At 55.2% G+C, this 115,343-nt stretch carries 108 protein-coding genes, 2 tRNA genes and 1 other annotated feature (1 of these 111 only partly in view); of the genes, 46 read left to right on the forward strand and 64 right to left on the reverse strand.

The window, feature by feature from the left end; all coding sequences use genetic code 11:
* The 4 genes from fabI to pdeR all read left to right on the forward strand — a co-directional run.
* On the forward strand, positions 1-356 hold the 3' portion of the coding sequence (gene fabI / locus ACMGGX_RS00270; RefSeq protein ID WP_003856831.1) for an enoyl-ACP reductase FabI. 433 nt of this gene lie to the left of the window's left edge; 356 of the gene's 789 nt are visible here — the last part of the coding sequence; the start codon falls outside the window, past its left edge; its stop codon occupies positions 354-356.
* A gap of 152 nt (positions 357-508) precedes the next feature.
* Positions 509-1,495 (forward strand): CMD domain-containing protein, encoded by a 987-nt coding sequence (locus ACMGGX_RS00275; protein WP_420297883.1) that lies wholly within the window; start codon positions 509-511, stop codon positions 1,493-1,495.
* A gap of 88 nt (positions 1,496-1,583) precedes the next feature.
* Positions 1,584-3,518, forward strand: a complete 1,935-nt coding sequence (locus ACMGGX_RS00280) for an exoribonuclease II (RefSeq protein WP_045355886.1) — start codon at positions 1,584-1,586, stop codon at positions 3,516-3,518.
* Between the two features lie 323 nt (positions 3,519-3,841).
* Positions 3,842-5,833, forward strand: coding sequence for a cyclic di-GMP phosphodiesterase (gene pdeR, locus ACMGGX_RS00285; protein WP_420297884.1), 1,992 nt, complete (start codon positions 3,842-3,844; stop codon positions 5,831-5,833).
* Here pdeR and ACMGGX_RS00290 read toward each other — a convergent pair.
* Positions 5,830-6,699 carry a crotonase/enoyl-CoA hydratase family protein gene (locus tag ACMGGX_RS00290; RefSeq protein WP_054829756.1) on the reverse strand — a complete coding sequence of 290 codons (870 nt, stop codon included), beginning with the start codon at positions 6,697-6,699 and terminating at the stop codon, positions 5,830-5,832. The two genes, pdeR and ACMGGX_RS00290, sit on opposite strands and share 4 nt — an antisense overlap.
* Before the next feature lie 193 nt (positions 6,700-6,892).
* Here ACMGGX_RS00290 and ACMGGX_RS00295 point away from each other — a divergent pair, with 193 nt between their 5' ends.
* The 3 genes from ACMGGX_RS00295 (at position 6,893) to osmB (ending at position 8,353) form a co-directional block, all read left to right on the forward strand.
* Positions 6,893-7,075 carry a hypothetical protein gene (locus ACMGGX_RS00295; protein WP_126795667.1) on the forward strand — a complete coding sequence of 61 codons (183 nt, stop codon included), beginning with the start codon at positions 6,893-6,895 and terminating at the stop codon, positions 7,073-7,075.
* Between the two features lie 43 nt (positions 7,076-7,118).
* On the forward strand, positions 7,119-7,871 hold the full coding sequence (locus ACMGGX_RS00300) for a DNA-binding transcriptional regulator YciT (protein ID WP_023312063.1): 753 nt from the start codon (positions 7,119-7,121) through the stop codon (positions 7,869-7,871).
* A 263-nt stretch (positions 7,872-8,134) separates the two neighbouring features.
* Positions 8,135-8,353, forward strand: coding sequence for an osmotically-inducible lipoprotein OsmB (gene osmB, locus ACMGGX_RS00305; RefSeq protein ID WP_008501216.1), 219 nt, complete (start codon positions 8,135-8,137; stop codon positions 8,351-8,353).
* A 105-nt stretch (positions 8,354-8,458) separates the two neighbouring features.
* Here osmB and yciH read toward each other — a convergent pair whose 3' ends face one another.
* The 5 genes from yciH to pgpB all read right to left on the reverse strand — a co-directional run bounded on the left by yciH (position 8,459) and on the right by pgpB (position 12,108).
* Entirely contained in the window at positions 8,459-8,785 is a 327-nt protein-coding gene (gene yciH, locus ACMGGX_RS00310; protein ID WP_181593264.1) for a stress response translation initiation inhibitor YciH, read from the reverse strand.
* Positions 8,785-9,522, reverse strand: coding sequence for an orotidine-5'-phosphate decarboxylase (gene pyrF / locus ACMGGX_RS00315; protein WP_181593265.1), 738 nt, complete (start codon positions 9,520-9,522; stop codon positions 8,785-8,787). The genes yciH and pyrF overlap by 1 nt, the downstream gene beginning before the upstream one ends.
* A 185-nt stretch (positions 9,523-9,707) precedes the next feature.
* A complete protein-coding gene (lapB, locus tag ACMGGX_RS00320; RefSeq protein ID WP_023312066.1) occupies positions 9,708-10,877 on the reverse strand; it encodes a lipopolysaccharide assembly protein LapB in 1,170 nt (389 codons plus the stop codon).
* 6 nt (positions 10,878-10,883) lie between these two features.
* Positions 10,884-11,192 carry a LapA family protein gene (locus ACMGGX_RS00325; protein ID WP_023312067.1) on the reverse strand — a complete coding sequence of 103 codons (309 nt, stop codon included), beginning with the start codon at positions 11,190-11,192 and terminating at the stop codon, positions 10,884-10,886.
* 148 nt (positions 11,193-11,340) lie between these two features.
* Entirely contained in the window at positions 11,341-12,108 is a 768-nt protein-coding gene (gene pgpB, locus ACMGGX_RS00330; RefSeq protein WP_420297885.1) for a phosphatidylglycerophosphatase B, read from the reverse strand.
* Positions 12,109-12,305: 197 nt separating this feature from the next.
* Between pgpB and ribA the strand changes: the two genes are divergently transcribed.
* Positions 12,306-12,896, forward strand: coding sequence for a GTP cyclohydrolase II (gene ribA / locus ACMGGX_RS00335; protein WP_008501210.1), 591 nt, complete (start codon positions 12,306-12,308; stop codon positions 12,894-12,896).
* 37 nt (positions 12,897-12,933) lie between these two features.
* On the opposite strand, the gene acnA is transcribed toward ribA, so the two are convergent.
* The 6 genes from acnA to topA form a co-directional block, all read right to left on the reverse strand.
* Complete coding sequence (gene acnA, locus ACMGGX_RS00340) at positions 12,934-15,609, reverse strand: aconitate hydratase AcnA (protein ID WP_420297886.1); 2,676 nt, start codon at positions 15,607-15,609, stop codon at positions 12,934-12,936.
* 161 nt (positions 15,610-15,770) lie between these two features.
* Positions 15,771-15,869: a small membrane protein YmiC gene (ymiC, locus tag ACMGGX_RS00345; RefSeq protein ID WP_032623144.1), complete on the reverse strand. Its 99-nt coding sequence runs from the start codon at positions 15,867-15,869 to the stop codon at positions 15,771-15,773.
* 138 nt (positions 15,870-16,007) lie between these two features.
* Positions 16,008-16,178 carry a hypothetical protein gene (locus ACMGGX_RS00350; RefSeq protein WP_032656727.1) on the reverse strand — a complete coding sequence of 57 codons (171 nt, stop codon included), beginning with the start codon at positions 16,176-16,178 and terminating at the stop codon, positions 16,008-16,010.
* A 2-nt stretch (positions 16,179-16,180) separates the two neighbouring features.
* Positions 16,181-16,321 (reverse strand): YmiA family putative membrane protein, encoded by a 141-nt coding sequence (locus ACMGGX_RS00355; protein ID WP_213327741.1) that lies wholly within the window; start codon positions 16,319-16,321, stop codon positions 16,181-16,183.
* A gap of 338 nt (positions 16,322-16,659) precedes the next feature.
* A complete protein-coding gene (gene cysB, locus ACMGGX_RS00360) occupies positions 16,660-17,634 on the reverse strand; it encodes an HTH-type transcriptional regulator CysB (RefSeq protein ID WP_008502814.1) in 975 nt (324 codons plus the stop codon).
* A 187-nt stretch (positions 17,635-17,821) separates the two neighbouring features.
* Positions 17,822-20,419, reverse strand: coding sequence for a type I DNA topoisomerase (gene topA, locus ACMGGX_RS00365; RefSeq protein WP_047651111.1), 2,598 nt, complete (start codon positions 20,417-20,419; stop codon positions 17,822-17,824).
* 399 nt (positions 20,420-20,818) lie between these two features.
* Here topA and ACMGGX_RS00370 point away from each other — a divergent pair, with 399 nt between their 5' ends.
* Positions 20,819-21,070 (forward strand): YciN family protein, encoded by a 252-nt coding sequence (locus ACMGGX_RS00370; RefSeq protein WP_023312072.1) that lies wholly within the window; start codon positions 20,819-20,821, stop codon positions 21,068-21,070.
* 34 nt (positions 21,071-21,104) lie between these two features.
* On the opposite strand, the gene sohB is transcribed toward ACMGGX_RS00370, so the two are convergent.
* Complete coding sequence (gene sohB / locus ACMGGX_RS00375; protein WP_420297887.1) at positions 21,105-22,151, reverse strand: protease SohB; 1,047 nt, start codon at positions 22,149-22,151, stop codon at positions 21,105-21,107.
* A gap of 251 nt (positions 22,152-22,402) precedes the next feature.
* Here sohB and ACMGGX_RS00380 point away from each other — a divergent pair, with 251 nt between their 5' ends.
* Both ACMGGX_RS00380 and cobO read left to right on the forward strand, forming a co-directional pair.
* A complete protein-coding gene (locus ACMGGX_RS00380) occupies positions 22,403-23,164 on the forward strand; it encodes a YciK family oxidoreductase (RefSeq protein WP_420297888.1) in 762 nt (253 codons plus the stop codon).
* The gene (gene cobO, locus ACMGGX_RS00385; RefSeq protein ID WP_023312075.1) at positions 23,161-23,751 is read left to right on the forward strand and encodes a cob(I)yrinic acid a,c-diamide adenosyltransferase; all 591 of its coding nucleotides are present in this window, start codon (positions 23,161-23,163) and stop codon (positions 23,749-23,751) included. Before ACMGGX_RS00380 ends, cobO begins: the two co-directional genes overlap by 4 nt.
* Positions 23,752-23,786: 35 nt before the next feature.
* On the opposite strand, the gene rluB is transcribed toward cobO, so the two are convergent.
* The 3 genes from rluB to rnm form a co-directional block, all read right to left on the reverse strand.
* Complete coding sequence (gene rluB / locus ACMGGX_RS00390) at positions 23,787-24,662, reverse strand: 23S rRNA pseudouridine(2605) synthase RluB (protein WP_023312076.1); 876 nt, start codon at positions 24,660-24,662, stop codon at positions 23,787-23,789.
* A gap of 96 nt (positions 24,663-24,758) precedes the next feature.
* Entirely contained in the window at positions 24,759-25,379 is a 621-nt protein-coding gene (locus ACMGGX_RS00395) for an L-threonylcarbamoyladenylate synthase (RefSeq protein WP_003856793.1), read from the reverse strand.
* Complete coding sequence (rnm, locus tag ACMGGX_RS00400; RefSeq protein ID WP_029740530.1) at positions 25,376-26,257, reverse strand: RNase RNM; 882 nt, start codon at positions 26,255-26,257, stop codon at positions 25,376-25,378. Before rnm ends, ACMGGX_RS00395 begins: the two co-directional genes overlap by 4 nt.
* A gap of 139 nt (positions 26,258-26,396) precedes the next feature.
* Here rnm and trpL point away from each other — a divergent pair, with 139 nt between their 5' ends.
* The 6 genes from trpL (at position 26,397) to trpA (ending at position 33,067) form a co-directional block, all read left to right on the forward strand.
* Positions 26,397-26,441, forward strand: coding sequence for a trp operon leader peptide (gene trpL, locus ACMGGX_RS00405; RefSeq protein WP_106993556.1), 45 nt, complete (start codon positions 26,397-26,399; stop codon positions 26,439-26,441).
* Positions 26,418-26,511: a sequence feature (Trp leader region), on the forward strand. It overlaps the preceding gene by 24 nt.
* A 23-nt stretch (positions 26,512-26,534) precedes the next feature.
* Positions 26,535-28,097, forward strand: a complete 1,563-nt coding sequence (locus tag ACMGGX_RS00410; protein WP_047174183.1) for an anthranilate synthase component 1 — start codon at positions 26,535-26,537, stop codon at positions 28,095-28,097.
* Positions 28,097-29,692, forward strand: coding sequence for a bifunctional anthranilate synthase glutamate amidotransferase component TrpG/anthranilate phosphoribosyltransferase TrpD (trpD, locus tag ACMGGX_RS00415; protein ID WP_023312079.1), 1,596 nt, complete (start codon positions 28,097-28,099; stop codon positions 29,690-29,692). The genes ACMGGX_RS00410 and trpD overlap by 1 nt, the downstream gene beginning before the upstream one ends.
* Before the next feature lie 3 nt (positions 29,693-29,695).
* A complete protein-coding gene (gene trpCF / locus ACMGGX_RS00420; protein WP_181593273.1) occupies positions 29,696-31,054 on the forward strand; it encodes a bifunctional indole-3-glycerol-phosphate synthase TrpC/phosphoribosylanthranilate isomerase TrpF in 1,359 nt (452 codons plus the stop codon).
* A 10-nt stretch (positions 31,055-31,064) separates the two neighbouring features.
* Entirely contained in the window at positions 31,065-32,258 is a 1,194-nt protein-coding gene (gene trpB / locus ACMGGX_RS00425) for a tryptophan synthase subunit beta (RefSeq protein ID WP_023312081.1), read from the forward strand.
* Entirely contained in the window at positions 32,258-33,067 is an 810-nt protein-coding gene (gene trpA, locus ACMGGX_RS00430) for a tryptophan synthase subunit alpha (RefSeq protein WP_420297889.1), read from the forward strand. Before trpB ends, trpA begins: the two co-directional genes overlap by 1 nt.
* A 133-nt stretch (positions 33,068-33,200) precedes the next feature.
* Here the strand turns inward: trpA and ACMGGX_RS00435 are convergent, their stop codons facing one another.
* Positions 33,201-33,836 carry a response regulator transcription factor gene (locus ACMGGX_RS00435; RefSeq protein WP_420297890.1) on the reverse strand — a complete coding sequence of 212 codons (636 nt, stop codon included), beginning with the start codon at positions 33,834-33,836 and terminating at the stop codon, positions 33,201-33,203.
* Positions 33,837-34,455: 619 nt separating this feature from the next.
* Here ACMGGX_RS00435 and yedE point away from each other — a divergent pair.
* From yedE to ACMGGX_RS00450, 3 genes are all read left to right on the forward strand, one after another.
* On the forward strand, positions 34,456-35,667 hold the full coding sequence (yedE, locus tag ACMGGX_RS00440; RefSeq protein WP_126795683.1) for a selenium metabolism membrane protein YedE/FdhT: 1,212 nt from the start codon (positions 34,456-34,458) through the stop codon (positions 35,665-35,667).
* On the forward strand, positions 35,664-35,897 hold the full coding sequence (yedF, locus tag ACMGGX_RS00445; RefSeq protein WP_003856774.1) for a sulfurtransferase-like selenium metabolism protein YedF: 234 nt from the start codon (positions 35,664-35,666) through the stop codon (positions 35,895-35,897). The genes yedE and yedF overlap by 4 nt, the downstream gene beginning before the upstream one ends.
* A 126-nt stretch (positions 35,898-36,023) precedes the next feature.
* A complete protein-coding gene (locus tag ACMGGX_RS00450) occupies positions 36,024-36,362 on the forward strand; it encodes a hypothetical protein (protein ID WP_420297891.1) in 339 nt (112 codons plus the stop codon).
* A gap of 45 nt (positions 36,363-36,407) precedes the next feature.
* Here the strand turns inward: ACMGGX_RS00450 and ompW are convergent, their stop codons facing one another.
* Complete coding sequence (gene ompW, locus ACMGGX_RS00455; protein WP_023312086.1) at positions 36,408-37,040, reverse strand: outer membrane protein OmpW; 633 nt, start codon at positions 37,038-37,040, stop codon at positions 36,408-36,410.
* A 282-nt stretch (positions 37,041-37,322) separates the two neighbouring features.
* Here ompW and ACMGGX_RS00460 point away from each other — a divergent pair, with 282 nt between their 5' ends.
* The 4 genes from ACMGGX_RS00460 (at position 37,323) to yciA (ending at position 39,592) form a co-directional block, all read left to right on the forward strand.
* The gene (locus tag ACMGGX_RS00460; RefSeq protein ID WP_348553966.1) at positions 37,323-37,727 is read left to right on the forward strand and encodes a YkgJ family cysteine cluster protein; all 405 of its coding nucleotides are present in this window, start codon (positions 37,323-37,325) and stop codon (positions 37,725-37,727) included.
* 25 nt (positions 37,728-37,752) lie between these two features.
* Positions 37,753-38,496 carry a YciC family protein gene (locus ACMGGX_RS00465; RefSeq protein WP_032656704.1) on the forward strand — a complete coding sequence of 248 codons (744 nt, stop codon included), beginning with the start codon at positions 37,753-37,755 and terminating at the stop codon, positions 38,494-38,496.
* Positions 38,497-38,552: 56 nt separating this feature from the next.
* Entirely contained in the window at positions 38,553-39,092 is a 540-nt protein-coding gene (locus ACMGGX_RS00470) for a septation protein A (protein ID WP_028018783.1), read from the forward strand.
* A gap of 104 nt (positions 39,093-39,196) precedes the next feature.
* The gene (gene yciA, locus ACMGGX_RS00475; RefSeq protein WP_008502796.1) at positions 39,197-39,592 is read left to right on the forward strand and encodes an acyl-CoA thioester hydrolase YciA; all 396 of its coding nucleotides are present in this window, start codon (positions 39,197-39,199) and stop codon (positions 39,590-39,592) included.
* Positions 39,593-39,631: 39 nt separating this feature from the next.
* Here the strand turns inward: yciA and tonB are convergent, their stop codons facing one another.
* Complete coding sequence (tonB, locus tag ACMGGX_RS00480; RefSeq protein ID WP_420298736.1) at positions 39,632-40,354, reverse strand: TonB system transport protein TonB; 723 nt, start codon at positions 40,352-40,354, stop codon at positions 39,632-39,634.
* A 220-nt stretch (positions 40,355-40,574) separates the two neighbouring features.
* Between tonB and ACMGGX_RS00485 the strand changes: the two genes are divergently transcribed.
* Positions 40,575-40,871, forward strand: coding sequence for a YciI family protein (locus tag ACMGGX_RS00485; RefSeq protein ID WP_029741731.1), 297 nt, complete (start codon positions 40,575-40,577; stop codon positions 40,869-40,871).
* Positions 40,872-40,912: 41 nt separating this feature from the next.
* Here the strand turns inward: ACMGGX_RS00485 and ACMGGX_RS00490 are convergent, their stop codons facing one another.
* The 3 genes from ACMGGX_RS00490 to ACMGGX_RS00500 all read right to left on the reverse strand — a co-directional run bounded on the left by ACMGGX_RS00490 (position 40,913) and on the right by ACMGGX_RS00500 (position 42,878).
* Complete coding sequence (locus ACMGGX_RS00490) at positions 40,913-41,866, reverse strand: helix-turn-helix domain-containing GNAT family N-acetyltransferase (RefSeq protein ID WP_420297892.1); 954 nt, start codon at positions 41,864-41,866, stop codon at positions 40,913-40,915.
* Positions 41,867-41,959: 93 nt separating this feature from the next.
* Entirely contained in the window at positions 41,960-42,595 is a 636-nt protein-coding gene (gene leuE, locus ACMGGX_RS00495) for a leucine efflux protein LeuE (RefSeq protein WP_023312092.1), read from the reverse strand.
* A 109-nt stretch (positions 42,596-42,704) separates the two neighbouring features.
* The gene (locus ACMGGX_RS00500) at positions 42,705-42,878 is read right to left on the reverse strand and encodes a YciY family protein (RefSeq protein ID WP_086379783.1); all 174 of its coding nucleotides are present in this window, start codon (positions 42,876-42,878) and stop codon (positions 42,705-42,707) included.
* A gap of 144 nt (positions 42,879-43,022) precedes the next feature.
* Here ACMGGX_RS00500 and cls point away from each other — a divergent pair, with 144 nt between their 5' ends.
* Together cls and ACMGGX_RS00510 are read left to right on the forward strand one after the other, a co-directional pair.
* A complete protein-coding gene (gene cls, locus ACMGGX_RS00505; RefSeq protein WP_029741729.1) occupies positions 43,023-44,483 on the forward strand; it encodes a cardiolipin synthase in 1,461 nt (486 codons plus the stop codon).
* Positions 44,484-44,516: 33 nt separating this feature from the next.
* Positions 44,517-44,846 carry an HI1450 family dsDNA-mimic protein gene (locus tag ACMGGX_RS00510; RefSeq protein ID WP_006810881.1) on the forward strand — a complete coding sequence of 110 codons (330 nt, stop codon included), beginning with the start codon at positions 44,517-44,519 and terminating at the stop codon, positions 44,844-44,846.
* Between the two features lie 31 nt (positions 44,847-44,877).
* On the opposite strand, the gene ACMGGX_RS00515 is transcribed toward ACMGGX_RS00510, so the two are convergent.
* From ACMGGX_RS00515 to ACMGGX_RS00545, 7 genes are all read right to left on the reverse strand, one after another.
* Positions 44,878-45,747 (reverse strand): ion transporter, encoded by an 870-nt coding sequence (locus ACMGGX_RS00515; protein WP_348561308.1) that lies wholly within the window; start codon positions 45,745-45,747, stop codon positions 44,878-44,880.
* Between the two features lie 14 nt (positions 45,748-45,761).
* On the reverse strand, positions 45,762-46,766 hold the full coding sequence (gene oppF, locus ACMGGX_RS00520; protein ID WP_023312094.1) for a murein tripeptide/oligopeptide ABC transporter ATP-binding protein OppF: 1,005 nt from the start codon (positions 46,764-46,766) through the stop codon (positions 45,762-45,764).
* Positions 46,763-47,776, reverse strand: coding sequence for an ABC transporter ATP-binding protein (locus ACMGGX_RS00525; protein ID WP_023312095.1), 1,014 nt, complete (start codon positions 47,774-47,776; stop codon positions 46,763-46,765). The genes oppF and ACMGGX_RS00525 overlap by 4 nt, the downstream gene beginning before the upstream one ends.
* 11 nt (positions 47,777-47,787) lie before the next feature.
* A complete protein-coding gene (gene oppC / locus ACMGGX_RS00530; protein ID WP_023312096.1) occupies positions 47,788-48,696 on the reverse strand; it encodes an oligopeptide ABC transporter permease OppC in 909 nt (302 codons plus the stop codon).
* Between the two features lie 14 nt (positions 48,697-48,710).
* Complete coding sequence (oppB, locus tag ACMGGX_RS00535) at positions 48,711-49,631, reverse strand: oligopeptide ABC transporter permease OppB (protein WP_008502786.1); 921 nt, start codon at positions 49,629-49,631, stop codon at positions 48,711-48,713.
* 84 nt (positions 49,632-49,715) lie between these two features.
* Positions 49,716-51,347 carry an oligopeptide ABC transporter substrate-binding protein OppA gene (gene oppA, locus ACMGGX_RS00540; protein WP_033145757.1) on the reverse strand — a complete coding sequence of 544 codons (1,632 nt, stop codon included), beginning with the start codon at positions 51,345-51,347 and terminating at the stop codon, positions 49,716-49,718.
* Positions 51,348-52,117: 770 nt separating this feature from the next.
* On the reverse strand, positions 52,118-52,765 hold the full coding sequence (locus tag ACMGGX_RS00545; protein WP_023312098.1) for a YchE family NAAT transporter: 648 nt from the start codon (positions 52,763-52,765) through the stop codon (positions 52,118-52,120).
* A gap of 478 nt (positions 52,766-53,243) precedes the next feature.
* On the opposite strand from ACMGGX_RS00545, the gene adhE reads away from it, so the two are divergent.
* A complete protein-coding gene (gene adhE / locus ACMGGX_RS00550) occupies positions 53,244-55,922 on the forward strand; it encodes a bifunctional acetaldehyde-CoA/alcohol dehydrogenase (protein WP_023312099.1) in 2,679 nt (892 codons plus the stop codon).
* 66 nt (positions 55,923-55,988) lie between these two features.
* Here adhE and tdk read toward each other — a convergent pair whose 3' ends face one another.
* Positions 55,989-56,603, reverse strand: a complete 615-nt coding sequence (gene tdk, locus ACMGGX_RS00555) for a thymidine kinase (protein ID WP_045355905.1) — start codon at positions 56,601-56,603, stop codon at positions 55,989-55,991.
* 549 nt (positions 56,604-57,152) lie between these two features.
* On the opposite strand from tdk, the gene hns reads away from it, so the two are divergent.
* Positions 57,153-57,566 carry a histone-like nucleoid-structuring protein H-NS gene (gene hns, locus ACMGGX_RS00560; RefSeq protein ID WP_008502781.1) on the forward strand — a complete coding sequence of 138 codons (414 nt, stop codon included), beginning with the start codon at positions 57,153-57,155 and terminating at the stop codon, positions 57,564-57,566.
* A gap of 201 nt (positions 57,567-57,767) precedes the next feature.
* Here hns and galU read toward each other — a convergent pair whose 3' ends face one another.
* The 3 genes from galU to rssA all read right to left on the reverse strand — a co-directional run bounded on the left by galU (position 57,768) and on the right by rssA (position 60,884).
* Positions 57,768-58,676, reverse strand: coding sequence for a UTP--glucose-1-phosphate uridylyltransferase GalU (galU, locus tag ACMGGX_RS00565; protein ID WP_008502780.1), 909 nt, complete (start codon positions 58,674-58,676; stop codon positions 57,768-57,770).
* 200 nt (positions 58,677-58,876) lie between these two features.
* Positions 58,877-59,890: a two-component system response regulator RssB gene (rssB, locus tag ACMGGX_RS00570; RefSeq protein ID WP_023312101.1), complete on the reverse strand. Its 1,014-nt coding sequence runs from the start codon at positions 59,888-59,890 to the stop codon at positions 58,877-58,879.
* A gap of 91 nt (positions 59,891-59,981) precedes the next feature.
* The gene (rssA, locus tag ACMGGX_RS00575; RefSeq protein WP_023312102.1) at positions 59,982-60,884 is read right to left on the reverse strand and encodes a patatin-like phospholipase RssA; all 903 of its coding nucleotides are present in this window, start codon (positions 60,882-60,884) and stop codon (positions 59,982-59,984) included.
* Between the two features lie 114 nt (positions 60,885-60,998).
* On the opposite strand from rssA, the gene ACMGGX_RS00580 reads away from it, so the two are divergent.
* The 4 genes from ACMGGX_RS00580 to ACMGGX_RS00595 all read left to right on the forward strand — a co-directional run bounded on the left by ACMGGX_RS00580 (position 60,999) and on the right by ACMGGX_RS00595 (position 62,708).
* Positions 60,999-61,457: a YchJ family protein gene (locus tag ACMGGX_RS00580; RefSeq protein ID WP_348561310.1), complete on the forward strand. Its 459-nt coding sequence runs from the start codon at positions 60,999-61,001 to the stop codon at positions 61,455-61,457.
* A gap of 46 nt (positions 61,458-61,503) precedes the next feature.
* Positions 61,504-62,346: a formyltetrahydrofolate deformylase gene (gene purU / locus ACMGGX_RS00585; RefSeq protein ID WP_023312104.1), complete on the forward strand. Its 843-nt coding sequence runs from the start codon at positions 61,504-61,506 to the stop codon at positions 62,344-62,346.
* Between the two features lie 157 nt (positions 62,347-62,503).
* Positions 62,504-62,588, forward strand: a tRNA-Tyr gene (locus ACMGGX_RS00590).
* 35 nt (positions 62,589-62,623) lie between these two features.
* Positions 62,624-62,708, forward strand: a tRNA-Tyr gene (locus ACMGGX_RS00595).
* 107 nt (positions 62,709-62,815) lie between these two features.
* Here ACMGGX_RS00595 and ACMGGX_RS00600 read toward each other — a convergent pair.
* Positions 62,816-63,259: an Lrp/AsnC family transcriptional regulator gene (locus tag ACMGGX_RS00600; RefSeq protein ID WP_420297893.1), complete on the reverse strand. Its 444-nt coding sequence runs from the start codon at positions 63,257-63,259 to the stop codon at positions 62,816-62,818.
* A 108-nt stretch (positions 63,260-63,367) separates the two neighbouring features.
* On the opposite strand from ACMGGX_RS00600, the gene ACMGGX_RS00605 reads away from it, so the two are divergent.
* Positions 63,368-64,264 carry a DMT family transporter gene (locus ACMGGX_RS00605; RefSeq protein ID WP_420298737.1) on the forward strand — a complete coding sequence of 299 codons (897 nt, stop codon included), beginning with the start codon at positions 63,368-63,370 and terminating at the stop codon, positions 64,262-64,264.
* On the opposite strand, the gene narI is transcribed toward ACMGGX_RS00605, so the two are convergent.
* From narI to ACMGGX_RS00630, 5 genes are all read right to left on the reverse strand, one after another.
* Positions 64,261-64,938, reverse strand: coding sequence for a respiratory nitrate reductase subunit gamma (gene narI, locus ACMGGX_RS00610; RefSeq protein ID WP_063439149.1), 678 nt, complete (start codon positions 64,936-64,938; stop codon positions 64,261-64,263). The two genes, ACMGGX_RS00605 and narI, sit on opposite strands and share 4 nt — an antisense overlap.
* Positions 64,938-65,648: a nitrate reductase molybdenum cofactor assembly chaperone gene (gene narJ, locus ACMGGX_RS00615; protein WP_045404951.1), complete on the reverse strand. Its 711-nt coding sequence runs from the start codon at positions 65,646-65,648 to the stop codon at positions 64,938-64,940. The genes narI and narJ overlap by 1 nt, the downstream gene beginning before the upstream one ends.
* Positions 65,645-67,180, reverse strand: a complete 1,536-nt coding sequence (narH, locus tag ACMGGX_RS00620; RefSeq protein WP_039263580.1) for a nitrate reductase subunit beta — start codon at positions 67,178-67,180, stop codon at positions 65,645-65,647. The genes narJ and narH overlap by 4 nt, the downstream gene beginning before the upstream one ends.
* A complete protein-coding gene (locus ACMGGX_RS00625) occupies positions 67,177-70,920 on the reverse strand; it encodes a nitrate reductase subunit alpha (RefSeq protein WP_420297894.1) in 3,744 nt (1,247 codons plus the stop codon). Before ACMGGX_RS00625 ends, narH begins: the two co-directional genes overlap by 4 nt.
* 380 nt (positions 70,921-71,300) lie before the next feature.
* On the reverse strand, positions 71,301-72,698 hold the full coding sequence (locus ACMGGX_RS00630; protein ID WP_033145765.1) for a NarK family nitrate/nitrite MFS transporter: 1,398 nt from the start codon (positions 72,696-72,698) through the stop codon (positions 71,301-71,303).
* A 309-nt stretch (positions 72,699-73,007) separates the two neighbouring features.
* Here ACMGGX_RS00630 and narX point away from each other — a divergent pair, with 309 nt between their 5' ends.
* Positions 73,008-74,804 (forward strand): nitrate/nitrite two-component system sensor histidine kinase NarX, encoded by a 1,797-nt coding sequence (narX, locus tag ACMGGX_RS00635; RefSeq protein ID WP_202771432.1) that lies wholly within the window; start codon positions 73,008-73,010, stop codon positions 74,802-74,804.
* Positions 74,797-75,447, forward strand: a complete 651-nt coding sequence (gene narL, locus ACMGGX_RS00640; protein ID WP_008499531.1) for a two-component system response regulator NarL — start codon at positions 74,797-74,799, stop codon at positions 75,445-75,447. Before narX ends, narL begins: the two co-directional genes overlap by 8 nt.
* Positions 75,448-75,450: 3 nt before the next feature.
* On the opposite strand, the gene ACMGGX_RS00645 is transcribed toward narL, so the two are convergent.
* From ACMGGX_RS00645 to nasR, 7 genes are all read right to left on the reverse strand, one after another.
* Complete coding sequence (locus tag ACMGGX_RS00645) at positions 75,451-76,857, reverse strand: YchO/YchP family invasin (RefSeq protein WP_348561315.1); 1,407 nt, start codon at positions 76,855-76,857, stop codon at positions 75,451-75,453.
* Positions 76,858-76,904: 47 nt separating this feature from the next.
* Positions 76,905-79,430: a molybdopterin-dependent oxidoreductase gene (locus ACMGGX_RS00650; protein WP_420297895.1), complete on the reverse strand. Its 2,526-nt coding sequence runs from the start codon at positions 79,428-79,430 to the stop codon at positions 76,905-76,907.
* Positions 79,427-83,413 carry a nitrite reductase large subunit NirB gene (gene nirB / locus ACMGGX_RS00655; protein ID WP_420297896.1) on the reverse strand — a complete coding sequence of 1,329 codons (3,987 nt, stop codon included), beginning with the start codon at positions 83,411-83,413 and terminating at the stop codon, positions 79,427-79,429. The genes ACMGGX_RS00650 and nirB overlap by 4 nt, the downstream gene beginning before the upstream one ends.
* Positions 83,414-83,425: 12 nt before the next feature.
* The gene (locus ACMGGX_RS00660; RefSeq protein WP_121424050.1) at positions 83,426-84,214 is read right to left on the reverse strand and encodes an ABC transporter ATP-binding protein; all 789 of its coding nucleotides are present in this window, start codon (positions 84,212-84,214) and stop codon (positions 83,426-83,428) included.
* A 9-nt stretch (positions 84,215-84,223) separates the two neighbouring features.
* A complete protein-coding gene (gene ntrB / locus ACMGGX_RS00665; protein WP_033145770.1) occupies positions 84,224-85,102 on the reverse strand; it encodes a nitrate ABC transporter permease in 879 nt (292 codons plus the stop codon).
* A gap of 2 nt (positions 85,103-85,104) precedes the next feature.
* Positions 85,105-86,352: a CmpA/NrtA family ABC transporter substrate-binding protein gene (locus ACMGGX_RS00670; protein WP_348561320.1), complete on the reverse strand. Its 1,248-nt coding sequence runs from the start codon at positions 86,350-86,352 to the stop codon at positions 85,105-85,107.
* 227 nt (positions 86,353-86,579) lie between these two features.
* Positions 86,580-87,764, reverse strand: a complete 1,185-nt coding sequence (nasR, locus tag ACMGGX_RS00675) for a nitrate regulatory protein NasR (protein WP_420297897.1) — start codon at positions 87,762-87,764, stop codon at positions 86,580-86,582.
* Positions 87,765-87,836: 72 nt separating this feature from the next.
* Between nasR and ACMGGX_RS00680 the strand changes: the two genes are divergently transcribed.
* The 3 genes from ACMGGX_RS00680 to ACMGGX_RS00690 all read left to right on the forward strand — a co-directional run bounded on the left by ACMGGX_RS00680 (position 87,837) and on the right by ACMGGX_RS00690 (position 90,533).
* Positions 87,837-88,190, forward strand: a complete 354-nt coding sequence (locus ACMGGX_RS00680; protein ID WP_420297898.1) for a DsrE/DsrF/TusD sulfur relay family protein — start codon at positions 87,837-87,839, stop codon at positions 88,188-88,190.
* A gap of 106 nt (positions 88,191-88,296) precedes the next feature.
* A complete protein-coding gene (locus ACMGGX_RS00685) occupies positions 88,297-90,081 on the forward strand; it encodes a methyl-accepting chemotaxis protein (protein WP_348561322.1) in 1,785 nt (594 codons plus the stop codon).
* A gap of 212 nt (positions 90,082-90,293) precedes the next feature.
* Positions 90,294-90,533: a DUF1883 domain-containing protein gene (locus ACMGGX_RS00690; RefSeq protein WP_063440479.1), complete on the forward strand. Its 240-nt coding sequence runs from the start codon at positions 90,294-90,296 to the stop codon at positions 90,531-90,533.
* Positions 90,534-90,563: 30 nt separating this feature from the next.
* Here ACMGGX_RS00690 and ACMGGX_RS00695 read toward each other — a convergent pair whose 3' ends face one another.
* Together ACMGGX_RS00695 and chaB are read right to left on the reverse strand one after the other, a co-directional pair.
* A complete protein-coding gene (locus ACMGGX_RS00695; protein WP_420298738.1) occupies positions 90,564-91,259 on the reverse strand; it encodes a gamma-glutamylcyclotransferase in 696 nt (231 codons plus the stop codon).
* A 302-nt stretch (positions 91,260-91,561) separates the two neighbouring features.
* Positions 91,562-91,792: a putative cation transport regulator ChaB gene (gene chaB / locus ACMGGX_RS00700; protein WP_023312121.1), complete on the reverse strand. Its 231-nt coding sequence runs from the start codon at positions 91,790-91,792 to the stop codon at positions 91,562-91,564.
* Positions 91,793-92,062: 270 nt separating this feature from the next.
* Here chaB and chaA point away from each other — a divergent pair, with 270 nt between their 5' ends.
* Complete coding sequence (chaA, locus tag ACMGGX_RS00705; RefSeq protein ID WP_023312122.1) at positions 92,063-93,163, forward strand: sodium-potassium/proton antiporter ChaA; 1,101 nt, start codon at positions 92,063-92,065, stop codon at positions 93,161-93,163.
* 116 nt (positions 93,164-93,279) lie between these two features.
* Here the strand turns inward: chaA and kdsA are convergent, their stop codons facing one another.
* The 6 genes from kdsA to hemA are packed head-to-tail and all read right to left on the reverse strand — an operon-like array spanning position 93,280 to position 98,583.
* A complete protein-coding gene (gene kdsA / locus ACMGGX_RS00710; protein WP_420297899.1) occupies positions 93,280-94,134 on the reverse strand; it encodes a 3-deoxy-8-phosphooctulonate synthase in 855 nt (284 codons plus the stop codon).
* Between the two features lie 36 nt (positions 94,135-94,170).
* Positions 94,171-94,980, reverse strand: coding sequence for an invasion regulator SirB1 (sirB1, locus tag ACMGGX_RS00715; protein ID WP_023312124.1), 810 nt, complete (start codon positions 94,978-94,980; stop codon positions 94,171-94,173).
* Positions 94,981-94,983: 3 nt separating this feature from the next.
* On the reverse strand, positions 94,984-95,376 hold the full coding sequence (sirB2, locus tag ACMGGX_RS00720; protein ID WP_420297900.1) for an invasion regulator SirB2: 393 nt from the start codon (positions 95,374-95,376) through the stop codon (positions 94,984-94,986).
* Positions 95,373-96,203, reverse strand: coding sequence for a peptide chain release factor N(5)-glutamine methyltransferase (gene prmC, locus ACMGGX_RS00725; RefSeq protein ID WP_420297901.1), 831 nt, complete (start codon positions 96,201-96,203; stop codon positions 95,373-95,375). The genes sirB2 and prmC overlap by 4 nt, the downstream gene beginning before the upstream one ends.
* A complete protein-coding gene (prfA, locus tag ACMGGX_RS00730) occupies positions 96,203-97,285 on the reverse strand; it encodes a peptide chain release factor 1 (RefSeq protein ID WP_021240360.1) in 1,083 nt (360 codons plus the stop codon). Before prfA ends, prmC begins: the two co-directional genes overlap by 1 nt.
* A 41-nt stretch (positions 97,286-97,326) precedes the next feature.
* Positions 97,327-98,583 (reverse strand): glutamyl-tRNA reductase, encoded by a 1,257-nt coding sequence (gene hemA, locus ACMGGX_RS00735; RefSeq protein ID WP_023335999.1) that lies wholly within the window; start codon positions 98,581-98,583, stop codon positions 97,327-97,329.
* Positions 98,584-98,784: 201 nt separating this feature from the next.
* On the opposite strand from hemA, the gene lolB reads away from it, so the two are divergent.
* The 4 genes from lolB to dauA all read left to right on the forward strand — a co-directional run bounded on the left by lolB (position 98,785) and on the right by dauA (position 103,139).
* Positions 98,785-99,396 (forward strand): lipoprotein insertase outer membrane protein LolB, encoded by a 612-nt coding sequence (gene lolB / locus ACMGGX_RS00740; protein ID WP_109845046.1) that lies wholly within the window; start codon positions 98,785-98,787, stop codon positions 99,394-99,396.
* Complete coding sequence (gene ispE, locus ACMGGX_RS00745) at positions 99,393-100,262, forward strand: 4-(cytidine 5'-diphospho)-2-C-methyl-D-erythritol kinase (RefSeq protein WP_048980907.1); 870 nt, start codon at positions 99,393-99,395, stop codon at positions 100,260-100,262. The genes lolB and ispE overlap by 4 nt, the downstream gene beginning before the upstream one ends.
* Before the next feature lie 125 nt (positions 100,263-100,387).
* A complete protein-coding gene (prs, locus tag ACMGGX_RS00750) occupies positions 100,388-101,335 on the forward strand; it encodes a ribose-phosphate diphosphokinase (protein WP_003856663.1) in 948 nt (315 codons plus the stop codon).
* Between the two features lie 124 nt (positions 101,336-101,459).
* Positions 101,460-103,139: a C4-dicarboxylic acid transporter DauA gene (gene dauA, locus ACMGGX_RS00755; RefSeq protein WP_420297902.1), complete on the forward strand. Its 1,680-nt coding sequence runs from the start codon at positions 101,460-101,462 to the stop codon at positions 103,137-103,139.
* Here the strand turns inward: dauA and ACMGGX_RS00760 are convergent.
* On the reverse strand, positions 103,125-104,183 hold the full coding sequence (locus ACMGGX_RS00760) for a MerR family transcriptional regulator (RefSeq protein WP_420297903.1): 1,059 nt from the start codon (positions 104,181-104,183) through the stop codon (positions 103,125-103,127). The genes dauA and ACMGGX_RS00760 overlap by 15 nt on opposite strands.
* Before the next feature lie 119 nt (positions 104,184-104,302).
* Complete coding sequence (ychH, locus tag ACMGGX_RS00765; protein WP_039263594.1) at positions 104,303-104,578, reverse strand: stress-induced protein YchH; 276 nt, start codon at positions 104,576-104,578, stop codon at positions 104,303-104,305.
* A 274-nt stretch (positions 104,579-104,852) separates the two neighbouring features.
* Here ychH and pth point away from each other — a divergent pair, with 274 nt between their 5' ends.
* Positions 104,853-105,437 carry an aminoacyl-tRNA hydrolase gene (pth, locus tag ACMGGX_RS00770; RefSeq protein WP_023336005.1) on the forward strand — a complete coding sequence of 195 codons (585 nt, stop codon included), beginning with the start codon at positions 104,853-104,855 and terminating at the stop codon, positions 105,435-105,437.
* A gap of 126 nt (positions 105,438-105,563) precedes the next feature.
* Positions 105,564-106,658: a redox-regulated ATPase YchF gene (gene ychF / locus ACMGGX_RS00775; RefSeq protein WP_010432886.1), complete on the forward strand. Its 1,095-nt coding sequence runs from the start codon at positions 105,564-105,566 to the stop codon at positions 106,656-106,658.
* Between the two features lie 54 nt (positions 106,659-106,712).
* Here ychF and ACMGGX_RS00780 read toward each other — a convergent pair whose 3' ends face one another.
* From ACMGGX_RS00780 to ACMGGX_RS00815, 8 genes are all read right to left on the reverse strand, one after another.
* Positions 106,713-107,006, reverse strand: coding sequence for a YciI family protein (locus ACMGGX_RS00780; protein ID WP_420297904.1), 294 nt, complete (start codon positions 107,004-107,006; stop codon positions 106,713-106,715).
* 305 nt (positions 107,007-107,311) lie between these two features.
* On the reverse strand, positions 107,312-107,830 hold the full coding sequence (locus tag ACMGGX_RS00785) for a hypothetical protein (protein WP_420297905.1): 519 nt from the start codon (positions 107,828-107,830) through the stop codon (positions 107,312-107,314).
* Between the two features lie 275 nt (positions 107,831-108,105).
* Complete coding sequence (locus ACMGGX_RS00790) at positions 108,106-108,579, reverse strand: hypothetical protein (RefSeq protein ID WP_420297906.1); 474 nt, start codon at positions 108,577-108,579, stop codon at positions 108,106-108,108.
* A 172-nt stretch (positions 108,580-108,751) separates the two neighbouring features.
* Positions 108,752-109,234 carry an SMI1/KNR4 family protein gene (locus ACMGGX_RS00795; protein ID WP_181593302.1) on the reverse strand — a complete coding sequence of 161 codons (483 nt, stop codon included), beginning with the start codon at positions 109,232-109,234 and terminating at the stop codon, positions 108,752-108,754.
* Between the two features lie 89 nt (positions 109,235-109,323).
* Positions 109,324-109,536, reverse strand: a complete 213-nt coding sequence (locus tag ACMGGX_RS00800; RefSeq protein ID WP_249414577.1) for a hypothetical protein — start codon at positions 109,534-109,536, stop codon at positions 109,324-109,326.
* Positions 109,537-109,862: 326 nt separating this feature from the next.
* Positions 109,863-110,426 (reverse strand): hypothetical protein, encoded by a 564-nt coding sequence (locus ACMGGX_RS00805; RefSeq protein WP_420297907.1) that lies wholly within the window; start codon positions 110,424-110,426, stop codon positions 109,863-109,865.
* Positions 110,427-110,434: 8 nt separating this feature from the next.
* The gene (locus ACMGGX_RS00810; protein WP_420297908.1) at positions 110,435-114,859 is read right to left on the reverse strand and encodes an RHS repeat-associated core domain-containing protein; all 4,425 of its coding nucleotides are present in this window, start codon (positions 114,857-114,859) and stop codon (positions 110,435-110,437) included.
* A gap of 3 nt (positions 114,860-114,862) precedes the next feature.
* The gene (locus tag ACMGGX_RS00815; RefSeq protein WP_181593305.1) at positions 114,863-115,303 is read right to left on the reverse strand and encodes a DcrB-related protein; all 441 of its coding nucleotides are present in this window, start codon (positions 115,301-115,303) and stop codon (positions 114,863-114,865) included.
* Positions 115,304-115,343 lie beyond the last annotated feature (40 nt).

Below are 115,343 nucleotides of genomic sequence, written 5' to 3' on the forward strand. Positions count from 1 at the left end.
CCTACCTGGGCGCTGAGCGTGCTATCCCTAACTACAACGTTATGGGCCTGGCGAAAGCCTCTCTGGAAGCCAACGTACGCTACATGGCGAACGCAATGGGTCCTGAAGGCGTGCGCGTTAACGCCATCTCTGCAGGTCCTATCCGCACCCTGGCAGCTTCCGGTATTAAAGATTTCCGTAAAATGCTGGCACACTGCGAAGCGGTTACCCCGATTCGTCGTACCGTTACCATTGAAGATGTGGGTAACTCTGCAGCATTCCTGTGCTCTGACCTTTCAGCTGGTATCTCCGGCGAAGTGGTTCACGTTGACGGCGGCTTCAACATCGCTGCAATGAACGAGCTGGAAATTAAATAAGCTGTGACTCTCTTCCCGCCCGGGAAGAGAGTTTTCCCCCGCACCACCCCTTCGTTATTCCGTTCTGCTATTTGTTATCACCTAACAATATTTTTCCCTTTATCTGCCTTACGCCAGGATATTGATCGCCATTTTGAGATCAAGGAACGCACATGGAACAACGCCGTTTTTCCGGCAAAGGCCACTGGTATCACGAGACCCAGTCGAACCACGCGCAGACAGATGTTCTGCCTCTGGTGCCCGAAGCCGCTAACGTCGACGATCGTTTTTTGCTCGATTTAGCCCTGCCTGATGAGATTGTCGCCGCCTGTTCTGGCTGGCTTACCCCTGCCAGAGCCTTATGCCACCAGCTGTTTCCGCTCTCAATTCCCGTGAACCGCCTGCATACGCTCAGCGCCTACGATCGGCTCAGCACCGCGCTAACGGTCGCACAGGCATGTGGCGTTCAGCGGCTCTGTAACCATTACGCCGCCCTCCTCGCCCCGCTTCCCGGCCCGGACTCCTCGCGTGAAAGCAACCGACGTCTGGCGCAAATTACGCAGTATGCCCGCCAGCTCGCCAGCTCCCCTGATGTCATTGATGATAAAGCGCAGAACCAGCTTGATGAGGTTGGCCTGTCAATATATGACATTGTGGTGATTAACCAGATTATCGGATTTATCGGGTTTCAGGCGCGCGTGGTCGCGGTTTTTCAGGCGCTGTTAGGACACCCCGTTCGCTGGTTGCCAGGTCATCATATTCAGCCGCACACGCTGCCCGCGAGCCACGCCGCCTGGATGCCGCTGTTGCCCGTCGTCGAGCTGCGCTATGCGAGTGCGCATCAGCTTGAGTCGCTGTCCCGCTGGCAGGCAGAACCCGTGCTGGAGGCGCTGACGCCGGTCCTTTGCCACGAGCCGTCGCTGCTCGACCTGACCGGAGAAATCCTGTTAAACACCCGCGAAGCGATCCCGCTGACTTCCCCCGCACTTTCGGCGGCGGTCGAACTGCTGACGCGCTCTCCGGACCGCTTCAGCGCCGCGCAGTTTACCCCGCTAACGGATCAAGGACTCCCCGGCGAACATGCCATCATGCTGCTTACCCGGAGCGCGTTTGATGGCTGGCTCAATCGTTTGAAAGTCGCGTTTGGTAAAGAGGAATAACCATACTAATTACCCAAAGAGCGCTTGCTGAGACAGTGAGAATCGCGTAAAACTGTCAGCCGCTCAATGGCTACGAAAATAGAACATTATGTTTCAGGACAACCCGCTGCTAGCGCAGCTTAAACAGCAACTGCATTCCCAGACGCCGCGTGCAGAAGGGGTCGTAAAAGCCACGGAAAAGGGCTTTGGCTTCCTTGAGGTTGACGCGCAGAAAAGCTACTTCATTCCGCCACCGCAGATGAAGAAAGTGATGCATGGCGATCGCGTCATGGCCGTCATTCATACCGAGAAGGACCGCGAGTCTGCCGAGCCGGAAGAACTGATCGAACCGTTCCTGACCCGTTTTGTGGGTAAGGTGCAGAGAAAAGACGATCGTCTTGCTATCGTGCCGGATCATCCCCTGCTGAAAGATGCCATTCCCTGCCGCGCCGCCCGTGGCGTTGAGCATGATTTTAAAGAAGGTGACTGGGCCGTAGCAGAAATGCGCCGTCATCCTCTGAAAGGCGATCGCGGTTTTTATGCTGAGCTGACCCAGTTCATCACCTTTGGCGCCGACCATTTCGTACCATGGTGGGTCACGCTGGCACGCCACAATCTTGAAAAAGAAGCACCGAACGGCGTAGCGACCGAGATGCAGGACGAAGGTCTGACGCGCCGCGATCTCACCGCACTGGAGTTTGTCACTATCGACAGCGCCAGCACGGAAGATATGGATGATGCGCTGTACGCTGAAGAAGGCGCCGATGGCAAACTCCATCTGACCGTCGCCATTGCCGATCCAACCGCCTGGATTGCCGAAGGCAGCAAGCTGGATGACGCCGCTAAAATCCGTGCGTTCACCAACTATCTGCCGGGCTTCAACATTCCGATGCTGCCGCGCGAATTGTCAGACGATCTCTGCTCGCTGCGTCCAAATGAAGTGCGCCCGGTCCTTGCCTGCCGCATGACTATCGCCGCAGACGGCGCGATTGAAGACGATATCGAGTTCTTTGCCGCCACCATCGAATCGAAAGCCAAGCTGGCCTACGATAACGTGTCCGACTGGCTTGAAAATACCGGCAGCTGGAAACCTGAATCAGACGCCATTGCCGCGCAAATCCGTCTGCTGCATCGCATCTGCCTCAACCGCGGCGAGTGGCGTAAAACCCATGCGCTGGTGTTCAAAGACCGCCCGGACTATCGCTTTGTTCTGGGCGAGAAAGGCGAAGTGCTGGACATCGTGGCCGAACCGCGACGCATTGCAAACCGCATCGTTGAAGAGGCGATGATTTCCGCCAACATCTGTGCCGCACGCGTGCTGCGAGACAAGCTGGGCTTTGGCATTTACAACGTCCACACCGGTTTTGATCCGGCGAATACCGAAGCGCTGGCGGCCCTGCTGAAGACTCACGATGTGCACGTTGATCCGGAAGAAGTGCTGACGCTGCCGGGCTTCTGCAAGCTTCGCCGCGAACTGGACGCTCAGCCGTCGGGTTTCCTGGACAGCCGCATTCGTCGCTTCCAGTCCTTCGCTGAAATCAGCACCGAACCTGGCCCGCACTTTGGTCTTGGCCTCGAAGCTTACGCTACCTGGACATCGCCGATCCGTAAGTATGGCGATATGGTCAACCACCGTCTGCTGAAAGCGATTATCAAAGGTGAAACCATTGCCCGTCCTCAGGAGGACACCACGCTGCAGATGGCCGATCGTCGCCGCCTGAACCGCATGGCGGAACGCGACGTTGGAGACTGGCTGTACGCACGCTTCCTGCAGGATAAAGCCGGTACGGATACCCGTTTTGCCGCTGAGATCATTGATATCAGCCGCGGGGGCATGCGCGTCCGCCTGGTCGATAATGGTGCTGTCGCGTTTATTCCTGCGCCGTTCCTGCACGCGGTTCGTGACGAAATGGTCTGTAGCCAGGAAAACGGTACCGTGCAAATTAAAGGTGAAACAGTTTACAAAGTCACCGACGTGATTGACGTTACTATCGCCGAAGTTCGCATGGAAACCCGCAGTATTATCGCGCGCCCTGTCGCCTGATAACCGGTTAAATTGTCGGCCATTTCCTTTCCGGAAGGGCCGACAATTTTTCTTTTTATCCCCGCCACAAAATCATTATTTTTCCTTACTATTTTCAGTATCCCTTCGCCCAAAATCGCCATAATTATCTACAGTAAAAGAGTGTTGTTATATTCGGTTACCTGAATTTCTATACGCTCAGTATCCTTTTTCACCTGACTCGTTTTATTATAAGAAAGCAGGGAAAAACAACAGGTTCACTTCGGTTTTGCCGCTGTTTCTCAACGGAAAAGTCGACAGCAAATGAATAATTTGTGCGCTAATGAACAGCTGCGGGAGAAAACATGATGGACGATCTGGAGCAGAATTTGCTGTTTCGCTACATGGGAACTCACAGCCCGTGGTGGCGCCTGTCAGCTGACAGCAACGCTCTGCACCTTTCCACCAGCGAAAATGCCGATGTCACTCAGGTCGTGGCGCTGGACGATGAACAGGCCGATCTCATCCGTCATTTAACCGTTATTACCTCCAGCATTTCCATGTCGCTCTCCCTGTACGGGGAGGATGTCCCGGTTCATCTTGTGGGCCGTAAAATTACCCGCAACGAGTGGGCAGGCACCGCTTCCGCCTGGAACGATACGCCCTCCGTGGCGCGCGATCTGGCTCAGGGGCTCTCTTTTGCGGAACAGGTTGTCTCCGAGGCCAACTCCGTCATTGTTATCCTCGATCAGCACGGCAATATTCAGCGTTTTAACCGGCTTAGCGAAGAGTACACCGGCCTGAAAGAGCAAGAGGTCATTGGTCAGAACGTATTTAAGCTGTTTATGAGCCGCAGCGAAGCGGCAGCCTCAAAGCGCAATATTACCGGTTTTTTTCGCAACGGCAGCTCCTACGAAGTCGAACGCTGGATCAAAACGCGTAAAGGGCAGCGGCTGTTTCTGTTCAGAAACAAATTCGTTCACAGCGGCAGCGGTAAAAATGAAATTTTCCTCATCTGCTCCGGGACCGATATTACCGAGGAGCGCCGCGCTCAGGAGCGGCTGCGCGTGCTGGCCAATACCGATACCATCACCGGCTTGCCAAACCGCAATGCGATCCACGATCTGATTTCTGACGCCATCGACAACCGCGGCGACACGCAGGTGGGCGTGGTGTATCTCGATCTGGATAACTTTAAAAAGGTCAACGACGCTTACGGGCATATGTTTGGCGATCAGCTGTTGCAGGCTGTCGCCCTCGCCATTTTGAGCTGTCTGGATGAAGAACAGGTGCTGGCGCGACTTGGCGGCGATGAGTTTATCGTCATGGCCACCAATACCTCTCAGGGCTCTCTGGAAGCGATGGCGTCGCGCATTTTAACCCGTCTGCGCCAGCCGTTCCGAATCGGTCTGATTGAGATTTATACCGGCTGCTCTCTGGGTATCGCCCTCGCCCCGCAGCACGGGAACGACCGGGAAAGCGTCATTCGTAACGCCGATACCGCCATGTACACTGCCAAAGAGAACGGCCGGGGCAAGTTCTGCGTCTTCTCACCCGAGATGAACCAGCGCGTGTTTGAGTATCTCTGGCTGGATACCAACCTGCGCAAGGCCCTGGATAACGATCAGCTTCTGATCCACTATCAGCCGAAAATAACCTGGCGCGGGGAAGTCAGAAGCCTTGAAGCGCTGGTCCGCTGGCAATCACCAGAACGCGGCCTGATCCCGCCGCTGGAGTTTATCTCTTATGCCGAGGAGTCGGGGTTGATTGTGCCGCTGGGCCGCTGGGTGATGCTCGATGTGGTTCGCCAGGTGGCAAAATGGCGCGATAAGGGAATAAACCTGCGCGTGGCGGTGAACGTGTCTGCACGCCAGCTGGCCGACCAAACCATCTTCAGCGACTTAAAGCAGGCGCTGAAGGATCTGAATTTTGAATACTGCCCGGTCGACGTTGAGTTGACCGAAAGCTGTCTTATCGAAAATGAAGAGCTGGCGCTGTACGTGATCCAGCAGTTCAGCCGACTCGGGGCGCAAATTCATCTGGATGATTTTGGTACCGGCTACTCTTCCCTTTCTCAGCTGGCCCGCTTCCCTATCGACGCCATTAAGCTCGATCAATCTTTCGTCAGGGATATTCATAAGCAGTCTATTTCCCAGTCACTGGTGCGCGCTATCGTCGCGGTGGCGCAGGCGTTAAATCTGCAGGTGATTGCCGAGGGTGTGGAAAATGCAAAAGAAGACGCCTTTCTGACCAAGAACGGCGTCAACGAACGGCAGGGTTTTCTGTTTGCTAAGCCGATGCCCGCTGCCGCATTCGAGCGATGGCTAAAACGATATCAAGCGCGAAATCAACGTTAGCTGGCTTTACGCAGGCCCGCCGCGTGATGGCGGTTTTGCAGCGTGACCAGACGCTCCATGTAGGCGATATCTTTCGGCTCCAGGCAGAAAGCGGCATCAACCCAGTCTTCCGTGATGTCCATCAGTTCACTGCGGGGCAATTGCAGAACGCGCGTACGGGCGCGCAGCATCGCCCTGACGCCATTCAGTTTTGGCCGCAGCGTATCGATGAAGGTTCGGGTGGAAACATAGCTTTGTCCCGGTTCAAACAGGACATCCACCAGCCCGTGCTGTTCGTACCATTCAGCCGTATGGGATTCCCCTTTGTAGATGAGTTCCTCCGCCAGCTTCATGCCTGCACGGCGTGCAACCAGGGAATATCCTCCCATACCCGGAAACAGGTTGAAGGCAATCTCCGGGAAACCTAAACGGGCATCGCGCTGAGCCAGGACGAAATGGTGTGCCAGAGCGGCCTCAAACCCGCCCCCTAACGCACTGCCTTCGACCATTGCCAGAGTGATGGCTCCCGTATCAAACCCCCGCGAGGCCGCATGGACGCAATCAACGCAGGCGCGAGCGTACGCCCGTAACGCTTCCCGACGTCCATTCTGAATGCACTCGACGAAGAACTGTAAATCCCCGCCGGCATTGTACATCTCGGGAACCAGCGATCCGGTTACCCAAAAATCAACCGCAAACCCAGACTGGCGAACCAGCCATGAAAAGTTCATGATCTCCTCTATTAACGCATGGTTAAAGCAAGGACGTGGCTGAGCCCGCAGCATCATCCAGACCGTGTGACGCTCCGCCTCGTAATACCCTGACAGCTGCGTGAACCGTTCAGTATCGGTAAACAGTGTGCAGGTAGGCTGATTGATAACTGTCATAGTCTAATTCCTCTTATAAAAAAGCGCCTTGCGCGCAGTTTTAGACTAATCCACTCATTAAGCCTGCTGCATGAGGGGGAATAAATTTATCACTTACGTTTATGTAATTTAGTTATTGCATTTTTTCCCTTCTCTTTTGATCCTATTTTCTGCATCATTGAAAATATTAACTTTTCGCGCCTGGGGTGAGATTATGTCGACTATTGACGCACAAGCTGTAGCACAACGAATTGATACCGTGCTGGATATCCTGGTGGCGGGCGATTATCACTCTGCTATCCGTAATCTCGAGATCCTGAAGTCTGAACTTCTTGCTCAGAATGGTGCTGACAACGCGCCTGAAAACAAACAGCCAAAAGCGCCGTGGGAAGTTTAATCCCACCGTCTCCGACCTCGTTTCGCTTTATTAAATGGATGCTATGAATTCCCGACAACAACTCATTTTGCAGATGGTCATCGATCAGGGACGCGTAAGCGTTGTCGATCTCGCTAAAACCACCGGCGTGTCTGAAGTTACTATCCGTCAGGATCTTAATCTGCTGGAAAAACAGAGCTACCTGCGTCGCGCGCACGGATATGCTGTCCCGCTGGACAGTGATGACGTTGAGACGCGCATGATGAATAACTACGCGCTCAAACGTGAACTGGCGGAATTTGCCGCGTCTCTGGTGAACAACGGCGAGACCGTCTTTATTGAAAACGGCAGCAGTAATGCCCTGCTGGCGCGCACGCTTGCCGATCAAAAAGACGTTACCATCATCACCGTCAGCAGCTATATCGCGCATTTGCTCAAAGAGACGCGCTGCGAGGTGATTCTGCTGGGCGGTATTTACCAGAAAAAAAGTGAAAGCATGGTTGGCCCGCTGACCCGTCAGTATGTTCAGCAGGTTCATTTCAGCAAGGCCTTTATCGGAATTGACGGCTGGCAGCCGGAGACTGGTTTTACCGGCCGGGATATGATGCGTTCTGACGTGGTGAATGCCGTGCTGGAAAAAGAGTGTGAAGCCATTGTGCTGACCGACAGCTCTAAGTTTGGCGCCGTTCATCCTTATACGATGGGCCCCGTTTCACGCTTTAGCCGCGTGATTACCGATGAACGGTTGAGCGACGCGCACCGTAATAAACTGGAAGATGACGGGCTGATCGTCAATATTATTAAAACGACCGCCTGAGTTCCCTCCGCGCCCGAATTTCGGGCGCATACGCCCTTCTTTCTCTGAGATGATTCCTGGTACTTCTTTAAGAGTTTTTACCTGTTTAACCTGCATTAAAGTCGTAAAATTAATGTTAGCGATATAACAGGAAGTGACTATCACCTGCGTGATTACGTAACGCCTGCGCGACCAGCTTTCACGGAGAACAGAATTAAGTATTCGATTCGTCTATACTTAACGTGTACATCTTTCCGTGAATCGATAATTCAGGAGAAAGTATTATGACCTTAACCAGCAAAAAATTAGCCGCCGCTGTTCTGGCAATCACTGTAGCAATGTCCCTGAGCGCGTGCTCTAACTGGTCTAAACGTGACCGTAACACCGCTATTGGTGCCGGTGCCGGTGCTCTCGGTGGTGCAGTATTAACGGATGGTAGTACGCTGGGTACATTAGGTGGCGCTGCTGTCGGTGGTATTATCGGTCACCAGGTTGGCAAATAATTATTATCTAAGCCTTCCCCGGTATTGCGATATTTGAACGCATTTCAGGTCTGACATACGCACGTATATAACACGAGCCACGGCATTTGCCGTGGCTCATTTATTTTAACCGCCTGCCAGTTTGACTTTCATACCTTTGGCTTCCAGCAGAGATTTTATTAAATCGCGCTTATCTCCCTGGATTTCAATAATGCCGTCTTTCACGGCGCCGCCGCAGCCACATTTCTTTTTCAACTCGGCCGCCAGCTTTGCCAGTTCAGCATCATCCAGGTCAATGCCGGAGATAAGGCAAACCCCTTTCCCTTTTCGTCCACTGGTCTGGCGCTGGATCCGAACGATGCCGTCCCCCGTAGGACGTTCTACTTTCGCTTTCGGCTCGTCTATACGCCCGCTGTCGGTTGAATAGACCAGACGGCTGTTGGAATCGGTCATTACGCCCCCTTTTTCAGCGATGCGTTGATAGCCTTAAGCGTCTCTGCCGGGTTGGCAGACTGCGTCACTGGACGCCCGATGACCATGTAATCAACGCCAGCAGCCAGCGCTTGCTCAGGCGTCATAATACGGCGCTGATCGCCCACTTCGCTGCCTGCAGGACGGATACCCGGCGTAACCAGTTTAAAATCCTGGCCCAGCACTGATTTGAAACGTACCGCTTCCTGTGCGGAGCAGACAACGCCATCCAGGCCGCAATGCTGCGTCAGACGCGCGAGACGTTCGGCATGCTCGGCGGGTGACAACGTCACGCCAAGGTCGCGTAGATCGTTTTCGTCCATACTGGTCAACACCGTGACCGCAATCAGCAACGGTGCATCTTTACCGAACGGCAGGAGCGCCTCACGGGCGGCCGTCATCATTCTTGCCCCACCCGATGCATGGACGTTGACCATCCATACGCCCAGCTCTGCTGCTGCGGCAACGGCGTGCGCCGTGGTATTCGGGATATCATGGAATTTCAGGTCGAGGAAAACTTCAAAGCCCCGCTGCTGCAGATCGCGAACGATTTGCGGTCCAAACAGCGTGAACATCTCTTTGCCAACTTTCAGACGGCAGTCGCGAGGGTCGATGCCGTCGACAAACGCCAGTGCAGCGTCACGCTTATTGTAATCAAGCGCAACAACAACAGGAGAATCCGTAATTACGCGGGAAGTGGAGGATGTAACAGACGTCATGACCAGCCCTTTTCGTCTATGGGCGCGCAGCGGCGCGGAACAGATAAACGGCCAGCATTCTACCTGCCGACGCCGCAAATTGACAGGATCCATTTATGCGCCTGCCAGGCCGACAAACCGCACGGAGTTCAGGACACGGGAAAAACGATCAGTATGTTGTAACTAAAGTAGAGTGTTTTAAAAAATTACTGCCCATCCAGGCCGCGGATTGGCTTGATGGTGGACCAGGCGCGACAGGAAGGACAGTGCCAGTAGAGCGTATACGCGGTAAAACCGCACTTCTGGCAGCGATAGCGCGGCTTGCTGCGCACCTGTTCGCCAACCATGTCGCGCAGCACCATCAGGCTCTCTTTGGCGCGCCCTTCTTCAGCATCGTTCAGGTGGTAATCCATCAGCTTATGGAACACCCGCATGGTCGGATGGCGCTGCAGCTGACGCGTAATATAAACCTGCGCGGTGTCGCTTCCCTCATACTGCTCAACGACGTCTGAAAGCATCAGTTCAGCGGTGGCACCGGTATTTTCTTCCACGCAGCGACGCAGAAAAGCTACCCACTCTTCCTGCTTGTCGAGCTGTTGATAGCAGGTTTGCAGCATTTCCAGCGTTTCACTGACCAGCTCTTTATCCTGGTCGATAACCCGCAGCAGACTTTCAACGGCTTTGGCGTAGTCGCCACTCGCCATAAAGACGCGCCCCATCATGATGGAGATTCGCGCGCTGTTGCGGTCCGCGGCGGCGCCTTTCTTCAGCAGCGCCATGGCTTTATCCATGTCGTCGTTGCCCATCTGCTGAAGAGCAAGCTCACAGTAGAAATGGGCGATCTCAACGCGCTGCTTATCTTTACCCAGCTTCACCAGACGTTCAGCAGTATCAATGGCTTTCTGCCAGTCGCTGGTGGCCTGATAAATCTGCAGGAGCTGCTGCAGCGCGCCGATGCGGAAATCTGTTTCATCGACCAGCTGCGCGAACATATCTTCCGCGCGATCGTACAACCCTGCGGCCATGTAATCCCGCCCCAGCTGTTGTACCGCAAGGAGACGTTGATCGTAGGTCAGCGAGGCGCTTTCCATCAGGGTCTGGTGAATACGAATGGCACGATCGACCTCGCCGCGCGAGCGGAACAGGTTGCCCAGGGTGAGATGCGCTTCAACCGTCCCCGTATCCTCTTTAAGCATATCGAGGAACAGGTCTACCGCTTTGTCCTGCTGATTGCTCAGGAGGAAGTTCACCCCCGCAACGTAGTCGCGGGAGAGGCGGTTGGCCTCATCCTGTTTTGTTTGTTGCGCACTTCTGCGGCCCATATACCAGCCATAGGCTGCGGCTACAGGCAAAAGCAGAAACAACAACTCCAGCATAGTCGATTATTCCTTCACGACCGGCACACCAGAGCTTTCCGGAATGTCAGACGCAGGGGCAATGTTATTTTCGAGTCGCTTAATTTTACGTTCAGCGCGCGCAAGAGAAACACGGACTTTCAGCCAGAACAGACCGCAAACCAGCCAGCCAATGGCAAATCCGGCAGCAAATAATACCGCCAGCAGGCTCGAGACGCGATACTCACCCTGAGCCAGCAGATAGTTAAACGTCACCTGCTGATCGTTTTGTGCACCCAACGTGACTGAAATGACAAAAATCGCCAATACCAGTAAGAAAATGAGTAAATATTTCACATTACTTCCCGTTATGTGGTTCAAGCGAATAAAGTGTGTTCAATTCACCGCAATCAGCCTTATAAACTACCATTTTAGCGACGAGCGCGAAACGGAAAAAGTGACGCGCAGGTCATGGATCTATGGGCAAAATGCGGAATATCAACCGTCAGGCGTCTGTCTGGTCCCTTTCGGCTATTTCTTCTTTCTCTTCTGGCGGTGGCGTTAGCGGGCAGCAGAATCGTTCAGTGAGCCAGGTCGCCAGCACGATCAGCAGCCATGAGATGAGCGTGGCAACGACCAGGTCGCGCGGCCAGTGCATCCCCAGCAGCAGGCGGCTGCCCATGACTCCCGTCGCCCAGGCCAGTAAAATCACGATAGTGATCGTTCGGCGCCTTGGCCAAAGCAGCCCAACCCCCAGCAACGCCCAGCTGGCCGCAAACATGGTGTGACCGGAAGGAAACGCGAACCCGGTCTCTTTTTGCCAGTGTTTACGCAAGAATTTCGGGATATCCTGCTGTTCCGCAAGCTGTTCTTTCACCAGCGCGCCACGATCTTTTCGCTTTAAATTGTAGAACTCATCCACCGGAACATGATGCGTTTTTTCCAGCCAGACGACAAAAGGACGCGGTTCCTGTACGCGATCTTTAACCCAGGACTTCACACCCTGGCCGACAAGGATAGCGCCCCCAAGGATCGCAAAGAGCATCAGCGCCGCGCGCAAACGAAAGCGCAGGCACCACAGAAACCAGGCGCATAGGAGTACGTGGGTAATTATCCCCCACGGCTGGGTGACCGTTTCCGTTATCCAGTATAACGTTTTCAGCCACGTGGCATTATGCCCGGGCTGCCACATCCAGCCTGAAAGCCATACGGCCAGAGGCATAATCAGTAAAATGGCCGCACCTGCTGCCGTACGTCTGGCGATTGAAAGCATGTCTTCTCCTTTTTCGCTAAGCGTCACAATCATAACTGAAATTAATCATCCTGGTGGATATGTCGGATCGTGCGTTTAACGTTCATATAGCATGGTGCCCATTAGGCGAACCTGCTGAGCTTGTGGCAAAATGAACTGATACAGAAAGCAAAACAGGGCAAAGGCACGAAACGTGTCAGCCTACTCTGGAGAATCACATGCAGCTTAAACGTGTGGCAGAAGCCAAACTGCCAACCCCATGGGGCGATTTCCTGATGGTGGGTTTTGAAGAACTGGCAACCGGACAGGATCATGTCGCGCTGGTTTATGGTGACATTTCAGGGCAGACGCCGGTTCTGTCCCGCGTCCATTCAGAGTGTCTTACCGGCGACGCGCTGTTCAGCCTGCGCTGTGATTGTGGTTTCCAGCTGGAAGCCGCCCTGTCTCATATTGCAGAAGAAGGCCGCGGTGTGCTGCTTTATCACCGTCAGGAAGGTCGTAATATTGGTCTCCTGAATAAAATCCGCGCCTACGCGCTTCAGGATCAGGGCTACGATACGGTTGAAGCAAATCATCAACTCGGCTTTGCCGCTGACGAACGCGACTTCACCTTATGCGCCGATATGTTCAAGCTGCTGGGCGTGGACGAAGTTCGCCTGCTGACCAATAACCCGAAAAAAGTGGAGATCCTGACCGAAGCGGGGATCAACATCGTCGAGCGCGTACCGCTGATAGTCGGCCGTAATCCGAAAAACGCCCACTACCTGGATACCAAAGCCGCCAAAATGGGCCATCTGCTGAAAGAGTGATGCTAAAAAGCCCGGCACGGGTGCCGGGCTCGTTTCATCAATCCAGCATCTTACGAATCACATAATGTAAAATGCCGTCGTTCTGGTAATAGGTCAGCTCGGTTGCCGTATCAATACGGCACCGGCAATCCAGCACCTCGATTTTCCCGTCTGCCCGCGTTAACTTCACCGGCACCGTTTTCCCCGGCTGCAGGTTTTGCAGACCGCTAATCTCAATCTGCTCTTCCCCGGTCAGCCCCAGCGTTTTACGCGTCACGCCCTGCGCAAACTCGAGCGGCAGGATCCCCATACCAATCAGATTCGAGCGGTGAATACGTTCGAACGATTCGGCGATGACCACGCGAACGCCAAGCAGACGCGGACCTTTCGCCGCCCAGTCGCGACTGGAGCCGGAACCGTACTCTTTCCCGGCGATCACCGCCAGCGGCGTACCTTCCTGCTGATATTTGACCGCCGCATCATAAATCGAAACCACTTCCGTCCCCGGCAGATGGCGCGTCATGCCCCCTTCCACGCCCGGGACCATTTCGTTACGAATGCGTATGTTGGCAAAGGTCCCGCGCATCATGACCTCATGGTTGCCGCGACGCGAGCCGTAGGAGTTAAAATCGCGGCGTTCGACGCCCCGGCTCTGCAGATAACGGCCTGCCGGGCTATCGGCTTTGATACTACCCGCCGGGGAGATATGGTCGGTCGTGACGGAATCTCCCAGCATCGCCAGTATGCGCGCGCCGTGGATATCCTTAAGAGGTGCCGGCTCGGCCAGCATCTCATCAAAGAACGGCGACAGACGAATATAGGTCGAGTCATCCTGCCAGTCGTAGGTATCTGAGCCCACGACGTTGATAGTTTTCCACTCCGGCGTGCCTTCAAAGACCTCCGCATACTCTTTGCGGAACATCTCGGTTGAGACCTTTTCAACGGCCAGCGCGATTTCACGTGAAGATGGCCAGATATCTTTCAGGTAGACAGGATCGTTCTTGCGATCGTGACCAATCGGATCGGTCGCCAGGTTGATATTCATGTTCCCTGCAAGGGCATATGCCACAACCAGCGGCGGCGAGGCAAGCCAGTTGGTTTTCACCAGCGGGTGAATACGCCCTTCAAAGTTTCGGTTACCGGACAGGACCGCGCCTACCGTCAGGTCACCCTGCTTGATCGCCGTTTCAATCGGTTCAGGCAGCGGACCGGAGTTACCAATGCAGGTCGTACAGCCGTAGCCCACAAGGTTAAAGCCCAGTTCGTCAAGGTACGGCGTAAGTTTGGCCTGCGCCAGGTAATCCGATACCACTTTGGAACCCGGTGCCAGCGAGGCCTTGACCCATGGCTGAGGTTTTAGCCCAAGCTCTACCGCCTTTTTCGCCAACAGACCGGCCGCCATTAAGACGCTGGGGTTCGAGGTGTTGGTGCAGGAGGTAATGGCCGCAATAACAACCGCGCCATCCGGGAGCTGATACTGATGCCCGTTCAGAACATAGTCGACCGGACGGTGGTCTTTCTGCGCCACGTTCACTTCCAGCGCATTGCTGGCGGCAAAGGCTTTTGGCACGTCACTTAGCGCAACCCGATCCTGCGGACGTTTCGGCCCGGCTAGGCTCGCCTCGACGCTTCCCATATCGAGTTCAAGCGTACTGGTGAAGACCGGTTCATCGCCGGGGTTTCGCCACATGCCCTGCGCTTTGGTATAGGCCTCCACCAGCGCGACCTGCTCTTCGCTGCGCCCACTAAGGCGCATGTACTCCAGCGTGACGTCATCGATGGGGAAAAAGCCGCAGGTTGCACCGTATTCCGGCGCCATATTGGCAATGGTGGCACGGTCGGCAAGCGGCAGCGAATCCAGACCATCACCGTAGAATTCTACAAACTTGCCCACCACACCATGCTTACGCAGCATCTGGGTGACGGTGAGCACCAGATCGGTGGCGGTAATGCCTTCAGACAGCTTGCCGGTGAGCTTGAAGCCCACCACGTCAGGGATAAGCATGGACACCGGCTGGCCGAGCATGGCCGCTTCCGCTTCAATACCCCCGACGCCCCAGCCCAGCACGCCCAGACCGTTGATCATGGTGGTATGGGAGTCCGTGCCCACCAGCGTGTCCGGATAGGCGACCCACTCTTTATCCTGCAATTCACTCCAGACGGCTTTACCCAGATATTCAAGGTTCACCTGGTGACAAATACCGGTACCCGGCGGGACCACGCTAAACCGGCTGAACGCCTGCTGCCCCCACTTCAGGAACACGTAGCGCTCGTGGTTGCGCTCCATCTCCAGACGCACGTTCTCGCCAAAGGCGTCGTCATCACCAAAGCGGTCAACGGTTACGGAGTGGTCAATGACGAGGTCAACGGGGGAAAGCGGATTCACTTTTGCCGTATCTCCGCCGAGACGCTTAACGGCCTCGCGCATCGCGGCTAAATCAACGACGGCCGGGACACCGGTAAAGTCCTGCATCAGCACCCTGGCCGGACGGTAGGCTATTTCTCTGTCGGCATGGGCATTTTCCAGCCACCCTGCCAGCGCCTGGATATCATCGAGGGTGACAGAGTCACCGTCCTGCCAGCGCAATAGGTTTTCCAGTAAAACTTTCAATGACTTGGGTAAACGCGAAATGTCCCCAAGCGTTCTGGCAGCCAGCGGCAGGCTGTAGTAATGCCAGGTTTTATTTTCTGCCTGTAACGTGTCCTTACTGGCTTCGCGTAGGGTTAACGACATAAGCTCCTCCTTAATCACAGAGATGCCCCGACAATCATCAGGGCCGTAATTAAAGATAACACAAAGATGTCGTAACGTTTTGATAACAACCCAAATTGATAAATTTAGGATTGGTCCAGAAAGGAAAAACAAAAAACCCCGCCGTAGCGAGGTTTTACAATTTAGTGGAGGGCCAACCAGATAAGCTGACTCCAGAACAGAATCGACACGGTAAAAACGCCGATCCATGACCAGTATTTGTGAGACGTCATGTTATTCATCATAGGGACACCAGGCATTATTTATTAAAAGTTCCGAGGTAAGTCCTCAGTGCTATATTGCTGATGTGTATTTATTAAAGAGTACGAAAGTGCAGAGTCGATATTCAGACTATTTGCATCATTACGCAATTAACTAAATTATTGTTTTTTGGGTTCGTCTTCTGCGAACACATCAATAAACGCTTGCTGCTGCGGCGTCAGTTTCCAGGACGCGGGTACAACAGTCGCAGGTGCTTTACGCCCTCTGTGGCCGTTGTCACGATGCTGACACATCTGTTTTACCGTTTCTGTACGTACCGTCACTGCCATATTTAACCCCAATATTTCCAGGCCAGGAGAGCAACCACCACCCAAAACAGGGTAGAGACGAGAAAGACCGCCAGCCAGGCTTTACGCTTGAGCGCAGGATCCCTTTGCGGTTCTTCACTTCCTGAAGGCATTGCTAACCTCATACAATCGACATCGCTTATCATTTAGGACCAAACAATTGGTACAATTAATCATCTGTTGAGATAAATCCTAAAGAAACTTTAGCCGAAAAGCCAGTGAATTTACGCACCGGAAGGTATGAAATATTCAATCTTTTGACCAGAAATAAATAATTGAAAAGAAAAATTTGCGAAGGCGTAAATTAGTTTCTACTTTTGTCGCCAATTCACGACATTATAACCTTACGGATTAAATGGATAATGACATTATATGACAGGGGATGCGTAGATGATGATAATTCTAATTTAGCTTTGAGGCGTTATTTCGGTATCTTTCCCTAAGGGAAAGATACCGGGTGTGATTATTTTTCGGGGAGTTTGATGTCTTTAAACATCTCTTCAATATCTTCATTTGAGCGTAATGCAACGGCGGTATCAACCACGTCACGCGTTAAATGAGGGGCAAAGCGCTGAATAAAATCATACATATAGCTGCGCAGGAAGGTGCTACGACGGAAGCCAATCTTTGTGGTGCTATGACTGAAAACATCATGCGCATCAAGACGCACCAGGTCAGGGTCTGACACCGGATCCACCGCCATGCTGGCAATAACGCCCACCCCCAGACCAAGCCGCACATAGGTTTTAATCACGTCGGCATCCGTCGCGGTAAAGACAATGCGCGGCGTTAACCCTGCCCGGTTAAAGGCCGTATCAAGCTCGGACCGTCCGGTAAAGCCAAACGTATACGTCACCAACGGATATTGCGCCAGCTCTTCGATAGTGACCGACCCTTTACCCGCCAGGGGGTGATCGGGGGTTACCACGATAGAACGGTTCCAGTGATAGCAAGGAAGCATCACCAGATCGTCATACAGGTGAAGCGCTTCGGTGGCGATAGCAAAGTCTGCATTACCCTTGGAGACGGCTTCAGCAATTTGCGTTGGCGAGCCCTGGTGCATATGCAAAGAGACGCGAGGATAACGCTCGATAAAGCCTTTGATAACACCTGGTAGCGCATAGCGCGCCTGGGTGTGCGTCGTGGCAATATACAGCGAACCTTTATCCGGCCAGGTGTGTTCCCCCGCCACAGACTTAATCGCATCGACTTTGGAGAGGACTTCCCGCGCAATGCGGATGATTTCCTGCCCCGCAGGCGTCACCTGGGTGAGATGCTTACCGCTGCGGGCAAATATCTGGATACCTAATTCGTCCTCCAGCATACGAACTTGTTTGCTGATGCCCGGTTGCGAGGTATATAACCCCTCGGCGGTAGAAGAGACGTTAAGGTTATGATTCACCACCTCAACGATATAACGAAGCTGCTGTAATTTCATGCCAGACCATCCGATTTAGCGCATGCGGTCAATCGCTTAAGACGATTTAATAATAAGAAACAGGTTAACTATAACCACTATATCATTTATAGCCTGACTGTATAGTACGGAACAAAAAATAATAACAAGGTAATAAAAAAGGGCCGGAAATCCGGCCCTTTTACAGGTAAGTTACGGTAAGGGAAGATTATTTCTTGCCTTCAACCCATTTGCCATCGACAAAGAAGGCTGACCATCCGGTCGCTTTACCCTCTTTCTCGGCCGCAACATACTGCTGCTTAGTTTTACGGCTAAACCGTACCACGGTTTTGTTGCCTTCCGGATCCTGCTGTGGCGCATCGGCCAGATAACGCAGTTTCTCAGGCAGACGATCGCGGAAGCGGTGCAACTCTTCCACCAGCGGCGCGCGCGTTTCACGCGATTTCGGGAAGGTGTTGGCGGCCAGGAAGACACCTGCGGCACCATCACGCAGCACAAAGTACGCGTCTGATTTCTCGCACGGCAGTTCTGGCAGCGGAACCGGATCTTCCTTAGGAGGAGCCACTTCGCCGTTACGCAGAATTTTGCGCGTGTTTTTACACTCGTCGTTGGTACAGGCCATGTACTTACCGAAACGCCCCATTTTCAGGTGCATTTCAGAACCACACTTCTCGCATTCCACAATCGGGCCGTCATAGCCTTTAATGCGGAACTCGCCCTCTTCGATCTCATACCCGTCACACGTTGGGTTATTACCGCAAACGTGCAGCTTACGTTTTGGATCGATCAGGTAGCTGTCCATTGCCGTGCCGCATTTCTTGCAGCGGCGTTTGGCACGCAGAGCGTTAGTTTCCGCATCGTCACCCTCCAGCACGTTGAGAACTTCGTTCTCAGGCACCAGGTTGATGGTGGTTTTGCAGCGCTCTTTTGGTGACAGCGCATAGCCGGAGCAGCCAAGGAATACGCCCGTGGTTGCGGTACGGATCCCCATCTTGCGGCCGCAGGTTGGACAGTCGATGCTGGTCAGAACCATCTGGTTAGGCAGCATGCCGCCCTCTTCAGGGTCTTTCTCCGCTTTTTCAAGCTGGTCGGTAAAGTCGCTGAAGAAGCTATCGAGTACCTTTTTCCATTCCGCCTGATGGCTGGCAACCTGGTCGAGGCTGTCTTCCATTTGCGCGGTGAAATCGTAGTTCATCAACTCGCGGAAGTTTGCTTCCAGACGGTCAGTGACGATCTCACCCATTTTTTCCGCATAGAAACGGCGGTTTTCAACGCGCACGTAGCCGCGGTCCTGAATGGTCGAGATGATGGACGCGTAGGTCGATGGACGACCAATACCGCGTTTTTCCAGCTCTTTCACCAGGGACGCTTCACTAAAGCGCGCAGGCGGCTTGGTGAAGTGCTGTGCCGGAACCAGATCGACAAGCGACAACTCGTCACCTTTGTTCACCGCCGGCAGCGTCCGGTCTTCATCACCTTTACGCAGCGCAGGCATCACTTTCGTCCAGCCGTCGAAACGCAGGATACGACCGCGCGCTTTGAGACGGAACTCGCCCGCGCCAACGGTCAGCGTGGTGGAGTCGTACTGCGCTGGGGTCATCTGGCACGCCACGAACTGGCGCCAGATCAGCTGATACAGCTTTTGCGCGTCGGCTTCCATGTCTTTCAGCGATTCCGCTAACACCGAGACGTCAGAAGGACGAATCGCTTCGTGTGCTTCCTGTGAGTTCTCTTTGCTGGCGAACTGGTTAGCGCTTTCCGGCAGGTATTTCTTACCGAAATTGTCACTGATGTAGCCGCGGACCATGTTGACCGCGTCCTGGCTCAGGTTGGTTGAGTCGGTACGCATGTAGGTGATGTAGCCCGCTTCATACAGGCGCTGCGCCATCATCATGGTCTTCTTCACGCCATAACCCAGACGCGTGCTTGCAGCCTGCTGCAGCGTAGAGGTAATAAACGGCGCACCCGGCTTGCTGCTAGTCGGTTTGTCTTCACGTTCCAGCACCTGATAGCGTGCTTTTTCCAGCAGCGCTACGGCGGCCATGGTCTGGTCGCGGTTTTCTGGACGGAAAGGCTTGTCGTTGTGATGGCTCACCTGCAGCGGCAGAGCGTCACCGCCCGGCGTGGTCACATTGGCATCGACTTCCCAGAACTCTTCCGGCACGAAGGCTTTAATTTCGCGCTCACGCTCAACGACCAGACGCACGGCGACGGACTGCACACGCCCTGCGGACAGGCCACGGGCAATCTTCTTCCACAGCAGTGGAGAGACCATGTAGCCCACAACGCGGTCCATAAAGCGACGTGCCTGCTGTGCGTTTACGCGGTCAATATTCAGTTCGCCCGGCTTCTCAAACGCCTGACGAATCGCATTCTTCGTAATTTCGTTAAACACTACACGGCTGTAGCGTTTGTCATCACCACCGATCACTTCCCGCAGGTGCCACGCAATGGCTTCCCCTTCGCGGTCAAGGTCGGTTGCGAGATAGATGTGGTCTGCTTTTTCAGCAAGCTGCTTCAGCTCGTTAACGACTTTTTCTTTCCCGGGCAGCACTTCATATTGTGCATCCCAGTTATGCCATGGGTTAACACCCATGCGGTTGACAAGCGCGCTACGTTCATCCTTTTTAGGCTTTTTAGCCCCTTTGGTGGAGGTAGAGTCTGCGCTCTTTTTGCTGGCTGAGCCACTGGTCGGCAAATCGCGGATATGACCCACGCTGGACTTAACCACGTAGTCATTACCCAGATACTTATTGATCGTTTTGGCTTTTGCCGGGGACTCAACGATGACGAGAGCTTTACCCATATTCACCTTTACCTAATTTAATTCTTCCAGGAATACGCCGCACGTTGATTTCCCTTCCGCTGACGACGAGCCAATGATATTGCGACTGCGTCAGGAGATATCAACCCCTTTGACTTACCGGACGCTAATGAGAAGACGCCCAGGTGATTGAGTTTTCGGGTATTTTTCTCACATCTCGTGTAATTCGTGACGAATTCCCGGTTGAATGTCAAGCAATTCTGTTGCCAGAATGACGAAAGCGCACACTCTACCTGATAAAATTCGTTACGCAACTTTATTAGCATGCAAAAGCAGATCCCGCCAGCCAGGACCCTGCACCTTATCCCCTCACATTACAGGGAAAATTTGCCCCCAAAGCGCCCTCGGCGTAGACTATTGTCACTGTTTAAGGAGTGGATTATGCAGAATACGACCCAACCTATTGACCGAGCCTCTCTGCTTATCGAAGCAAACAAGCTTATCCGTGACCATGAAGATACGCTGGCGGGCATTGAAGCCACCGGCGTAGAGCAGCGTAATGGCGTCCTGATTTTCAGCGGCGAATACTTCCTTGACGAACAGGGTTTACCGACCCCGAAAAGCACCGCCGTGTTTAACATGTTCAAATACCTGGCGCATACGCTTTCAGAGAAATATCACCTGGTCGATTAACGCAAAACGCGAGGCATGTGCCTCGCGTTTTTGTTTACAGCAGCGGTTTTTGTCCGCGCTGAAGCCAGCGCAGCAGCAGGCGGTCCGCGCTTTCTGCAGCACTGTTGGTAAAGCGGTCAAGGAGTCGCTTACGCTGGGTAAAACGCACGCCCACCAGCTCCCGGCCTTCCATCAGATTGAGCAGCAGATCGTCGCTGGTTCCGACTTGATCCACCAGCCCTTTCTCCTGCGCCTGGACGCCGTACCAGTGCTCGCCCGTCGCGACCTGTTCAATATCGAGCGTTGGGCGCATACGGTGTACAAAATCTTTAAAGAGATGATGCGTTTCGTTTAGATCTTCACGGAATTTTTGGCGCCCTTCTTCCGTGTTTTCCCCCAGCAGCGTCAGGGTACGTTTGTACTGACCCGCCGTGTGAAGTTCGATATCAATCTCTTTATTTTTGAGGAAGCGGTTAAAGTTCGGAATCTGCGCGACCACGCCGATCGAGCCAATAATGGAGAACGGCGCGGCAACAATTTTGTCCGCCACGCAGGCCATCATGTAGCCACCGCTTGCCGCCACTTTATCCACGGCCACGGTCAGCGGGATCTGTTTTTCACGCAGGCGCTGCAGCTGTGAGGCGGCCAGTCCGTAACCGTGAACCACCCCGCCGGGGCTTTCAAGACGCACGACAACCTGATCCTGCGGTGTCGCCACGGCCAGAACGGCTGTCACTTCCTCCCGCAGAGAAGACACTTCATGCGCATCCATACTGCCTTTAAAATCGAGCACATAGACGCGCGGCGTAGCCTTATCCTGCGGCGCATTGAGCTTTGCTTTTGCCTTTGCCGCTTTGGCTTCCTGTTTATGCTTTTTCTTCTGTGCTTTCAGCCAGAGTTTCTGTTGATGACTATCAAGCAGCGCCAGAGACATCTCTTCCTGCATCTCTTTATACTGCTCGCTCAGGCGGGTGATGCGTAACTCCCCACGCTGACGCTTGCGCTGCGTCAGGTTGGCAATCAGAACGGCTACCACCGCAATGGCAATCACCACCGTCGCGATTTTGGCCAAAAACAACCCATATTGAGAAAGTAATTCCACGCGTTCCACCTTGATTTAACCACGAATCTTTCACGGCAGTGTACAACAGCCCTGCCCATGCGTCTCGCTCGTGACATTACCTCTGCGAGCCGCCTTCAGGAATCCCCGGGCTGGAGTTTAAATATTTGCAAATTGTTAATTTTACAGTAATGCGTCCTGTAGACTGATTGAATTATTAGGCTAATTCGGGCATAAAGCCGAAAAGTCATTATAAAGGCGCCATTGCATCACCGGTCGCCTGAGGAGTCACCGTGCATTATCAACCGCAAAAAAATCTGCTGCACAACCGGATTATTCTTGTCACCGGTGCCAGCGACGGGATTGGCCGCGAGGCAGCCCTGACATACGCCGAATATGGCGCGCACGTCATTTTGATCGGGCGCAACGAAGAAAAACTGAAAAGCGTCGCTCAGGAGATTGAGGCTGCATGCGGCACGCCGGCCCCGTGGTATACGCTCGATTTACTGACCTGCACGCCTGCGGTGTGCCAGGAATTAGCCCAGCGCATCAGCGCTCACTATCCGAGACTCGACGGCGTGCTGCATAACGCCGGTTTGTTAGGCGAGGTTCGTCCGATGGATGAACAGGATCCTGATACCTGGCAGCAGGTGATGCAGGTCAACGTCAACGGCACGTTTTTCCTCACACAGGCATTTCTTCCTTTATTACTCAAATCCGAGTCAGGGTCCCTGGTCTTTACCTCGTCCAGCGTTGGTCGTGAAGGACGCGCAAACTGGGGAGCCTATGCCGTATCAAAATTCGCGACCGAAGGCATGATGCAGGTGCTGGCGGAGGAGTATCAGAGCCGCCATCTGCGCGTAAACTGCATTAACCCGGGCGGTACGCGCACCAAAATGCGCGCCAGCGCGTTCCCGAGCGAAGATCCGCAGAAGCTGAAAACCCCGGCAGATATTATGCCGCTCTATCTCTGGCTGATGGGCGACGACAGCCGCCGCAAAACCGGGATGACCTTTGACGCCCAGCCGGGACGTAAACCAGGAATTTCGCAATGAGTGAAGAACGTCATCAGCAGCGCCAGCAGCGTCTGAAAGAACAGGTCGATGCACGCGTTGCCGCAGCCCAGGACGAACGTGGGATCGTCATCGTTTTTACCGGCAACGGAAAAGGGAAAACCACCGCCGCATTCGGCACGGCGACACGCGCCGTCGGACACGGGCAAAAAGTAGGCGTGATCCAGTTTATCAAAGGCGAATGGCCCAACGGTGAGCGGAATTTGCTTGAGCCTCACGGCGTTGAGTTTCAGGTGATGGCGACCGGTTTTACGTGGGATACTCAGAACCGGGAAACGGATACTGCAGCCTGTCTCGCCGTCTGGGAGCATGCAAAGAGAATGCTGGCCGATCCCTCGCTGAATATGGTTCTGCTGGATGAGATCACCTATATGGTCGCCTACGACTACCTGCCGCTGGAAGCCGTGCTGGATGCTCTGAAGAATCGTCCTGTACACCAGACGGTTATCGTCACGGGGCGCGGGTGTCATCGGGATATTCTGGAGATGGCCGATACCGTCAGCGAGCTGCGTCCGGTCAAACATGCGTTTGATGCAGGCATCAAAGCGCAAATTGGAATTGATTACTAAAGAAAAAAGCCCGGTGCGTTCACCGGGCTTTAATATTAACCGTTGTTGTTACGGCTGCCGGAGCGGCGACTGCTGCTCACCTGGCTGTGGCGCTTCACCGCGCGACGGATCTGATTCGCCTTCATGCGACGACGATCTTTTTCCACCGCCACTTTTGAGGTGGTTTCCGGCGTCAGGCCAACCAGCTCGCGCAGGTAGTTGGTTTGGGTCAGATCCAGTTCGGTATAACCCCCGCGCGGCAAACCTTTCGGCAGCAGAATGTCGCCGTAACGGACGCGGATCAGACGGCTCACCTGGACGCCTACCGCTTCCCAGAGACGACGAACTTCGCGGTTACGGCCTTCGGTCAAGGTCACGTTGTACCACTGGTTAATGCCTTCCCCACCGGTAAATTTGATGGTTTTGAACGCCGCAGGACCGTCTTCAAGCTGAACGCCACGCGACAGATCGCGCAGTTTATTTTCGTCAACCTGGCCAAATACGCGCACCGCGTATTCACGTTCCACTTCACGGCTTGGGTGCATCAGACGGTTTGCCAGTTCACCATCGGTGGTAAACAGCAGCAGACCGCAGGTGTTTACGTCCAGACGACCGACGGCAATCCAGCGAGCGCCACGCAGTTTAGGCAGACGGTCAAACACCGTCGGACGACCTTCCGGGTCGTTGCGGGTGCACAGCTCGCCTTCCGGCTTGTAGTAAGCCAGCACGCGGCAGATCTGTTCTGCGGACTCTTTTACGGAGATGAGGTGACCGTCGATGCGGATCTTCAGCCCCGGTACGATTTCAACGCGGTCACCCAGCGTGGCGATTTTACCGTCCACACTCACGCGGCCCGCTTCAATAATGGCTTCGATTTCACGGCGTGAGCCGTGGCCGGCGCGCGCCAGCACTTTCTGTAACTTCTCGCTCATTGAGCTTCCTCAGGTGTCGCCTTCACAGGCGTCGAATCAGGTCAAAAGAGGGCTGAGCCCTGCTTTGATGGCCGCGTAGTATATCTGCTTATACCTTTACAAGAAAGGCTTTACGTCACCCACGCCTTCACGAATCACTTCCGGTGCATCTTCGGTTAAGTCGACCACGGTGGTCGGCTGCTGGCCGAGATAGCCGCCGTGAATAATTAGCTCGACCACCTTCTCCAGACGATCTTTGATCTCTTCCGGATCGGACTCGGTAAACTCACTTCCGGGCAGCATCAGCGAGGTAGAAAGCATCGGTTCGCCGAGGGTTTCCAGCAGCGCCTGCGCAATCGGGTTCGACGGCACGCGCATACCGATGGTTTTGCGTTTCTCCTGCAGCAGACGACGCGGTACTTCCTTCGTGCCCTTCAGGATAAAGGTGTAGTTACCCGGCGTGTTGTTCTTAATCAGGCGAAACGCCACGTTATCAACATACGCATAGGTCGACAGCTCAGAGAGATCGCGGCACATCAGGGTAAAGTTATGGCCGTCCGGCAGCTGGCGAATACGGCAAATGCGCTCCATTGCGCCTTTATCTTCAATTTTACAGCCCAGCGCGTAGCCTGAATCGGTCGGGTAGACAATCACGCCGCCTTTGCGGACGATCTCCACGGCCTGGTTGATCAGACGTGGCTGCGGGTTATCCGGATGGATATAGAAAAACTGACTCATACTTCCCTCTCTTCAATTTGCTGCGGCTGTTCCCAGAGCTGCCAGACCGGCTCAACGCCAGCGGGCAACCAGAGCTTGCGTCCCAGTTCGATCCACGCGCAGGGCTGATGGAAATCAGAGCCCTGTGATCCAAGCAGACCGAACTGGCGGGCATAGGTCGCGAGCTGCGCGCGCTCGTTGGGCGCCTGCTGACACTGGGCGACTTCCATCGCCTCACCGCCGCATTCGGCAAAGTGTGCCAGCAGCCTTTTCAGCCATTTAGCAGAAAGATTATACCGCCCCGGATGGGCCAGCACGGCCTTACCGCCAGAATGATGAATCACATCAATAGCTTGTTTTATTGTACACCACTGTGGCGGAACGTATCCGGTTTTACCGCGTGCCAGATACTTTTTAAAGACGTCCGCCATGTTCGTCGCTTTGCCCGCGTCGACCAGAAAACGGGCGAAATGACCGCGGGTGACCGCCCCGCCGTTCGCCATCTTTTGAGCGCCTTCCAGCGCGCCCGGAATATGCGCCTTTTCCAGACGCTCACCGATCATCTCTGCGCGCTGATTGCGGCGCGTTTTTTGTTCTTGCAAAAATGCCGTAAGTGCCGGATGGTCTATATCGATATTCAGGCCAACGATATGAATCTCATGGTTTTCCCAGACGGTCGAGATCTCGACGCCGGACACCAGATTCAGCGCCAGCCCGCTGCGGGCAATCTCGGCGCGCGCCGCCGGAATGGCATCAGTGGTATCGTGATCGGTTATCGCCAGCGTGCCGACTCGCATTTCAACGGCGCGATGAACCAGGGCTTCGGGTGTCAGCAGGCCGTCAGAGGCCTGAGTATGGCTGTGTAAATCATAAATAATGGCGTAGGTGGTATCGCTCAAAGCACTTCCCATAACAGGTTGGAGACATCCGAAAACACCATGATACCGACTTAACGCGAAATTCTGAAATCAAGGGTTGACAACTTGCCATCGAACTAGTTAACTAGTACGCAAGTTCACACGAGAAAGGTATCTGAAAATGACAGCACATTTCACTCTGCACGGCTGGTGGCGCACTTCCTGATCTTCGGGCAGTGTCACGCGTCTGCGAAATGCAAACAGATACCCGCCCGCTACCCAGCGGGCTTTTTTTTGAACAAAATATGAGAACAACAACATGCAAACAGCCAAACCTCATCTCGAACTGCTGACCTGCGAGGCGGCCTATCGCCACAACCCGACCGCGCTGTTTCATCAGGTGTGCGGGGCTCGTCCGGCAACGCTGCTGCTGGAGTCTGCGGATATCGACAGCAAGGACGATCTCAAGAGCCTGCTGCTGGTCGACAGCGCGCTGCGCATTACCGCTTTAGGTGACACTGTCACCATCAAGGCATTATCAGACAATGGCGCATCGCTGCTGCCGCTGCTGGATGCCGCCCTGCCGTCGGGCATTGAAAATGAACGTCATCCAGAAATGCGCATTCTGCATTTCCCGCCGGTGAGCCAGCTGCTGGACGAAGACGCGCGCCTCTGCTCCCTGTCCGTTTTCGATGCCTTCCGCCTGCTGCAGAATCTGGTCACCGTGCCGGAAGACGAGCGTGAGGCGATGTTCTTCGGCGGGCTGTTTGCCTACGACCTGGTCGCCGGATTTGAAGATTTGCCGGAAACCGAGCAAGGTAATCGCTGCCCGGACTATTGCTTCTATCTGGCTGAAACGCTGCTGGTGATCGACCACCAGAAGCAATACACCCGCATCCAGGCAAGCCTGTTCACGCCGTCTGCCGCTGAGAAAAACCGTCTTGAGCACCGCATCGCTCAGCTGCAGCAGCAGATGACGGAAGCACCACCCGCGCTGCCGGTGCAGCGCGTGGAGAAAATGACCTGCGACGTTAACCAGACTGACGATCAGTACGGCGCCGTGGTTCGCCAGATGCAAAAAGCGATTCGCGCCGGGGAAATTTTCCAGGTCGTGCCGTCCCGTCGCTTCTCGCTGCCCTGCCCGTCGCCGCTCGCAGCCTACGACGTGCTGAAAAAGAGTAACCCAAGCCCGTACATGTTTTTCATGCAGGACAATGAATTCACGCTGTTCGGCGCCTCGCCGGAAAGCTCGCTGAAATACGACGCCACCAGCCGTCAGATTGAGATCTACCCGATTGCCGGTACCCGTCCGCGAGGTCGTCGCGCCGATGGCTCGCTGGATCGCGATCTGGACAGCCGCATCGAACTGGAGATGCGCACCGACCACAAAGAACTCTCCGAGCACCTGATGCTGGTTGACCTGGCGCGTAACGATCTGGCACGCATTTGTACTCCCGGCAGCCGCTACGTGGCGGACCTGACCAAAGTCGACCGCTATTCGTTCGTGATGCACCTGGTCTCCCGCGTGGTCGGCGAGCTGCGCCACGATCTCGACGTGCTGCACGCCTACCGCGCCTGTATGAACATGGGCACCCTCAGCGGCGCGCCGAAAGTACGCGCCATGCAGCTGATTGCCGCCGCCGAAGGACGCCGTCGCGGCAGCTACGGCGGCGCGGTGGGCTACTTCACCGCCCACGGTGACCTCGACACCTGCATCGTAATCCGCTCCGCCTACGTTGAAGACGGTATTGCCACCGTTCAGGCGGGTGCCGGGATTGTTCTTGATTCTGTTCCGCAGTCTGAAGCTGACGAAACGCGCAGTAAAGCCCGTGCGGTCCTTCGCGCCATTGCTACCGCACACCATGCACAGGAGATTTTCTGATGGCTGACATTCTGCTGCTCGATAATATCGACTCCTTTACCTATAACCTGGCAGATCAGCTGCGTGCGAATGGCCACAACGTCGTTATCTACCGCAACCACGTTCCGGCGCAGACCCTGATTGACCGTCTGGCCACCATGCAAAACCCGGTGCTGATGCTCTCCCCGGGGCCAGGCGCGCCGAGCGAAGCGGGCTGTATGCCGGAGCTGCTGACCCGCATGCGCGGCAAACTGCCGATCGTCGGCATCTGCCTCGGCCATCAGGCGATTGTTGAAGCCTATGGCGGCTACGTTGGCCAGGCGGGTGAGATCCTGCACGGTAAAGCGTCCAGCATTGAACATGACGGCCAGGCGATGTTTGCCGGGCTGCCGAACCCGCTCCCGGTCGCGCGCTATCACTCGCTGGTTGGCAGCAATATTCCCGCCGGGCTGACGATCAACGCCTCGTTTGAAGGCATGGTGATGGCGGTGCGCCACGACGCGGACCGGGTCTGCGGCCTGCAGTTCCACCCGGAATCAATCCTGACCTCCCACGGCGCCCGCCTGCTGGAGCAGACGCTCGACTGGGCGTTACAGAAGCTGGAGCAGACCAACACCCTGCAGCCGATTCTGGAAAAACTGTACCAGGCGCAGACCCTGAGCCAGCAGGAGAGCCATCAGCTCTTCTCCGCCGTGGTTCGCGGTGAGCTGAAGCCTGAGCAGCTGGCAGCCGCGCTGGTGAGCATGAAGGTCCGCGGCGAAAGCCCGCAGGAGATTGCCGGTGCCGCTACGGCCCTGCTGGAAAATGCCGCCCCGTTCCCGCGCCCGGACTATCAGTTTGCGGATATCGTCGGTACCGGCGGTGACGGCAGTAACAGCATCAATATATCCACCGCCAGCGCCTTCGTGGCGGCGGCGTGCGGTTTGAAGGTCGCGAAGCACGGTAACCGCAGCGTGTCCAGCCGGTCAGGTTCTTCCGACCTGCTCGCCGCATTCGGTATTAACCTCGATATGAACGCCGAGCGTTCCCGCGAAGCGCTGGATGACCTGGGCGTCTGCTTCCTGTTTGCGCCGAAATACCACACCGGTTTCCGCCACGCGATGCCGGTTCGTCAGCAGCTCAAAACCCGCACGCTGTTTAACGTGCTCGGCCCGCTGATCAACCCGGCTCACCCGCCGCTGGCGCTGATTGGCGTTTACAGCCCTGAGCTGGTTCTGCCGATTGCCGAGACGCTGCGCGTGCTGGGTTATCAGCGTGCCGCCGTGGTGCACAGCGGCGGTATGGATGAGGTTTCTCTTCATGCGCCAACGCTGGTGGCCGAACTGCGCGACGGTGAAATCCTGAGCTATCAGCTGGAGGCTGCAGACTTCGGCCTTGCGCCATACCATCAGGAAGCGCTGGCAGGCGGTACGCCGGAAGAAAACCGTGACATTCTGACGCGCTTATTACAAGGTAAAGGAGAAGTCGCCCATGAGGCCGCCGTTGCTGCCAACGTCGCCATGCTGATGCGTTTGCACGGTGAGGAAGACCTGAAGGCCAACGTTCAAAAAGTTCTGGATGTACTGCGCTCCGGTGCAGCTTACGATCGCGTTACCGCACTTGCGGCAAGAGGGTAAAGAATGCAGACCGTTTTAGCGAAAATCGTTGCCGATAAGGCCATCTGGGTGGAAGCCCGCAAGCAACAGCAGCCGCTTGCCAGTTTCCAGAATGACGTCGTCCCGAGCAGCCGTCGTTTCTATGACGCCCTGCGGGGTACGCGCACCGCGTTTATTCTTGAGTGCAAAAAAGCGTCCCCGTCCAAAGGCGTTATTCGTGACGATTTCGACCCGGCGCGTATTGCCGGCATTTATAAGCATCATGCTTCAGCCATCTCCGTGCTGACGGATGAGAAATATTTTCAGGGCAGCTTCGATTTTCTGCCCATCGTCAGCGGCATCGCGCCGCAGCCGATCCTGTGCAAAGACTTTATTATCGACCCGTATCAGATCTGGCTGGCGCGTTTTTACCAGGCCGACGCCTGCCTGCTGATGCTCTCGGTGCTCGACGACGAGCAGTATCGCCAGCTTTCCGCCGTGGCGCACAGCCTGAACATGGGCGTACTGACCGAAGTGAGCAACGAAGAGGAGCTGGAGCGCGCGATTGCGCTGGAAGCCAAAGTGGTCGGCATTAACAACCGCGATCTGCGCGACCTGTCCATTGACCTTAACCGTACGCGTCAGCTGGCGCCGCGTCTGGGGTCTGGCGTCACGGTGATCAGCGAATCCGGCATTAACAGCTACGCCCAGGTGCGCGAGCTGAGCCACTTCGCCAACGGTTTCCTGATTGGCTCCGCCATGATGGAACATGACGATCTCAATGCGGCCGTGCGTCGCGTGCTGCTGGGTGAAAACAAAGTCTGCGGCTTAACACGCGAACAGGATGCCCAGGCCGCGTATGAAGCCGGGGCGATTTATGGCGGGCTGATCTTTGTGGACTCATCTCCTCGCGCGGTCAGCGAAGAGCAGGCGCGTAAGGTCATCGCAGCGGCTCCGCTCAGCTACGTGGGCGTTTTCCGCAACGCAGATATTGCAGACGTTGCGGCCAAAGCCGACGCGTTATCCCTGAGCGCGGTGCAGCTCCACGGCGATGAAGACCAGAGCTACATCGATGCCCTGCGCGCCGCGCTGGCACCACAGGTGCAGATCTGGAAAGCGCAAAGCGTTGGCGATACGTTGCCCTCGCGTAACCTGAACCATGTGGATAAATACGTCCTCGATAACGGCCAGGGCGGTACCGGCCAGCGTTTTGACTGGTCGCTGCTGAACGGCGAAAAACTGGACAACGTCCTGCTGGCGGGCGGATTAGGCCCGGATAACTGCGTAGAAGCCGCTAAAACCGGCTGCGCAGGCCTCGATTTCAATTCAGGCGTAGAGTCCCAACCGGGTATCAAAGATGCCAGCAAGCTGGCCTCGGTTTTTAAAACTCTGCGTGCATATTAAGGAAGAGAAGATGACGACATTACTTAACCCGTATTTTGGTGAGTTCGGCGGGATGTACGTCCCGCAAATCCTGATGCCCGCTCTGCGCCAGCTGGAAGAAGCGTTTGTCAGCGCGCAGAAAGACCCGGCGTTTCAGGCTGAATTTACCGACCTGCTGAAAAATTACGCCGGTCGTCCGACCGCGCTGACCAAATGCCGCAACCTGACGGAAGGCACCAAAACCACGCTGTATCTGAAGCGTGAAGACCTGCTGCACGGCGGCGCGCATAAAACTAACCAGGTGCTGGGTCAGGCGCTGCTTGCGAAGCGTATGGGCAAAACCGAAATCATCGCCGAAACCGGTGCGGGTCAGCACGGCGTGGCCTCTGCGCTTGCCAGCGCCCTGCTCGGTCTGAAATGCCGCATCTATATGGGAGCGAAAGACGTTGAGCGTCAGTCTCCGAACGTCTTCCGTATGCGGCTGATGGGAGCAGAAGTGATCCCGGTGCACAGCGGCTCCGCGACGCTGAAGGATGCCTGTAACGAAGCGCTGCGCGACTGGTCTGGCAGCTATGAAACCGCACACTATATGCTCGGTACCGCGGCGGGCCCGCACCCGTTCCCGACTATCGTGCGCGAATTCCAGCGCATGATCGGTGAAGAGACCAAAGCGCAGATCCTCGAAAAAGAGGGTCGTCTGCCGGATGCAGTGATCGCCTGCGTTGGCGGCGGTTCTAACGCCATCGGCATGTTCGCAGACTTTATCGACGACACCAGCGTGGGCCTGATTGGCGTCGAGCCAGCCGGTCACGGCATTGAATCGGGCGAACACGGCGCGCCGCTGAAGCATGGCCGCGTGGGGATCTACTTCGGGATGAAATCCCCGATGATGCAAACCGATGAGGGTCAGATTGAAGAGTCTTACTCTATTTCTGCCGGCCTCGACTTCCCGTCCGTCGGGCCGCAGCATGCGTATCTGAACAGTACCGGCCGCGCGGACTATGTCTCCATTACCGATGACGAAGCGCTGGAAGCCTTTAAAACGCTGTGCCGCAGCGAAGGGATCATCCCGGCGCTGGAGTCTTCGCACGCGCTGGCGCACGCGCTGAAAATGATGAAAGAAAATCCGGAAAAAGAACAGCTGCTGGTGGTGAACCTTTCCGGCCGCGGTGACAAAGATATCTTCACCGTTCACGATATTCTGAAAGCACGAGGGGAAATCTGATGGAACGCTACGATAACGTATTTGCAGAGCTGAAATCCCGCCAGGAAAGCGCGTTCGTTCCCTTCGTCACCCTGGGCGATCCGGGCCCGGAACAGTCGCTGAAGATTATCGACACCCTGATTGAAGCTGGCGCCGACGCGCTGGAGCTGGGTATTCCGTTCTCCGATCCGCTGGCGGATGGCCCGACCATCCAGAATGCGACGCTGCGCGCATTCGCCTCCGGCGTGACGCCAACCCAGTGCTTCGAGATGCTGGCGGCGATTCGCCAGAAGCACCCGACCATTCCGATCGGCCTGCTGATGTACGCCAACCTGGTCTTTAACCGCGGTATTGATGAGTTCTATGCCGAGTGCGCGCGCGTGGGCGTCGACTCCGTCCTGGTGGCAGACGTGCCGGTCGAGGAGTCTGCGCCATTCCGTCAGGCGGCCATGCGCCATAACGTCGCCCCGATTTTCATCTGCCCGCCGAACGCCGATGACGAACTGCTGCGCCAGATTGCCTCTTACGGACGCGGGTATACCTACCTGCTCTCCCGCGCGGGCGTGACCGGTGCCGAGAACAAAGCGGCGTTGCCGCTGCATCATCTGGTGGAGAAGCTGGCCGAGTATCATGCCGCGCCTCCGCTGCAGGGGTTCGGGATTTCCTCCCCGGATCAGGTCACCGCAGCGATTGACGCGAAGGCGGCTGGTGCCATCTCCGGCTCCGCGATTGTGAAGATCATCGAAAAGAACGTGGACAAGCCCGAGCAGATGCTGGCCGAGCTGAAAGCGTTTGTGACCGCAATGAAAGCGGCGACGCGTAAAGCATAACCCTTCCACCGTCTGGCTTCCTGCCAGACGGTTACCCTTCCGGGTTATCACTCTTCATGCTGCTGACGTGCAGGCTGCTATTTAAGAACGCAATTGACAGGCAAGTAATGATGAATGCCTCAATTATGCTTTATTAATAACGCTTCCGGGGCGGACATCGGGACTTACCAATTTGTAAAGTACCGGCAGCATGGACCAAATCAGCTAAAGTACGAACCTGCATTTTATCCATAACCCGACGTCGATGGACCTTCACGGTAATTTCTGATATGCCCAGTTCAGACGCAATTTGTTTGTTTTGCAGGCCGTTAATCGCCAACTCAAAGGTCTGCTTCTCGCGCCGTGTCAATGCCTGATAGTTTTTACAAAGCTCGAATATTCTTTGCTGCTCTAAAAAATTATTAGTCGCTTCGATTAGCACATCTTTCACGACATTGATAAGTTGTTCCGGTTCGACTGGCTTAGTCAAAAAGTCCCGAACACCTGCTTTCATCGCTTGTACGCAGAGTGGGATTGAACTGGTCATAGTCAGGATAATTATCGGTATTGTACAGCCACGTTCCTTCAGGGCATCTATCACATCGAAACCGTTAGTGTCTGGCGTGTTAATTTCAAGTATTAAGCATGAGGGATGATCAACTATGGGGCAGGAGAGAAATTCTTCGGCATTTTTGAAGTCAAAAGTTTGATAACCTTTCGCCATTAACAATTTAACCACAAACAGCCTATATGCATCATCATCATCGATAACATAAACAACATCTTCCATTTCACTCTCTCCTCTCCTGGCCTTCGACGTACATAATACGAACGGAGGCGTCCATTCACAAAAAATTTTAGAATTGCCAGCCTCTATGTCTGATATCGTTTAATAACCCGAAGTAACAAAATCAAAGACTAACAATCCATATGCGAATATTCTAATTTAGCAAAGGTAATTAGCATGAGGATATTCTGAAAAAAAGATACATATAAAAGTCATTTTTGAGTAGCGGTACTGTTAAAACTCAGCTTTCAAGCAAACCCTTTTGTATATATTTGACTCATATCGCGGGAATTATCTTAGCCCTGTCGTTTTAAGGTGCAGTTTTTATATCTGCCAGGTGGTTAGCTGCATAAGAGTGCGTTTTTGGTGTTAACGCCGATTCAGGATCCACCCGCACTCCAGCCAGAGTCTCTGTCAGAACATCAGGTATATCAACGGCTCTTGCTTCTCTGAATTCCGCAGCCGTGCCGAGAATCCAAACGCAGCACGGTTTAATGACTAAGGTCATAAAAAGAGGCGGTATTTTGGAGAAAAGGTTTGGAGAGGTTTTGAGGCAAACGAAAAAGATATATATTCCAGTCCGTTAAATTCACTTACACCTTCTGAGTTCAGAGGCTTATTCATGTCATGGCACGCCTTCAAACAGACTTACCTGGTTAAGTTCTGGTCACCTGTCCCGGCCGTTATCGCGGCAGGCATTCTCTCTACCTACTATTTCGGCATCACCGGCACCTTCTGGGCCGTGACCGGCGAGTTCACCCGCTGGGGTGGTCAATTGCTACAGCTCGCTGGCGTGCATACCGAAGAGTGGGGTTACTTTAAACTCATTCATCTGGACGGTACGCCGCTTACCCGCATCGATGGGATGATGATCATCGGCATGTTCGGCGGCTGCTTCGCGGCGGCGCTGTGGGCAAACAACGTTAAGTTGCGGATGCCCAAAAGCCGTATTCGCATAATGCAGGCGGTGGTCGGCGGTATCATTGCCGGGTTTGGCGCCCGTCTGGCGATGGGCTGTAACCTGGCCGCTTTCTTTACGGGTATTCCTCAGTTTTCGCTTCACGCCTGGTTCTTTGCTGTCGCCACGGCCATCGGCTCTTACTTTGGCGCAAAATTCACCCTGCTGCCGCTGTTCCGCATTCCGGTGAAAATGACAAAAGTCAGCGCTGCGTCACCGTTAACCCAGAACCCAGACCAGGCGCGTCGCCGTTTCCGCCTCGGTATGCTGATCTTTTTTGCTATGGTCGCCTGGGCGCTTTGCACTGCGATGAATCAGCCCAAACTCGGCCTGGCGATGCTGTTCGGCGTGGGTTTTGGTCTGCTCATTGAACGCGCGCAGATCTGCTTTACCTCCGCGTTTCGCGATATGTGGATCACCGGCCGTACGATGATGGCAAAGGCGATTATCGCCGGGATGGCGGTCAGCGCCATCGGTATCTTCAGCTATGTTCAGCTCGGCGTCGAACCGAAAATCATGTGGGCCGGTCCTAACGCGGTCATTGGCGGCCTGCTGTTCGGCTTCGGGATCGTGCTGGCTGGCGGGTGTGAAACCGGCTGGATGTACCGCGCCGTTGAAGGTCAGGTGCATTACTGGTGGGTGGGCCTGGGAAATGTTATCGGCTCGACGATCCTGGCGTACTTCTGGGACGATCTGTCCCCGGCGCTTGCCACGAGTTGGGACAAGGTAAACCTGTTGAACACCTTCGGGCCCCTCGGCGGCCTGCTGGTCACCTACGCCCTGCTGCTGGTCGCTTTTCTACTGGTTATCGCGCAGGAGAAACGCTTCTTCCGTCGCGCGAGTGTTAAAACAGAAACCCAGGAGAATGCTGCATGAAAGAGATCGTGCCCGATTACCGTCTGGATATGGTCGGTGAACCCTGCCCTTATCCGGCTGTTGCCACGCTTGAAGCCCTGCCGCAGCTCAAAAAAGGGGAAATTCTGGAAGTCGTCAGCGACTGCCCGCAGTCCATCAACAACATTCCGCTGGATGCGAAAAACCACGGCTACACGGTGCTGGATATCCAGCAGGATGGCCCGACCATTCGCTATTTGATTCAAAAATGATCGCTAAGGGCCTCGCGTGGGGCCTTTATCGTATTGAATTATAAGACATCTTGATCCACGGCAAAAACGCGATTTTTGACTTAAGTAAAATCTCACTTCCCTTTTGAAGGAGGTTTTCGCGGTTTGATGTATTTACGAGCTTTACTGGTTTTCGCCTTATTGATTCCCTTCCATGCGCTGTCCCTGAATTTCTCTTCTACCTTCCTGCGCCTTAATTGTCCGCAAAGAGGACTTGTCGAGGTCATTCTGCACGTTTATGACCATACCCAGGAACGATGGCGGGGCCATTTTGAAACCGGCGCGGGACATAAACGTGCAGGTGATACCGAAATCATCCCGTTTGCCAACGGGGATATTCTTTTCCATTCCCTGTCCAGCGACGCTTTCAGCTATTTATATGATGGGGAAAATACCCTCAGGCACTGCGTAAAGCTTGATGAGCGACCGGTTTATCCGTCGTTTTGAAGTGAGCAAAGCAAACTGGCCACCCTGTGGCCAGTTTGACGGGGATCAGAAACGATAGCCCGCAGAGAACATAAACACCCACGGATCCAGGCGAGTATTGATACTTTGCTGCTGACCGCCCGCCTTGAAGCGTACGTCCGTATCAATATCCATGTACCAGACCGAGGCGTTAATCAGCCAGTCGCGGTTAATCAGATAGTCCAGACCGACCTGCCCCGCCATACCCCACGAATCTTTCAGGCTGAGGTCCGTCAGACCGGCCTCTTTACCAGTATCGTTAAACTTCTCGTCGAAGAAAGTGGTGTAGTTCACACCGGCGCCAATATAAGGACGCACCTTGCTGCTGGCATCGCCAAAGTACCATTGCGCCATCAGCGTTGGCGGTAAATGGTGAACCGTAGCGATATCACCCGTTGCGCCCAGACCCACGCGATGGCGGAACGGCGTTGCAGCCAGAAGCTCAACACCAACGTTTTCCGTCGCCATATAGGTGAACGTTAACCCTAACTGGGTGTTATTACTGACGTTAAAACCGCCCATTCCCAGCACGTTATCCGATCCTTCAGTTGGGCGAACCGTAGCCGAACCGGCACGAATAAAGAATTCGCCTGCTTCATGCGCATACGCGCCGCCAGAGAGACTGCTTAATACAAGGGCTGCCACCGCTAATTTTTTCATATCCGCTCCATCGTTGTGGTTTTAATCGCGGATGAGAATATACTCACAAATGAGTAATAAGTGATCTGCTACAGATCACATTAAAACCAGTAACTTAACATTCATTGATCTGGATTAATTTTTTGTTACGCATCCAAAAGCGATAAGTTGTTTCCATGTCAATTTTTGGCATTTCACGGTTACAAAATTTTCCCTTTTCCCCCTCTTGCTCTTCCTCTGGCGGCTGGATAATTTATCGCTCTCACAAGTTGATTTGATGCGTTCTTCTTTAGCAGGTGTGCCATGAGTGATATCAACCCGTGCATGACGTGCGGAGCCTGTTGTGCGTATTTTCGAGTCTCTTTCTACTGGGCCGAAGCCAGCGATGGCGGCGGTACCGTTCCGGTTCATCTCACAGAGCCGCTAACGCCTTTTCTGCGCTGCATGAGCGGCACAAACCAAAAGCAGGCCCGCTGCGTAGCGCTACAGGGCGAGCCCGGGGTCTCTACCCGATGTTCCATCTATGAGGATCGGCCCAGCCCGTGCCGGGAATTTGCCATGTCGGGGGAAGATGGGCAGGTCAACGAAGCCTGCAATCGCGCACGGGCGCGCGTTGGATTACCGCCGCTTTACAAAGATATGCTTTTCCATACAAGCCTTGATGCTGCCACAGCAGGTGCATCCGGTGTACAATTGTCGGCTAATTAACACCTGCAATACTCAAGGAGAGTGCATGTCTATCACGGCGAAGTCTGTCTACCGTGACACGGGAAACTTTTTCCGCAATCAGTTCATAACCTTTTTACTGATCGCGTTGCTATGTGCCTTTATCACGGTGGTGCTGGGCCATGCCTTCTCACCGAGTGAAGAACAGATTGCCAGCCTGAGCCAGGGCGACCACCTTGCCGGAAGCGTGGGGCTGTTTGAACTGGTACAAAACATGACGCCGGAGCAGCAGCAGATTCTGCTGCGGGCGTCTGCCGCGTCAACGTTCTCAGGCCTGATTGGTAATGCGGTTCTGGCGGGCGGCGTTTTGCTGATGATTCAGCTGGTCTCGGCGGGTCACCGGGTCAGCGCCTTACGGGCGATTGGTGCGAGTGCGCCAGTCTTACCTAAGCTGTTTATCCTGATCTTTTTAACCACCATGCTGGTGCAAATGGGGATTATGCTGGTCGTGGTGCCGGGCGTATTACTGGCTATCGTGCTTTCATTTGCGCCTGTGATGGTGGTGCAGGATAAGATGGGGATTTTTACCGCGATGCGCAGCAGCATCAGACTGGCATGGGCGAATATGCGTCTGGTGGCTCCCGCCGTGATCGGCTGGCTGCTCGCCAAAACGCTCCTGCTGTTGTTTGCACCGAATTTTGCGGTATTAACGCCCAATGTTGGCGCGGTAGTGGCGAATACGCTGAGCAATCTGATTTCAGCGGTACTGCTGGTCTATCTGTTCCGCCTGTATATGTTAATTCGTCAGTAATCCTGAGGCGGGCGGCATCGCTGCCACCCGCCCCGTTCAGAAGATGGAATCACAGAATGAAGCAGTTTCTTGATTTTTTACCGCTCGCGGTCTTTTTCGCTGTCTATAAGTTGTATGACATTTTTGCTGCAACAAAAGCGTTAATCGTCGTGACCGCCGTAGTGCTGATCTATAGCTGGATTCGCTATCGCAAAGTCGAAAAAATGGCGCTTATCACGTTCATTTTAGTTGCGGTGTTCGGTGGATTGACCATTGCCTTGCATGATGTTGAATTTATTAAGTGGAAGGTTACCGTTATATATGCGTTGTTTGCAGCAGCATTACTGTTCAGTCAATGGTTCATGAAAAAGCCCCTGATCCAGAGCATGTTAGGTAAAGAACTAACGCTGCCGCAGGTAGTCTGGTCGCGTCTGAATACCGCCTGGGCAATCTTCTTTATACTTTGCGGTCTCGCTAATATCTATATCGCCTTCTGGCTGCCGCAGGATATCTGGGTCAACTTTAAGGTCTTTGGCCTGACTGCGCTGACCCTTATCTTCACGCTGTTAAGCGGCGTATACATCTATCGTCATATGCCCCAGGATGATAACCACTGATTAACGACTGACCAGAACGTCTACGACAGGCGTTCTGGTCTATTCTCTCCGCTGTGAAATCATAGTAGCATCCCGCCTGAAGTCTTCCGTTACGAGTTAAAACAATGACAACAACTAACGCCCCGCAGGGCGAACTGGTTTTACGCACACTGGCAATGCCCGCTGACACCAATGCCAATGGCGATATTTTTGGCGGCTGGCTGATGTCGCAGATGGATATGGGCGGCGCAATTCTGGCAAAAGAGATTGCCCACGGGCGCGTAGTGACTGTGCGAGTGGACGGCATGACCTTCCTGCGCCCGGTTGCGGTGGGAGATGTGGTTTGCTGCTACGCGCGCTGCGTCAAACGCGGCAACACCTCTATTTCAATCAACATTGAAGTATGGGTTAAGAAAGTCTCTTCTGAACCGATTGGGCAGCGTTATAAGGCCACCGAAGCGCTGTTTATTTATGTTGCAGTGGATAGCGAGGGTAAACCTCGTCAACTTCCGCAGGCCTGATCGACAGGCAAAAAAAAGCCTCCATCAGGAGGCTTTTTTTTATTCCATCTGCGCCCCGCCGTTCAGGCGGAAAACAATATTCACAATCAGTCCGTTGCCCGGTTTCCCGGCCTCATAGCGCCATCTGCGCATCGCCGATTTCACTTCGCGCTCAAACATATTGGAAGGCTGAGCGGACAATATTTCCACGTTATCCACGCGGCCATCCGCGGTCACGTCAAATTTCACCCGTACGCGGCCTTCAATACGTAAGGCCTGCGCTCGCGCCGGATACTGAGGCTGGTTGCGACTCAGCGCGCGCGGGCCCGCAGGGGCACTGACTGTCGGCTTAGGCGCGGTTGCGGTGTTATTCATCACCGGACGCGAAGGCGCTGCATTCTCTACCGTCTGGGTCGCGCGCGGTTCAACCGGACGTTCCTCGCGTTTCGGACGCTCCTCGACCTTTTTCACCGATTTTGGCTTCGGCTTAGGTTTTGGCTTCGGTTCAGGCTTGTGGATCACCACCGGCGCTTCCTTCGGTGGCGGCGGAACAGGCTCGGGCTCTGGCTCTGGTTCAGCCACCGGCTGCGGCGGCGGAGATGCAACCTGCGGCGGTTCGAGATCCGCTGGCGATACCATCGTCACCGAAATCGGCTGCGCGGGCGCGGGCATTTCAATAACCTGATGAACCGAGGTATACAGCAAACCCGCCACAACAGCACCGTGAATCACGACAGAAAGCAGCGTCGGCCAGGGAAAGCGGCGAGGTAAATCAAGGGTCATCGAAGTCATAATCATCAACGTTAAAAAACCGAACACTGATTTTAAATGCAAATAGCAATCATATTCAATAAGACACTTTGTTCTTACGCAACTTTAGCGCATGAGAGGCCAAAAAAGGCGCATTCAGATCAGGGTATTAACATTGTTTTTATTTTACATTGCAGTCGTTTGCCCTTTCACATAACGTAACTGACACTTTTACCGGTTAAGGAGCTTCGCCGTGTTTTACGTGATTTACTCTGAAGATGTTGCTGATTCGCTCGAAAAACGTCAGGCCGTGCGCCCTGCGCATCTGGCACGTTTGCAGCTGCTCCAGGATGAAGGCCGTTTACTGACCGCCGGCCCAATGCCTGCAGTAGACAGCAACGATCCGGGCGCCGCCGGTTTTGCCGGTTCCACTGTGATTGCTGAGTTTGAATCTCAGGAAAGCGCTCAGGCATGGGCTGACGCAGATCCGTATGTTGCCGCAGGTGTGTATGCGAAAGTGACGGTTCGACCGTATAAAAAAGTGTTCTGATACCAAAGCGGCTCCGAAAGGAGCCTTTTTTATGGTAGAGGTTACGCGTCTCTGAGCCGGGTAAACTGCTGCTCCGTTATAAGGGTTCCCCACTGGTCGCCCTCCCACTCCTTGACGAGCGTAAATCCAAACGATTCGTATAAACGTCGTGCCGCAGTCAACTTATTGAATGTCCAGAGATGCACGGCAGAAAAATCCACGCTGTCGCAAAAGCGCATCGCTTCGGTCAGCAGTTTTTTCCCCACCCCGTGTCCCCGGCAGCCATCGTCGAGAATAAACCAGCGAAGATGGGCTTCATTCGGCGCTAAATCCTCGCCGTCTATCGCCACCGATCCCACTATCCTGCCGTTCATCACCGCCAGCCAGATCTGATTGCATGGCTTATCCAGGCGGTCACTAAATTCTGCAACACCTGTAGCCACTTTGGCCTCAAAAAAGCGGCCAAAATGGTGCTCGCGCGCGTAATAAACCCCGTGCATCTCCGCAACACGGCCAATCATGCCGGGAATATACCCCTTAACTATCGTGAGTTCGTCAGGGCGCGTGTCGTTACCCGTCTCACGGCACGCCAGAAGCGCGTTGGCATAAAGGGAGAGCCCCTCAGAAATGGTCTGCTGCTGGGCAGGAGCAAGACTCTTTATTGCTGAGACCACGCGCTCGTTGCTAAAGGTATTAATTTTACTGACCGTCTCATGACCTTTCGCGGTCAGCCTGATGCTCTTCGCTCTCGCATCTTCAGCTGAAATAACCTCCTCGAGCTCACCCGCGGCAATCAGACGAGCAAGCATACGGCTGACGCTGGACTTATCCAGGCCCAGCAGCTGCACCAGCTGACTCGCCGTTATCTCTTTGCGTAGGGCTATTTCGACCAGAGTATGGACGGCAGACGGTGAGTAATTCGTTGAGGCCAGGGTCGAGGCCATAAAGCCTAACTCTCGCACCATCAGGCGCGAGGAACGTCGAATAACACTGACTACCGGGGTTTCGCTGTGCATGTTGTGCCCTCATCATTTAGTTGCACTATACAACTAACCGATGAGGGGTTGTCAAACATAATAAAAAGGCTCCCTCAGGAGCCTTTCAAACCATCAATGTAGTGACGCTAGCCTCGCCGCAAACCCGACAAACAGCAGCCCTATCAGCCCGTTCCCCAGCTTTGCCAGTTTCTTTTTCGTTTTCAGATAACGCGTGACAAACGCGCCTGAGAAGATCAGGAAGCTCATGTACATAAAGCTTATCAACTCCAGCGTCGTCGCGAGGATCAGGAAAGAAGTGCCGGTGCTCTGTGCATTCACGTCAATGAACTGAACGAAGAACGATACGTAGAACAGAATCGCTTTAGGATTGGTCAGGCTTAATACCAGCGAACGTTTCATGATCATACTGGCAGGTTCAGGGCCGCTCTCATGGGCATTTTTCTGGCGGTTCACCACTGACCAGAGCATTTTGCCGCCCAGCCAGAGCAGGTAGAAGGCCCCGAGATAGCGCACGATATTAAACAGTACCGGCGTGGTCTGGATTAATGCCGCGACGCCCGCCCAGGCCAGAAACATCAGCACCGCATCGCCGATAAATACGCCCGTGGCGGCAAGATACCCTTTTTTAACACCGTGGCCGATCCCGGTTTTTAGCACAAACAGGGTATTGGGCCCTGGCACCAGCACGATAAAAAACGCGCCGACAACATACGTCCAGAAATTCAGTACGCCAAACTCCGCAAACACTTCTCCCTCCTTTTGCTAAGCACAACAGGAATATCGCTGCAAATACGCTATTCCTAAAAAATCAGACGCTATAAAATCAGCGAGCACCCGTTACGGTGCCCTCATGGTTTCAGATATCCTGGACTGCGAACAGCAACGCATTGCGGTGCCTGGTCAATCCACATTTTCTGATGGCGTGAATACGCATATTGCGGCGGGATTGTGCTTCCAGCCAACGAGCCTTGCGACGACTCACCTGTCGCAACATGCGCCAGCGCCCTACTTCTGTTCTACTGCGCTTCATGTCTACAACTCTTTAACTAACAGAGTCGCCATTATAAACCCAACCCGGCAGCAAACCAGCGCTTTTACCTGGCGTTTTTATTTGCCAGATGAATCCTGATGCGTACACTCATAACAATACGCTTTCAAAAGGATTTTTTTACCTATGACAACCTTCTACACCGTGGTGAGTTGGCTGGTCATTTTGGGATACTGGCTGTTAATCGCGGGTGTGACATTACGCATCCTGATGAAGCGCAGAGCCGTACCCTCTGCCATGGCCTGGCTTCTGATCATTTATATCCTCCCGCTGGTGGGAATTATTGCCTATCTCTCTTTCGGTGAGCTTCATTTGGGTAAACGCCGCGCCGAGCGGGCCCGCGCTATGTGGCCCTCCACCGCGAAGTGGCTGAACGACCTTAAAGCCTGCAAACATATTTTTGCCGAGGAGAACAGCAGCGTCGCCTCCTCACTGTTTAAGCTGTGCGAGCGCCGTCAGGGGATTGGCGGCGTTAAGGGCAATCAACTGCAGCTGCTGACCTCGTCCGACGACGTCATGCAGGCGTTAATCCGCGATATTCAGCTGGCTCGTCATAATATCGAGATGGTTTTTTATATCTGGCAGCCCGGCGGGATGGCTGACCAGGTCGCGGAATCCCTGATGGCCGCGGCGCGACGCGGCATTCACTGCCGCCTGATGCTTGACTCCGCGGGTAGCGTGGCATTTTTCCGTAGCCCCTGGGCGGGCATGATGCGTAATGCCGGGATCGAAGTGGTTGAAGCGCTGAAGGTGAATCTCCTGCGCGTATTTCTGCGCCGGATGGATCTTCGTCAGCATCGCAAAATGATCATGATCGATAACTATATTGCCTACACCGGCAGCATGAATATGGTTGACCCGCGCTTCTTCAAACAGGACTCGGGCGTAGGTCAATGGGTTGATTTGATGGCGCGAATGGAGGGGCCGATTGCCACCTCGATGGGCATCGTTTATTCCTGCGACTGGGAGATTGAAACCGGCAAGCGTATCCTGCCGCCACCGCCGGACGGCAATATTATGCCGTTTGAAGAGGCGAGCGGTCACACCATTCATACCATTGCTTCCGGGCCGGGCTTCCCGGAGGACTTAATCCATCAGGCGCTGCTGACGGCAACCTACTCAGCGCGTGAATATCTGATCATGACGACGCCCTACTTTGTCCCCAGCGACGACCTCCTGCACGCGATTTGTACCGCAGCGCAGCGCGGTGTCGATGTCAGCATCATTTTGCCACGCAAAAATGACTCCCTACTGGTGGGCTGGGCCAGCCGGGCATTCTTCAGCGAACTGCTGGCCGCAGGGGTGAAAATTTATCAGTTTGAAGGCGGATTGCTCCACACCAAGAGCGTTCTTGTCGACGGTGAGCTGAGCCTGGTGGGAACGGTCAACCTGGATATGCGCAGCCTGTGGCTAAACTTTGAAATTACGCTGGTCATTGATGATGCCGGCTTTGGCGGCGACCTTGCGGCGGTGCAGGATGATTATATCTCCCGCTCGCGGCTGCTGGATGCCAGACTGTGGGTAAAACGTCCGATGTGGCAGAGAATTGCCGAACGACTGTTTTACTTCTTTAGTCCGTTGCTGTAAAACGTGCCCAACGATGTTAAACAGGTAGTCATCATGGAAATGGATCTGAACAATCGCCTGACCGAAGACGAAACGCTCGAGCAGGCCTATGACATTTTTCTCGAACTGGCGGTTGATAACCTCGATCCCGCAGACGTGATCCTCTTCAATCTGCAGTTCGAAGAGCGCGGCGGCGCTGAATTGTTCGACCCTTCAGAAGACTGGGCTGAGCATGTTGATTTCGACCTGAATCCTGACTTCTTTGCCGAAGTGGTGATTGGGCTGGCCGATGAAGACGGCGGCGAAATTAACGATATTTTCGCCCGCGTCCTGCTCTGTCGGGAGAAAGACCACAAGCTGTGCCATATTCTCTGGCGCGAATAATAAAAAAGGCTGCGATTGCAGCCTTTTTTATTTACCCCGGTAATTCACTGCCGCAGCGGTGACAAAACCGCGCGTCGTGTTCATGTTCGCCCTGCTGGCAATGAGGACATTTGCGCTGTTGCTTGCGGCTCTGAAACGCGCTGCTCATATGTGTGGTAATAAGTCCCGTCGGGATCGCAATCACCGAATAGCCAATCAAAATCAGCACGGACGCCACAATGCGACCCAGTGGCGTATGGGGCGTGATATCACCATAGCCCACGGTGGTGACGGTCACAATGGCCCAGTAGACGGACGCATTTAGCGTCGTAAAGCCATATTTAGGCCCTTCTATTAAATACATCAGCGCGCCAAAAACAATCATGACGATGGCAATAAACGAGTAGAACAAAATAAGCTGATGGCGGGCGCTGACGATCGCACTCCAGAACACGCGTAATGACGGCATAAAACGCAGTAACTTCAGAATACGTAATACCCGAATCACGCGCATCGCTCGCCAGGCAAAGACATAGCTCAGGCTGATCTCCGGCCACAGCCACATGACATAGAGCGGCAGGATGGTGGCTAAATCGATAAATCCCCAGAAGCTGAAAACATATCTGGCCGGGTTGGGCCAGGCTATTACCCGCAGGAGATATTCAGCGGTAAAAACCAGGGTAATCGCCAGCTCAAGCCAGACAAAGATATGCCATTCGTCAAACGTCAGGTGGTATTGCGTCCCGGCACCCGATTCAATAAAGATGACAACCACGCTGAGGAGCGCAAATAAACCGCACAGACCTTCAAAGCGTCGCCCGGAAACCGTTTCAGGATCGAATAAAAAATGATATAGCCGCCGACGGGCTGACGTGAATAAACGCGACACAGTTACCTCGCAAAAAATAAGGGCTGACATCATGTCAGCCCTTGCGATTATAACGGGTCTACTTTCAGGCAGGAAACCGCATGTCGGAAGCTGCCTTCGAGAACCGGTCGCGTTTTAGCACATTCCGGCCCGGCCATGGGGCAGCGCGTGCGGAAGACGCAGCCTGACGGCGGGTTAATCGGCGAAGGTAATTCCCCTTCCAGAAGCTGGATGGTTTTATTTTTCTCCAGATCGGGATCGGGGATCGGCACCGCGGACATCAGCGCTCTGGTGTATGGGTGCAATGGATTATGGTACACCTCGTCATAGGTGCCCAGCTCCACGGCATGCCCCAGATACATCACCAGCACGCGGTCAGAAATGTGTTTCACCACGGCCAGGTCATGCGCGATGAAGATCAGCGACAGCCCCATTTCGCGCTGCAGCTTCTGCAGCAGGTTAACCACCTGCGCCTGAATGGAGACGTCCAGCGCGGAAACCGGCTCATCGCAGATAATCAGCTTCGGTTCGAGGATCAGCGCACGGGCAATACCAATACGCTGGCACTGGCCGCCGGAGAACTCATGCGGATAGCGGTTGATGAGGTTTGGCAACAGGCCGACTTTCATCATCATCGCCTTCACGCGGTCGCGCACTTCCTGACGAGACATCTTCGGATGATAGGTGCGCAGCGGCTCGGCAATAATCTCGCCGATGGTCATACGCGGGTTTAATGATGCCAGCGGATCCTGGAAAATCATCTGGATATCGCTGCGCACCTCGCGCCACTCGTCGGGCTTCATGCCCAGCAGATCTTTACCCAGCCAAGCCACTTTACCGTCTGTGGCCTTGACCAGGCCGATAATGGCTCGTGCAAAGGTCGATTTACCGCAGCCGGACTCTCCCACCACGCCCAGGGTTTCCCCTTCGTACAGGCGCAGCGTGACGCCGTCCACCGCTTTCAGGGTCTTAGGCGGCTGCCAGAACCACTGTTTGCCGTCTTTGATGTCGAAATGCACTTTAAGATCGGCGATTTCGAGCAGCACGTTGCGTTTTTCATCTAATGCGTTCATACCAGCTCCTCCTGCGGCTTAAAGCAGGCGCGCAGACGGCCTGGTGCAAACTCTTCCAGCGGCGGAGCGCTGTTGCAGATTTCCATCGCGTGCGGGCAGCGCGGCTGGAACGGACAGCCTTTCGGCAGACGCAGCAGGTTTGGCGGGTTGCCCGGAATGGTGAGCAGGGATTCCCCTTCCGCATCAAGACGCGGCACCGCGTTCAGCAGACCAATCGAATACGGGTGCGCAGGCTGATAGAAGACATCGCGCGCTTTGCCGTATTCCATGGTACGACCGGCGTACATCACCAGCACTTTGTCACAAATGCCCGCCACCACGCCCAGGTCGTGGGTGATCATGATAATCGCCGTGTTGAACTCACGCTTCAGCTCGTTCAACAGGGTCATGATCTGCGCCTGCACGGTAACGTCCAGCGCGGTGGTAGGTTCATCGGCAATCAGCAGCTTTGGCCGACACAGCAGCGCCATCGCAATCATCACGCGCTGACGCATACCGCCAGAAAACTCGTGCGGGAACATGCGCATACGCTTGCGCGCCTCCGGCATTTTCACCGCATCCAGCATTTTGACCGACTCTTCAAAGGCCTCCGCTTTGCCCAGGCCTTTGTGCAGCATCAGGACTTCCATCAGCTGCTCGCCTACGCGCATATACGGATTCAGCGAGGTCATCGGATCCTGGAAAATCATCGAGATCTGCTCGGCACGCAGCTTGTTCAGCTCGTGCTCCGGCAGGTTGAGGATTTCGCGACCGTTGAATTTAGCGGAGCCGCCAATCACGCCGTTAGCGGCCAGCAGCCCCATCAGCGCAAAGGCTGTCTGGGATTTTCCGGAACCGGATTCCCCCACGATCCCCAGCGTTTCACCCGCGCGCAGGTTGAAGTTGAGATCGTTGACGGCGGTAACATCCCCGTCCGGCGTTTTAAAGGTCACGCGGAGGTCTTTCACATCCAGCAAAAGGTTATTCTGCTGTTGCGCCTGTGGCGCAGTGGCCGTTTCAATAATTGTCATGACGGCGCTCCTTAACGGTCTTTCGGGTCGAGGGCATCACGCAGGCCATCGCCGATAAAGTTAAAACAAAACAGGGTGACGACCAGGAAACCCGCCGGATACAGCAGCAGCCACGGTGAAACTTCCATCGAGTTTGCGCCATCGCTCAGCAGCGCGCCCCAGCTGCTCAGAGGCTCTTGTGTGCCGAGCCCCAGGAAGCTCAGGAAAGATTCAAACAGGATCATGCTTGGTACCAGCAGTGAGGCATAAACCACCACCACGCCCAGCACGTTAGGAACGATATGGCGAACCACGATATTCCCGGTGGACACACCGCCTACCTGCGCCGCTTCGATAAACTCTTTGCGTTTGAGGCTCAGCGTCTGGCCGCGAACAATACGCGCCATATCCAGCCAGGACACCATCCCGATGGCCACGAAGATCAGCAGGATATTCTGGCCGAAGAAGGTCACCAGCAGGATGACGAAGAACATAAACGGGAAGGAGTTCAGGATTTCCAGCAGGCGCATCATTACCGAGTCTATTTTGCCGCCGAGGTAGCCGGAAAGTGAGCCATAGAGCGTACCCACGATCACCGCGACCAGCGCGGCAGCAATACCGACCATCAGCGAGATACGGCCACCGATAGCGACACGCACCAGCAGGTCGCGTCCAGAAGAGTCCGTGCCAAAATAGTGGCCTGATTCCATATCCGGCGCGCTGGACATCATGCCCCAGTCGGTGTCGAAATAGGTAAATTGCGACAGCATCGGCGCCAGGGTTACAAACAGCGCGATGATCACCAGAACAACCAGACTGGCAACCGCTGCACGGTTGTGCATAAAGCGACGGCGCGCGTCCTGCCAGAGGCTACGACCTTCTACTTCCAGTTTTTCACTGAAGTTTTCCAGCGCCTCGCTGTTTTTCTTACTCAACATCATGGCGTGCTCCAGCGTTAGTAACGAATTTTCGGGTCGATGACGGCATACAGCACATCGACGATAGCGTTAAAGAGAATGGTCAGCGCACCGACGAGAATCGTCAGGCTCAGTACCAGCGAATAGTCGCGGTTGAGCGCGCCGTTAACGAACAGCTGACCAATGCCGGGCAGGCCGTAGATTGTTTCGATAACCATAGAGCCGGTGATGATCCCGACGAATGCCGGTCCCATATAGGAGAGCACAGGCAACAGCGCCGGTTTGAGTGCATGGCGGAAGATAATCCGACGCATCGGCAGCCCTTTAGCGCGCGCGGTACGAATGAAGTTTGAGTGCAGCACTTCGATCATTGAACCACGGGTGATACGCGCGATACTGGCGATGTACGCCAGAGATAATGCCACCATCGGCAAAATCATGAACTTCAATGCCCCGCCGTTCCAGCCGCCGCCAGGCAGCCACTTCAGCGTGATGGCAAATATCATCACCAGTAATGGCGCGACAACGAAGCTGGGTATGACTACCCCGGTCATTGCCACCCCCATTACGGCATAATCCCATTTGGTATTTTGTCTGAGCGCGGCGATAACGCCTGCGGTGACCCCGAAAACGATGGCCAGAATGAATGCCGCAGCACCCAACTTAGCCGAAACCGGGAAGCTGGACGCGACCAGGTCGTTAACGGAATAGTCTTTATATTTAAATGACGGTCCAAAATCGCCGTGCGCCAGCTGCTTCAGGTAGTTGAAGTACTGGGTCGAGATAGGATCGTTTAAGTGGTATTTCGCTTCGATATTCGCCATGACTTCAGGCGGTAGCGTACGCTCACCGGTAAATGGACTTCCCGGCGCAAGGCGCATCATGAAGAAGGAAATCGTGATGAGAATAAATAGCGTTGGAATCGCTTCAAGACAGCGACGTAGGATAAATTTCAACATTGCCCGTACCTTCTGGCGTGTGCCTATATAATGTGACGTTGGTTAGACACCGTGGGGCGAGCACGCCCGCCCCACTCATTGCCATTAATGCTTGATAATATACAAGTTTTTAACGTAGATATTATCCATCGGGTCTTTACCGGTATATCCACCTACCCACGGTTTCACCAGACGGGCGTTGACGTAGTAGTAAACCGGAACGATCGCGGAATCTTTATCCAGCTGCTGCTCGGCTTTAGAGTACAGTTCTGTACGCTGCGCTTCGTCAGTGGTTTTCAGCGTGTCGCCAATCAGCTTGTCGAACGCCGGGCTCTTATAGTGAGCGGTGTTGTTCGAGCTGTCGCTCAGCATGGTGTTCAGGAAGGAGGTCGGTTCGTTATAGTCCGCACACCAGCCAGCACGAGCTACATCAAAGGTGCCCTGATGACGGCTGTCGAGGAAGGTTTTCCACTCCTGGTTCTCCAGCTTCACGTTCGCGCCCAGGTTCTTTTTCCAGATTGAGGCAACGGCGATAGCCAGTTTTTTGTGCAGATCGGAAGTGTTGTAGAGCAGGCTGAAGGTCAGCGGCTTATCTGCGGTGTAGCCCGCTTCGGCCAGCAGTTTCTTCGCTTCTGCGTTACGCTGTTCCTGAGTCTGTTTGAACCACTCTGGCTCGGTCAGTTTTGCGCCATCGGTGTATGGAGGGGTATAGCTGTACGCCGGCAGATCGCCCTGGTTTTTTACTTTGTTCACGATGATATCGCGATCCAGTGCCAGCTTCAGCGCGGTACGAACACGTACGTCGGTAAACGGTGCTTTCTGGTTGTTGATTTCATAGTAATAGGTGCACAGGTACGGATCGACGTGAACTTCTTTAGGGATCTCTTTTTTCAGTTTCTGGAACAGTTCAATCGGCATGTTGTTATAGGTCATGTCGATTTCACCGCTGCGGTAGCGGTTAACGTCAGTCACTTCGGAAGAGATTGGCAGGTAGGTCACCTGGTCAATGACGGTTTTCGCGTTATCCCAATACTGCGGGTTACGGTCAAGCACCATACGTTCGTTGACCACCCAGTCTTTCAGCTTATAGGCACCATTGGTGACGATATTTGCAGGCTGCGTCCATTTCTCACCAAATTTTTCCACGGCGGATTTTGGTACCGGAGAAACGGACGGGTGAACCAGCAGCTTATAGAAGTACGGAACAGGTTCGCTCAACGTCACTTCAAAGGTATTGGCATCGATCGCTTTTACGCCCAGGTCGGTAACAGGTTTTTTGCCCGCGATGATGTCATCAATATTGGCAATGTGGCCATATTGCAGGTAGCTCGCATACGGAGAGGCGGTGGTTGGATTCGCCAGACGCTGCCAGCTATAAACGAAATCTTCGGCCGTAACCGGTGTACCGTCGGACCATTTCGCATCTTTACGCAGATGGAATGTCCAGACTTTGAAATCTTTGTTTTCCCATTTTTCTGCTACACCCGGTGCCGGGTGGCCGTCTACGTCTGTCACCAGCAGGCCTTCGAACAGGTCGCGGTTAACGTTAGACTCAGGAACACCTTCAATTTTGTGCGGGTCAAGAGACTGAACTTCCGCACCGTTGTTACGCACCAGCGTCTGTTTCTCCGCCAGTTGAACACCTGCAGGAACGTCCGCAGCCATTGCAGCGTTGCCCGCGATTAGCGCAGTTAAAATCCCCGCCGCTACCAGATTTTTTTTTGTGATGATGGACATTGTGTTGGTACTCCACTCATTATAATGACTGGCCTTCGCCAGCTGTGTAATCCCCTGTTGGGGCCTGTACAGCGCAGGAGTTTTTTTTGCTGCTGTCAGGTTCTTCTTTTACTGCTTGCTATCACCGACTTTTTTATTACTGACCGCTCGTATGGCCGTCTTGCGTCGATTCTTTACAGGCTTCCCCTGTTTGAGGCCTGCGCTGGATATCTGAGAAGAGAACCATATGAAAATAATTCTCATCTGCTTGTTTTATGCTGCAAAATATTAGGCCGGAAAGTATCAAATGGCGTAAACGCGCGCCAATACATTTTGCAAATTTGTTAAGCAATTCTCTTTTACGGTGAGTACCGCATCGTTGAGGGCAGCCTTGCCAGACATCGAATATCACTAAAAAAACATGATATTCAATAGGATAGAGAAAATTTTCTCTACAAGCGCGTCGCTGCGCTATCATCGAGTGATTTTGTACAAAAATTTAACAACTGGTTATTATTTAGCACATTCATCTAGGGGAATGTTGAATTTACTAATATCATTTCGGTTATCTCTCAGCAAGCCCCAGAGTATCATGTGAGTAAAATAACAGATCGATCGAAGGTTTTCTGCGCAGGCGAGTTTGGGGGGAATTAATAACTTATTGAAATACAAGCAATGAACATTATTAGTAGAATTTATTATGATATGTGAGCATTTCAACTTTAGTTATAGGATTTACTGATAATGACGTAAAAAAACGGAGCCGTGGCTCCGTTCTTTCATACGAAATATCAGTGCAGCAAACCGGGGAAAATGCTTTTAATTCCTGTAACGATGAATTCAATCCCTAACGCCATCAACAGCAGGCCCATAATACGCGTTATGACGTTAATGCCCGTCTGCCCCAACAGTCGCACCAGCCAGGGCGCCATGCGGAATACTCCCCAACAGCACAGCGCGAATAGTGCAATGGCAACGGAAAAGCCAATCAGGTGCATCAGGCTATGGTAACGCGTGCCCCAGACAATGGTTGAACTGATGGCGCCAGGGCCAGCCATGAGCGGTAAGGCCAGCGGCACCACGCCAATACTTTCGCGGATGGCAGTTTCTGACTTCTCCTGCTTGTTTTGTTTATCCTCGCCCAGCTTACCGCTGATCATTGACATGGCGATGGTCACGACCAGGATCCCACCCGCTATGCGGAACGAGTCAATCGAAATCCCGAAGAGCTGGAGAATGGCGTCACCCAGGAAAAGGGAGGTGAGCAAGATGATAGCTACTGACAGGTTAGCGGTGAGGTTGGTCTTATTCCTGGCCGCCGCCGTCTGATAACTCGTCATACTAATGAAGACAGGAATGATCCCCACCGGGTTGACCAGGGCAAACAAACCAATAAAAAATTTAAAATACGTTGGAAAATCAAAGAGCGTTTGAATCACGTTTTGCTCCGCTTATACACATGCCCGGGACTGACAATTTGTCATGAGAAATCGCGCTGAAGATACCCTTTTTATTAGCATACTTCACTCGAAATCTGCGGCAAAACGTTATCATTTCAGGATGTTAAATATATGTATAATCAATGGCAGTGCCACTTCCATTACTTACGTAATTATTTAACACTTGAAAAACCTCAACGAAATAACCCTGCTGAAAGGTATCAGCTTGGGGGAAAATTGACGCAGATCATGATTTCCGTACTCAGAAGTGAGTAATCTTGGTTACGCCCCCAGGGAGATCACCTGACAAAAAGGGATGATGCTAAGGTAAGGCTCTTTTAGTAAATTAGTGTGCTGACGCAGAAAGTAACTCTTTGTTTTACTTTGTGTTACGCAAGTCGTATCGGCTCTGTCTATACTGTGTGACGTATCGAGCGCTGGTTTACTAAAAGAGTTTAAACATTATCAGGAGAGCATTATGGCTGTTACTAATATCGCTGAACTGAACGCCCTCGTCGAGCGCGTTAAAAAAGCCCAGCGTGAATATGCCAATTTCACCCAAGAACAGGTTGACAAAATCTTCCGCGCGGCCGCACTGGCTGCTGCAGATGCTCGAATCCCTCTCGCTAAAATGGCCGTTGCCGAATCCGGCATGGGTATCGTGGAAGATAAAGTGATTAAAAACCACTTTGCTTCCGAGTATATCTACAACGCCTATAAAGATGAGAAAACCTGTGGCGTGCTGTCCGAAGACGACACCTTCGGTACCATCACCATCGCTGAACCTATCGGCATCATCTGCGGTATTGTTCCGACAACTAACCCAACGTCTACAGCTATCTTCAAATCACTGATTAGCCTGAAGACTCGTAACGCAATCATCTTCTCTCCACACCCACGTGCGAAAGACGCGACCAACAAAGCGGCAGATATTGTCCTGCAGGCGGCGATCGCTGCTGGCGCACCAAAAGATCTGATTGGCTGGATCGACCAACCTTCCGTTGAGCTCTCCAATGCGCTGATGCATCACCCGGACATTAACCTGATCCTGGCGACCGGTGGTCCTGGCATGGTTAAAGCCGCATACAGCTCCGGTAAACCAGCGATCGGTGTGGGCGCAGGTAACACCCCTGTTGTTATCGACGAAACCGCTGACATCAAACGTGCCGTTGCGTCTGTACTGATGTCTAAAACCTTCGATAACGGCGTGATCTGTGCATCTGAACAGTCTGTTGTTGTTGTTGATTCCGTGTACGACGCAGTTCGTGAACGTTTCGCCAGCCACGGCGGCTACCTGCTGCAGGGCAAAGAGCTGAAAGCGGTTCAGGACATCATCCTGAAAAATGGCGCACTTAACGCCGCTATCGTGGGTCAGCCAGCGTACAAAATTGCTGAACTCGCAGGCTTTACCGTTCCGGCAACAACCAAAATCCTGATCGGTGAAGTGAAAGTTGTCGACGAAAGCGAGCCGTTTGCACATGAAAAACTGTCTCCAACGCTTGCCATGTACCGTGCGAAAGATTTCGAAGACGCGGTAGAGAAAGCCGAGAAACTGGTTGCCATGGGCGGTATCGGTCACACGTCTTGTCTGTACACCGACCAGGACAACCAGCCAGAACGCGTTGCCCACTTCGGTCAGATGATGAAAACTGCACGTATCCTGATTAACACCCCTGCTTCTCAGGGTGGTATCGGTGACCTGTACAACTTTAAACTCGCACCTTCCCTGACTCTGGGTTGTGGTTCCTGGGGTGGTAACTCCATCTCTGAAAACGTTGGTCCAAAACACCTGATCAACAAGAAAACCGTTGCTAAGCGAGCTGAAAACATGTTGTGGCACAAACTTCCGAAATCTATCTACTTCCGCCGTGGCTCACTGCCAATCGCGCTGGATGAAGTGATTACTGATGGCCACAAACGTGCGCTCATCGTGACTGACCGTTTCCTGTTCAACAACGGCTACGCTGACCAGATCACCTCTGTACTGAAAGCGGCTGGCGTTGAAACTGAAGTGTTCTTTGAAGTTGAAGCTGACCCTACCCTGAGCGTTGTGCGTAAAGGTGCTGAGCTGGCTAACTCCTTCAAACCAGATGTGATTATCGCACTGGGTGGCGGTTCCCCAATGGACGCCGCGAAAATCATGTGGGTCATGTACGAGCATCCTGAAACCCACTTCGAAGAACTGGCGCTGCGCTTTATGGACATCCGTAAACGTATCTACAAGTTCCCGAAAATGGGCGTAAAAGCGAAAATGATCGCGGTAACCACCACTTCCGGTACCGGTTCAGAAGTTACGCCATTCGCAGTAGTAACGGACGATGCAACAGGTCAGAAATATCCACTGGCTGACTATGCACTGACCCCAGACATGGCTATCGTTGATGCGAACCTGGTCATGGAGATGCCGAAATCACTGTGTGCGTTCGGTGGTCTGGATGCGGTGACTCACGCCCTGGAAGCTTATGTTTCTGTGCTGGCATCTGAGTTCTCTGACGGTCAGGCTCTGCAGGCGCTGAAACTGCTGAAGGAAAACCTGCCAGCGTCCTACAACGAAGGGTCTAAAAACCCGGTAGCACGTGAACGCGTTCACAGTGCAGCTACTATCGCCGGTATCGCGTTTGCGAACGCCTTCCTGGGTGTTTGCCACTCTATGGCGCACAAACTGGGTTCACAGTTCCACATTCCTCACGGTCTGGCGAACGCCCTGTTGATCAGCAACGTTATCCGTTATAACGCTAACGACAACCCAACCAAGCAGACTGCTTTCAGCCAGTACGACCGTCCGCAAGCGCGTCGTCGTTACGCTGAAATCGCAGACCACCTTGGTCTGAGCGCACCGGGTGACCGCACTGCTGCGAAAATTGAGAAACTGCTGGCATGGCTGGAAAGCCTGAAAGCTGAGCTGGGTATTCCAAAATCTATCCGTGAAGCAGGCGTTCAGGAAGCTGACTTCCTCGCTCATGTAGATAAGCTGTCTGAAGATGCATTCGATGACCAGTGTACTGGTGCTAACCCGCGCTACCCACTGATCTCCGAGCTGAAACAGATTCTGCTGGATACCTTCTACGGTCGTGAGTTCAAAGAAGGTGACGTTGCCGCTGTGAAAACAGAAGTTCCTGTCATCAAAGCTGACAAGAAAGCGAAGAAAAGCGCTTAATTGAGAGCATAAGAAAAAGCCCGCCTTTATGGCGGGTTTTTTTATGTCTGTATAACAAGGCCGGCATTATTTCCTGTTGTCGTGTTGAATCGCCGTCAGCGAGCCTACAGACAACGCTTCTTTATAATGTTTACGACAGACTGAAACATAGCGTTCATTACCGCCTATCACCACCTGCTCGCCATCTGCATAAGGTTTCCCGGCCTGGTCGAGACGAAGCACCATGCTGGCTTTGCGACCGCAGAAGCAGATTGTTTTCAATTCGACAAGCTTATCCGACCAGGCGAGCAAATACTGGCTACCAGCAAAGAGCTCACCGCGGAAATCCGTACGCAGGCCGTAACACAGCACGGGAATATCGAGCTCATCGACCACCTCTGAAAGGGCATGAACCTGTTCACGCGTCAGAAACTGGCTCTCATCTACCAGAACACAGTGAATGGGCTGCAAAGCATGTTCTGTACGAATGTCCTCAAACAGATCGGTTTTCGGGTTAAACAGTCTGGCAGGCGACGAGAGCCCTATTCTGGAACTCACCTTCCCTGCGCCAAAGCGATCGTCAATTTCAGCCGTATAAACAACGGTACGCATCCCACGCTCCTGGTAATTGTACGAGGATTGCAGCAACGCGGTGGATTTCCCGGCATTCATTGCCGAATAGTAGAAATAAAGTTGTGCCATTGGCCGTAAAACCCTAATCAATGTGTAATATTCCCGATGATTCATTGTACCATAATTTGTCTGGTCATCAGCGATGCAGCACACAGAAGAAGCGTTTCAGCGTGGAGTTCACGACCTTCTTTTCATGAAAATAGCCCGTTAAAACATGAAGTAAACTCCTTCTGCCCGGCCAATATGTTATATGTTCAGCCAAACATAACACTGCTTTTTATAGTGGAATCCCCGTTCTTTAAAATTCACTATTTATTAACTATTACAGTCTTAACATCACGGTGGGGAACTAATACAAAAGGCTGATATTTCTCCGCCGCAACTATAATTCCTGCGGTAAATGTCACAAAAAAAAGATGCAATCGACCGGGTCCAGCCGGGTTAGCTGATAACAAACGAGACTGTTGGGTGATGAAATTTAAGTTAGCGTAATTAATAATAGCGGCATTATTTAGTATTTTTTGAATTCCTTACATTCCTGGCTATTGCACAACTGAATTTATGGCTCTATTATTAGGTCAACAAACCACCCCCCATTATAAGTTTGAGATTACTACAATGAGCGAAGCACTTAAAATTCTGAACAACATCCGTACTCTTCGTGCGCAGGCAAGAGAATGCACCCTCGAAACGCTTGAAGAAATGCTGGAAAAATTAGAAGTTGTAGTTAATGAACGTCGTGAAGAAGAAAGCGCAGCTGCTGCTGAAATCGAAGAACGTACTCGTAAACTGCAGCAATATCGTGAAATGCTGATTGCTGATGGTATCGATCCAAATGAATTGCTGAACAGCATGGCTGCAGCTAAAACCGGTACTAAAGCCAAGCGTGCTGCTCGTCCTGCTAAATATAGCTACGTTGACGAGAACGGCGAAACTAAAACCTGGACTGGCCAGGGCCGCACTCCTGCTGTTATCAAGAAAGCCATGGACGAACAAGGTAAACAGCTGGACGACTTCCTGATCAAGGATTAATCCAACCGTATTCAGAAAAATCCCGCGTAATGCGGGATTTTTTTTAACCTAAATTTGTCGCAAACATCCCCTTACACTCTGTCATAAAGCATTATTTGGCAATTTTAATAACTGTACTTAGAGACAGGTTTGAGAAGTGTTTAGGGCATAAAAAAACCGGTGGGCAGCGCCTCACCGGTTTCGGACATATGTAACCGTGGCTTATTTCTTAATACCTACGCTCTCTTTGAGCCAGGTTTTAAATTCTTCACCAAGAGTATTGTGCCGAATACCATATTCAACGAACGCCTGCATATAACCAAGCTTATTACCGCAGTCATGGCTCTTACCTTTCATATGGTAAGCCTCAACGGTCTCTTTCTCGATCAGCATATCAATCGCATCCGTCAGCTGAATCTCATCACCCGCTCCTGGAGGCGTTTTCGCCAGCAGAGGCCAGATTTCAGCGCTCAGGACATAGCGACCTACAACGGCCAGGTTTGAAGGCGCTACGTCGGCTTTAGGCTTCTCTACTACGCCAACCATTGGCACACTTTCGCCCGGCTCAAGGTTAACGCCTTTGCAGTCAACCACACCGTATGCCGTCACGTCTTCAACAGGCTCAACCATGATCTGGCTGCTGCCGGTTTCGTCGAAACGTTTGATCATCTCAGCAAGGTTATCCTGAGAAAGATCGGATTCGTATTCGTCAAGAATTACGTCAGGCAGAATTACCGCTACAGGCTCATCACCTACAACAGGATGTGCGCACATAACAGCGTGGCCCAGACCTTTAGCCAGGCCCTGACGAACCTGCATAATGGTAACGTGTGGCGGGCAAATAGACTGAACTTCTTCTAACAGCTGACGCTTAACACGCTTTTCCAGCATGGCTTCAAGTTCAAAGCTTGTATCGAAATGGTTTTCGATAGAGTTTTTTGATGAATGCGTAACCAGCACAATTTCAGTGATGCCGGCTGCGATACATTCATTAACGACATACTGGATTAATGGCTTATCAACCAGAGGCAGCATCTCTTTAGGAATTGCCTTAGTTGCTGGTAACATCCTGGTCCCCAATCCCGCTACCGGGATGACGGCCTTTCTGACTTTCGAATTTAGGGCAGCCATTCAAATTCTCCTGAGCTGTTCAAGTTTTGAACTTTTATGCAATAAATAACGCGTTGAGTATATCAGCCTCGCCCCGCAGTTCGGGTCTGAAAAGAACGCGTTGCCGATCAATTAGGATAAATACGCATGAAACTGGGCAGGGATAGTAGCACTCCCCGTAAAACACAGGTAAAGCAATCTTAAAATTAAGATCCAATTGCTTATTCCGTGGACAACATTAAGCGTAGCCGTCCCCCGGCGCCCCAAATTTGGCACTGCCAGGAGGAACAGCGGTGGCTAATTTGATTAAGATACGCCGTACCCAATGTCCCAAGCGGCACACCGTTACTCACCTCAATATGATGTTCACCGGTATTCAGTGAAGCGTTGAGACCCGCTGAGACGAGGATCAGATTCTTTAAACCGCTGTGGTAATAACCGACCAGCAGCGGGAACTGTCCGGGCAAATTAGCCTGACGAAAAAGCTGGTTTACCTGTTTGAGCAAACTGCCTAACTCCGGCAGTCGTTGTCCCTGATGCGATAACTGTTCCTGCAGCAAACCATTAAATAGCGCGCGAAGAAGCAACGCGGCTAATACGCCATTATCCCCCGCACGGGTGACATCCAGAGAATAAAACGCAAGGTCGGAATCAGATAATGGTGCGATATCCAGCACCAGTCCCGGCTGGTCAGCCGCCACCAGCTGGCGATAATTTACGCGGCAGTGTGAAATAGTTTGCTGTACGGGCGGCTGAAGTTCTTGCAACAGTTTCGCCGCAGCAGGAGGATCACTCACCAGGGCATCCCAGTCCTGGAAAAGACGCTCCTCTTCCTCTACCCGGGAATTAAACATATTCGGATAAAGGCACGCTAAGACCGTTTCTCGCAGCCGGTTCAGATCCTTGACCGGCTTAAGCAGAATATCCTGGACGCCAAGACGCAATGCTTTGGCAATATCCGCCATATTCTCTGTGGCAGAGATCACCAGAATCGGCGTCTGGTTGCCTTCGTTACGCAGATGTTCAACCAGCTTCAGCCCATTCATGCGCGGCATCTCAATGTCGCAAATCATCAAATCGGGCGTAATACTGATCATTTTTTCCAGGGCGTCGATACCATCTTCAGCGAGTGAAGTGATTGCTCCCAGCGAGGATAACCACGAATCCAGTAGCGATCGGAAAACGGGCTCGTCTTCTACAATCAAAATGTGTTTTCCGGCCAATGGCTGCGTCATGGTTCCTCCCCTGGCTGACAGTAACTAAATAGTGGCATGCGATCGGCACTATCGCCTGTCAGATTTTGCTGAAGTAGTCAAAAAAAGGTGCTTAACGTGCTGTTTGCACAAAAGGCAACAATTCATCCATTTTCTTTTCGACGGCTAACGAGCCCGCTGCGATGGCGGCCTCAGCCCGATGGAAATCAAGAGTAGAGATTTGCGGACAGTAAGGCTGAATAAGAATATCTGGCGGGTCGCCAGCCATACGATTGCGCTTAAGGCGGTTCTCCAGAACCTGGATTGACGTGGTCATGATTTCTATCGCCGTCGGCGCGGCAACCGAGCGTCGCGCGGCCATGCGCCCGATTCTGCCGCGCAGGCGCTCATGCCAGGCCAGTTTCTCGCCCTCAGCATCTTCGCTCTGGAGATTGACCGGCATGAGGTCCTGTTGCATCAGGTGGGCGTCGTGCTGCAGGTCGACGGCAATCACGATATCCGCCCCCATTGCACGGGTCAGAGAGATGGGAACCGGGTTTACAACGCCACCGTCGACAAGCCAGTAACCGTTGTGTGGGACAGGCGCCATGAGCCCCGGCATGCTGCAGGAGGCGCGCACGGCAAGATGGATATCCCCTTCGGTTAGCCACAGTTCGCGCCCCGTGCTGAGGTTCGTCGCGACGGCGCCGAAGGGCATCTGACAATCAGTGAAGTCTTCGAGGGGCATAACCTGGCGGAACTGGTTAAAGACGCGTTCGCCGCGCAACAGCCCACCACGCTGCCACGAGAGGTCCATCAAACGCAGGACGTCCCAGTAGCTGAAGGAGCGCACCCAGGTCTCGAGTTCCGGAAGCTTCCCGCATGCGTAAGCGGAGCCGACAAGCGATCCTATTGAACAACCTGCGACAATATCTACGTTAATGCCCATCTTGTTTAAGGCATTAATCACGCCGATGTGTGACCATCCCCGGGCTGCACCTGAGCCCAGCGCCAGTCCAATTTTAACCTTTCTCATTAGCCCTGTTTTACTTCCCCTGGATTCCTGACATAGCGTCAACGCAACAGCTCAGTTAACATAGTGCTACCCGAAGCGTTTTACGCCTTTATTATTTGTTCCAGGAAGAGAATCGTGTCTCAACTCTGCCCTTGTGGTAGCGCTCTGGAGTATAGCCTATGTTGCCAGCGATATCTGTCTGGCGATCAGGTTGCACCAGACCCGTCACACCTCATGCGTTCACGTTACACTGCTTTTGTGATCAAAGACGCAGACTACCTGATTAAAACCTGGCATCCCTCCTGCCACGCTGACGAATTCAGACAGGACATCAAAGCCGGCTTCGCGAACACGCAGTGGCTCGGCCTTACCGTCTATGAATCCTCAACGGGCAGCCATGTTGATGAAGGTTACGTCAGCTTCGTTGCCCGCTTTACCGAGAATAATAAACCTGGAGCCATTATCGAGCGTTCCCGGTTCTTAAAGGAAAGCGGGCAGTGGTATTATATTGACGGAACGCGCCCACAGTTTGGTCGTAACGATCCCTGCCCGTGTGGTTCAGGTAAAAAATTTAAAAAGTGTTGCGGGCAGTAATGCCTGACAACCCAGACTTCGCAAATACAAACAGGATTTCCCGGCGATGCAATCATTACAACGTAAAGTTCTGCGCACCATCTGTCCCGATCAAAAAGGACTGATCGCACGAATTACCAACATTTGCTACAAGCATGAACTGAATATCGTGCAGAACAACGAGTTCGTTGACCACCGTACCGGCCGCTTCTTTATGCGTACCGAACTCGAAGGTATTTTCAACGACACCACCCTGCTTGCCGATCTCGACAGCGCGCTTCCGGAAGGATCCGTGCGCGAACTGACCCCAGCGGGTCGACGCCGCATCGTGATCCTGGTGACCAAAGAAGCACACTGTCTGGGCGACCTGCTGATGAAAGCAAACTACGGCGGTCTGGACGTGGAAATAGCTGCCGTTATTGGCAACCATGAGACGCTGCGCACGCTGGTCGAGCGTTTTGATATTCCGTTCGAGCTGGTTAGCCACGAAGGTCATACCCGTGAAGAACACGACGATCTGATGGCCCAGGCCATTGAAGCGCATAACCCGGACTACGTGGTGCTGGCGAAATACATGCGCGTGTTAACGCCATCCTTCGTGGCGCGTTTCCCGAACAAGATCATCAACATTCACCACTCGTTCCTGCCAGCCTTTATTGGCGCGCGTCCCTACCACCAGGCGTACGAGCGCGGCGTGAAGATCATCGGTGCAACCGCACACTACGTGAATGACAACCTGGACGAAGGTCCAATCATCATGCAGGACGTGATTCACGTGGACCACACCTACACGGCCGAGGACATGATGCGTGCAGGGCGTGACGTTGAGAAGAACGTGCTGAGTCGTGCGCTGTATCAGGTGCTGGCGCAGCGTGTCTTTGTCTACGGCAACAGAACCATCATTCTTTAATCTTTCGGAAAATGAATTGATTAGCTTTGCGCCTTTACGGATAAAAAGCAGGCAAACAGCTTCATTTCCCTAAAGGAATGCTTTACAGGGGCGTCTCATTTGATATGATGCGCCCCGCTTCCAGCAGGAAGCAGGCCAGTAAAAAGCATTACCCCGTGGTGGGGTTCCCGAGCGGCCAAAGGGAGCAGACTGTAAATCTGCCGTCATCGACTTCGAAGGTTCGAATCCTTCCCCCACCACCATCTCTCAGCACGACCTCAAAATTTGAATTACCCCTGGTGGGGTTCCCGAGCGGCCAAAGGGAGCAGACTGTAAATCTGCCGTCATCGACTTCGAAGGTTCGAATCCTTCCCCCACCACCATCACTTCCAAATAATCCAAAAATCATTATAAAACTGAACCGAATCCGTTGTTCTAGGCCGGGTAAGGCGCAGCCGCCACCCGGCGACAGAAGCCAGAAGCCAGAAGCCTACATCGGCGGCAAACGGCGCTTCACCGGCGAACTTTTCACAATCGACGTATTGCACTGGGCATGCTCCGCCAGGCCGTCCAGCAACCCATCCAGCTGCTCTATCGATCGCACCACCAGCCTAATCACAAAGCAATCTTCCCCGGTGACTTTGTCGCTCTCAATACACTCCGGCATCGCCTGAATGTATTTATCCACCTTATGCAACAACCCCGGCAAAGGCCGCACGCGCACCAGCGCCTGCAGCGTATATCCCAGCGCCGCCAGATTCACCCGTGCGCCATACCCCTGAATCACACCGCGTTCTTCCAGCCTCTTCAGGCGTTCTGCCGTACTGGGGGAAGTCAAACCGATGCGTCCGCTGAGCACCTTCAAAGACATGCGCGCATCTTCGACCAGACAGGCTAAAATTTGTCGATCGATATCATCGAGAAGGCATTCCATCGTTTTCACCTAATTTTAAAAAGTCATCACTGCATTTCACCTTATCTCATCCCTGTAAAACCCGACAGCGATTTTCGACAATAGCGTCATACAATCAGGAGGTGGATGATGCGTGATTTCCATAAAGGCGTCTGGCAAATGAGCCTGGCGATGTTAATTTCCGGCTCTATCGGTGCGTTTGTTTTACTCAGCGGTCTGCCGGTGACGGAGGTGGTGTTCTGGCGCTGTCTTATCGGGGCAATGGCGCTTTTTATTTTTATCCGGGTAAGTCAAAAGCCCTTCAGTCCCCTCACCCGCACCACGCTGCTGCTGGCCATTCTCGGCGGCGTAGCGCTCGTGGTGAACTGGCTGCTGCTCTTCGCGGCCTATGAGCGGATCTCGATTGGTCTTTCTACCGTGATCTATAACACCCAGCCGTTTATGCTGGTCCTGATGGGAATGTTTTTAGGTGAACGCGTCAGCCTCGTGAAATGGGGCTGGCTGTTCCTCGCCTTCGGCGGCGTGGTGATCTTGCTCTCCAGCGAGCTGACCGGCGCGCACGGCAGTGAATGGCTCGCCGGAATCGGCCTGGCGATGGCCGCGGCTTTCTTCTATGCGGTCACGGCTATTATTGCCCGCAAGCTCAGATCCGTTGCACCGCAGCATATTGCCTTTATCCAGGTGCTGACGGGCGTCGTGATGCTTTTGCCGTTTGCCAGCATGCCGTCATTTTCAGGTGATTTTCCCTGGCCGACTCTGCTGACGCTGGGCATCGTCCATACCGGCATTATGTACCAGCTGCTCTACAGCGCGATCCAGAAGCTGCCTACGCCCATTACCGGCTCCCTGTCGTTTATCTATCCGGTGGTGGCGATCGTTGTCGATAATCTGGTGTTCGGACACTCGCTGAACCTGACGCAGCTCGCGGGCGGCGCGCTGATCCTGTTTGCGGCAGCGGGCAACAACCTGGGCTGGGGCGAAAAAAAACCCCGCGAGTGCGGGGTTGGTATCAAAACGGCGAATTAGCGACGGGCGCGCACAATCTGGTATTTGCGCGTCAGGTACTCCACCGGCGCGCTCCAGATATGCACCAGACGTGAGAACGGGAACAGCACAAACAGCGTCATCCCCAGCACAAGGTGAACGCGGAAGATAAACGCCACGCCGTCCAGGTGCGCGGAGGCTCCGCCGTGGAACGTCACCACGGACTGCGCCCAGCCGACCAGCTTCATCATTTCGCTGCCGTCCATGTGCTGCGCCGAGAATGGAATGGTCAGCAGGCCCAGCGCGCACTGCACCATCAGCAGGGAGAGGATCAGGATGTCCGCTGCGGTGGTAGTGGCACGCACGCGCGGGCTAAACAGACGACGTTTCAGCAGCAACAGGCCACCCACCAGAGTCATCACGCCGCAGGCACCGCCGGCGATCATCGCCATCTTCTGCTTCACCTCAATCGGTAGCCACGCTTCATACATCCAGTGCGGCGTCAGCATCCCCAGGAAGTGACCGGCAAAAATCCCCAGAATACCGATGTGGAACAGGTTAGAGCCCACATGCATCCCTCTGCGATCCAGCATCTGGCTGGAGGCGGCACGCCAGGTGTACTGGCCGTAGTCGTAACGCAGCCAGCTTCCCACCAGGAACACGGTGCCCGCGATATACGGGTAAATGTCAAAGAAGAACATATTCAGGAAGTGCATTAGTGCCGTCCTCCGTTAGAGATATTCAAATATTGCGGGGCAACCGCGCCGGCAAAACGACGCTGGTGAGCGGAGATTTCAGACTCGCCGCAGTTCTGGTCAGCAAAGAATTTAACCTGCTCTTCTTCCCAGACCGCATCCAGCGCTTGTGGCGTATCATCGCGGGCTTCATCCGCGATTTTCTCCGCCACTTTTTCACTGTCGACCGAGGCGTTGGCCAGCTTCACCAGCAGATCGAACAGCACCGCATAGCGGCTCTCGCGCTGCTGAAGACGCGCGCCGAGCAGCGCCAGGATCGGCGCGATGTCCTGCAGACCGCCCAGCGCCTCTTCTTTCGGCAGCTGCGCCAGGTACTCCAGATACAGCGGCAGATGATCCGGCAGCTCGCGGCTGTCGAGCTGCAGGCCGTGCTGTTCGTACTGGGCCATCAGGTCGACCATCGCCTGACCGCGGTCACGGGATTCACCGTGCACGTGTTCAAACAGCAGCAGCGAGGTCGCACGACCCCGGTCAAACAGCTGACTGTAGTCCGACTGGGCATCCAGAAGGTCGCGCGCCAGCAGATCGCGGAGGAAAACGCCAAGCCGCTGGGCATCGTCTTTATCCAGGTTTTCAGATGACGCGAGTGCATCAAAGAGTTCCTGCTGATGCTGCGCAAGCGCAGCATCCGGGTACTCGAGCAGACGCGAAACAATGACGAGTTCAATCATTGGTGCGGCTCCGTTTTGCTGGTCACATCCATGGCATCGATGCGGCGGCTGTTGAACAGGTTGAATTTGCTGTCTGACCCGTGGCAGCCGTCGCCAAAGGTAAAGCCACAGCCATTTTTTTCCGGGAAGGCTTCGCGGGCCAGCTCGCGGTGGCTGCTCGGCACCACGAAACGGTCTTCGTAGTTGGCAATCGCCAGATAGCGGTACATCTCCTGCGCCTGCGCTTCGGTCAGACCGACCTCTTCCAGCGCGCGAGTATCGATCACGCCGTCTACGGTTTCCGCACGTTTAAAGTGACGCATCGCCAGCATACGCTTCAGCGCGAGCAGGACCGGCTGGGTGTCCCCTGCGGTCAACAGGTTCGCCAGGTACTGAACCGGAATACGCAGGCTTTCCACGTCCGGCAGGATGCCGTTGCTGCCCAGTTCGCCCGCGTCAGCCGCGGACTGAATCGGCGACAGCGGCGGCACGTACCAGACCATCGGCAGCGTGCGATATTCCGGATGCAGCGGCAGGGCCAGCTTCCAGTCCATTGCCATTTTGTACACCGGTGACTGCTGCGCCGCGTCAATCACGCTCTGCGGCACGCCGTCTTTCAGCGCCTGCTCAATCACCTTCGGATCGTTCGGGTCGAGGAACACGTCAAGCTGACGCTGATACAGATCTTTCTCGTGCTCGGTGCTCGCGGCGTTTTCAATCGCGTCCGCGTCATACAGCAGCACGCCGAGGTAGCGAATACGGCCTACGCAGCTTTCTGAGCAGACGGTTGGCATCCCGGCTTCGATACGCGGGTAGCAGAAGATGCACTTCTCTGACTTACCGCTCTTCCAGTTGAAGTAGATTTTTTTGTACGGGCAGCCGGTGATGCACATACGCCAGCCGCGGCACTTGTCCTGGTCGATCAGCACGATGCCGTCTTCTTCACGCTTGTAGATGGCGCCGCTCGGGCAGGTCGCCACGCACGCCGGGTTGAGACAGTGCTCGCACAGGCGCGGCAGATACATCATGAAGGTGTTTTCGAACTGGCCGTACATCGCCTTCTGCATGTTCTCGAAGTTCTGGTCTTTGGCGCGTTTCTCGAACTCGCCGCCCAGAATCTCTTCCCAGTTTGGACCGCTGGTGATCTTGTCCATGCGCTGACCGGTGATCAGCGAGCGAGGACGGGCGATCGGCTGGTGCTTGCTTTCCGGCGCGTTGTGCAGGTTCTGGTAGTCGTAGTCAAACGGCTCGTAGTAATCGTCGATGCCCGGCAGGTGCGGGTTAGCGAAGATTTTACCCAGCAGCATCGCGCGGTTGCCCATGCGCGGCTGCAGCTTGCCGTTGATTTTACGGATCCAGCCGCCCTTCCACTTCTCCTGGTTTTCCCAGTCGGTCGGGAAGCCGGTACCCGGCTTGCTTTCGACGTTGTTGAACCAGGCGTACTCCATACCTTCGCGGCTGGTCCAGACGTTTTTACAGGTGACCGAGCAGGTATGACAGCCGATGCATTTATCCAGATTCAGCACCATGCCGACTTGTGAACGAATTTTCATTTTACGCTCTCCTGTACCTGGTCATTACCTTCGCCGTCTAACCAGTTAATGTTCTTCATCTTACGTACCACCACGAACTCATCGCGGTTCGATCCTACGGTGCCGTAGTAGTTAAAGCCGTAGGCCAGCTGCGCATAGCCACCGATCATGTGGGTCGGCTTCGGCGTAATGCGGGTCACGGAGTTGTGGATCCCACCGCGCTGCTCGGTAATTTCTGACCCCGGCAGGTTAACGATACGTTCCTGCGCGTGGTACATCATGGTCATCCCGGCAGGTACGCGCTGGCTCACCACCGCACGCGCCGTCAGGGCACCGTTGCTGTTGAACACTTCGATCCAGTCGTTATCTTCAATACCCAGATCTTTGGCGTCCGTTTCGCTCATCCAGACAATCGGACCGCCGCGCGACAGGGTCAGCATCAGCAGGTTGTCGCTGTAGGTGGAGTGGATACCCCACTTCTGGTGCGGCGTCAGGAAGTTCAGCGCCTTCTCTGGGTTACCGTTCGATTTCGCGCCCATCACCGCTTTCACGGAGCGGGTGTCGATTGGCGGACGGTAAACCAGCAGGCTTTCACCGAAGTCGCGCATCCACTGGTGATCCTGATAGAGCGACTGACGGCCTGACAGGGTGCGCCATGGGATCAGCTCGTGAACGTTGGTGTAGCCCGCGTTATAGGACACATGCTCATCTTCCAGGCCAGACCAGGTCGGGCTGGAGATAATCTTGCGCGGCTGCGCCTGAATATCGCGGAAGCGGATTTTCTCTTCCTCTTTATTCGTCGCCAGGTGCGTATGGTCGCGACCGGTGAACTCGCTCAGCGCCGCCCAGGCTTTGACGGCAACGTGGCCGTTGGTTTCCGGGGCCAGGGTCAGGATCATCTCTGCCGCATCAATCGCCGTGTTCAGCATAGGCTGGCCTTTCGCCGGGCCGTCCGCTTTGGTGTAGTTGAGCTTGCGCAGCAGATCCATTTCGCTCTGGGTGTTCCAGGCGATCCCCTTCCCGCCGTTACCGATTTTCTCCATCAGCGGGCCGATAGAGGTAAAGCGCTCGTAGGTTGCAGGGTAGTCGCGTTCAACCGGAATAATGTGCGGCGCGGTCACGCCCGGGATCAGGTCGCATTCGCCTTTTTTCCAGTCCTTCACGTCCAGCGGCTGCGCCAGTTCGGCGGCGGAGTCGTGCTGGATTGGCAGCGTCACCACGTCGGTCTCTTTGCCGAGGTGCCCTACGCAGACTTCCGAGAATTTCTTCGCGATGTCTTTGTAGATATCCCAGTCGCTTTTCGATTCCCACGCCGGGTCAACGGCCGCAGACAGCGGATGAATAAACGGATGCATATCCGAGGTATTCATGTCATCTTTTTCGTACCAGGTCGCGGTTGGCAGCACGATGTCGGAGTACAGGCAGGTACTGGACAGACGGAAGTCGAGCGTCACCACCAGGTCCAGCTTGCCGTCGAGACCGTTGTCTTTCCACTCCACCTCTTCCGGCTTCACGCCGCCCTGCTTGCCGAGATCTTTCCCCTGGATACCGTTTTCGGTACCGAGCAGGTATTTCAGCATGTACTCGTGGCCTTTACCGGACGAGCCCAGCAGGTTGGAGCGCCAGATGAACAGGTTGCGCGGATGGTTTTTACCGTTCTCCGGCTGTTCAGCCGCGAAGCGGATTGAGCCATCCTTCAGGGACTTCACGGTGTAATCCACCGGAGACATGCCCGCCTGCTTCGCCGCTTCCGCAATGCGCAGCGGGTTAGTGCCCAGCTGCGGCGCCGACGGCAGCCAGCCCATGCGTTCCGCACGCACGTTGAAGTCAATCAGGTGGCCGCTGTAGCGGGATTTATCCGCCATCGGCGACAGCAGCTCCTGCGCGGTAACCGTTTCGTAGCGCCACTGGCTGGAGTGGTTATAGAAGTAGGAGGTGCTGTTCATGTGGCGTGGCGGACGCTGCCAGTCGAGGGCAAACGCCAGCGGCTGCCAGCCGGTCTGCGGACGCAGTTTTTCCTGGCCGACGTAGTGTGCCCAGCCGCCACCGCTCTGGCCAACGCAGCCGCAGAAAATCAGCATGTTGATCAGACCGCGATAGTTCATATCGAGGTGATACCAGTGGTTCAGACCCGCACCGACGATGATCATGGAACGACCGTGCGTCTTGTCCGCGTTTTCTGCAAACTCACGTGCGATACGGGTAATGTGCGCGCGTGGCACGCCGGTAATCTGTTCCGCCCAGGCCGGGGTGTAGGCCTTCACGTCGTCATAGCCGGTTGCGCAGTTTTCATCGCCCAGACCGCGCTCCAGACCGTAGTTCGCCATGGTCAGGTCATAAACGGTGGTGACCAGTGCGGTAGAGCCGTCGGCCAGCTGCAGGCGTTTAACCGGCAGTTTGTGCATCAGAACGTTTTTCAGTTCAACCTTGTTGAAGTGCTCTGAACCTTCACCGCCGAAGTACGGGAACCCGACCTCGGCGATCTCGTCCTGGCTGCCCAGCATGCTCAGGCGCAGCTCCGTCTCTTCGCCGGTGGTGCCGTTGCGTTGCTCAAGGTTCCACTTGCCCTTCTCGCCCCAGCGGAAGCCGATTGAGCCGTTTGGCGCCACCAGCTCGCCGTTGCTGTTGTACGCAACGGTTTTCCACTCAGGGTTGTTTTCCTGGCCCAGCGAATCCACCAGATCGGCTGCGCGCAGCGTGCGGCCCGCGGCATAGTAGCCCTCACGCTCTTCCAGCATGACCAGCATCGGCATGTCGGTGTAGCGGCGAACGTAGTCGGTGAAGTACTGGCTTGGCTTATCAAGATGGAATTCACGCAGCATGACGTGGCCCATCGCCATCGCCATCGCGGCGTCGGTACCCTGTTTCGGCGCCAGCCACAGATCGCAAAGCTTGGCGATTTCCGCGTAGTCAGGGGTCACCGCCACGGTTTTGGTGCCTTTGTAACGGACTTCGGTGAAGAAATGCGCGTCCGGCGTACGCGTCTGAGGAACGTTAGAGCCCCAGGCGATGATGTAGCTGGAGTTATACCAGTCCGCGGACTCCGGCACGTCGGTCTGCTCGCCCCAGGTCTGCGGAGACGCAGGCGGCAGGTCGCAGTACCAGTCGTAGAAGCTCAGGCAGGTACCGCCGATCAGCGACAGATAGCGCGCCCCGGAGGCGTAAGAGACCATCGACATCGCCGGAATTGGCGAGAAGCCCGCCACGCGGTCAGGACCGTAGGTTTTGACGGTGTAGACGTTGGAGGCGGCAATCAGCTCGTTCACTTCTTTCCATGAGGAGCGAACAAAACCGCCGCGACCGCGAGCCTGCTTGAAGCTTTTTGCTTTGTCCGCGTCTTCGATGATGGAAGCCCAGGCATCCACCGGATCGCTGTGCTGCACTTTCGCCTCACGCCACATTTTCATCAGACGCTTGCGCATCAGCGGGTATTTCAGACGGTTAGCGCTGTAGAGATACCAGGAGTAGCTGGCACCGCGCGGGCAGCCGCGCGGTTCGTGGTTTGGCATATCCGGGCGGGTGCGCGGATAGTCGGTCTGCTGCATTTCCCAGGTCACCAGACCGTTTTTAACGAAAATCTTCCAGCTGCATGAACCGGTACAGTTCACGCCGTGGGTCGAACGGACGACTTTGTCATGCTGCCAGCGCTGGCGGTAACCGTCTTCCCAGTCCCGGTTGGTATCCAGAACCTGGCCGTGCCCATCGGCAAAAGTTTCACCCTTCTGTTTGAAGTAGCGAAACCGGTCCAAAAATTTGCTCATCGGGTATCTCCTGTGTGGAGCCTGTGGCTCTCTAAATCGACATTGCTGATTTGCAGCGAAGGTAACGCCCTGAAAGAGGGGGAGAATTGATAACGATCAAGACGAGGAGGGACTTTTCGGGGAGGGGTTACACCAAATACCACCAAAGCGGTATCTTCAAAAAATTCATATCAATATGAAATATATAGTTATTTTTATTTTATCGTACAAAAAGCCAGTCAAAATTTAACATCTCAGGTATTAAGGGGTAGACCCACCTGCAAAGCGATGGCGATCGCAGTGCCGCCGCAGGCGTCTGCCGTAAAAGCCGTAAGTATGTTGTAACTATTATTCAGGCTAAAAAAACGCGGCCCGAAGGCCGCGTAAACGGATAATCACACTTACTTATTTTTCTTGGTATTTCGGCCATATACCAGCCACGTAATCACAACGCAGGCGATATAGAAGACAAGGAAGACTTTCATGGCGCCGGCCGGTGAGCCGGTCAGGTCCAGAGAGATGCCGAACGCTTTCGGGATAAAGAAGCCGCCAATCGCGCCGATGGCAGAGATAAAGCCCAGCGCTGCGGCCGTATCCGTCGCCGCCTCGCGCATGGCCTGCTCTTCGCTCCCGCCCTGCGCCTTCACGCGATCCATCGTCAGCTTACGGAAAATCACGGAGATCATCTGGAAGGTAGACGCGCTCCCCAAACCGGCCGTCAGGAACAGCACCATAAACACGCCGAAGAAGGCGATGAAGTTACCGCCCTGCCCGTCGACGGGCAGCGTGAGGAACAGCAGCGCGCAGAAGACCGCCATCACGACGAAGTTAACCAGCGTCACGCGGGTACCTCCGAGACGGTCAGAGACCATGCCGCCCAGCGAACGCGCCAGGGCACCGATAAACGGTCCGAAAAAGGCAAAGTGCAGGATCTGAATCTCCGGGAACTGCGTTTTCGACAGCATCGCGAAGCCCGCAGAGAAGCCGATAAACGAACCGAAGGTGGCCAGATACAGCAGCGCCATCACCCAGAGGTGTCCACGCTTCAGCACCGGCAGCTGTTCGCTCAACGATGCCTTCGACGCTGACAGATCGTTCATAAAGAACCAGGCTGCGAGGGTGAAGACCACCAGGAAAGGCACCCATATCCAGGCGGCGTTCTGCAGATAGAGGGAAGAACCATCCGCCTGCTCAACGCCACCGCCGCCAAAGGCTGCAAAAATGGAGACCGAGATCGCCAGCGGGGCAATCAGCTGCATAACGCTCACACCCATATTTCCCAGACCGCCGTTAATGCCCAGCGCGCCGCCCTGCTTCGCTTTCGGGAAGAAGAAGCTGATGTTCGCCATGCTGGAGGCGAAGTTCGCGCCCGCAAAACCGCACAGCAGGGAGATAATCACGAACACGCTGAACGGCGTAGAGGTATCCTGCACCGCGAAGCCGAGCCAGACGCAGGGGACGATCATGATGCCCGTACTGAACGCCGTCCAGCGACGACCGCCAAACACCGGCACCATAAACGCGTAAGGCACACGCAGCAGCGCGCCTGACAGCGACGGCAGCGCGGTCAGCATGAACAGCTGATCGGTCGTAAACGTAAACCCAACTTTTGGCAGGTTGACCGCCACCGCGCTAAATAACATCCATACGCAAAACGCTAATAACAAACACGGCACGGAAATCCACAGATTCCGGCTTGCTACACGATGGCCGCGCTGTTGCCAGAACGCCGGATCCTCTGGACGCCAGTCTGTAATAACGGCACCATTTTCCCTTTCGGGAGCGGATGAGTGACTCATAGACACCTCTGATTCTCGAATGATGCTGCAAACATTAGGGTTTTAGGGCGGCGGTAAGTTGATATAAATCAAAGGAAAAGTGGGAGGATTTGCGGCGTAAAATAAGGCCTCACCCTTAGTGAGTAGGCTAATTCGGTAAAAAAGACGTGGTTTTTCACGGCACTGACGGTTCCAGACTACCCCCACCTCCAGCCCCCTACTCCGTTGGCAATTTAGGGGTAATCCTTTATTGGTATGGGTATACTCCAGGGTATGCACCAGAATAGCGCCATTCCTGCAAGCAGGCCACGTCAGGAGCACGCCACCTCTATGTTAAAAAGATGTTTATCTCCGCTGACGCTCGTGAATCAGCTAGCCCTTATCGTTTTGCTGTCCACCGCCATCGGCGTGACCGGCATGGCGATCTCCGGCTGGCTGGTACAGGGCGTACAGGGTAATGCGCATGCCATCAACGAGGCAGGCTCGCTACGCATGCAGAGTTATCGCCTGCTGGCGTCGGTTCCCCTGACGCAGGACGATCGGCCCCTGATCGATGAGATGGAGCGCACGGTCTTCAGCCCCGAACTGGAAAACGCCGCCATCCGCGCCGGTCAGCAATATCAGCTCAAAGCCCTTCAGGGCTACTGGCACACCCAGCTGGAGCCCGGGCTGAAACAGGCACGCAGCACCGAAACCGTTGCGCAGGACGTGGCGGGGTTCGTCTCCCGCATCGATGCGCTGGTCTCCTCTTTCGACCAAACCACCGAATTACGCATCGACCGGGTGGTGATGGTGCACCGCGCCATGGCGCTGTTTATGGGGCTGCTGCTGATATTCACCATCGTCTGGCTCCGCGCGCGGCTGCTGAACCCGTGGAAACAGCTGCTGGCAATGGCCCGCGCGGTCACCGCACGCGATTTTACCCAGCGCACTCACATCAGCGGGCGCAACGAGATGGCCATGCTCGGCCAGGCGCTCAACACCATGTCGGCAGAGCTTTCCGAGAGCTACGCGGTGCTGGAACAGCGCGTTCAGGAAAAAACGGCCGGACTGGAGCAGAAAAACGAGATCCTCTCTTTCCTGTGGCAGGCCAACCGTCGTCTGCACATGCAGGTGCCGCTATGCGAACGCCTCTCGCCGGTGCTGAACGGTCTGCAAAATCTGACCCTGCTTCACGACCTTGAGCTGCGCGTCTACGACGTGGAAGATGAAGATAATCATCAGGAATTTACCTGTCAGTCGGATATGTCCTGCGATGACAAAGGCTGCCATCTTTGCCCGCGCGGCCTGCCGCCGCTGACGTCCGGCGGCACCACCCTGAAGTGGCGCCTGACCGACAGCCACACCCAGTACGGTATTCTGCTGGCAACCCTGCCAGCCGGACGTCATCTGAGCCACGACCAGCAGCAGCTGGTTGATACGCTGGTCGAACAGCTAACGGCCACGCTGGCGCTCGACAGGCATCAGGAAAAGCAGCAGCAGCTGATCGTCATGGAAGAGCGCGCGACCATCGCCCGCGAGCTTCACGACTCGATCGCCCAGTCGCTCTCCTGTATGAAAATGCAGGTGAGCTGCCTGCAGATGCAGGATGCGGAGATGCCCGAAAGCAACAAGCAGCTGCTCAGCCAGATCCGCAACGAGCTGAACACCTCCTGGATACAGCTTCGCGAGCTGCTGACCACCTTCCGTCTGCAGCTGACCGAGCCGGGCCTGCGCCCGGCGCTGGAGGCCAGCTGTCACGAATTTAGCGCCCGGCTGGGATTCCCGGTGAAGCTGGACTACCAGCTGCCGCCGCGGTTTGTCCCCTCCCATCAGGCCATACATGTACTGCAGATCGCCCGTGAAGCGCTGAGCAACGTGTTCAAGCATTCCGGCGCGACGGCGGTAACGGTCACCGTCAGCCAGCACAACAATCAGGTGAAGCTCACGGTTCACGACAACGGCCGCGGCGTGCCGGAAAATGCCGAACGCACTAACCACTATGGTTTAATTATTATGCGAGACCGCGCCCAAAGCCTGCGCGGTGATTGCCAGGTTCGCCGGAGAGAGACGGGTGGCACGGAAGTTGTAGTCACCTTTATTCCCGAGAAACCGCTTACAACTGCTCAAGGAGAAACCCATGACTAATCAGGAACCGGCATCCATCCTGCTGATCGACGACCATCCGATGCTGCGTACTGGCGTGAAACAGCTGGTCAGCATGGCGCCCGATATCACGGTGGTTGGCGAAGCCAGCAACGGTGAACAGGGCATTGAGCTTGCCGAATCCCTCGATCCCGACCTGATCCTGCTCGATCTGAATATGCCCGGCATGAATGGTCTGGAAACCCTCGACAAGCTGCGGGAAAAATCGCTTTCCGGGCGCATCGTCGTCTTTAGCGTGTCGAACCATGAAGAGGATGTGGTCACGGCGCTGAAGCGCGGGGCGGATGGTTATCTGCTCAAAGATATGGAGCCGGAAGACTTGCTTAAGGCGCTGCAGCAGGCCGCGGCGGGCGAGATGGTTCTCAGCGAAGCCTTAACGCCGGTCCTGGCCGCCAGCCTGCGCGCCAATCGCGCCACCTCTGACCGCGACGTCAGCCAGTTAACCCCGCGCGAGCGCGATATTCTCAAACTCATTGCCCAGGGGCTGCCGAACAAAATGATCGCCCGCCGCCTGGACATCACCGAAAGCACGGTCAAAGTGCACGTGAAGCATATGCTGAAGAAAATGAAGCTAAAATCCCGCGTTGAAGCCGCGGTGTGGGTGCATCAGGAACGCATTTTTTAAGGATTACTCCTCCGGCAGAAGCTTCCAGCGCGGGTCGTTGTCGGGCAATGCGACCAGCGGCTGCACGACGGTCAGCACGATCTCATTGGACGAGACGCGCTGGCCTTTCTCATCTTCCACTACCGCCGACAGGTGCCAGCGGTTTGTCGCCCCTTCACCGTCATTCCAGGCAGGCATAATCACACTCCAGCCGTCGCTGCTGTTGCTTTTGGCCGGCGACGTCAGGCTCAGCGCCTGCGTATCCCCCTGCCAGTGGATCTGACGAATGCCGTTCGCGCTGCGAACCTGAAGCTTCAGCATAACGGTCTCGCCCCCTTTCAGATCCCACGGCGGCGTTGCCAGCCAGACGGACAGCGTTTTACGCTGGCGGAACTCCATCACCGGCAGGCTATTGCGCTCCGGCGAGTCGTAGCGGCTTCCGCGCAGGGAGCGCGTGGCGGCAACTTCACCGGCGGAAAGCTGCTTCACCAGCGGTACGCCAAAGCGATAGTTGAGCTTCAGCCCAAGGTTATTCTGGCTCTCGCCACTTTCGCCCTGCTTGTGCGCGGCGGTAAGGGTGACCAGCGGAACGGGGGTATAGTTAAGCCCCAGATTCACCGCCACCGGATTGTGATAGCCCGTTCCGCTGTTGAAGAGGTCGACGTTATCGCCAAAGTATTGCTCGAAGCTGACGCTAGTATTCAGATGATGGAACCACGGCAGCCAGGCTTTAGCGGTGACGTCATATCCGCGCGCCATACGCTGCTCCTGGACGTCGGAGCGGTCGCGCCAGCCGGCAAAGGGCTGATAATAGTTGGCTGACAGGCGCAGATTTTCCCCCCACGCTTCCGCGCCCAGCCCGGCACGCTGCAGGTTTTCATCCAGGAGGTTATCGTAAAAGGTGTTGTAACCCAGCAGCCATTTCCCGGCGATCCAGCGCTGACCGATTCCAGCGTTACTCACCAGACCATCCGTCTGCTGGGTCAGGCCAAGCTGGCTCCAGCTCAGATAACGGTTGTTATCGTTCCAGGGGATAAACCAGCTCCCGCTGCTGCCGTTAAATTTGCCATCGTTATCCACCAGTAGGTTCACGCTGGCGTTCCCCCAGGGCGAAAGCCAGGACTCAATCTGCTGGTTCACTTCGCCGCTCACCGCGTCGCGCACCTGGCCAAACGCAAACTGACGCGCCTGCTCGCCCGTTGTCAGGCCGTTGTCGGTCATGCTGGCTTCACCGAAGGCTTTCGCCATTTCGGCCAGGTGTTTTTCCCCCTCGCCTGTTGGCGCCGCCATTCCGAGGTCGGGCAAACTATCCCCATTATTATCAAAGGGATTTTGCGCCTGCTGGATAAAGGAATTCGGCGCACCGTGAACGGCTCCGACCGTAACCAGAGAGAGTAATAACAGCAAACGAATGCGGGACGATACAACCATCAACGTCGTAAATAAGAACCTGTGTTTATGAATAAACTCCGATTATGTTAACGCGATAAGCCTTGAAATGCAGTTCTGACGAACATTTCAGGATTATCCTGAAACAGCCCTTTCAGCTCCGGCACGCAGGAGCCACAGTTCGTACCACAGCGCAGCGTCGCCCCCAGCGCGGTGACGGAATCACACCCGCCGACGATCGCCTCCCGTATCGCATTCTCCCCGACGCTGAAACAGCTGCAGATGATGCGTCCCGGATCCGCCGCCTTCCCGACGCTCTGTCCGTTCAACAAGGCGTGGCGTTCTGTGAGAAGCACGGGTGGGGATTGAAAAGCGGCTTCAATCACAGCATGCGCCAGCGCCGGTAACGCGGTGCCCTCCCAGAAGCCCAGCATTAGCTGGCCTTCATGCCAGGCCAGCACGCTGCTGCGTTCACCGGTTTGCGCAACCTGCAGCTGCCAGCCACGAGCGCTGGCGTATTCCATTACCCACGGCAGCAGCGGTTTATCGCCTGCCACCGTCAGGCGTGAGGCTTTACGCCACCAGTAAACCGAAGAGGGCATTTCCGGCCATTCCCGGGCATAGAGTTCCCCCTGCCAGGCGGGCTGCCAGGGCAGGATCCTGACGGCGGTTTGTTTACTCTCCGGCTGGCCCGAAACCGGATCGCTGCGCCGTTCCACCAGCGCATTCACCTTTCCCTGGCGGGCAAACCCGGCGTTCCAGTGCATCGGGGCAAACGCCTCGCCTTCCCGTATCCCGTCGCTGATGCACACTCTTGCCACCATCACGCCGCGCGGCGAGCTGATGCGCGCCAGCTGACCGTCGCACAGGGAAAAGCGAACGGCGTCTGCGGGGCAAATCTCAACAAACGGTTCGGCGATATGCTGCATCAGCCTCGCCACGTATCCCGTTCGGGTCATGGTATGCCACTGATCGCGGATGCGCCCCGAGTTGAGAATCAGCGGGTATAACGCGCTGACCGTCGCGCCGTGCGACAGAGGATTAACGGGAACGATGTTTCGGCGCGGAAAACTCCCCGTCGGCCACTGATAAGGCTCAAGCTTATCCCACTCCTCACGAGTTAGCTCAGCCAGTTCATGAAGATTCAATGCCCGCGCGCCGTCATTTTCGAAGGCCGTCAGCGCCGCATGCTCGCAAAAAATCTCGTGCGGATGTTGCCAGGCAAAGGCCTCGTCGTAGCCCAGCTGCTTTGCCACCTGCGCGACGATCCACCAGTCCGGCTTCGCTTCGCCCGGTGCGGGCAGAAACGCGCGCTGGCGCGAAATGCGGCGTTCCGAGTTTGTCACCGTCCCGTCCTTCTCTCCCCAGCCCAGCGCCGGAAAACGGATATGGGCGAACCGGCTGGTATCGGTATCCTTCATAACCTCAGAAACCATCACCAGCGGGCAGCTCGCCAGCGCCTGACACACCGCGTGGCTGTCCGGAAGCGACACGGCGGGGTTAGTGCCCATGATCCACACCGCCTTCACCTCGCCGCGAGCAATGGCGTCAAACAGCTCCACCGCCATCAGTCCCGGGGTTTGCGCCAGCCGTTCCGTTCCCCAGAAACGCGCCACCCGCGAAAGATCGTCCGGCTCAAAGTTCATGTGCGCCGCCAGCTGGTTTGCCAGCCCGCCCACTTCCCTTCCTCCCATCGCGTTTGGCTGTCCGGTCAGCGAAAACGGGCCGCAGCCTGGACGGTTGAACTTCCCGCTGGCAAGATGAACGTTAATGATGGCGTTACACTTGTCGCTGCCGCTGGTGGACTGGTTGATCCCCATGGTGTAGAGCGTGATGGCCCGGGGCGCCGTCATAAACCAGTCGTAAAAGGTTCCTATATCCTGCGGCGAGAGGCCGCAAAACGCCGCCACGCGCTCAACGGGCCACTCATCCGTTCCCTGAATCACATTAAGCAGACCGACAAACAGCCCGGCGTCGCTGCCGGGGGCGAGCGCCAGATGCAGGTCAGCAATATCACAGGTGGCGGTTCTGCGGGGATCGATCACCACCACCTTCATCCGCGGGTTGTCGTGCTTCGCCTGCACCAGCCGCTGATAGAGAACCGGATGCGTCCAGGCCGCGTTCGAGCCAGCCAGCACCACCAGTTCGCTGTTTTCCACATCCTCGTAGCCGCACGGCACCACATCTTCGCCAAAGGCGCGCTTGTAGCCCACCACCGCCGAGGACATGCAGAGCCGGGAGTTGGTATCGATGTTTGCCGCGCCGATAAACCCTTTCATCAGCTTGTTGGCGGCATAGTAATCCTCAGTCAACAGCTGGCCGGAGGCGTAAAACGCCACCGCCTGCGGCCCCCATTTATCGATAATCCCCCGCAGACGCTCCCCTGCCGCGTTCAGCGCCTGCGCCCAGTCCACCTCAAGGCCGTCAACGACCGGGCGCAAAAGCCGCCCCTGTAAGCCCGTCGTTTCCCCCAGGGCCGATCCTTTCACGCACAGGCGGCCCAGGTTCGCAGGATGGGTTTCATCCCCATGAACGCTGACCGCTTCACCTTCCACGCGGGCGACCACGCCGCAGCCCACCCCGCAGTAGGGGCACGTTGTTCGGGTTTCCGTCATGAGGCCTCCGCACGCATTACCAGGGCGTCGCTGCCAACCCACACCTTGCCGTTTTCAATCTTCACTGGCCACGCGCGCACCGCGGGTTCGCCGTTCTCTACCTGACAGCCGTCGCGCAGGCGAATGCGCTGCTTGTAGAGCGGTGAAATCACCACCGGCTCGCCCGCCGCATCGCCAAGAATGCCGCGTGAAAGCACGTTCGCATCGCCGCCCGGCTCCCGATCGTCGAGGGCGTAAACGGTTTTACCAAAGCGGAACAGCGCAATCGGCTTACGTCCAAGCCGCGCGCCGATGCCCGCCTGCTCGGGGATATCGTCGATGCCGCAAATTTCCTGCCAGCGCTTGCTTTCATCCGACGGCGCGACGTTCACCGCGGTGCGGAACAGCGCCAGACGGTTGGGATCGTTAAGCGTGGTTTGCCATTCGCACTGATACGTTTCTACCACACGGATCATCTCCTGCTCCAGCTCGTGGGCGATGCCCAGGCTGTCGTTGAGGATCACCTCCCGCAGATAGTCGAGACCGCCTTCCAGGTTGTCCATCCAGGTGCTGGTGCGCTGCAGGCGATCCGCCGTACGAATGTAGAACATCAGGAAACGGTCAACGGTTCGGATCAGCGTTTCATCGTCCAGATCGCTGGCGAAAAGGTCCGCGTGGCGCGGCTTCATCCCGCCATTGCCGCACAGGTAGAGATTCCAGCCTTTGTCCGTGGCGATGACCCCCACGTCTTTACTCTGCGCCTCGGCGCATTCGCGGGTACAGCCGGAGACCGCCATTTTGATCTTGTGCGGCGCGCGCAGGCCTTTGTAGCGGTGCTCGAGCCTGACCGCGAGGCCGGTGGAGTCCTGCACGCCGTAGCGACACCAGGTCGACCCGACGCAGGATTTCACCGTACGCAGGGATTTCCCGTAGGCGTGCCCGGTTTCAAACCCGGCCTCCACCAGCGCCTGCCAGATCTCCGGCAGCTGTTCCAGAGTGGCGCCGAAAAGATCGATACGCTGTCCGCCGGTTATTTTGCTGTACAGGCTGTAACGTTTCGCAATCTGCCCAATGGCAATCAGCCCGTCGGCGGTCACTTCCCCTGCGGGCATGCGCGGCACGATGGAATAGGTGCCGTCCTTCTGGATGTTGGCGAAGTAGCGGTCGTTGGTGTCCTGCAGCGGCAGGTGCGCCGGTTTCAGCAGATACTCATTCCAGCAGGAGGCGAGCACCGATCCCACCAGCGGCTTGCAGATCTCGCATCCGTGCCCCTGTCCGTAGCGGCTGATAAGCTGGTCAAAGGTGCGGATATGGTTGACGCGCACGAGGTGGTAAATCTCCTGGCGCGAGTACGGGAAGTGCTCGCAGATGTCCTTTTTCACCTCCACACCCTGCTCCGCAAGCTGGAACTCCATCACCTGCTTCACCAGCGCGCTACATCCCCCGCAGCCGGTCGCCGCTTTGGTGCACTGCTTAACGGCACCGATATCCGTAGCGCCCGCGCTCACCGCCTGGCAGATATGGCCTTTGCTGACGTTATGACAAGAACAGATCTGCGCGCTTTCCGGCAGCGCCGCCACGCCGAGCGCTTTTGGCGCGCTGCCTGACGACGCGGGTAAAATAAGCGTTTCCGGCTCTTTCGGCAGGCTGATGCCGTTAAGCATCATCTGCACCAGCGTGGCGTACTCGCTGGCATCGCCCACCAGCACGCCGCCGAGCAGCGTTTTACCGTCGTGGCTGACCACGATTTTCTTGTAGATTTGCTGCGGGCCGTGCGTCCACTGGTAGCTCAGCGCCCCCGGGGTGCGCCCGTGAGCGTCGCCGAACGAGGCCACGTCCACGCCGAGCAGCTTGAGCTTAGTGCTCATATCCGCGCCGGTGAAGCTTTTATCCTCCCCCGCCAGCGCGGCGGCGGCCACGCGCGCCATCTGATAGCCGGGCGCGACCAGACCGAAGATTTTCCCCTCCCACAGGGCGCATTCGCCGATGGCCAGCACGTCCGGATCGGAGGTCTGGCAGCCGTCGTCAATGCAGATCCCGCCGCGTTCGCCGATAGCCAGCCCGCTGCTGCGCGCCAGCGCGTCCTGCGGACGGATGCCCGCCGAAAAGACCACCATGTCCGTTTCCAGCTGTTCGCCATCGGCAAAGCGCAGCACCAGCCCGCCGTCCGCGGTGGCGATCTCCGTCGTGGCTTTACTGGTGTGAACGCCGACGCCCAGCGCCTCGATTTTCTTGCGCAGCATCGCCGCGCCGTCGTTGTCGAGCTGGACCGCCATCAGGTTGGGCGCAAACTCCACCACGTGGGTTTCCAGCCCGAGCTGCTTCAGGGCATTCGCCGCCTCCAGTCCAAGCAGGCCGCCGCCAATCACCACGCCGCGGCGCGAGCCCGCCGCATGTGCAGCAATGTTGTCCAGGTCGTCAAGGGTGCGGTAGACAAAACAGCCCGGCAAATCGTTGCCCGGCACGGGCGGAACGAACGGGTATGAGCCGGTCGCCAGCACCAGCTTGTCCCAGTGGGTTTCATGCCCGCTGGCGGTACGTACCACATGCGCATCGCGATCGATTGCGACAATCTGCTGCGACAGGCGCAGCTCAATGCCGTTGTCGGCAAAGAAATCGCCGTCCACCAGCGAGAGAGACTCCGCGCTGCGCCCGCCAAAATATTCCGACAGATGCACGCGGTCGTAGGCGGCATAGCGCTCCTCGCCAAAGACAACGATCTGATACTGCTGATGCAGATTGCGCTTAACGCAGTCTTCGAGGAAATGATGGCCGACCATACCGTGCCCAACCACCACCAGAGTAGGTTTTGTCATAGCATTCTGTCCTGCAACCTGCGGTTGCGTAGTGAAACGATCGAACAGCCAGTCCGCGTGGGCGGGCGCAGCCGTTGCCAGTAAATCGGTAAACGTTGCCGCGCTGCGGCAGTCGCCCATCAGCAGCGCGCCAGCCAGCGCACCCTGATGGATCAATAAACGACGATAGTGACGGGTCAGCGGATCCCATGCGCTCCAGACCACGTCGCCCTCCTGCTCCGCCGCACGGCCGAGGCTGAACAGCTCCACGCCCGTCACCTTGAGGCGCATCCCGCTGTCGGTCAGGGTAAACGGCGCGGTAGCGTCCCCGGCCAGCCGCGCGGCCAGGATTTCCGCCTGCGCCAGGCAGGGGGCGACCAGGCCAAACGTCTGCCCGTCAATTTCGCTGCACTCGCCGATGGCGTAGACGTTCGGTTCGGAGGTTTGCATCTGGTGATCCACCACGATGCCGCGCGCGCAGCGAATGCCGCTGGCCTGCGCCAGCGCGACGCTGGGCTGCACGCCGGTCGCCAGCACCACGCGCGAGGCGGCGAAGCTGCGCCCGTTGAGCAGCGTCACGCTATTTCCGCTCACCGCTGCGATGCCCGAGGCGAGCTCACAGCGCACGCCCCGCGCCGCCAGCGCCTCTTCCAGCAGCATTCCCGCCTGCCGATCCAGCTGCTGCTCCATCAGCCACGGACCGCGATGAACCAGCGTGACGTTGTCACCTGATCGCGCCAGCGCCGCCGCCGTCTCAACCCCGAGCACGCCGCCGCCCAGCACCACCGCCGGACCGGCGATCGTCCGAATGGCCCGCGTATCCTCCAGGGTGCGGAACGTGAACACATGCGGCGCATCGCAGCCGGGGATTGGCGGAATAAAGGGCGTTGATCCGGTGGCAAACACCAGCGCATCCCAGCCCAGCGTGCGGGCGGTGGTTTGCACTTCCCGCGCGTCCACGTTCACGGCGATCGCCTTTTCGCCCCGCAGCACCGTCACGCCGCGCGCCTGGTACCAGTCGTCATCCTGCAGACAGATGTCTGCAGCCTGCTTTTCACCGCCCAGGACCGGCGAAAGCTGGATGCGGTTATAGGCATGCTCCGGCTCGTCACCGATGACGGTGATAGCGAAAAGACCGGCAGCACGCCCGGTGAGCGCGGCAATCAGCCGCGTGGCCGCCATGCCATTTCCGATAATGACCAGTCGCATCAAAACCCCTCGTTACGCCGCTTTCGGCTGCTTTTCATAGAGGAAATGGAGGATCTGCTGGCGCATGTGGTGATAGCGGCTGTCGTCGGCCAGCTGCACCCGGTTGCGCGGGCGCGGCAGGTCCACGCGCAGGATCTCCCCGACGGTGGCCGCCGGGCCGTTGGTCATCATCAGCACGCGATCGGAGAGCAGCACCGCCTCGTCCACGTCGTGGGTAATGAGCACGATGGTGGTGTTCAGCGCCTGCTGGATCTGCATCACCGAGTCCTGCAGATGCGCGCGGGTCAGGGCATCGAGCGCGCCGAAGGGTTCATCCATCAGCAGGACTTTCGGCTTCATCGCCAGCGCGCGGGCAATGCCGACGCGCTGCTTCATGCCGCCGGAGATCTCCCCCGGTCGCTTGTGCAGGGCGTGCCCCATCTGCACGCGGTCGAGGTTGTGCTCAATCCACTCTCTGCGTTCCACCTTGCTCATGCTGTGGCGAAACACGTGATCGACCGCCAGGGCCACGTTGTCGAAGCAGGTGAGCCACGGCAGCAGCGAATGGTTCTGAAACACCACGGCACGTTCCGGACCCGGCCCGGCAATTTCGCGGTTGTCGCAAATCAGCCCGCCTTCCGTCGGCAGGGTAATACCGGCGATGAGGTTCAGCAGCGTCGATTTGCCGCAGCCGGAGTGCCCAATCAGGCTGACGGTTTCGCCCTCGTGGATATCAAAAGAGACGTTTTGCAGCGCCAGAAACTCGCCGCTGGCGGTGGAAAAACGCTGGCTCACGGCCTGGACCTGAATTAATGGTTTCATGTTCGCTCCTTATTTTTCCTGCCAGCTAAAGCGACGGGCGATCAGCATCAGCCCCTGCTCCAGCAGCAGCCCGACCACGCCAATGATGACGATGGCGATGAGAATGTTTTCGACGTTGAGGTTGTTCCACTCGTTCCAGATCCAGAAGCCGATCCCTAAACCTCCGGTGAGCATCTCGGCGGCGACGATCACCAGCCAGGCGATGCCGATGGAGAGACGCACCCCGGTCAGCACCGCGGGCAGCACCGCCGGGAAGAGAATGCGGCGCATGATGGTCCACTCGGAAAGCTGCAGCACCCGGGCAACGTTGAGGTAGTCCTGCGGAATGCGGCGCACGCCTTCGGCGGTGTTGATCACCATCGGCCAGATGGAGCAGATAAAAATGGTCCAGCTCGACGCGGGCTCCGCTTTCTGGAACAGCAGCAGGCCGATGGGCAGCCAGGCCAGCGGGCTAACCGGGCGTAATAGCGCGATCAGCGGGCCGAACATGCGAGAGAAAAAGGTGAAGCGACCAATCAGGAAGCCGAGCGGGATCCCGGCGAGCGCGGCCAGGCCAAAGCCCACCGCCACGCGCTGTAATGAGGCGAGCACGTTCCAGCCGATGCCCATATCGTTAGGCCCGTCGCGATAAAACGGATCGGCAAACAGGGTGATGGCGGAATCGAGCGTGCTGAGCGGCGTCGGGAAACCTTTGCTGTTAATCGCCGCCAGCTGCCAGAGCACTACCAGCAGTCCCAGACCGAGAAACGCCGGGATGATGCGCTGGAGGATCGCGTTAATCCGACGCGCAAACGTCGGCGTACGGCGGCGAACCTGCACCGGAGGCAGGACAATCACCTCCCCACTCTCCGGCGTCTCGTGTGAATTCGTCTTTTGCAGATGCTGCATAATCAGGCCCCTTTACGGTGAATGGCGAAACGGCTGGCGTATTCTTCCGGGTCGGTACCGTTCCAGACGGTGCCGTCCATCAATGTGCTGCTGCGTAATGGTGAAGTCGGTGTGCTGATGCCCCCCACCGCCGTGGCGGCATCCTGCCAGACCGCCGTCTGGTTAATGCGCTGTGCGATGCCCGCGTAGTCCGGCGCGGCTTTGAGCAAGCCCCAGCGGCGGAACTGGGTTAAGAACCACATGCCGTCGGAGAGATACGGGTAGCTGACGGCCCCCTCGTTGAAGAAGCGGATCGGGTGCGCGTCCTGCCAGCGCTGGCCCAGGCCGTTGTCGTACTCCCCGAGCATGCGTCCGGTGAGATACTGTTCCTTGCAGTTGAGCCACGCCCGGCGGGAGAGGATCTGCGCGGTCTCGCGTTTGTTTTCCGGGGAGGCTTCGATCCAGCGCGCGGCCTCCATCACGGCGCTCACCAGCGCCCGCGCGGTGTGCGGGTTTTTCTCCACCCAGTCGCGGCGCGTGCCGAGGATTTTTTCCGGATGATCGGCCCAGATAGACTGCGACGTGGCGGCGGTAAAACCGATGCGGTCGTTGATGGCTCGCGCGTTCCACGGCTCGCCGACGCAAAAGCCAACCATGTTGCCAATGCGCATGTTCATCACCATCTGCGGCGGCGGCACCACCACCGTGCGCACGTCGTCAAAGGGGTTAATGCCCGCGCTGGCCAGCCAGTAGTAGAGCCACATGGCGTGCGTCCCGGTCGGGAAGGTGTGCGCGAAGGTGTAGGTGCCGGGCGCCTGCTGCCCAATGAGCTTTTTCAGCCCGTCAAGGTCTCGTACGCCCTTCTCCGCCAGATCGCTGGAAAGCGTAATCGCCTGGCCGTTCTGATTGAGCGTCATTAGGTTCGCCATCTGCTGCGGCTTACCGGCGATGCCCAGCTCCAGGCCGTACAGCAGGCCGTAGAGAATGTGCGCGGCATCGAGTTCGCCCGCCACCAGCTTGTCGCGCACCGCCGCCCAGCTCGCCTCTTTGGTGGGCACGATGGTAATACCGTATTTTTTATCAAAGCCTTTCAGCGCCGCGATAACCACCGGGGCGCAGTCGGTCAGCGGGATAAACCCGATGCGCACCGTTTCCTGCTCCGGTTTATCCGAGCCTGCCGCCCATGCGGCCTGCATGATACCCGGTAACAGCATTGCGCCACTCGCCAGCACGCTGGCCTGCAAAAAACGCCGTCTCGACAAATCCGCCATGACCACTCCTGAAAAAAAACCAAAAAAAAGCGCCCACGATGCCGAAGCACCAGTGGACGCCTTTATCCCGAAGACGCATGCGCCGCCGTTGGCGCATCGTCAAAAATGGTTAATCCGATAATGCAAAGTGAATGCCAGGTTTTAACCCGCAGTTTCCGGGGTGCTAACCGAATTCCCCTCGCCTCTACGCACCTTAATCAGGCACAAAATGCCCACTGACCGTGCAGCTACTCCTTTGGTGTTACCTGCCATAAATTCTTCACCATCAGCAGCGCGCGGGCGATATCCACCATCCTTTGGTTCTTGTCCATCGCCATTTTGCGCAGCGCCGTCCAGGCCTGTTCCTCACTCATATTCTGATGGGTCATCAGCACGCTTTTCGCTTTATCAATGACTTTGCGCTCTTCAAGCGTATCGCGCAGCGATGCTAGCTTGCGCGAGAGCTGTTCTATCTCGCGTGCCTGCTGGCGCACCAGGGTGAGCAACGGTTTTTCCGGATACTGTATCAGCGGGTCGTCATGCTCATCCGCGGGAGGCACGTACTCATCGTTACGGTAAATACGCTCGTCCACCGCCGTCATCAGATCGGCGATGAGCGTCTCCTCCAGCGAACGCAGATGCTCAAGGCGCGCGGTTTGCAGAGCAAACCAGGCCAGAGCGGTAAGGCCATCATCCGCGGCAGGCTGGCGAGTACAGGCTACGCGCCGGAGCTGCTCCGTTTCACGATCGGGCTGGCAGTGCAGAGAAAAGGTGGTCTGGACGTCAGCGGAGCTGTGTGAGAGAAAAATTTCAAAGCAGGCCTGCTGCCCGTCGATGCGGTCAACCAGCCTCTGGCGAGTCACATCATCGAAAAAGCCCTGCGTGAAGCCAATCGCCCCCAGGGCCCGCTCCTGTCCCGCCAGCTCTTTCCCCTGCATCAGGCTATAAAGGGCAACAAAACGCCCGGCGATTTGCGGATCGTCAATGCTGTCATTGAGCTGCGGCACGATACTGAGCAGATGGCGAAGCATGCGGGAGTAGTGTTCCATCGCCTGCGGTGCCGTTACCGTTTGCTGAATCACACCGTCACGCAGCGCGGGAAGCGTATCCAGACTCTGAAGCGCGCCGCCGATACGTTCACAGACGGTACTTCCCGGGATCGGCGACTGTGTTTCAAGAATGCCGTAAAGGGCTGCGAGATTTTCATCCACCAGCGCCCGGCTGGCTTTGCATTCGGGGGCGTAGAGCTTACCCTGTGAGCAGAGCCAGACGTTGGACGCCCCACGCTCGCACTGTAACATATGCACCAGTTGGCTAATGCCGTGCACAAGCACGCCAAGCTGTGCCAGCTTGCTGAGCTGCTCCCGGCGCATCATCCTTGCGCGCTCGAGCCATTCGGCAGCGCCTGGCGAAATGCCAGCCATTAATGTCATGCTTACTCTCCAGAACAGCGAAACTCAGGAAAGCTAAGCAATATTCGTGCCTTTATAAGAACAGGAGTCAACATGCAAAAGATTGTGATCGTCGCCAACGGTGCGGCTTACGGCAGCGAATCCCTTTTCAACAGCCTGCGCCTGGCGATTGCGCTGCGTGAAAAAGAGAGTGACCTGGCGTTACGACTCTTTTTAATGTCGGACGCGGTCACTGCGGGGCTGAAAGGTCAAAAACCGACAGAGGGGTATAACATTCAGCAGATGCTGGAGATCCTCACCGCGCAAAACGTGCCGGTGAAGCTGTGCAAGACCTGCACCGACGGCCGCGGCATTACCGGTCTGCCGCTTATTGATGGCGTAGAAATTGGTACGCTGGTTGAGCTGGCCGAGTGGACGCTGTCCGCCGATAAAGTATTAACTTTTTAATAATAAACCCGTAAAAATATTATTTTCTTATGGACGCGGTTTCAGCATCAAGTTTACCTGCGGGGTTGCCGATAGGCATGGAAACAACACAGCAGGTATTTCACTTATGTTCAGATCGATTCGTGCACGCATCATCGCGGCGACGGCAGGCTGTCTGGTCGTCGCCCTTCTCCTTAATACCGTCATTAACTTCCAGGTCACGCGCCAGGATAACCAGCAGTCCCAGCGCGATATCCTGACCAGCACCAGCGCCAGCCATAACATGGCGATTGCCGACTGGGTAAAAAGCAAGATGACGGTGATCGCCTCCGCGCAGACCGTTGCGCTGAATGACGACCCGGTTCCGGTGTTTAAACAGCTTGCGCAGGCGGGTGGATTCACCAACGTCTATGTTGGCTACGCCAGCAAAACGGCGAAATTCTCTGAACCGGCGGGCGTTCCGGCGGACTATGACCCGACCATTCGCCCGTGGTATCAGCAGGTGGTCAGCACGGACGGTCCGGTTGTCACCGCGCCCTACGTTGACGCGGGGACCGGTAAGCTGGTGGTAACCTTTGCGGTGCCGGTGAAAGAAAATGGCACGCTCAAAGCGGTCGTGGCGGGCGATGTAGCGATGGACAGCGTGGTGGCTAACGTGCGCGGGATCCATCCAACCCCGGCCAGCAGCGGGTTGCTTCTGAACAGTGACGGCAGCGTGATTGCCGCTAACGATCCTGCCCTCACGCTGAAACCGTTTGGTGAGACGATCAAGGGCATTGATTTTGCTGCGCTGAAAAGCGGTAACCCCGTCGACGGAACGCTGAACGACGCTGAAAAAACCTTCGTGGCGACAGCCGTGCCGGGCACAAACTGGCTCTTAGTCGTCGCGCTCGACAGCGGTGACGCCACCTCCGGCATGCGTTCCCTGCTTAAAGCCTCGGGGGTTTCGCTGGTTATCCTGGCACTCCTGAGCGCGGCGATTGTGCATTTCCTGATTGCCCGCCTGCTCAAGCGTTTGTCCGACATTCGCGACGCGATGCACAGCATTGCTAACGGTACTAACGATCTGTCCCAGCGCCTGCCGGACAACGGCGAGGATGAGGTCGCGCAAATTGCCCAGGCCTTTAACGCCTTCAGCGATAAGCTGTCGGTAGTGATGGTGCAGCTCCGTGACGCCAGCGAATCGGTAAAAAACGCCGCGCAGGAGATTGCCGCAGGTAACCAGGATCTTTCCGGACGTACCGAGCAGGCGGCATCCAGCCTGCGCGAGACGGCCAGCGCCGTGGAGCAGATCACCGCCTCCGTGACGCAGTCGAATGAATCGGCGGCAGAAGCGAACGATCAGGCTAGCAAGGCCTCAGCGGCCGCGGCACGCGGCGGCGAGGTGGTCTCGCAGGCGATCAGCACCATGCAGTCCATTGAAGTCGCGTCGGCAAAAATTGGCGATATCACCAGCGTGATTGACGGCATTGCTTTCCAGACCAACATTCTGGCGCTGAACGCCTCCGTCGAAGCGGCGCGTGCGGGTGAGCAGGGACGCGGGTTTGCCGTCGTAGCAGGCGAAGTGCGTAACCTGGCGAGCCGTAGCGCTCAGGCGGCGAAAGAGATCAAATCCCTGATTGATTCCACCACCGACAGCGTGGCAACCGGCTCCCGCTACGTACATCTGGCGGGGGAAAGCATGGATGAGATCCGCTCCAGCATAGGCAGCGTCTCTGGCATCATGCGCGAAATCTCCATCGCCACCAGCGAGCAGATGAAAGGGATTCATGAGATCAACCACGCGGTGACCCATCTCGACAGAATGGTTCAGCAGAACGCCGAGCTGGTGGTGGAATCCGCCGCCGCCGCGGGTGCCCTGCAGAGCCAGGCGGGCGACCTTGCTGAAACAGCCGGGCATTTCCGCATTTAATCTTCTTCCGGCGCGCGTTTAGCGGGTAAAACGCGCGCCAGCCTAAATTTTGAGGAATTTTGTCATTTTTGTTTAATCGTTATGCCATTTTTTGATCAAAATCAGCATCCCGCCCCCTCCCCTTTGGTGTTATGCCATGAGTGAATTGTGAACAACATCACGCTCGGATATGGCAGCAGGGAGAGCGTTGTTTAAGTCTACGGGGTAAAAAAATGGCACTGGTAAAAACAAGTTTGAAACTGTTTGGCGGGGATACGGTAGTGGTGCGTTGCTCAGAACGCTGTCGTATTCATCTGATGAGTTCGAAAGCACAAAAACAGTCCCATGCGGATATTCTCACCGTGCAGGACGACAAGGCCTGGCTTACCGTGCCGTATACCGGCACGTGGGATGTGCTGATCGATAGCCACAGCCAGTCGCTGGAGCATTCCGTCAGCTACGTAGCAGCATAAGTTTAAACGCCCGGCAAGCCGGGCGTATTGTCAGGCAAATCCCGGTCGCAGCGCGCTATTGAGCGGGTTCCCTTCCAGCAGCGTCTTCACCTTCACCACCAGCTCATTCAGACAATCGTCCTTCATGCCGAGGCGGGTCAGCTCCTGATCGAGGGAGAACAGATACTGCGCGTTAGTGCCCAGCGGCCCGCTGGCGGCGGCAATCAACGGGGCAATCACCTGCGTGCGGGTATCCGCCTCATACAGCGGATGGCGCGGATCCATAATAAACACCAGCGCGTTGACGGTGCGTCCGTCGTCCAGTTCCAGCTTGCACCAGCTCGGCATATAGCAGCCGGTGATCATCTCGCGCTTCCAGAGCAGCGTGAGCTCCTCTTCCAGCGTTGCATCCGGCAGGCGATACGCCACGCCCGTGGTGCGCCCGCCCTCTTTCAGTGCAAGCATGCGCCCGGGCTGGCACGCGCTGCCGCGTCCGGCCGTCAGGCGCAGGCAAAATGCGCGATGCCAGCCAGGCAGCGTTCCCGTTGCCGATTCGACAAATTCCAGAGCCGGGTTCCACATCAGGGAGCCGTAGCCAAAAATCCATACCGGGCCATCATCCGGGCGGCAGGCAAGCGTGGCAGCGAGTGACGCTGCACGTTGTTCAGCTGACCAGAGAAGCGATTCCTCAATAGCACCAAATGCCGTCTTACAATCTGCCTTCATTAAGAAATCACGCGTTAACACTTTCCACCTCCGCCACTGCATGCTTCCTTGCGACATCTGTAATTCGCCTTCCCGGCATTTTACCCTAAATAATTCGAGTTGCAGGAAGGCGGCAAGAGAGCGAATCCCCAGGAGCTTACATAAGTAAGTGACTGGGGTGAACGAGCGCAGCCAACGCATCTGCAACTTGAAGTATGACGGGTATATGTGCTGGTCATTTTGCCAGCAGTCGAATAACGATAAGCAATTAGCGGACCAGTTGCAATACAACGGAAGTTCAACCGCCTGAAAAGTCAAAATGAAGGCAGCGAATCATTTCACGGCTATTTCTTTTTATGCCATTTATCGTCGTCTCCTTTCTCATATTCATGTTTTACTGCGGCCCAGGCGACTTTGTGGGCCGTCTCTTCACGGCTGGCATCATCCCGGCGATCGTCCTTGTCTTTGTACTGATCCCAGGCACTGTTGAACGCCTCTTTGTAGATATCCTGCGCGTGGGCGGGCAGCACGTTTTGTACGTTATCCGGTAATTCGCGTTTCGCTTTATAGGGCATCACTAACCTCTCTTTTGGTTAAAGAGATAAGTGTGGACGACGATACGCCATGGTGCCACCCGGCAATAATTTATTAGTACATTATATTTTTAATTCACTGTTATTTAATGAGTATTCAACAGAAACACTGCATTACAGACATCAGAAATGAAAATAATGACAAAGGGTAAAATTAAGTAAAAAATAAAGGGTATTTATCAGAGATCTGTTAATTTAATGACCTCAAAAATCTATCTATAATTACAAGCACCTGCATTGATGGAGAAGCACATGACAGCAACACACGAGGCGGTAAAGACCCGCCACAAGGAGACGTCACTCATTTTCCCGGTTCTGGCACTGGCTGTGCTGCTCTTCTGGGGAAGCAGTCAGTCACTGCCAGTGGTGGTTGGTATCAATATTCTTGCCCTGGTCGGCATCTTAACCAGCGCGTTTAGCGTTGTTCGCCATGCGGACGTCCTGGCCCACCGTCTGGGCGAGCCGTACGGATCGTTAATTCTCAGCCTTTCCGTCGTTATTCTCGAAGTCAGCCTGATTTCCGCGCTCATGGCGACCGGCGATGCCGCGCCGACGCTGATGCGCGACACGCTTTACTCGATCATTATGATAGTGACGGGCGGCCTGGTGGGCTTCTCTCTGCTGCTGGGCGGGCGCAAATTTGCGACCCAGTATATGAACCTGTTCGGCATTAAACAGTATTTGATCGCCCTCTTCCCGCTGGCGATTATCGTGCTGGTCTTCCCGATGGCGCTGCCGGGCGCAAATTTTTCCACCGGGCAGGCGCTGCTGGTCGCACTGATTTCCGCCGCCATGTACGGCGTGTTCCTGCTGATTCAGACCAAAACGCACCAGAGCCTGTTTGTGTACGAGCATGAAGACGACGGTGACGATGATGACCCGCACCACGGCAAGCCGTCGGCCCACAGCAGCGCGTGGCATACGGTTTGGCTGATCGTGCATCTGATTGCGGTGATTGCCGTCACCAAGATGAACGCTAACCCGCTGGAGACGCTGTTAACCGAGCTGAACGCGCCGGTGGCGTTTACCGGCTTCCTGGTGGCGCTGCTGATCCTGTCCCCTGAAGGGCTGGGCGCGCTGAAAGCGGTGTTGAATAATCAGGTACAGCGCGCAATGAACCTGTTCTTCGGCTCCGTACTGGCGACGATTTCACTTACCGTACCGGTGGTGACGCTGATTGCCTTTATGACGGGCAACGAGCTGCAGTTTGCGCTGGGTGCGCCGGAGATGATTGTGATGGTCGCCTCGTTGCTGCTGTGCCAGATTTCGTTCTCAACAGGGCGCACCAACGTGCTGAACGGCGCGGCGCATATGGCCTTATTTATTGCGTATCTGATGACGATATTTGCGTAGTCTTTTTTGCCCAGCGGCGCTTCGCTTGCAGGGCCTACGGGTTTTGTAGGCCGGGTAAGCGCAGCGCCACCCGGCAATATGCCCCATAAAAAAACCCGCCGAAGCGGGTTTTTTTATTAGTTGCTGGTATCCAGCTCGTCGAAGCTCTTCACCAGATCGTCAATCGCTTTGATCTGCTTCAGGAACGGCTCCAGCTTGTCCAGCGGCAGCGCGGATGGGCCGTCGCATTTCGCGTTAGCCGGATCCGGGTGCGCTTCAATGAACAGGCCGGCCAGACCGGTTGCCATGCCGGCGCGCGCCAGCTCGGTCACCTGGGCACGACGGCCGCCGGACGCGGCGCCGAACGGGTCGCGGCACTGCAGGGCGTGGGTCACGTCAAAAATCACCGGAGACTGGCCGGAGACATTTTTCATCACGCTGAAGCCCAGCATGTCGACAACCAGGTTGTCGTAACCGAAGTTTGCGCCACGGTCACACAGGATGACCCGATCGTTGCCGCCTTCGATAAATTTATCGACGATGTTACCCATCTGACCAGGGCTGACGAACTGTGGTTTTTTCACGTTAATCACGGCGCCGGTTTTCGCCATCGCCGCGACCAGGTCGGTCTGGCGAGCGAGGAACGCCGGGAGCTGAATCACATCCACCACGTCTGCCACCGGCTGCGCCTGTGAGGCTTCATGCACGTCGGTGATCACTTTCACGCCAAAAGTCTGCTTCAGCTCCTGGAAAATTTTCATTCCCTCTTCCAGGCCCGGGCCACGGTAAGAGTTGATGGAGGAGCGGTTGGCTTTGTCAAAAGAGGCCTTAAACACGTACGGGATGCCCAGCTTCTGGGTCACGGTCACGTAGTGTTCGCAGATACGCATGGCGAGATCGCGGGATTCCAGCACGTTCATGCCGCCAAACAGTACGAACGGCAGGTCGTTTGCTACCTTGATATCACCAATGCTAACCACTTTTTGTTTCATAGGATCGCCTTATTCAGGTGTGAATCGGAATTAAGATTAATGCAGTGTAATTTGTTTGTGCGAGATCGCGTTGATCTGCGCACGAATCATTTCGCTAATGGGGTCTTCCGGACACTGTTCAACGAAATAATTCAAATCATTCAGCGCCACGTGTTCACAGTCGAGCTGGGCATAGATCAACCCGCGATCGCGAATTTCGTACGGGTCTTCCGGGTTGAACTGCAGCAGCACTTCGCTGGCGCGCAACGCCAGCTCCATCTGACGCTCTTCCATTAACGCAGACTTCAGCGTATCCAGCAGCTTGCGAATGACCTCTGCGTTATCCGCCTCGTCGAGATCTTCGTTGAAGAGTTCAGCCACCGGGCTGATATTGCCTTTCAGCCACACGTCCAGCGTATGTTCATCCAGCGTGTCACCGTTGAAGGGATTAATGAGCCACATTTCACCGTCCAGCCACTCAGCGCGCAGGATCATCTGCGTCGGGAAAATGACCGGGACCAGCGGAATATCCAGACGGTGCGCGACCCACAGCAAAATAGAACCCAGCGCCACGGCGCTGCCCTGACGATTTTTTAAGACCTGGTCCAGCCATAACGCGTCAGACAGGCGATACACGCCCCGCGTGTCGCAGAAACCCCATTCGCCGTAGAAAAGCTCCAGCAGCTTCTCTAATTGCCAGTCTTGCGGGCGAGCCTGATTAATCTCTTCACGCGCCAGGCTGACCAGATTCTCCAGCTCATCGTAGACAAACTGCGACGTAAAATCGTCGCGAATCATCTCAGAAATCAGGATCATGCCATCGCAAAGCGGCACTTTATTAAATTCGAAATCGGCTAAGGACCTCATGACTTACCCCAGTAACGGTATTCTTGTGGTGGCGAGTTTAATGATGATGTACAGCACCACCAGACCCAGCAGAAAGGCGATAAACCCGACCTGCTGGCTGCGCGGACGACGACGCCCAAGCGCGATAAAACCCAAAACGATGTAGATGATAACGCCAAACAGCTTTTCAGTCAGCCATGCACCTTTATCAGTAAATGGCAGATAGCCGGTCTTCCACATGAGCCCGGCACCGGAAAGGAGCAATAGCGTGTCGATGCAGTGCGGCCCGATACGCACCCAGCGGGCATCCGTCAGCGGATTGTTGCTGTAGCGCCACCAGTAACGGACGATGAAAAAGCTGACGGTCAGCGCAACGGAAATGAGGTGGACGGTAATGAGCACGGTAAACAGGCTCATAGCCACTGCCCCAGCGTCAGGCGTTCGTTGCCGCCGTAGTCGCGGCAGGTTTCGACAGCGGCGTAACCTGCTTGCGTAAACAGTGCCCGAACGGCCTCTCCCTGCGTCCAGCCATGTTCCACGAGCAGCCAGCCGCCGGAAAGCAAATGTTTTCGTGACGTTGTCACAATGTGATCGAGATCGGCTAATCCCGCGTTGCCGGCCACGAGCGCCGTCAGCGGTTCGAAGCGCACGTCTCCCTGCGCAAGGTGCGGGTCATGTTCGTCGATGTAGGGAGGATTGCTGACAACCATCGCAAATGAACGATTCTCCAGCGCGGCAAACCAGCTGCTTTGCAGAACCGTCACGTTGCTGAGCCCGAGACGTTCCACGTTACGCTGCGCCAGCGCCAGCGCATCGGGCATTACGTCCACCGCCGTCACCGCGCAGTCGGGCCGCTCGGTGGCGAGCGCCAGCGCGATAGCCCCGGTGCCGGTACCGAGATCGAGAATGCTGCAGGCCGCCGCCGGTAAACGCGCCAGCGCCTGCTCCACCAGACACTCGGTGTCCGGACGCGGGATCAGCGTCGCCGCCGAGACGTACAGCGGTAACGACCAGAACTCACGCTCACCGACAAGGTGCGCCACCGGCTCGCCGGTTTTACGGCGGGCAAGCAGCGCGGCGAGCTGCGCTTCCTGTTCCGCGGTCAGTTCGGTTTCGCCAAAAGCCAGCAGATACGTGCGGGCTTTACCCGTCACATGCTCAAGCAAAATTTCGGCGTCGCGTTTCGGGCTTTCGCTTCCTGAAAGCTCACCGGCCGCCTCACGTAACCAGTGCTGAAAATCCATTATTCCTGCTCGGACAGCGCCGCCAGCTGGTCGGCCTGGTATTCCTGCACGATAGGCTCAATCAGCATATCCAGCTTCCCTTCCATCACCTCGTCCAGACGGTACAGCGTCAGGTTGATGCGGTGGTCGGTTACGCGGCCCTGCGGGAAGTTATAGGTGCGGTTACGGTCGCTGCGATCGCCGCTGCCCAGCAGGTTACGGCGCGTAGACGCTTCCGCCTGCTGGCGTTTCGCCATTTCGGCTGCGTGGATACGCGCGCCCAGCACGGACAACGCTTTGGCTTTGTTTTTGTGCTGTGAACGCTCGTCCTGACATTCGACGACGATGCCGGTCGGCAGGTGAGTAATACGGATGGCGGAATCAGTGGTGTTAACGTGCTGACCGCCCGCGCCAGAGGAGCGGAACGTATCAATACGCAGGTCCGCCGGATTGATATCCGGCAGTTCAGCTTCCGGCAGCTCCGGCATCACCGCAACCGTACAGGCGGAGGTGTGAATGCGGCCCTGAGATTCGGTGGCCGGCACGCGCTGCACGCGGTGACCGCCGGATTCAAACTTGAGACGACCGTACACGCCGTCGCCGCTGATCTTGGCGATAACCTCTTTGTAGCCACCATGTTCGCCTTCGTTGGCGCTCATGATCTCCACGCGCCAGCGACGCGATTCGGCGTAGCGGCTGTACATGCGGAACAGATCCCCGGCAAACAGCGCCGCTTCGTCACCGCCGGTACCGGCGCGCACTTCCACAAACGCGTTACGCTCATCGTCCGGATCTTTCGGCAGCAGAAGCACCTGAAGCTGCTGCTCCATCTCTTCAGAACGCGCTTTCGCATCCTGCAACTCTTCCTGCGCCATCTCGCGCATTTCAGGATCGTCGAGCATCATCTGCGCGGTTTCGATATCTTCCTGAACCTGTCGCCAGTCGGTAAAGCATTTAGAAACATCACTTAACTGCGCGTATTCACGCGAGAGCGCGCGAAAACGTTCCTGGTCCGCAATGGTCCCGGCATCCCCGAGCAGCGCCTGTACTTCTTCATGGCGCTCGTGCAGAGCTTCCAGTTTAGCGACGATAGAAGGCTTCATAGGCGTAAGTGCACCTTGTCTTAGAAAATGGGTATAGGGCGCTATTCCAGCCCGAGGCTGTTGCGCAGAATAGTCAGGCGTTCATCATCCCCGTCACGGGCAGCCTGCTGAAGAGATTTGGTTGGTGCATGGATCAGGCGGTTGGTCAGTTTCCACGCCAGATCCTGCATAATCGCATTTGCGTCGCCGCCCTGTTCAAGAGCTGCTAACGCTTTGGCAGTCAGGTCATCACGCACCTGCTCCGCCTGCCCGCGGTACTCGCGGATGGTCTCGCTGACGCTTTGCGCGCGCAGCCAGGCCATAAACTCACTGGTTTCCTGCTCGACGATGGTTTCCGCCTGAACCGCCGCCGCTTTACGCTGGGCAAGGTTGTGCGAAATGATGCTTTGCAGGTCATCCACGCTGTAGAGATAGGCGTTAGGCAGCTTGCCCACTTCCGGCTCAACATCGCGCGGGACGGCGATATCCACCAGCAGCATCGGCTGATTACGGCGGGACTTCAGCGCACGCTCCACCATCCCTTTTCCGATAATCGGCAGCGGGCTGGCGGTTGAGCTGATAATAATGTCCGCCTCTTTCAGGCGTTCATCGATGTCGCTCAGGGCAACCACCTCTGCACCCACTTCATCCGCCAGCACCTGCGCGCGTTCGCGGGTGCGGTTTGCGATAATCATCTTTTTCACTTTATGCTCGCGCAGATGGCGCGCCACAAGTTCGATGGTTTCGCCCGCGCCCACCAGCATCACGGTGACGGTAGACAGGGATTCAAAGATTTGGCGTGCAAGGGTGCAGGCCGCGAAAGCAACAGAAACCGCACTGGCACCAATGTCGGTTTCGGTTCGCACACGCTTCGCCACGGAGAACGACTTCTGGAACATGCGCTCCAGCTCGCTGGCCTTCAGATGCCCTTTTTGCGAATCCGCAAACGCTTTTTTCACCTGCCCCAGAATTTGCGGCTCGCCCAGCACCAGCGAATCCAGCCCGCTGGCGACGCGCATCAGATGGCTGACCGCATCATTGTCCTGATGCCAGTACAGGCTGTTGCGCAGCTCGTCTTCATTGAGATTGTGGTAGTCGCATAGCCAGCGGATCAGCGCTTCGTGCAGGTTGTCCTGCTCTTCCACGCTTAAATACAGCTCGGTACGGTTGCACGTCGAGAGCACCACGCCACCCTGCACCATAGGCTGTGCAAGCAGGCTGTCCAGCGCCAGGTCAAGCGTGTCCGGCGAAAACGTCACGCGTTCTCGCAGCGAAACCGGAGCCGTTTTGTGGTTGATGCCGAGTGCTAATAGGGTCATGTTGAGCGGGAGTAGTACCAGCGTTAATAAGGTTAGCAGAACGCATCATACAGGATGCGCGAGATCAATAAAAGGGACTGCCCCCTTTCGGAGTAATAGGTTACACAACCCTTTGAGATAATTTGAACGTAGACGGTAGCCCCCTTCGACGCTAGCATTAACAGTTATAACTGCAACGTATCTCAAGGATTTGTCCTCATTATGACCCGACTGATTCGCCTGCTGCCGCTGGCAGCACTGGTTCTGACCGCGTGTTCCGTCACCCAACCAAAAGGCCCGGGCAAAAGCCCTGATTCACCGCAGTGGCGTCAGCACCAGCAGGACGTCCGTAATTTGAACCAGTACCAGACCCGCGGCGCTTTCGCTTATCTCTCTGACGAACAAAAGGTTTATGCCCGCTTCTTCTGGCAGCAGACGGGGCAGGACAACTACCGCCTGCTGCTGCTGAACCCGCTGGGCAGCACCGAGCTGGAGCTTATCGCCAAGCCGGGCGAAGCGCAGATCACCGATAACAAAGGCCAGCACTATACCGCGACCGATGCCGAAGAGATGATTGGCAAGCTGACCGGGATGCCTATCCCGCTCAACAGCCTGCGCCAGTGGATCCTTGGCCTGCCGGGTGAGGCAACTGACTACACCCTTGACGACCAGTACCGTCTGAGCCAGGTGAACTACACGCAGAACGGCAAAACCTGGAAAGTGGTGTACAGCGCCTATGACAGCAAGAGTAAACCGTCGCTGCCATCAAACATGGAACTGACCCAGGGCAGCCAGCGTATCAAGCTGAAAATGGACAACTGGATCGTTAAATGATGACCCACTGGCCCTCTCCGGCAAAGCTGAACCTGTTTTTATACATCACCGGCCAGCGTGCTGACGGTTATCACACCCTGCAGACGCTGTTTCAGTTTATTGACTATGGCGACACGATCTCTATTGAACTGCGCCAGGACGGGCAGATTTGCCTGCTAACGCCGGTCGACGGCGTGGCGCATGAGGACAACCTGATCGTGCGCGCCGCGCGTCTGCTGATGAAAGCCGCGGCGGAATCGGGCCGTCTGCCCGCGGGAAGCGGTGCGGATATCCGTATCGAGAAACGCCTGCCGATGGGCGGCGGTCTGGGCGGTGGATCATCCAACGCCGCCACCGTGCTGGTTGCGCTGAACCACCTCTGGGGCTGCGGGCTGTCGAAGGACGAACTGGCAGCCCTGGGCCTGACTCTGGGGGCGGATGTCCCGGTGTTTGTGCGCGGTCATGCGGCCTTTGCTGAAGGCGTGGGTGAGATTCTCTCCCCGGCTGAACCGCCGGAGAAGTGGTATCTGGTTGCCCACCCTGGCGTGAGCATTCCGACCCCGGTCATCTTTAAAGATCCTGACCTGAAAAGGAATACCCCGGTTCGGTCAATAGAAACGTTATTAAATTGTGAATTCAGCAACGATTGCGAGGATATCGCAAGAAAACGTTTTCGCGAGGTTGATGCGGTGCTTTCCTGGCTGTTAGAATACGCGCCGTCGCGCCTGACTGGTACAGGGGCCTGTGTCTTTGCTGAATTTGACACCGAATCCGCCGCTCGTCAGGTGCTTGAGCAAGCGCCGGTTTGGCTGCATGGTTTTGTAGCACGTGGGATGAACACCTCCCCCCTACAGCAGACCATTCTGGCGCAGACTGAGTTTCGGTGACAACGTCACCCTGTTCCAGACGTTGCATCGCGCTCTTTAATACACCGCCTGGATAGCCTTCGCCTGGCCCGCACAGTTTGCGGCGAACGCTATCCACCACTGGACGCATGCCTGAGGTTCTTCTCGTGCCTGATATGAAGCTTTTTGCTGGTAACGCCACCCCGGAACTAGCACAACGTATTGCCAACCGCCTGTACACCTCCCTCGGCGACGCCGCCGTAGGTCGCTTTAGCGACGGCGAAGTCAGCGTACAAATTAACGAAAATGTACGCGGTGGTGATATTTTCATCATCCAGTCCACCTGTGCTCCAACGAACGACAACCTGATGGAATTGGTTGTTATGGTCGACGCCCTGCGTCGCGCTTCCGCAGGCCGTATCACTGCTGTAATCCCTTACTTCGGCTATGCCCGTCAGGACCGTCGCGTCCGTTCCGCGCGTGTGCCAATTACCGCTAAAGTTGTCGCTGACTTCCTGTCCAGCGTCGGCGTTGACCGCGTACTGACCGTTGACCTGCACGCAGAGCAGATCCAGGGCTTCTTCGACGTTCCGGTTGATAACGTATTTGGCAGCCCAATTCTGCTGGAAGACATGCTGCAGCTGAACCTGGATAACCCAATCGTGGTTTCTCCGGACATCGGCGGCGTGGTACGTGCCCGTGCTATCGCTAAGCTGCTGAACGATACCGACATGGCGATCATCGACAAACGTCGTCCGCGCGCAAACGTTTCTCAGGTGATGCACATCATCGGTGACGTTGCTGGCCGTGACTGCGTGCTGGTTGACGACATGATCGATACCGGCGGTACGCTGTGTAAAGCAGCTGAAGCGCTGAAAGAGCGTGGTGCCAAGCGCGTGTTCGCTTACGCGACTCACCCGATCTTCTCCGGTAATGCGGTAAACAACCTGCGCAACTCCGTCATTGACGAAGTGGTGGTATGCGATACCATCCCATTGAGCGACGAGATCAAAGCACTGCCAAACGTGCGTACGTTGACCCTGTCCGGGATGCTGGCCGAAGCGATTCGTCGTATCAGCAACGAAGAATCCATCTCAGCAATGTTCGAACACTAATCGAACACGGCCGAAAAACCCGCTGCGGCGGGTTTTTTTGTCTCCGGGTTTTATTTGTATGATTAATGCCTCCTTCACCTGCCATTCACATGACAGATGATGCGCATACGGATGATAGATAATTGTGAAAAACGTAGCCTCCTCACATGTTCTGCCCTTTCGCGCCCTCATCGACGCCTGCTGGAAAGAGAAGTACACCTCGTCACGCTTTGTCCGTGACCTGATTGCCGGGATCACCGTCGGCATTATCGCCATCCCGCTGGCGATGGCGCTGGCGATTGGCAGCGGCGTTGCGCCGCAGTACGGCCTGTACACCTCGGCCGTTGCCGGGATTGTCATTGCCCTGACGGGCGGTTCGCGCTTCAGCGTCTCCGGCCCGACCGCCGCCTTCGTGGTGATCCTCTACCCGGTTTCGCAGCAGTTTGGTCTGGCAGGCCTGCTGGTCGCCACCCTGATGTCCGGCGTCTTTTTGATTTTGTTTGGTCTGGCCCGCTTTGGTCGCCTGATTGAATATATTCCCCTTTCCGTAACGCTGGGGTTCACATCGGGGATTGGTATCACCATCGGAACCATGCAGATCAAAGATTTCCTCGGCCTGCAGATGCCCCACATACCGGAGCACTATCTGCAAAAAGTGTGGGCGCTGTTTATGGCGCTGCCGACGGCCAACCTGGGCGACGCCGCCATCGGGATTGTGACGCTGGGCACGCTGATCGTCTGGCCTCGCCTCGGTATTCGTCTGCCGGGCCATCTGCCCGCGCTGCTGCTGGGCTGCGCGGTGATGGCGATCGTCAATATGCTCGGTGGTCACGTCGCGACTATCGGCTCGCAGTTCCACTATGTTCTGGCGGACGGTTCACAGGGTAGCGGTATTCCGCAACTGCTACCGCAGCTGGTGCTGCCGTGGGACATGCCCGGCTCCAGCTTCACCCTAAGCTGGGATTCACTGCGAGCCCTGCTCCCCGCCGCGTTCTCTATGGCAATGCTGGGGGCGATTGAATCCCTGCTCTGCGCCGTCGTTCTGGACGGCATGACCGGCACCAAGCACAAAGCCAACAGCGAACTGGTCGGTCAGGGATTAGGCAACCTCGTCGCGCCGTTCTTCGGCGGTATTACCGCAACGGCAGCCATCGCCCGTTCTGCGGCCAACGTGCGCGCGGGTGCAACCTCACCGGTTTCGGCGGTTATCCACTCCGTGCTGGTGATCCTCGCCCTGCTGATCCTCGCCCCGCTGCTCTCCTGGCTACCGCTTTCCGCCATGGCCGCCCTGCTGCTGATGGTGGCCTGGAACATGAGCGAGGCGCACAAGGTGGTGAACCTGCTGCGTCGCGCGCCGAAAGACGACATCATCGTGATGCTGATCTGCATGTCGCTGACCGTGCTGTTCGATATGGTTATCGCCATCAGCGTCGGGATCGTGCTGGCTTCCCTGCTGTTTATGCGCCGTATTGCGCAGATGACGCGCCTTTCCCCGGTTAACGTCGAGGTGCCTGACGATGTGCTGGTGCTGCGCGTGATTGGCCCGCTGTTCTTCGCCGCGGCGGAAGGTCTGTTCAGCGATCTGGAGTCCCGCATCGCGGGCAAACGGGTTGTGGTGCTGAAATGGGATGCCGTACCGGTGCTGGATGCAGGCGGCCTGGATGCCTTCCAGCGCTTTGTGGCACGTCTGCCGGAAGGCTGCGAGCTGCGGGTGAGTAACCTGGAATTCCAGCCTCTGCGCACCATGGCGCGTGCGGGCGTCCAGCCTATCCCTGGCCGACTCTCCTTCTACCCTAACCGTGAAGCCGCGTTAGCGGATCTGTGAGTGACCTGATGCAGAGAAACGTCTCTGCATCATCACCCCGATCGCCTGCTGGAGCCATGCAAGCACGGCAGGCGTCATCCAGGTTCCTTTCATCAGGTGCGGCTCCTGCTGCATGGCAGCGCGAAACTTTTGCTGAGTTTCCGGGTTGGTGCCCGCGTAAGACTGGAACAATGCCAGCCAGTTTTCAGCCAGCTTTTGCGCCTCATCCGAGGCAGGATCGATATTATCCCGCTGCGCCTGATGCAGTTTCGCCACCAGCGGCGGCCACTCCATCATGCGGTCAAAGTAGTGTGCCCGGGTAAAGGCCATCTCTTCGGCAGTGAGATACTTCTCCCATATGGAGAGCTTAGACTCAGCAAACGCGCGCGTGATGTAATCCGTCATCTCCGGCGTGATGCCGGTCTGAGCCTGCATCTGCGGTTCAACGCTGTGCATTTCGTTCAGCCGGGTGAGAAACTCCGGCTTGCCCGCCGTGTCCTGCTCAAGGCGTTCCATCCAGCGCGTCGCCAGATCCATCGCCCGCGCGTTCGTAGCGGGTATGCGCTGCTCCAGTAGCGTGTTGGCCTCTGCAACAAGCCCTGACCAGATAGCCGCCAGCGCATCCTTCTGCACCGCAAACGGCAGCTGCTGTAACTCTTCTTTGCTAAACCAGCGATCGTACATATTCATTAACTCCAGAGTCTGTAGCCAGGATTCCAGATCCGGCGTCGCATCGTCGCGAAGCCCGGTCCGCAGCTCCACCAGCCGGTCGCGCAGCGTATGTATGCTGCGCAGCTGTTTATCCAGCAGCGTGATTTGCGCATCGAGTAGCTCGGTTAACGACAGCGACTCCTGTTCCAGGAAATCCCTGATTTCAGCAAGTTCCAGCCCCGCTTTTGCCAGCGCCTGGATCATGTGCAGACGCTGGACATCCGCCAGGTTGTAAAGCCGGTAACCTGCCGCGCTTCTGGCAGAAGGCAGCAGCAACCCTGTTTGCTCATAGTGGTGCAATGTCCGCACGGTGATCCCGGCGCGTTTCGCCAGCTCACCCACCTGAATCAACATAACTGCTCCTTTTTCTTTGCCAGTGGCGCCACTCTGGAGCCTTACGTTACGTGAGGGTCAACCCTTGATGCAAAAAAAACGACTCCCGCGGGAGCCGTTTCGGCGTTCTTTATCAGGCACTAGCTGTGCTTATGCTGATCGCGACGACAGCGTTTGTCGTAGTGGCGCACCCACCAGTATTTATCGCAGACTTCCTCATGACCGCTCACGCGCGCCCCGGCCAGCCACAATACCGCACCAACGAAGATGCTCAATATCGCGCCGTGCGCGAAGTATTGCGGGAGGTCAATCTGAGGTAACTGGTTTAAAATGGAATAACCCACGCCGCCTACCATCACGAACAGCCCCAATCCCATCAGTACGTTACCGAGTAACGAAGCGTTTTTGCGTTTCATGTGTCACCTCCGGAACTTTGGGTTGTCAGGGGAAAAGCCCCTAATCCTTGTGTGTAAAGTATAGACAACGCCCCTTTTATGAGTTGCGTGAATGATCACAATTACAGATAAGTCCCAAACAAAAGTTTACAAATAAGGCTTTGAACAGCTTGAAATTCTAATTGTTCAAATCAGAAATTATTCGTATTTCGCCGAGAAGATCGCAGAATTTTGTCAAGCGGCGCGCCAGACAGTAAACTACGCGCCAGATCTGGAACCCATTAGGAATTGAATCGTGACGATTAAACTGATTGTCGGCCTCGCCAACCCGGGCGCAGAGTATGCGGCCACCCGCCACAACGCCGGGGCATGGTACGTCGATCTGCTGGCCGAGCGGTTACGTGCTCCCCTGCGTGAAGAACCTAAATTCTTCGGGTATACCTCACGTATCAACCTTGCTGGCGCGGATGTTCGTTTACTGGTGCCCACCACCTTTATGAACCTGAGCGGTAAAGCGGTGGCGGCAATGGCAACGTTTTATCGCATCAATCCGGATGAAATTCTGGTCGCACACGATGAGCTGGATCTCCCGCCCGGCGTGGCAAAATTCAAGCTGGGCGGCGGGCACGGCGGCCACAACGGCCTTAAAGACATCATCAGCAAGCTGGGCAATAACCCGAATTTCCACCGTTTGCGCGTTGGAATCGGCCATCCGGGCGATAAAAACAAAGTTGTCGGTTTCGTACTCGGTAAGCCCCCGGTTTCTGAGCAGAAACTGATTGACGAGGCGGTAGACGAAGCGGCACGCTGCACCGAAATCTGGCTGAAAGATGGGTTAACCAAAGCGACAAACCGCTTGCACGCTTTCAAAGCGCAATAATCCACCCGATCCGGCTTTTTTACCGCGCGTCATGCGGGTTACGTGTATAATAGGCGTAGTTATTTACTTTTCATCAGTCGGTTATCGTTAACGGATTGATTATCAAGATATTAAGGTGATTTAGAAATGGGATTCAAATGCGGTATCGTCGGTCTGCCAAACGTGGGCAAATCCACCCTGTTTAACGCGCTTACCAAAGCGGGTATCGAAGCGGCGAACTTCCCGTTCTGTACCATCGAACCTAACACCGGCGTTGTGCCAATGCCGGATCCGCGTCTGGACCAGCTCGCGGAAATCGTGAAGCCGCAGCGCATTCTGCCAACCACCATGGAGTTCGTGGACATCGCGGGCCTGGTAAAAGGCGCATCCAAAGGTGAAGGCCTGGGTAACCAGTTCCTGACCAACATTCGTGAAACCGAAGCGATCGGCCACGTCGTGCGCTGCTTCGAGAACGACAACATCATCCACGTAAACAACAAAGTGGATCCGGCTGACGACATCGACGTCATCAACACCGAGCTGGCGCTCTCTGACCTCGACACCTGTGAACGCGCTATTCACCGCGTGCAGAAGAAAGCCAAAGGCGGCGACAAGGACGCGAAAGCGGAACTGGCTGCGCTGGAAAAATGTCTGCCACAGCTGGAAAACGCGGGCATGCTGCGCGCGCTGAAAAACCTGACTGAAGAAGACAAGGCGGCGATCAAATACCTGAGCTTCCTGACCCTGAAGCCAACCATGTACATCGCCAACGTTAACGAAGACGGTTTCGAGAACAACCCGTACCTCGACAAAGTGCGCGAAATCGCAGCGGCTGAAGGTTCTGTGGTTGTGGCGGTTTGCGCTGCCGTTGAATCCGACATCGCCGAGCTGGACGACGCTGACCGTGAAGAGTTCATGGCCGAGCTGGGTCTGGAAGAGCCGGGCCTGAACCGCGTAATTCGCGCGGGATATGAGCTGCTGAACCTGCAAACCTACTTCACCGCTGGCGTGAAAGAAGTGCGTGCGTGGACGATTCCTGTAGGTGCGACTGCACCTCAGGCGGCCGGTAAAATCCACACTGACTTCGAGAAAGGCTTTATTCGTGCACAGACTATCGCGTTTGAAGACTTTATCACCTACAAGGGTGAGCAAGGCGCGAAAGAAGCAGGCAAGATGCGTGCGGAAGGGAAAGATTACATCGTTAAAGATGGCGATGTGATGAACTTCCTGTTTAACGTTTGATTTGTTTTGAATGAAAAAAATCCACGCCCTGGCGTGGATTTTTTTATTGCGGGGTTAAAACACATTTTCCAGGAGTTCTGTTTTCATGCTGGGTTCAAAGGGAATGATTTCAACAGTCGCAAGCTTTAACGTCTGAAAAGGATCCTCGCGTAAGTGCTCCTCAAGAGAGTCAAGACTCTCACATTTCGCGAGAATGACCCCACCGTTTCTTGGGTTCCGTCTACCGGACGCCAGGAAAATCCCCTCTGCGTACCTTTTTTTAAGCCACTCAACATGAGCAGGTATCGCTGCGTCAATCTCTTCGAGTGGTTTGATATAGGTTAAAATGACAATGTAAACCGTGCTCATCCTTTGCCTCTTAGCTCTGTTTTAAACCGCTTGTTGGAACTGCTTATGCAGCTCCTCTTTTGTCCCCGGGTATTGTTATAACGTTTATGTGTATTTTAATCTTAAGACGACTTCCCTTGTAAGAGTGAATGTTAAGCAATAAAAAAAGACCTTTTGGGAGGTGCAGAAAAATATACTTTTTCACAGATTGCATGGATATTTGTCAAAACGGCTGGTAACGGCTTTTGTTCATTTAATACAAGGACTAATTAACGTGTTGAATCTAACATTACATAGTATAAAAATGATATGCCGAAAGTATATTTTTATCCTTTAGCGATCACAACACTCCTATAATCTGTTTCATTTTTTATCCAGAACATTTCATCTTGAGGTAACGATCCATCACTGCAGAAATCAACAAGTTCGCCGAACCAACCATCAGGAACATATTTGTGGTAATGCATACTCTCAACATATTCAGAATATAGTCGCTTACTTTCAAAGTCTATAAATAAATCCGGCATTAGATCATAAATATCCCACCAGGTTGTTTTTCCTGAAAGCCTATTGTAAAACGCCTCAGCTATATCATCCTTATCGTATAAATAACCATCTTTAATTAAGTTACCAATGAATATCTGTGCGTTTTTTTCATTTACTACTGGTATGTCATATCTTTCCTTATGGATATCCTGTAGGTTTATTTCTACCTTGTTTTTCACAAAATCGTCTATCCATTGAACTCTGTCCAAAACCCACATTTCTTTAAAGGCAACGAACCAATAAAATCTTCCTTCGTTCTTTACTATTACAAGGAGTTCATCATCTTTATTAACGTTCATATAGTAACCTATTTTAGATTCCCCGAGCCTGGAATCGCTACTTCTTCAAGCCATTCTGCCCATATTGATGGTAATTCATACGATCTACCTGGCGTTATCGGATCGACACGCTTAGGAGCTAACCCACCTTGATTTAACGGATTGCAAGATACGTGCGGAAGGGAAAGATTAAATCGTTAAAGATAGCGATGTTAAGAACTTCTTGTTTAACGTTTGATTTGTTTTGAATGAAAAAAAATCCACGCCTTGGCGCGGATTTTTTTGCGCGTGATCTATCAATAGATAACTAGTTTGCCCGCTGGCCAAGTACCTGACCATCCACAGGGCATATGCCCAGCTTCATAAACATTAATTAATCCGTCAAAAAAGAATGGCTCTTGAAGAAAAGTACTATACGCGTCTTCAAGCAAGTAATTCACAAGGTCCCATTTTAAGTTATCAGTCATTGAGTCTTTTTCAGACTCCGGGAAGATTATTTTTGGGATAATATCATTCTCCACAACATTCTTAGCTTCTTTGACTGTAGAATTCCAGTGCTGATACTTGTTAGTGTGTTTTTTTGCGAGATAATCCGTTATTTTATTACCAACCACCAAGGTGGTACCTTCCCATTCATCGCTATTCAATTCTTTTATAAATAAACTAAGGGACTGAGCCTGGATAACACCAGGGAGTGTCGTTGCTACACCAAAATTAACAAGCCAATTAATATTATTTAACCTATATTTTGCTAACTGGGATATTTTCATGTTTTAACCTGATTTATTCTACATGGGGTCTTAGGTACTTTCATACCACCAAGCCTGTCATGCTGCTTTATAATAAAACCCTATGGTTTGTGTCGGAGAGCTTTATTAAAAATATGAATGCCGAAATAACAGCAATCGAATTAAATAAATCGATTAATTTTTTAAATATTCTTTAAGAAAGATCCTCTTCTGCTACTAATCCGTTAACAAAATTGGCAAATGAATTTGTCAGATATCTTTGAAGTTTTCTGTGATTCTCTTGCATAGTCAAATCCTCATCAAAAGAATCTGTAGCAAAATATACAATTGAGTAATTATCTAAATCCAGGCAGAAGAAATTCCCTCCCCAATCATTTGCGAAAGGAAGCAGGTTTTTAGGAATCACCTCCCTATCCACCATGCTGATATAGCAACCGTCAATTAAAGATTCAGGGGCATTATTTGTCTGACTATTATAAGCAAACGGCTTAAACGCAGCCACCTCTATTGGCTCAAAATCTTCATCACCGTCCCACCAGCTTTTCTCAGAAATGCCACCATTAAATTGCAGATAATGTGAAACGAAATCATCCGGAAGAGTAATAGATAATTTCTCTTCCGTTTTAGTAATATCGGCACGTCCAATATTTTTTTCACAGTTAATGATATTATTCATGAGTATGTAGCTTAATGATTATTCTTCGTATGCAATTATGTGGAACACACTTATTCTAGCTGTCTAAGTAATGTAAAACAGCGAGGGCTTCATGTTCTTTTGCCTAAATAAAATTCCAGATATTTTTTAGGCCTATGCTTAAACGCACGCTCTTTGCCGTAGTTATAAGCATCGTTAAAATATTTATACGCTTCATCGAATTGATTCAACTCGTAACAGACCATGCCGAGGTCGATTGATGGTGCAGTGTCTATATTCGATCCACGAGTGCGCAACGTCGTCTCTCTCCATTTCTTCGCCACATCGTAATCCTCAAGATCAAAGTAAGCGCTGTACATGCACACAGCGATCCAGTTAGCAAATTCCGATTCAAACTTTGGCTCAGGAAGAGCTTGCCAGGCTTTTTGGTATTGCTCTAAAGCTTCGGCGTATTTTTGGTTGTCGTGTAACTAGTTTCCTTTTCTACAAGAGATGTGACTCTTTTTTCATCGAATTTATAGCATACGTTTTTCATATATTTATTCATTATCATTCGAAAAGAGACCTCCTTGCCTATATAAAAGGGATATAAGGGATAAATGCCTTCAGAAGCATGGAGGTCTTTAAAAAAGTAAGTTTTTATTGTTAACTAACCAAAAAAGAAATATTTAAAAGCTTCTGCCTCAACATCCTTAAGCTTGCTTTTTAGCATTAAATCGATATCTTCCAGAAAGTCCTCTCTGAAATTAAAATCATCATCTGTAGCATCACCATCATATTTACTTTGTTCTATCTCAATGGCAGAACAAAAAGCATCCAAAAAGTCGGCTAACGAATTGGAAATAATGAAATTTCTTTTTTGAATACTACCATAAACAGGAGATGCAATATTTTGGGTATCACAAAAAAGAACATCTCCATTTCTTTCAGCAAAGATTATATATTCATCGCGCCAGGTCGTGTCATTTTGAACTCGCCAGCCTGATAACATTTCATTAAGTTCTTGGGACTCAACAATCTGTATAAAGAAAGTACCATCAAATGTTGGGTGGTCATTTAAAATCAAATGGCTATAAAAAAAACGAATTTCGCCATTTAAATTCACTGGGAAAGAAGTTTCATTTTCATCGTCTGTATAGTCTATCTCTCCCATATTTAAATCATTCATTTTGAATTTGCTAACAAAGTCTTGGACTGCATTTTTTATGTTCATCTTTCCCCCTATAATTGCTTACATCGTTGTCTGGATTTTAGTGTTCTTTCTCTATCGATTAAGCGCCCGCGCGTCGAGTTTTTAGTATTCCCTCTATGTCCTTGATCACCATGGACATGCTCATTGAACTTGTCGGGATGGTTATGATTTTTCAAGAAAACAATATTCCTCGGATCACCTTGCCATTTAGAACCAAGCGTACCATTGCCTTCTACCGAGTTGATATGATGCCCAGTATAGCCTGCCCGTGACATCACGGAGGTAAGACTCTTGTTCGGAGTCTTCAATATTAAATCTCTCTCTTGCGCTGTCCAATTCCTGGTGCCAGCTCCACCGTCCTGCAATAAGGCTTTTTCTTGCACCCATGCCCTAGAGATAGCAGAGCTTCTAGCTCCATTTTGAGCAGAAAGAGAATCGTGTGGGCGGTAGCGAATCAGATCTTCAGGAGTTAACCCCCACGGATCCACCCATCCCAGCGCATTCGGCGCATACTGGTAAAGGTTTATCCCCCCCGCCAGCCCTATCGGGTCCTGCTGCGTAAACCTTCCGCAGTCCGGGTCGTAATAGCGGAACAGATTGTAGTGCAGCCCTGTCTCACGGTCCAGGTATTGCCCCTGCATGCGCAGGTTCTGAGAATATCCTGATACCTGCGTCTCGCTTTCCCGCAGCAGCTTGCCCCAGGCGCTGTTGACCCCTTCCCAGCGCACCTGCCCTTCGATATCCGTCATCCGCTCCGGCGTGCCGTTGGGCTGGCAGTGGAACCAGAAAATCTCCGGGGAATCAACGCCATCGATACGCGCCAGTGGGTCGTAACTGTCCTGATCGCTGTAGACGTAGGTGAGCGGCACATCCCTGTGCACCTCCTGCAGCAGGCGGAACCCTTCCCATACAAACCGGGTGGTGACCGGCTTGCCGGTTGGCTGCCCGCCCAGCATCTGGCGTCGCGTTTTGCTGATGCGTCGCCCGAGCGGATCGTAGCGGAAGCTGACCTGTGTCTGCGGCTTGTTGCGGTCCCGCGGCTGGCTGATGACTTCCGTCAGGCGATGCTCACCGTCGTAGCGGTAGTGCCAGCGGGTCTGACCGTTATCTTTCTCCACGGTGCGGCCGTGGATGTCATAGCCCCAGCGAATGCCGTTCAGCTGCGTCAGGAGGTTGTGCGTGACCTTCTCAGCAGCCCCTTCCAGCGGGTTGCCGGCAGCGTCCCAGCGCCACTGCTCCTGTCCGGGCAGCGTGCCGTCCTGAACGAGCAGACGCCCGGCGCTGTCGTACTGCCAGCGGTACCAGCTGAACGGGTTATCGTCCCGCTCTTCCCGCACCAGGTTATTGCGGTAGTCGTAATCCCAGCGGCGGGACCAGCGGCGCGGCGACGGGCGCTGGGCGTTGCCGGTAAAGACGTCCCGGCGATGCAGTCGGCCAAGACGATCGTATTCGCTGCGGGTGGTCAGCAGCCCCTGAGTGCGGCTGGTCTCCCGGTGGAGTTCGTCGCGGGTAAAGTCGGAGACCGACAGCTTATCAAGAGCAATGCTGAGCAGATGCCCGCTGCCGTAGTAGAACTGCTTCAGCTCGCGGCCGTCGGGAAGCGTGATAGAGGTGCGATTACCCAGCGCGTCATACTCCCACGCCAGCTCGCCGTGCTCGCCCGCCTCGCGCGTCACGCGACCGAGCGCGTCATACTCAAAGGCGAGCTCCTGCTCTGCCTCGGTGGTCCACGCGTCGGCTGCAAGCGCAGGATGCAGCCCAATCCGGCTTAACAGTCCGGACGGCGTGTAGTGGTAGCGGGTCTGCCCCTCCGGCGTGGTGCGGGCGACCAGCTGGCCGCTCGCGCTCCAGGCGAAGGCGTGGGTGATGGCCTCCGGATGACCGGCGGCAAACGTGCGCGCTATCGTGCGTCCGCAGGCGTCATAGCGATACTGCGAGGCTACGCCATCCAGCCCCACCTCTTCCAGCAGCAGCGAGTCCGCCCCCCAGCGGAACTGATACGCTTCGCCGTTTTCGTTTTCCAGGGCAATCAGACGCCCGCGGCTGTCCCAGCGGCGACGGACCTCTTCACCCTGGGTATTACGCGTCGCGGTTAAGCGCCCTGCCTCATCGTATCTGAACTCACTTTCCTTACCGTCGGCGCCCGCATGCTTCACCGGCAGGCCACGTTCGTTCCATTTGAGCGATTCCGTCCAGCCTTCCGGGCGATCGAGCTGCACCGGACGCCCTGCAGCGTCGTAGCGATATCGCGTCTCTTCCCCGTCGGCGCCAGTCTCGGCCACCAGCCAGCCCAGCGGGTGATAGCGGTAGCGGGTAATACGCCCGGAACAGTCCGTCGAACGAACGATCTGCCCGGCCTCGTTGTACTCCTGGTAGCGGCTGTTTCCGGCGGCATCAACCTCTTCAACGACCTGGCCGAACTCGTCCCGGCGCAGCTGCGTGGTCTGCCCCATCGGGTCTACCACGCGCTTCAGTCCGTGATGTTCGTCGTACCAGAACCGGGTGGCGCTGCCGTCGGCTTCGATAATGGCCGCGGGAAGCGCGCGGTGCTCCAGCCAGGCGGTGGTGCGGGTATTGCCGTCGGCGTCGATCTCCTGAACCCGGTTGCCCATGTCGTCGTAGACTAAGGTAACGGCATTGCCGAGCGGATCGATGCGACGCGTCAGAAGCTCGTTCTCGTCCCACTCGTAGAGCCAGTTTTCACCGCGCTCGTCAACGTAGCGGACAATCAGGTTTTGCGCGTTCCAGTAGTGGCGGCGCGTCTGGCCGTCGTAGTGCTCGACGGTTGTCAGCCCGGCGGCTAAATCGTAGCTAAAGCGGCACCCGTCGCCGGTGCTGGTGCGGTTTTCCACCACGCGCCAGTGGTCAAATTTTTTCCAGCGGTATTCGCTCTCCAGACCGCCCGGCATCCGGTGCCAGACCATCAGCCCGTGCTCGTTATAGCGGTATTCACGCGTCACCACGCCGGAGGCATCCGTCGCGCTCGCCAGCTGGCCGCACGCGTCGTAGCCCCACTGCATCAGCGGCCATGTCTGGCTGCCGTCAAAATGGCTGGCAGCGGTAACGCGATGCGGGAATCGTTCATCGTCATAGCGCAGAGTGACGTCTATCGCCCGCGGCTCGTCGTGAAGACCAACCAGCCTGCCGTGCTCGTCCCACTCCGTCAGCAGCGCGTTGCCGTATTCGTCGCTGAGGGAGGCCAGACGCAGGATAGATGGATTCGCCCGGGTCGGTTTATACAGACGCCACACCGCGCCGTCATCGTCGGCAATCGCCACGTCGCCGTTCTCATTACGGCGGATGATAATGCCTTCGCTGATGCTGTAAAACGCGCGGTCGACAGGGGGCAGCTCGAAGCTCAGCTCGCGCCCGGTTTCGTCGAACCAGGTGGCGTTGTTGTCCTCCAGCGTGAGATAGCTGTCAAAGGTCGTTGCCCAGCCCAGACCGAACAGCCCTTCCCGGGTGGTCAGGCTGTTGTAGCTGCGCTGCCAGCGAAGCGGAAAGCGCCCCGGCAGCGAGAAGTCGAGCTCGTCGTCGTCATTCAGCACCTTCACGCCGGTGGCGGCATGAACCGGGTGCGAGGAGCCAAACACGGCATTCACCGCCATATCGGCCAGCATCCCGCCGCCGGCCGCCGCCAGCGCGCAGGGCATGTTTTTCAGGATCTTGCCCGGACGCCCGCGCAGCAGGGAGAGCGCAATCATCCCCAGCGCCAGACCCGGCGTTTTACCGCTTTTGATATCGCGGACCGTGAGCGTGTCGCCTCCGATGATCACGTTCGGGGAGACGTCGTCGGAAACGGTGCCTTCGCAGGTGGTGCGATCTTTGGCACGCACCGCGGGCTGCCCGTTGATAAAGACGCTTTTAGAGCCTTCCGCCAGATACTGCGGCCCGGAGTGCTTTTCGCACGCCACCTTGTCTTCTTCCAGCGGTGAGGTTCCCGCGGCGGCAGAGGCCACGCTCGGCTGCCACATTTCGCTGCCAAACTGTCCGGCGGCGGAAAGCAGCATGCCCGCGTAATCGGCAAAGCTGCCCGGCGACTGCGGCTCAGGAGACGGCGTATCGGCGGGCGTCAGCGTGCCTGCCGCGCGCGCGGCGGGGATTGCGTTGGTGAGAACGTTACTGGAACCGGTAGTGATTTTACCCGCAGGCGACGGCGGGAAAAGCGCATTGCCTAACCCCTCAGCGGCGTTGCTGATATCGTCGGTGATCCCCGCCACGTTCGCCAGCACGCCACCGATAATCCCGCTTAACAGACAGCTGGATCCAATTGCCGCCACGCCCGCTGCGGCCGCCCCTGCGCCCAGCAATGGCGCCGCTACGGTTGCAGCTGCGCCTACCGCCGCGCCGATCACCGCATAGGCGGCACCTTCCGCCACAATGCTGGTGATGTCAGCAAAAATGCTGGAGTGAATAATCTCGTCGCCCTTACGGGCCGCGTTGTTATCGCTCATGCCTTACACATTCCGGTTGTCGTTTAGCGTCAGACTCTGCTTAAGCGCGCTCCAGCGCACCTCGTCCTCTTCGGTGAATGCCCTGAGTGCCGAGAGGGTAAAAATCATCAATACCGGTTTACCCGGCGTCTGAACGGCCATCTGTTTTTGCCACAGGCGCTGCCCGTTACGGTCAAAGGTGGTCTCAACTTCCAGCCCGTTAATTTTTCCGTCAGGCCCGGCTTTTACGTTCCGGAATTCGCTCTGGGCAATTTCGCCCATCTGCGGACGCAGCACTTCCCACTGGCGGTGGAACTCTTGTTCATAGTCGCTGCCATCGGGGATAACGCCGCGGCTGACCACCACGGACAGCCCGCTTTCGTCATCGCGAATAATATTCATGCTGTTATCCTGCCAGGCAGCAGGAAAAAGGGAAAACGAACCTTCCTGGAGGGTGTATTTCATAAGTGAACTCGGGATGATTAATATTGTGAGAAACAAAAAG

Source organism: Enterobacter sp. BNK-29, assembly GCF_048684785.1.
Classification (GTDB): domain Bacteria; phylum Pseudomonadota; class Gammaproteobacteria; order Enterobacterales; family Enterobacteriaceae; genus Enterobacter; species Enterobacter cloacae_M.

Bases quoted from the DNA above. Each gene is read 5' to 3' on its own strand.
- lapB (WP_023312066.1), bottom strand. From the start codon at position 10,877: ATGCTGGAGTTGTTGTTTCTGCTTTTGCCTGTAGCCGCAGCCTATGGC.
- trpB (WP_023312081.1), top strand. From the start codon at position 31,065: ATGACGACATTACTTAACCCGTATTTTGGTGAGTTCGGCGGGATGTAC.
- rssA (WP_023312102.1), bottom strand. From the start codon at position 60,884: ATGAGAAAGGTTAAAATTGGACTGGCGCTGGGCTCAGGTGCAGCCCGG.
- rluB (WP_023312076.1), bottom strand. From the start codon at position 24,662: ATGAGCGAGAAGTTACAGAAAGTGCTGGCGCGCGCCGGCCACGGCTCA.
- ACMGGX_RS00395 (WP_003856793.1), bottom strand. From the start codon at position 25,379: ATGAGTCAGTTTTTCTATATCCATCCGGATAACCCGCAGCCACGTCTG.
- ACMGGX_RS00790 (WP_420297906.1), bottom strand. From the start codon at position 108,579: ATGAAAATATCCCAGTTAGCAAAATATAGGTTAAATAATATTAATTGG.
- ACMGGX_RS00780 (WP_420297904.1), bottom strand. From the start codon at position 107,006: ATGAGCACGGTTTACATTGTCATTTTAACCTATATCAAACCACTCGAA.
- ACMGGX_RS00450 (WP_420297891.1), top strand. From the start codon at position 36,024: ATGTATTTACGAGCTTTACTGGTTTTCGCCTTATTGATTCCCTTCCAT.
- ACMGGX_RS00815 (WP_181593305.1), bottom strand. From the start codon at position 115,303: ATGAAATACACCCTCCAGGAAGGTTCGTTTTCCCTTTTTCCTGCTGCC.
- trpD (WP_023312079.1), top strand. From the start codon at position 28,097: ATGGCTGACATTCTGCTGCTCGATAATATCGACTCCTTTACCTATAAC.
- yedF (WP_003856774.1), top strand. From the start codon at position 35,664: ATGAAAGAGATCGTGCCCGATTACCGTCTGGATATGGTCGGTGAACCC.
- ACMGGX_RS00760 (WP_420297903.1), bottom strand. From the start codon at position 104,183: ATGTTGATTCAGGTGGGTGAGCTGGCGAAACGCGCCGGGATCACCGTG.
- yedE (WP_126795683.1), top strand. From the start codon at position 34,456: ATGTCATGGCACGCCTTCAAACAGACTTACCTGGTTAAGTTCTGGTCA.
- prmC (WP_420297901.1), bottom strand. From the start codon at position 96,203: ATGGATTTTCAGCACTGGTTACGTGAGGCGGCCGGTGAGCTTTCAGGA.
- cobO (WP_023312075.1), top strand. From the start codon at position 23,161: ATGAGTGAAGAACGTCATCAGCAGCGCCAGCAGCGTCTGAAAGAACAG.
- rssB (WP_023312101.1), bottom strand. From the start codon at position 59,890: ATGACGCAGCCATTGGCCGGAAAACACATTTTGATTGTAGAAGACGAG.
- pyrF (WP_181593265.1), bottom strand. From the start codon at position 9,522: ATGACGTCTGTTACATCCTCCACTTCCCGCGTAATTACGGATTCTCCT.
- trpCF (WP_181593273.1), top strand. From the start codon at position 29,696: ATGCAGACCGTTTTAGCGAAAATCGTTGCCGATAAGGCCATCTGGGTG.
- ribA (WP_008501210.1), top strand. From the start codon at position 12,306: ATGCAGCTTAAACGTGTGGCAGAAGCCAAACTGCCAACCCCATGGGGC.
- oppF (WP_023312094.1), bottom strand. From the start codon at position 46,766: ATGAACGCATTAGATGAAAAACGCAACGTGCTGCTCGAAATCGCCGAT.
- ACMGGX_RS00525 (WP_023312095.1), bottom strand. From the start codon at position 47,776: ATGACAATTATTGAAACGGCCACTGCGCCACAGGCGCAACAGCAGAAT.
- chaB (WP_023312121.1), bottom strand. From the start codon at position 91,792: ATGCCCTATAAAGCGAAACGCGAATTACCGGATAACGTACAAAACGTG.
- yciA (WP_008502796.1), top strand. From the start codon at position 39,197: ATGACAACAACTAACGCCCCGCAGGGCGAACTGGTTTTACGCACACTG.
- ispE (WP_048980907.1), top strand. From the start codon at position 99,393: ATGATGACCCACTGGCCCTCTCCGGCAAAGCTGAACCTGTTTTTATAC.
- pdeR (WP_420297884.1), top strand. From the start codon at position 3,842: ATGATGGACGATCTGGAGCAGAATTTGCTGTTTCGCTACATGGGAACT.
- nirB (WP_420297896.1), bottom strand. From the start codon at position 83,413: ATGCGACTGGTCATTATCGGAAATGGCATGGCGGCCACGCGGCTGATT.
- yciH (WP_181593264.1), bottom strand. From the start codon at position 8,785: ATGACCGATTCCAACAGCCGTCTGGTCTATTCAACCGACAGCGGGCGT.
- ACMGGX_RS00490 (WP_420297892.1), bottom strand. From the start codon at position 41,866: ATGCACAGCGAAACCCCGGTAGTCAGTGTTATTCGACGTTCCTCGCGC.
- ACMGGX_RS00680 (WP_420297898.1), top strand. From the start codon at position 87,837: ATGCAAAAGATTGTGATCGTCGCCAACGGTGCGGCTTACGGCAGCGAA.
- tdk (WP_045355905.1), bottom strand. From the start codon at position 56,603: ATGGCACAACTTTATTTCTACTATTCGGCAATGAATGCCGGGAAATCC.
- ACMGGX_RS00295 (WP_126795667.1), top strand. From the start codon at position 6,893: ATGTCGACTATTGACGCACAAGCTGTAGCACAACGAATTGATACCGTG.
- ACMGGX_RS00625 (WP_420297894.1), bottom strand. From the start codon at position 70,920: ATGAGCAAATTTTTGGACCGGTTTCGCTACTTCAAACAGAAGGGTGAA.
- cls (WP_029741729.1), top strand. From the start codon at position 43,023: ATGACAACCTTCTACACCGTGGTGAGTTGGCTGGTCATTTTGGGATAC.
- ACMGGX_RS00275 (WP_420297883.1), top strand. From the start codon at position 509: ATGGAACAACGCCGTTTTTCCGGCAAAGGCCACTGGTATCACGAGACC.
- narH (WP_039263580.1), bottom strand. From the start codon at position 67,180: ATGAAAATTCGTTCACAAGTCGGCATGGTGCTGAATCTGGATAAATGC.
- lolB (WP_109845046.1), top strand. From the start codon at position 98,785: ATGACCCGACTGATTCGCCTGCTGCCGCTGGCAGCACTGGTTCTGACC.
- ychH (WP_039263594.1), bottom strand. From the start codon at position 104,578: ATGAAACGCAAAAACGCTTCGTTACTCGGTAACGTACTGATGGGATTG.
- oppC (WP_023312096.1), bottom strand. From the start codon at position 48,696: ATGATGTTGAGTAAGAAAAACAGCGAGGCGCTGGAAAACTTCAGTGAA.
- ACMGGX_RS00605 (WP_420298737.1), top strand. From the start codon at position 63,368: ATGCGTGATTTCCATAAAGGCGTCTGGCAAATGAGCCTGGCGATGTTA.
- ACMGGX_RS00410 (WP_047174183.1), top strand. From the start codon at position 26,535: ATGCAAACAGCCAAACCTCATCTCGAACTGCTGACCTGCGAGGCGGCC.
- ACMGGX_RS00510 (WP_006810881.1), top strand. From the start codon at position 44,517: ATGGAAATGGATCTGAACAATCGCCTGACCGAAGACGAAACGCTCGAG.
- ACMGGX_RS00670 (WP_348561320.1), bottom strand. From the start codon at position 86,352: ATGGCGGATTTGTCGAGACGGCGTTTTTTGCAGGCCAGCGTGCTGGCG.
- narI (WP_063439149.1), bottom strand. From the start codon at position 64,938: ATGCACTTCCTGAATATGTTCTTCTTTGACATTTACCCGTATATCGCG.
- ACMGGX_RS00500 (WP_086379783.1), bottom strand. From the start codon at position 42,878: ATGAAGCGCAGTAGAACAGAAGTAGGGCGCTGGCGCATGTTGCGACAG.
- ACMGGX_RS00660 (WP_121424050.1), bottom strand. From the start codon at position 84,214: ATGAAACCATTAATTCAGGTCCAGGCCGTGAGCCAGCGTTTTTCCACC.
- ACMGGX_RS00690 (WP_063440479.1), top strand. From the start codon at position 90,294: ATGGCACTGGTAAAAACAAGTTTGAAACTGTTTGGCGGGGATACGGTA.
- ychF (WP_010432886.1), top strand. From the start codon at position 105,564: ATGGGATTCAAATGCGGTATCGTCGGTCTGCCAAACGTGGGCAAATCC.
- ymiC (WP_032623144.1), bottom strand. From the start codon at position 15,869: ATGAATAACATGACGTCTCACAAATACTGGTCATGGATCGGCGTTTTT.
- trpA (WP_420297889.1), top strand. From the start codon at position 32,258: ATGGAACGCTACGATAACGTATTTGCAGAGCTGAAATCCCGCCAGGAA.
- ACMGGX_RS00435 (WP_420297890.1), bottom strand. From the start codon at position 33,836: ATGGAAGATGTTGTTTATGTTATCGATGATGATGATGCATATAGGCTG.
- nasR (WP_420297897.1), bottom strand. From the start codon at position 87,764: ATGACATTAATGGCTGGCATTTCGCCAGGCGCTGCCGAATGGCTCGAG.
- ACMGGX_RS00470 (WP_028018783.1), top strand. From the start codon at position 38,553: ATGAAGCAGTTTCTTGATTTTTTACCGCTCGCGGTCTTTTTCGCTGTC.
- pgpB (WP_420297885.1), bottom strand. From the start codon at position 12,108: ATGCTTTCAATCGCCAGACGTACGGCAGCAGGTGCGGCCATTTTACTG.
- narX (WP_202771432.1), top strand. From the start codon at position 73,008: ATGTTAAAAAGATGTTTATCTCCGCTGACGCTCGTGAATCAGCTAGCC.
- sirB1 (WP_023312124.1), bottom strand. From the start codon at position 94,980: ATGAGGTCCTTAGCCGATTTCGAATTTAATAAAGTGCCGCTTTGCGAT.
- hemA (WP_023335999.1), bottom strand. From the start codon at position 98,583: ATGACCCTATTAGCACTCGGCATCAACCACAAAACGGCTCCGGTTTCG.
- ACMGGX_RS00355 (WP_213327741.1), bottom strand. From the start codon at position 16,321: ATGAGGTTAGCAATGCCTTCAGGAAGTGAAGAACCGCAAAGGGATCCT.
- ACMGGX_RS00630 (WP_033145765.1), bottom strand. From the start codon at position 72,698: ATGAGTCACTCATCCGCTCCCGAAAGGGAAAATGGTGCCGTTATTACA.
- purU (WP_023312104.1), top strand. From the start codon at position 61,504: ATGCAATCATTACAACGTAAAGTTCTGCGCACCATCTGTCCCGATCAA.
- ACMGGX_RS00370 (WP_023312072.1), top strand. From the start codon at position 20,819: ATGCAGAATACGACCCAACCTATTGACCGAGCCTCTCTGCTTATCGAA.
- narL (WP_008499531.1), top strand. From the start codon at position 74,797: ATGACTAATCAGGAACCGGCATCCATCCTGCTGATCGACGACCATCCG.
- ACMGGX_RS00280 (WP_045355886.1), top strand. From the start codon at position 1,584: ATGTTTCAGGACAACCCGCTGCTAGCGCAGCTTAAACAGCAACTGCAT.
- ACMGGX_RS00685 (WP_348561322.1), top strand. From the start codon at position 88,297: ATGTTCAGATCGATTCGTGCACGCATCATCGCGGCGACGGCAGGCTGT.
- tonB (WP_420298736.1), bottom strand. From the start codon at position 40,354: ATGACCCTTGATTTACCTCGCCGCTTTCCCTGGCCGACGCTGCTTTCT.
- osmB (WP_008501216.1), top strand. From the start codon at position 8,135: ATGACCTTAACCAGCAAAAAATTAGCCGCCGCTGTTCTGGCAATCACT.
- narJ (WP_045404951.1), bottom strand. From the start codon at position 65,648: ATGATTGAACTCGTCATTGTTTCGCGTCTGCTCGAGTACCCGGATGCT.
- oppB (WP_008502786.1), bottom strand. From the start codon at position 49,631: ATGTTGAAATTTATCCTACGTCGCTGTCTTGAAGCGATTCCAACGCTA.
- ACMGGX_RS00290 (WP_054829756.1), bottom strand. From the start codon at position 6,699: ATGACAGTTATCAATCAGCCTACCTGCACACTGTTTACCGATACTGAA.
- chaA (WP_023312122.1), top strand. From the start codon at position 92,063: ATGACAGCAACACACGAGGCGGTAAAGACCCGCCACAAGGAGACGTCA.
- ACMGGX_RS00460 (WP_348553966.1), top strand. From the start codon at position 37,323: ATGAGTGATATCAACCCGTGCATGACGTGCGGAGCCTGTTGTGCGTAT.
- acnA (WP_420297886.1), bottom strand. From the start codon at position 15,609: ATGTCGTTAACCCTACGCGAAGCCAGTAAGGACACGTTACAGGCAGAA.
- ACMGGX_RS00785 (WP_420297905.1), bottom strand. From the start codon at position 107,830: ATGAACGTTAATAAAGATGATGAACTCCTTGTAATAGTAAAGAACGAA.
- oppA (WP_033145757.1), bottom strand. From the start codon at position 51,347: ATGTCCATCATCACAAAAAAAAATCTGGTAGCGGCGGGGATTTTAACT.
- kdsA (WP_420297899.1), bottom strand. From the start codon at position 94,134: ATGAAACAAAAAGTGGTTAGCATTGGTGATATCAAGGTAGCAAACGAC.
- ACMGGX_RS00600 (WP_420297893.1), bottom strand. From the start codon at position 63,259: ATGGAATGCCTTCTCGATGATATCGATCGACAAATTTTAGCCTGTCTG.
- adhE (WP_023312099.1), top strand. From the start codon at position 53,244: ATGGCTGTTACTAATATCGCTGAACTGAACGCCCTCGTCGAGCGCGTT.
- ACMGGX_RS00300 (WP_023312063.1), top strand. From the start codon at position 7,119: ATGAATTCCCGACAACAACTCATTTTGCAGATGGTCATCGATCAGGGA.
- hns (WP_008502781.1), top strand. From the start codon at position 57,153: ATGAGCGAAGCACTTAAAATTCTGAACAACATCCGTACTCTTCGTGCG.
- topA (WP_047651111.1), bottom strand. From the start codon at position 20,419: ATGGGTAAAGCTCTCGTCATCGTTGAGTCCCCGGCAAAAGCCAAAACG.
- ACMGGX_RS00350 (WP_032656727.1), bottom strand. From the start codon at position 16,178: ATGGCAGTGACGGTACGTACAGAAACGGTAAAACAGATGTGTCAGCAT.
- ACMGGX_RS00795 (WP_181593302.1), bottom strand. From the start codon at position 109,234: ATGAATAATATCATTAACTGTGAAAAAAATATTGGACGTGCCGATATT.
- sirB2 (WP_420297900.1), bottom strand. From the start codon at position 95,376: ATGAGCCTGTTTACCGTGCTCATTACCGTCCACCTCATTTCCGTTGCG.
- ntrB (WP_033145770.1), bottom strand. From the start codon at position 85,102: ATGCAGCATCTGCAAAAGACGAATTCACACGAGACGCCGGAGAGTGGG.
- ACMGGX_RS00650 (WP_420297895.1), bottom strand. From the start codon at position 79,430: ATGACGGAAACCCGAACAACGTGCCCCTACTGCGGGGTGGGCTGCGGC.
- ompW (WP_023312086.1), bottom strand. From the start codon at position 37,040: ATGAAAAAATTAGCGGTGGCAGCCCTTGTATTAAGCAGTCTCTCTGGC.
- ACMGGX_RS00515 (WP_348561308.1), bottom strand. From the start codon at position 45,747: ATGATGTCAGCCCTTATTTTTTGCGAGGTAACTGTGTCGCGTTTATTC.
- galU (WP_008502780.1), bottom strand. From the start codon at position 58,676: ATGGCTGCCCTAAATTCGAAAGTCAGAAAGGCCGTCATCCCGGTAGCG.
- ACMGGX_RS00805 (WP_420297907.1), bottom strand. From the start codon at position 110,426: ATGAACATAAAAAATGCAGTCCAAGACTTTGTTAGCAAATTCAAAATG.
- ACMGGX_RS00465 (WP_032656704.1), top strand. From the start codon at position 37,753: ATGTCTATCACGGCGAAGTCTGTCTACCGTGACACGGGAAACTTTTTC.
- cysB (WP_008502814.1), bottom strand. From the start codon at position 17,634: ATGAAATTACAGCAGCTTCGTTATATCGTTGAGGTGGTGAATCATAAC.
- ACMGGX_RS00645 (WP_348561315.1), bottom strand. From the start codon at position 76,857: ATGGTTGTATCGTCCCGCATTCGTTTGCTGTTATTACTCTCTCTGGTT.
- prfA (WP_021240360.1), bottom strand. From the start codon at position 97,285: ATGAAGCCTTCTATCGTCGCTAAACTGGAAGCTCTGCACGAGCGCCAT.
- ACMGGX_RS00810 (WP_420297908.1), bottom strand. From the start codon at position 114,859: ATGAGCGATAACAACGCGGCCCGTAAGGGCGACGAGATTATTCACTCC.